The sequence below is a fragment of the Pedobacter sp. SYSU D00535 genome, assembly GCF_017355855.1.
Classification (GTDB): domain Bacteria; phylum Bacteroidota; class Bacteroidia; order Sphingobacteriales; family Sphingobacteriaceae; genus Desertivirga.
On sequence record NZ_JAFEWD010000012.1, the window covers coordinates 1 to 115,343 of the forward strand.

Below are 115,343 nucleotides of genomic sequence, written 5' to 3' on the forward strand. Positions count from 1 at the left end.
ATAAAAGCCAACCCTTTCCCCTAAATAATATAAAGCTCCACAGATCGTCCTAAAAAATGAAACCGCCTCACAATTGACTTGTGAGACGGCCTCTTCCTTTTTTATAATGTAAATCTATTACTGACTAAACTTCTTCGCGTTGATCTTTCTTTCATTCTCAGTCAGATAGATCTTTCTCAAGCGCATGCTTTGAGGAGTAACCTCGATATATTCGTCCGCCTGGATGTACTCCATCGCTTCCTCCAGAGAGAATTTGATAGCAGGAGCAATCCGAACGTTATCATCACTTCCGGAAGCACGCATATTTGTTAATTGCTTTCCTTTAACTACGTTGATCACTAAGTCATTGTCGCGGATATGCTCTCCTAAGATCTGCCCTTCGTAAACTTCTTCTCCCGGATCAACGAAGAAACGACCTCTGTCCTGAAGTTTATCGATAGAATAGGCTGTTGACTGCCCTTTATCCATTGATACCAATACTCCATTCAGTCGGCCGGGGATCGATCCTTTCCATGGTTCATACGCTTTAAAGCGGTGGGCCATAATTGCTTCTCCAGCTGTAGCGGTAAGCACGTTGTTCCGCAATCCGATAATACCACGAGAAGGGATGTCGAATTCAAGATGTTGTAAATCGCCCTTTGGCTCCATCACCAACAATTCACCTTTCCGTTGTGTTACCAGCTCGATTACTTTACCAGCTACCTCCCCCGGAACGTCAACGATCAACGTCTCCACCGGCTCGCATTTAACCCCGTCGATCTCTTTAACAATTACCTGAGGTTGTCCTACCTGCAATTCGTAGCCTTCGCGACGCATTGTCTCGATCAAAACTGACAAGTGAAGAATACCTCTTCCATAAACAAGGTACGCATCAGGAGACTCGGTTTCGATAACCTTTAAAGCAAGGTTCTTTTCCATCTCCTTATATAAACGCTCACGTAAGCGCTGGGAAGTCACAAATTTTCCTTCTTTCCCAAAAAACGGCGAGTTATTGATGGTGAACAACATGTTCATTGTTGGCTCATCAATTTTAATCACCTCTAGTTGCTCCGGATTTTCAAAGTCTGCAATCGTATCGCCAATATCAAAACCTTCAATACCTACTACTGCGCAAATATCTCCTGACCGTACTTCCTGAACCTTGATCTTGCCAAGTCCTTCGAAGGTATAAAGCTCCTTGATCCGGCTCTTCTGAATTTTTCCATCTCTTTTCACAAGAGATACTGGCATATTTTCCTTGATTGTTCCACGGGCAACACGACCGACAGCAATACGACCAACGAAGGAAGAATAATCAAGTGAGGTAATTTGCATTTGAAGAGTACCCTCACTAATTGGAGCTGGAGGTATATTTTCCAAAATTGCGTCCATTAGTGGGAAGATATCTTGAGTTGGCGTTTTCCAATCAGTACTCATCCACCCTTGCTTGGATGAACCATAAATTACCGGAAAATCCAACTGCTCTTCGGTAGCATCCAAGTTAAAGAATAACTCAAAGATCTGCTCATAAACCTCTTCCGGGCGACAGTTCTCTTTGTCTACCTTATTAACAACCACAATAGGTTTAAGTCCTAAAGAAAGCGCCTTTTGTGTTACGAAACGCGTTTGAGGCATCGCTCCCTCAAACGCATCACACAGAAGCAATACACCATCGGCCATTTTCAGAACCCGCTCTACTTCACCTCCAAAGTCGGCGTGACCAGGTGTGTCAATGATGTTGATTTTTACATCTTTATATCGAACTGAAACGTTTTTAGATACGATGGTGATTCCGCGTTCACGCTCCAGGTCATTATTATCAAGGATAAGCTCGCCAGTTTCCTGATTATCGCGGAAGATAGCGCAGCTGTGTAAGATTTTGTCAACCAGCGTAGTTTTGCCGTGGTCAACGTGTGCAATGATTGCAATATTTCTGATATTCTGCATGAAAAATGCGTATAAAAAATTTTGGCAAAGGTAAGGTTTTATATCGGTTTTTCCGTGCTTTTATAAAGCTTGAAATTAAATGACACTCAGGGACTAACAGAGGCTTACTTTTGTAATATGGGAGCACAGGAAATGATAGTAGCGATTTTATTTTTGGTCGCATTATTTTTTGTAGGAAGAATGATCTATAGGAATCTACAAGTAAAGAAAACTTGCGGCCAGAATTGTAAATGTGGCATCGACTTTTCCGCTATAGATGTTCCGGAAAGAAAATAACTATTTTTCGATCAGACAAACTGCATAGGCAACCACCCCCTCCTCGCGCCCGATAAAGCCCATCGTTTCGTTGGTAGTGGCTTTAATCGATATGTCGTCTTCGTCTAATCCAATTGCTGCGGCAATGTTTTTTTTCATGGCTGGAACATGGGGGTTAATTTTAGGTGCTTCAAGGCAGATCATGGCGTCAATATTGCCAAGACGCCATCCTTTTTCAGAAATTAACCTTACACACTCTTTTAACAATACCAAACTGCTAATACCCTTCCATCTGTCATCTTTATTCGAAAAATGATATCCGATATCTCTCAAGTTAGCAGCTCCGAGAATGGCATCACAAATGGCATGCACCAGCACGTCGGCATCAGAATGCCCAAAAGCGCCTTTATCATGTTCCAATGTAACACCTCCCATCACAAACGGATGTCTCTCTTTTAACTGGTGGACATCAAAACCAAAGCCGACCCTGATTTTCATCTATTGGAAACTAAAAAGTAAAGAAAAGCGAAGCGTATTGGCCATCGGGCTTTTTTGCTGGTTGGCAAGAATGTAGGAAAAATCGAGATTGAAGATATTGTATTTCACACCTGCACCTAAAGTCAGATACTGCCGGTTACCTTTTGCAGGATTTTCGTAAAGATATCCGGCTCTAAGAGCAAATTGGCGATTGTACCAGTATTCACTACCTACAGAGTAACTAATCTCCTGCAACTCCTCGGAAAAACCTCCCGGGGCATCAGAAAAAGAACCGAAGATTCCGGCAGGAACCGAACGATCATCATCCTTCCCACTGATTACTTTTCCATTCTCATCACGCACCGGCGGAGTGGGAACCAATAGCTTGTTGATGTCAATGGTGAAGGTAAACTCACTCAAATCATCATAAAGAGTGGCTGCGGAACCAAGTTTCAGGTTCGTAGGTAAAGGAATCCGAGCTCCTTCATTACTCGTATAACGAATCCGGTTCCCAATGTTAGAAATGTTTAGTCCTACGGCAATTCGTGCGTCACTCCCTAAAAGGAAGGTCTCATTTTGAAAATAAGCGGACGCGTCTGCTGCAATGGCCGTGGCTGGACGGATTTCTGCTCCGCTACTTAAAACATAACCGCCCGCAAGGTTTGAACGAATGAATCTAATAGCAGTCCCAAGGGACAAGTTTCCGAATAGACGAGCGTACGTTGCATCAATGGCAAATTCATTTGGATTATAGGGTGTAACTGCATCGTTCTCACCTTGGGTAAATTCAATATCCCCTAGAGAAAAATAGCGAAGGGACCCTCCAATCACATTCCTGTCATCGAGTTTGTAAAAGCCGGAAAGGTAGGCAAGATTAATGTCTGGCACCAGCCGTTGCAGCCAAGGACTATACGACAATGATAAACCGGCTGTATCTTGTATAAAAGCCAACTTAGCAGGATTCCAGTGTGTAGAATTAGCGTCTGGAGTAGTTGCTACGCCTGCATCTCCCATAGCTCCAGCTCGGGAATCCGGTGCGATCAACAGAAAAGGGACTCCTGCATTAATTAGATTAGTCCCCTGTCTCCCGTCTCTGGTCACCTCTTCTCCACTTCCACTTTGCGCAGCTGCAGTGGATACAGATAATAAGGCAAGTAAACAAGCTATAAGTTGAACGCCTGTCCTCCTGTAAACTCTCATGGTTTAAAAGTATTAAAAAAATATCTCAATATAGAAATTGACTTCTATAGCTACTGGTTATATTGGGTTTACTTGTGCTGTAACCCGCTCCGCTAAAATTACGTAGTAAGGCCATCTATTTATAATTATAATGGAAATAAATATTGTTTGCCGTATTTGTTTTTGGCTATATTTAGTTAATTAATGCTCATTAATGAATAAAATGAAAAGATTATTACTTTTTACAACAGGGTTGCTTGCGCTGGGGATTTTGGGGACTGCTTGTAAAAGCAAAAGTGGCGGAACATCATCCAAAACTGGGTGGTCGTATAACGACAAGTACAACGGAGGATTTCAGGTAGCCAAAAAAGTGAAGCCAGGACCTGGCCCTGGATTGATTGCAATTGAAGGTGGAACTTTTGTGATGGGAGGAAGTTTAGACCAGGATTTAGCTTATGAATATGACAACCTAAGAAGAAGGGTTACTGTAGCTTCCTTCTATATGGACGAAACAGAAGTCTCGAACGTGGACTGGTTGGAATATCTTTATTGGATAAACCGTAACTTCCCTGAAGACAGAGAATATTATTACAATGCCATTCCTGACACCCTGGTATGGCGTCGTCCCTTATCTTATAACGACCCATTCGTAAATAATTACCTTCGCCACCCTGCTTATCAGGATTATCCGGTAGTAGGAGTAAGCTGGGAACAGGCGAACGCCTATGCTGAGTGGCGTACCGACCGGGTTAATGAGCAAATCCTTCGTTCAAAAGGGATTTTGATGGACTACAAAACTCTTGCCGGTGGAGGCAAAGGCAGCAGAGGAAAATCTGCTGGTCCGGCTACAGCTTCAACTTCAGGCCCCTTCAACACCGATATTTATCTGAATGGACAGTACCGCGGTGAAGGTGTTGACGGTAAAAGGATGCTGAAAGATCTTAATCCATCTGCACAAGCAGCAACAGGTAAAGATGCTCCAAAAGGAGGGGCCAGAAGACCTGCACGACTTGAAGATGGTATTCTTAAGGATGCCTATCGTTTGCCAACGGAAGCTGAGTGGGAATACGCCGCTCTTGCTTTAGCAGGAAATACAGAGTTTGAAAATATTGAGGATGGTAAGATCTATCCATGGAACGGTTTAGGAGTTCGTTCAGCAAAGAAAAGCACTCGCGGTTTGATTATGGCGAACTTTAAACGTGGAGAAGGTGACAATATGGGTACAGGTGGATACCTGAACGATAAAGCGGATATCACCGCACCTGTAAAAGCTTATCTACCTAACGACTTCGGTCTTTACAATATGGCTGGAAACGTTAATGAGTGGGTTGCCGACACCTATAGAAAGCTATCTTTTGAAGATTTCGAAGACTTTAACCCTTTCCGTGGTAACCAGTTTGTAAACAAAAGACTAGAAGACAAAGCAAAAGGAAAATATGCGAAGGACAAATACGGCCGTCCTATCAAGGATCCTGCTCCTGCACGTAAAAAACAAACATGGGCAGAGTTAAATGGAGGTGCTTCTGCCGATTCTAGCGATGCCTCTTCTATCGCCGGCAAGGCCTACAACCCTGACTTCCGTGGTCATAAAGATACAGTGAACGAGAATCTTTACGGGGTAGCTACTCTAGTAAATGACCGCTCGAAAGTATATAAGGGAGGTTCCTGGAACGACAGAGCTTACTGGCTAAATCCAGCTACAAGAAGACACCTTCAGCAAGACGAAACCAGCGCAGAAATTGGATTCAGATGTGCAATGAACATGGTTGGTACTGCTGAGATCTCTTCTAAAGGAAAACCAAAGTTCACTCAACCAAGATCAAAGGCCCCTACAAGAGCGAGATAATCTTGGAAGTATATAAAGCAAGAAAGCTCCGACAGTCAAACTGCCGGAGCTTTCTTGCTTTATAAGCTATGCTGCTTTATTATTACTGCGTTAAAGCGTACTGGATCAGATTTGCTCCCATTCTTAGTGCCTTCAGCCTTGTTTCTTCAGTGTCCCCAGCATAAGTTCCCGGATCTTCCCAACCGTTTCCCAAATCGGATTCATAAGTATAATAGCAAACAACCCTTCCCTTATAAACGAGTGCAAGGCCCTGGGGTCTCTTTCCATCATGTTCATGGATTTTAGGCAAGCCCTGTGGAAAAGAAAATTTTTGCTTATAGATGGGATGATTGGCGGGAAGCTCTAGAAAGTTTAACTCCGGAAAAACCTTCTTCATTTGCGGTCGGATGAACTTGTCCAGACCGTAGTTGTCATCGATATGCAGAAATCCTCCACCTACGAGGTATGTTCGCAAATTCTGCGCTTCCTCCTTCGAGAACTCAACATTACCGTGACCTGTCATGTAAACGAATGGATAATTAAATATCTCGGGGCTACTCGCTTCAACAATTGCTTCTTCCACATCGAAGTTGGTACCCAGGTTCTTATTACTAAACTTAATAAGATTGGAAAGTGCCGTACGATTTGCATACCAGTCGCCTCCCCCATTGTATTTCAACTTTGCTAATTTGTAACTTGGCGGAATAAAGGAAGCGGAAAGAATAACAAGCAGCGAGACAAAGAAAAACTGTGGCTTCATCTGTTTAAATAGTTTATCTCAAAACAAGCTTCCAGAGCTGCAGTTTCAGTCCTCAACCTGCTCGATCCTAAGGTGATGGGAAGAAAGCCATTTTCTTGCGCTAATTGAAGCTCTTCTCTCGTAAAATCACCCTCCGGCCCGATCAGTATCAGGTACCTCCTACCCAGCTCGGTCTTCTCTTTTAACGGAAACTTTTCACCTTCCATGCAATGTGCAACAAATTTTTGATCCGCAGAGCTTATTGTTTCAGAGATGAAATTCCTAAACCGTCGGGGCTCATTTAAAATAGGGTGATAAGCCTTCAGCGATTGCTTGACGGCTGATGTGATAATTCTATTGAGTCGTTCTGTTTTAACTTCTCTTCTCTCAGATCGATCGCAAATGATCGGACTAACTTCGTCAATTCCTATTTCGGTAGCCTTCTCCAGGAACCACTCCAGCCTTTCTATATTCTTGGTGGGAGCAACGGCTATATGGAGGTAATAATTTCTCTTCCCGTAGTCGGTCTGTTTTTCTAAAACCTGAAGTATGGTTTTCTTGGCATTTGCGGATGTGATTTTAGCTTTATAAAATCCGCCCTTACCATCAACAAGGAAAACCTCATCATCCGTATCCAGCCTTAATACTTTAATACAGTGGCGGCTTTCCTCTTCATTCAGCTGATAATTATCCCCGGCAATATCGGGAGTATAAAATAAAATCATTCACCTTCTGGTTTAATGAAGGTCTACTGCGTCCTCCTGGTTAATTACAAGATCTAGTTTTACCGATTCAATGTTTTGCTCCGTTTTTTTAAGAACAGTGAACGTATAACCATAAAAATCCTTCCTCTCGCCCACTTCGGGAATCTTTCCAAAAAGATCGCTCACTAAACCTCCAACAGTATCGTAGTCGCCATCCTCTGGAAGATCATGAGGTAGATATTCGTTTACATCGTAGATTGTTGCAGCTGCATTCACAATAAATTCGTTGTCCGAAATCTTCTCCACTATTGGCTTTTCTTCATCAAACTCATCCTGAATCTCCCCTACCAGTTCTTCCACAATGTCTTCCAGCGTCACCATCCCAGCTGTCCCCCCGAACTCATCCAACACAATGGCTATCTGAATCCGGCGTTGCTGAAACTCGCCTAACAAGTCGTTGATCTTCTTAGTCTCCGGAATGAAATAAGGCTTTCTGATCAGATCCTTCATGATCAGCTCTCTCTTGGTAGCTATTACCGGTAAAATATCTTTTGCGTGGATAATCCCTACAATTTTATCAATAGTATCATCGTATACCGGAATGCGGGAGTAACCTTCCTTTATGATTGTTTCGAGAATTTCCTCCGAACTCGTGTTCAGTTCAATACCTGAAATCTTGGTACGTGGTACCATGATATGCTTGACTACCCGCTCGTTGAAATCGAACACATTCTTAATTAGCTCATGCTCATTCAGATTCAACGCGCCCGTTTCTTTCCCCTGTTCCAGCAGGTACTGCAATTCCTCGGAGCTGTGGGCCGATTCATGTCCGCTAATTGCTTGAATGCCGAAAAGACGTAGGATAGTGTTTGCTAGCCCGTTCAGCAACCAGATAAAAGGCCTGAAAACCAGGTAAAAAAAGTGAAGAGGCAATGATACACCCATCGTAACCCCAATGGGCTGTTGAATAGCTATACTTTTAGGGGCTAGCTCTCCAAATACAATGTGTAAAATAGTTATGATTGAGAATGCTATAATTGGTGAGGCCGTAGATGAAAAAGATTGGACAAACTCAGGCGACGAGCCGAAAGACGTCAACAGATTGCTCAGGAGATGCTCCATAATATCCTCCCCAACCCAACCTAAACCAAGGGAAGCCAAAGTAATTCCAAGTTGAGTAGCTGCGAGGTACCCATCCAGGTGATGGGTAATGTGCTTGGCTATTTTAGCTATCCTGTTGCCAGTCTTCGCTTTGATCTCAATCTGTGAGGCACGGACTTTTACAATAGCAAACTCTGCTGCTACGAAAAATCCGTTCAGAAAAACCAGAAAAAAAGTAAGGAATATCTGAAACCCCATTTAATTAAACATTAGTAACAAAAGTGTTCTGGTAAAGCTCGAGGCTTTCGCTGATAACCCTGAAAGCATCTTCTTTTCCCAGTAACTGCTCGATGGTAACGTTTTTATGTTCCAGCGCCTTATAGTCCTGGAAAAAACGAACGATCTCTTTGGTTGTGTGTGGCGGGAGGTTTTCCAAATCTTCGATATAATTCACTGACATGTCGTTTTTAGCAACAGCAATGATTTTATCATCCTGCTCACCATTGTCAACCATGTGCATCACCCCAATTACTTTGGCTTCGATAATTGACATAGGATATACGTCCACTGAACATAGAACAAGAATGTCTAGCGGGTCCTTATCGTCACAATAGGTTTGAGGAATGAATCCGTAATTAGCTGGGTACATCACAGACGAGAACAAAATCCTGTCAAGCAATAACAGGCCCGAATCTTTGTCCACCTCGTACTTAGCTTTGGAGCCCTTAGGTATTTCAATTATTGCGTTTACAAACGATGGCAATTGGCTGCCTGGGGATACTTTATGCCACGGGTGTTCTTTACTCATGTTCCAAATATATTTTGTTCAACTTTTCTTTTATCCTTTTGTTTAGGTCAATTTTCTTTTTAGATAGGTCCAGATTAATGGTACTGCAGTTACAACGATGAACCCTATTATGATGAAAGATAAATATTCGTTTACCTCTTTCTCAAACCGCATTCCTAGAAAATATCCCAGCAAAGTAAGAGAGGTGATCCAGAGAAGCGCACCTGCTACGTTATAAAAAGCGAATTTCCGGATGTTTACATTTATCATCCCCGCTACGATAGGAGCAAAGGTTCTGACAATTGGAATAAAACGTCCTGCTATTAAAGCAAATGCTCCCTGCTTTTTATAGTACTCTTCCGCGGCAAGGAGGTATTGTTTCTTAAAGAATACAGAGTCTTTCCTTTCGTAAAGCACCGGCCCTGTCTTCCGGCCGAACCAGTATCCCACAAAATTTCCGAGAATAGCGGCAAGAATAAGGCCTAAAACAAGTACGGTAATAGAGACGTCCAACTTTCCGGTAGCAACGAACATACCCGCCAGAAACAGCAAATAGTCGCCAGGTAGAAAAAAACCGAAAAAAAGACCCGTTTCCGCAAAAACCACAAAAAGGAGAACATAATAGCCTCCTTCCCTAAGTAATCTTTCTGCATCAACGAGTTGGTGAACCGAGTCCCAGAGATCATTCATAATCGAATACCCGTAAAGCTACGAATATTAAAATAATTTTTGATTCAAATAAATCAGATAAGCCTTGCTATAAACTCAGGATAGATCCCGAGAACGACAGTCGCAGCCGCGGAAACAGCCAATACAACTTTGAAATAGGCAGGCACAACGAGCTCGTTCCTTTCAGCATCTTTAAAGTACATTGCGATAACCACGCGGAGGTAGTAGAAAATACCGATAATAGCGTTTATTACCCCAAAGACTACCAGCCATGTATGTAGACCCGACAAGGCCTTTGAAAACATCATGAACTTTCCAATAAAACCAGCGGTAAGTGGAATTCCTGCAAGCGAAAGCATCGCTATTGTTAGCGTAAATGCCAGGAACGGATTCTTTTTGGCAATCCCATTGAAGCTATCAAAACTATCGTTACCTACCTGTCTTTGAAGTAGAATTAAGACCGCGAAGGCTATTATAGAGGCTATTGAATACGCTGCCGCATAGATGAAAATGGCGTTGTGCGATGTTCCCGTCAGGGAGATCAGAGCAAATAACATATAGCCTACGTGAGAAATACTTGAATAGGCTAACATCCGCTTAAAATGCTGCTGATAAACAGCTGTTACATTGCCCACTAGAAGCGATAAAGCAGCTAAGGCCACCAAAATCGGGATCCAGAAGTCCTGAAGCGGAGTAAAACAAAAGGCAAACAACCGTAGGAAAGCAGCAAAACCTGCAGTTTTAACTACTGTGCTCATGAAAGCAGTAATTAAGGCAGGAGCGCCCTCGTAAACATCAGGAGTCCAAAAATGAAACGGTGCAGCACCTACTTTGAATGAAAGTCCGATAGTAAGGAGAAGGATTCCAGCGTAAAAAATAGGAGACACTTCCGAAGGAGCAGAAACAACATAGTCGCGGATGCGAGCTAAATCAAAAGAACCTGATGCGCCGTAAATAAGTGCTATCCCAAACAATAAAAATCCCGTTGAAAAAGCACCCATCAAAAAGTACTTTAAGGCCGCTTCGTTCGATGCGAAATCGCGTTTTTTAATTCCGGCCAGAATGTAGAGGCTCACAGACATAATCTCCACGCCAATAAACAACATGGAAAGGTTATGATATGATAGCATCACGATAATCCCTGCAAGAGAAAACAACATTACTGCGTAATACTCCGCTACGTTCTCGCTGATGCGTTCAAAGTAGTCTTTAGATAGCAGAAGGATGAGTATTGTAGATATAATAGTGATGCCTGAAAAAGCAACAGCAAAGTTGTCAAACAGCATCATTCCATTAAAGATGGGTTGAGCATTAGTGCCCCATTCCATAACTGCAAAGACCAGCGCGGCTACGAGTCCCGCCAAGGAAACAGGCAGTAAGGCATTCTTAGCTTTAAACAGGCCAAGATATAAAACTAGTATCGCGAGAAGAGATATCGTGATTAATGCACTCATGTCAAATCAAAATTCAATCTATTTTATTAAAAGGTACCGGAAGAGCCGCTTTGAATCTTACCCTCTACGAATTCAACAAGAGAGTTAACAGTAGACTCAGAAAGATCTAAAAGACGTTTCGGATAAATCCCGATAAACAACACTAGAGCACAAACAACCACCAGCACTAATTTTTCTGTACCGTCAACATCTTTAAATACAGACGTCTGTTCATTGTTCTTGCCGAGCATCACCCGCTGGTACATCCTTAGCATGTAGACCGCACCAAAAATGATCGTTAGGCCAGCTATTACGGAAGCCCAAATATTGTAATGGTAAACACCCAGCAGCAACAAAAATTCTCCAATAAAACCGTTTGTTAAAGGTAGTGCTACCGTTCCTAGCAAGACAATCAAAAAGCCAATGGCAAATGTAGGGGCAACCTTAGCAATTCCGCCCATTCGCTCTATTTCTCGGGTATTCATCCGTCTGATGATAATATCCAGGATAAAAAACATTCCAAAAACATTGATCCCGTGATTCACCATTTGAATCATAGCTCCCTGAATCCCATGGGTATTCCAGGCGAAAATACCTGCTGCTATAAGACCCACGTGTGCGATAGAGGAATAGGCTACCAATCGTTTAATGTCCTTTTGGGTAAACGCAATCAGTGACGCATAAACAATACCGGTAATCGCAAGGACGATCACCATAGTTTTATATTCCCAGAAGCCAAGAGGAGCTACGGGTATCAGCCAGCGTATTACCCCGTAAATCCCCATTTTAAGCATGATTCCTGATAGAAGCATTGTTCCTGCTGTTGGAGCTTCCGTGTATGTGTCAGGTTGCCATGTATGAAAAGGAAAAACAGGCATTTTAATAGCAAATGCAAGGAAAAATCCCCAAAAGATCCACCGTTGCGTTGCGGAATCCAGAGAGAGACTGTAGAACGCCTGAAGATCGTAACTCTTGTCGGGAGTTTGTTGAGCCAGGTAGATCATCGCCAATAGCATGATTAAACTTCCTGCTATGGTATAAATGAAAAACTTCAAATTTACTCGAACGCGATTTTCTCCTCCCCAGATGGCACAGATGAAATAGATCGGTATTAGCGCTGCTTCCCAGCCAACATAAAAAAGGAAAGCGTCAAGAGCAGTGAAAACCACAAGTAAGCCCGACTGCATAAACAGCACTAGGCCATAAAAAGCTCCAGGGTTCCGGTAGTTATGTTTAAAGCTGGCCAGAATTATAAGTGGGATTAAGCCATTGGTAAGCAAGACCAAGACCATGCTGATCCCATCTATACCAGCATTGAAACGAGATCCAAAGCTGGTTAACCAGGGGTAATCAACAGTAAATTGTGCCCGCGGATCGTTAGCATTAAAAGCTGTAAGCAAATAGGCTGTTAAAGCTAGTGATAGCAATGACCAGATAAAAGCCGCATTTTTTGCCTGTGCAGATTTACCAAACAGCGAAACAAGAATTGCTCCGGCGATTGGTAAAAATATAAGCAGTAAAATTTCCATCTATAGTGTTATCCCTATTGTTAAATATTATAAAATCCGTAAAGCAGTAAAGCAACGATACCGGCTACCATCATGAAGATGTAGAAGCCAATGTTTCCGGTCTGCAGGAGACGAAGCCCCTTACTTGCCTCTGTAGTCACCCGTCCAAATCCATTCACTAACCCGTCGATTAGAGACTTATCAACAACCTTGAAGAAAAACCGTGACAAGGCGTTTAATGGTTTTCCAACTATAGCATCGTAAACTTCGTCAATGTAATACTTATTGTAAGACAAATTCGCTAATGCACCTCTTTCCCCATTGTCTGGTACGGGAACGGGCTTCTTAGATACATATCTCGTATATGCGATCACTGCAGAAACCAGCGCAAGTACGACAGAAACAGCCATTAAGAAATATTCTGTACTATGGTCGAGATGCATCGCCGGCACGCGACTATTAGAATCAAAAAAAACTGGACTTAGGAATTGAGATAACCAGTGTGAGCCACCTAATACCTCAGGTACTCCAATAAAACCGCCAACTACAGACAAAACAGCCAGCACAATCAAGGGAATGGTCATTGATTTGGGAGACTCGTGCAGGTGATGCTCCTGCTCATGTGTTCCCCTAAATGAACCGTAAAATGTAAGGAAGAGCATACGGAACATATAGAACGCAGTAAGCATAGCTCCTATAACCCCTAAAACCCATAGAATTTTGTTATGCTCGTAGGCATGCGCTAAAATTTCGTCCTTCGAGAAAAAACCCGAGAACGGTGGTATTCCAGAAATCGCAATCGTGCCAATAAGCATGGTAGCGAACGTTACCGGAAGCTTTCCTTTCAAGCCTCCCATCATGCGCATATCCTGCTCATTGCTCATCGCGTGAATTACAGAGCCGGCGCCCAGGAACAATAGTGCTTTAAAAAAGGCATGCGTAATTACGTGAAAAAAGGCGCCTGTATATGCTCCAACACCGAGCCCCAAGAACATATAGCCTAGTTGCGACACCGTGGAGTAAGCAAGAACCTTTTTAATATCAGTTTGGGTAAGTGCAATGGTAGCAGCAAGCAGCGCTGTCGCGATTCCAATGATGGCAATAATATTAAGTGTCAAAGGTGACAGGGTAAACATGATATTTGAACGAGCAATCATGTAGATACCAGCAGTTACCATGGTTGCAGCGTGGATCAACGCTGACACGGGCGTTGGACCAGCCATCGCATCTGGAAGCCACGTAAAGAGCGGAATTTGAGCTGACTTCCCTGTTGCGCCGACGAATAACAGGATAGTTATCAGGGCAAGAATGTCATTATTTGGTGCAAGGTTCGCTACCTGCGGGAATACTTTATTAAATTCAAGACTACCAAAGGTGTTAAATATCAAAAATACTGCGATAAGGAACCCGAGGTCTCCAATTCTGTTCATTACGAAAGCCTTCTTAGCAGCACTGGCATAAGAAGAATTGCTAAACCAAAAACCGATCAATAGGTACGAACATAACCCTACGCCTTCCCAGCCGATGAACATCACCACGTAGTTAGATCCCAGTACGAGTAAAAGCATGAAGAAAACAAAGAGGTTCAGGTACGAGAAGAATTTCGCGAACCCTGCATCATCGTGCATATACCCAGTAGAATAAACGTGGATCAGGAAACCAATGCCCGTTACAATAAGCAGCATCAGGGAACTAAGTGGATCTACCTGAAAGGAGAATGGAATTAATAGATTTCCCGCTTGAATCCAATCAAATAAAGGAATTACAAATGATTTGGTTGCGCTGGCATTCAGCTCGAGAAATATTCCAATGCTTGTTCCAAAAGAAAGAAGTATCATCAGGCTTCCTACAAATCCCACAAAACCTTTTGAAAGAACGTTTCGGCCCAGGCCGTTGATGAGAAACCCTAACAGTGGAAATAAAGGAACTAACCAGACTAATTCTATTAACATGAACGCTTATTGTATTACGTTTATACCTCAATTAAAACTGCTTGCTTACCACTTCAAGCGGTTCAGCACGTTGATATCCGTTGTGTTGGTATTTCGATAGATCATCACGATGATTGCAAGTCCAACGGCAACTTCGGCGGCGGCAAGCGCCATGATAAAAAATACAAAAACCTGCCCTGAAGCATCTCCTCGATACGCAGAAAAAGCGGTGAGCAGGAGGTTTACTGCATTTAGCATCAGTTCGATTGACATGAAAATTACGATAGCATTTCGTCTTATAAGGACTCCCATCACTCCAATTGCAAAAATAACCGCTGAAAACAGGATGTAATGATTTAAGGGAACGCCTTGTATAGACTGAGTAATTGTTTCCATTATGCTTTTTTAGGGTCCTTTTTCGCCAGTAAAACTGCGCCTACCATGGCCGACAATAAAAGTAGAGACGATACCTCAAAGGGCAGAAGAAATTCGTTAAATAATACCTTTCCCAGGTTTTTCACTAAACCGATATCAGGATTTTTTAATACTACCGGATCAGAAACATTAAGTGCTTTCACCGACCCTACCAACGTAACAAGCAGACACATTCCGGCAATTACACCTACTACCTTGATCAAGTTTGATTTCATCGGCTCAGAGTCCTGATTCAGATTCAAGAGCATGAGCACAAACAGGAATAAAACCATTATTGCTCCCATGTAAACGATAAAATTTACAATGGCGAGAAATTGAGCATTCAGTAAAATATAGTGAATAGTGAATGTAAAAAAGGTGACGATAAGGTATAAAACACTATAAACTGGATTTTTAGAAAAGATAACCAGTAGTGAGAAAAATATCGATAAAAATGCGATTAAATAGAATAAGTTCATTAAATCTGTGATTTATCTCTGCCCCCTTTCATCCTAAAGAAAGCGGGGCAAAGGTATAATTTTTTAAGATTTTAAAGGTTCCTCAACTAGTTTATCTTTACCGAATATAAAATCCTTCCTCATGTAATCTGCGCTTAGAATCGGCCCGTCTAAATAGATAGCCTCCTTAGGACAAGCCTCCTCGCACAAGCCGCAAAAGATGCATCGAAGCATATTTATCTCATACACCGCTGCATATTTTTCCTCGCGATAGAGGTGCTCTTCTCCTTTTTGCCGCTCTGCTGCAGTCATTGTGATCGCCTCAGCGGGACATGCCAAAGCACAAAGTCCACAGGCAGTACAGCGCTCACGGCCCTGTTCATCTCTTTTCAAAGAATGAAGTCCACGCCAGTTCTCCGAGATCGGTCTTTGTTGTTCGGGATAGTAAACTGTCTCCTTCTTCTTGAACATATGTCTAAAAGTAATTGCAAGACCTTTGAATATCGATGGAAGATACAATCTCTCCATGAAAGTCATCGGCTTTTGCTCAAGTACTTTTTTTCTGTTACTTAATGATTCCATTACTCCTCCTTTCCCGACAAATCGGGAATAGTTTTAAAATAAAATATCCTTTAATGTCATCCAAACCCCTGTCAACACAATGTTGGCAATCCCAATAGGAATAAGAACCTTCCAACCCAAGTGCATCAACTGATCGTAACGAAACCGAGGGATGGTCCATCTGATCCACATAAAGAAGAAAATGAATAAGAAGATTTTTGCGAACAACACGGCCACACCTACCAATGGTGCCCAAGTGCTGCCAAGTGCCTCGTTAACCAAGTCCATTCCTGGATAATTGTAACCTCCCCAGTAAAGAGTGGCCATTACTGCGGACGAAACAAACATGTTTATGTATTCAGCAAAAAGAAATGCCCCGAGTTTAAAACCCGAATATTCAGTGTGGTAGCCCGCAACCAGCTCGTTTTCACTTTCAGGCAAATCGAAAGGTGTACGATTACATTCAGCAAAGGCACATATGATAAACAGCAAAAATCCCAGAGGCTGATTGAAAACGTTCCAGGTAAACCAGCCGTTATGCCAGAACCCGTGTTGCTGTTCTGCTATCTCCTTTAAGGATAATGTGCCTGTAACCATCAACAAAGCGATGATGGACAATCCCATTGCGATCTCATAGCTAATATTTTGAGATGCAGCACGGATAGCTCCCATTAACGAAAACTTGTTATTGGATGCCCAACCACCTATCATAATACCGTATACCCCGAGCGATACAACACCGAAAATATAAAGGATACCTACGTTAATATCTGCTACTTGCAGGTCTACAACCGTATCTCCGATCACCATAGACTGCCCCCATGGAATGACTGCACTGCCTATACAAGCAGTAAGCAATGCCAGAGAGGGACCCATGATAAACAAAATGGGGTTTGACTCTGAAGGGATGATTTCCTCCTTGAAGAACATCTTACCACCGTCAGCTAACGGCTGAAACATCCCATGAGGACCAGCCCTGTGTGGCCCCACCCGTCCTTGTAGAAAGGCTGCTATTTTGCGTTCAGCGAGGGTTGAATAAGCGGCTACTCCTAACGAAATCAGGAATATGACCGTTACCAATGCAAACTTCTCTATGATAAATGCTAATTCCATTAAAGTTTAGTTGTTCTTTCGAATTGCTCTTTATTTGCTTCCCTCAACGCGGGGTTGGTACGTAAAACCGGGGGAGGCATCAGTTGCTCATAATGATTGGCAGAAATTACCGAGTGATTGGCTATTTTTCTTGGTCCTTCAATCACCCAATCATCTGTTTTCTTCTTATCGAAACGACAAGTATTACAAATGAATTCCTCTACTTCTCCATATTCGTCTTTACGTGCTGTTACACGGATAACGTCTTCACCTTTGTACCAAAGAGTAACTTTACCCGAACATGTTGGGCAGTCGCGGTGTGCATCTACCGGCTTAGTAAACCAAACACGGTTTTTGAAACGGAAGGTTTTATCAGTGAGAGCGCCCACAGGACAAACGTCGATAACGTTCCCGGAGAACTCGTTCTCAATTGCCTTCTCGATATATGTAGATATTTCCGCTGCATCCCCTCGTCCAAGAACTCCGTGTACGCGATTCTCAGTAATCTGGTCAGCAGTGTAAACGCACCGGTAGCACAGAATGCAACGGGTCATGTGCAGTTGCACCTTATCCCCGATATCAATTCTGTCGAATGTCCTTCTTTCAAACTCGTAGCGCGTAGCTTCCGAGCCATGCTCGTAAGATAAATCCTGCAAGTGACACTCACCAGCCTGGTCGCACACTGGACAATCAAGTGGATGGTTGATCAACAACATCTCAACTACTCCCTTTCTTGCCTCAATCACTTCCGGAGAAGTAATATTCTGAACTTCCATCCCATCCATTACCGTCGTCCGGCAAGAAGCCACTAATTTTGGCATGGGCCTCGGATCCTTTTCAGATCCCTTGCTTACTTTCACTAAGCAAGTCCGGCATTTACCGCCGCTACCTTGTAACTTGGAATAATAACACATAGCCGGAGGAACTATATCTCCTCCAATTTGACGTGCAGCCGTCAGGATGGTAGTCCCAGCCTCCACATCAATGGTTATTCCATCTATTGTAACTTTAACTTTTTCTGACATGTTAAAGATTCCCTCAATTTAACTTGCTGTAACTGGCTCCACTTTAGGCAGCGGGTCGGCGTAATGAGCTAGGCCATAATTCCTTGTCATTGCCTCTTGTGGGTTAGTTACATGCCATTCAAACTCATCCCTGAAATGACGAATTGCACTAGCTACAGGCCACGCAGCAGCGTCGCCCAGCGGACAGATCGTATTTCCCTCTATTTTCTTTGATACATCAACCAGCAAATCTATGTCGCTCAACTTACCATGGCCATACTCTAACCGATGAAGTACCTTCTCCATCCATCCGGTTCCTTCCCTACAAGGAGAACATTGGCCACAGCTTTCGTGATGGTAGAACCTGGAGAAGTTCCAAGTATTTCTTACGATACACTGATCTTCATCATAGGCGATGAACCCCCCGGAACCTAACATTGTTCCAGATGCAAAACCGCCATCGGCGAGCGACTCATAAGTCATCAGCCGGCTCTCGCCGTTAACTGTTTTTAATATAAGATTTGTTGGAAGAATAGGCACAGAAGACCCTCCGGCAACTACGGCTTTAAGCCGTTTACCGTTGGCAATCCCGCCACAGTACTCCTCCGAATAAATAAATTCCTCAACAGGTACGCCCAGCTCGATTTCATAAACGCCGGGCCTATTTAGATTTCCCGAGGCGGATATCAACTTAGTACCGGTACTTCTACCGATTCCAATCTTAGCGTATTCCTCACCGCCGTCATTAATAATCGGAACGGTTGCAGCAATTGACTCTACGTTATTGACTACAGTTGGGCAATTATACAAACCAGAGATAGCCGGAAACGGAGGCTTAATCCTTGGATTTCCCCTTTTCCCTTCTAGCGACTCAATTAAAGCTGTTTCTTCCCCACAAATATAGGCGCCTCCTCCTGGCTGAACGTAAAGCTCAAGGTCGAAACCAGAGCCTAAAATATTTTTACCCAGAAAACCAGCATTTTTCGCTTCAGCGATCGCTTTTTCCAGAATACGAATCTGAGGCATCATTTCACCCCGCACATAAATGTAGGAAGTATTAGCGCCCAGAGCGTAACTTGATACAATCATACCCTCAATTAAAAGATGAGGAATATGCGTCATCAAATATCTATCTTTAAACGTACCCGGCTCTGATTCATCACCGTTGCACACGAGGTAACGCGGCTTACCTTCTGGTTTTGCAAGGAAGCTCCATTTCATCCCTGTAGGGAATCCTGCTCCTCCGCGACCACGAAGTCCTGATTTTTTCACTTCCTCCACCACGTCTTCCGGGCTTAGTGATTTTAATGCCTTTTCTACGGCACGATAACCACCCTTCTGACGATAAACTTCAAAAGTGTTAATACCAGGAACGTTAATATGTTCTAACAATAACTTACGTCCCATTTATTTTAGTTGATTTGAGGTTTCTCGGCTGTAGTAAGCCTTAAACTGTCAATTAACTCATCTACTTTTGCTTCAGTCAGATTCTCGTAGTAGGTATACTCCGGTCCAATTTGAAGCACTGGCGCCATTCCACATGCTGCCAAACATTCCACTCCTCTCCAGCTAAAAAGACCGTCAGCTGTCACCTCACCTTCTCTTACTCCCAGCTTTTGCTCGATATGCTTCATGATCTTTTCGGCCCCAACTATATGACAAGGACCTGTGCGGCAAACCTCCAAAACATACTTTCCTAGTGGTTTCAGGAAAAACATGGTATAGAAAGTCGCCACTTCATACACTTCGATAGGCTTCAAATGCAAATACTCCGCAACTTTATCCATTGCTGCTGTACTTACCCAACCATACTCCGCCTGAACCAAATGTAAAATGGGTAACAATGCGGATTTTTGTTTGCCTTCCGGGTAGCGGCTAACAATCTCGTTAAACTTTGTGATTAGCTCGGGAGCAAAAACTATTTCGTCAGTCTCAGATATTTTAAGCATCTAACTCTCCTGCAATTACATTTAAACTGCTCATGTTAATGATCGCGTCAGAAAGAAGCATTCCACGGCTCATTGGAGCATACATTTGATAGTTGATAAAACTTGGACGACGGAAATGTAATCTGTAGGGAGTACGACCGCCATCGTTGATGAGGTAGAAACCTAACTCACCATTTGCGCCCTCTACGCAGTGGTAGAGTTCTGTTTTAGGAGTCTCTATCTCGCCCATCACAATTTTAAAATGATAGATAAGAGCTTCCATATTATTATAAACCTCTTCTTTCGGAGGCAAATAGAAGTCGGGAACGTTTGCGTGAAAAACGCCTTTAGGCTCCTTTTCTACCTTTGCCAGCGCCTGCTCAATAATGCGCAAACTCTGCCACATCTCTTCGTTTCTCAGGATATAACGATCGTACACGTCTCCGGTTGTTCCCACAGGAATATCGAAGTCGAATTCCTCATACGAGCTGTAAGGCTCTGCAACACGCACATCATAGTCTACTCCCGTTGCACGCAAAATAGGTCCGGTCCAACTGTAGCTTAACGCCACCTCAGGAGTTACGGGAGCAACGCCCACTGTCCGGTCCATAAAAATCCGATTGCGGTCAAAAAGCGTCTCGAACTCCCTTAGTACAGGAGGAAAGTCTTTGATGAATTTTTTGATTTTCGCAAAGGCGATATCGTTAAAATCGCGTTCAAATCCGCCAATTCGACCAATATTAGTAGTCAAACGAGCTCCACAAATTTCTTCATAAATCTCGTAGATATGCTCACGCTGCTCCATCAAATACAAGAATCCGCTGTACGCGCCTGTATCCACACCCAGAATTCCGTTACATATCAAATGGTCAGAAATCCGGGCCAACTCCATGATAATGACGCGCATATAGTCTACGCGTTTCGGCATTTGAATGCCGAGCATTTTTTCAACCGTCATATGCCAACCGAAATTATTGATTGGCGAAGAACAGTAATTCATGCGGTCGGTAAGCGGCGTTATCTGATAAAATGGCCTGTGTTCAGCAATTTTCTCAAATGCTCTGTGTATATAACCAATAGTAGAAACACCGCTAACTATACGCTCTCCATCCATCTCCAACACGTTCTGAAATACGCCGTGCGTAGCAGGGTGTGTAGGACCAAGGTTTAGCGTGGTCGTTTCCTTGTTTCCACTAACATCTACAATAGCTGGTTGATTCATTTTACCTTCCAAAGTAAAAATCTTTTTTATCTACACGGTTAGGATCCTCAAGCGGAAACTCCTTCCGCATGGGAAAAACCGTCATATCATCTACATTTAAAATCCTTACTAAATTCGGGTGCCCTTCGAATTGCACTCCGAAGAAATCGTAAGTTTCTCTCTCCATCCAGTTAGCACCATCCCAAAGAACGGTGGCGGTCGGAATTGTGGGATTAGCTTCGTCTAGATATACTTTAATTCTTGACCTAACTCCGTTCGTCATGCTATGGACGTGGTATACTACCGCAATCGACAGCGGTTGTCCAGGGTAGTGAACGGCTGTTATATCTGTTAGGAAATTGAACTTAAGTTCAGGATCATTCTTCAAGAAGCTAAGCACGTCGATTATGCTCTCCTTTGTAACCTCGAAAGTAAGCATCCCATAAGGCTCCGATGGAACAGAAATTTTCTCTCCAAAGTGAGCTCCTAACTTTTGTAATACAGTCTGGTTGCTAATTTTAGCCATTTACTGAATCCCGTATTTATTAAGTAATTCTTTGTACTCGGGTGAGTGACGACGACGGAGAGGCTCATTCTTTACCAGATCCTGCAACTTTAGCAGTCCATCAAGATAAGCCTCCGGACGAGGCGGACAGCCAGGAACGTATACGTCAACCGGAATAATTTCATCTATTCCCTGCAGTACTGAGTAAGTATCGAAAATACCTCCACTTGTTGCACAGGCACCAACTGCTATTACCCAGCGGGGCTCCGCCATTTGTATATAAACCTGTCTTAAAACGGGGCCCATCTTCTTTGCAATCGTTCCCATAACCAGCAACATATCCGCCTGACGGGGTGAGAAAGATGGCCTCTCCGATCCGAACCGGGAGATATCGTAATGGTTACCCATAGTAGCCATGAACTCAATACCACAACAAGATGTTGCAAATGGTAGTGGCCACAATGAGTTAGCCCGTGCTAAACCTATAACCTTATCGAATGATGTCGCGAAGAATCCCGACCCCTCAATCCCTGGTGGCGCTTCGACTATTTTAATATCACTCATTTTTTTCTTTTTAACTAAAAAAGCTCATTTCAAATACGATTTGAAATGAGCCGCAAATTTACATTTTTACGATGCGTTTCAGCGGGTACCAAATTATTTAGAAACGTTCTAACTAATCCCAGTCTAAGGCTTTCTTCTTAACTATGTAGATAAAGCCTAATAGCAATGTTCCCATAAAGACGAACATTTCTATCATTCCCTCTGTGCCCATCTCCCTGAAATTCACAGCCCAAGGATACATGAATATAACTTCAACGTCGAACAATACAAATAGTATCGCTACCAGAAAATATTTGATCGAAAATGGCTGGCGAGCGTTTCCAATAACTTCTATCCCCGATTCAAATGGAGTTAACTTATCCTTTGTTTTACGTTTCGGACCAATCAGGTGAGTAAGTGTCATGGTAAAAATGACAAACCCTAATGCTACTAGCATTTGAAAAACGATCGGGAGATAATTAACCGGTGTACTTTGTGCTTCCATTTCTCTTTAAAGACTGCAAATATATAGAAAGAGCCGGAAATTCCGGCTCTTTCTATATTCATTCGATTTCTATTTACCTCCGCCCAGCTGCTTTAGAACATCACTGGCGTAAGAGTTAGAGGGATCCACACTCAACGATTTTCCAAAATATTCTTTCGCTTTCGCAGGATTCGATTTCAGATGGAAAGCGCCAAGGTTGTTGTATGCTTCTGCTAAAGCTTTTTTATACCTGGCATCAGTTAGATTTTCAGGTTTTTCACTTACAACTTTAATAAATTGCTCATAGTGGGGAACCATCAGCCCTTTGGGATTCTTATCATCATCCAATATTTTGTTTATCCTTGCTCTGAAAAGTGGAGCGTCCGATACATTTGGAGCATATCTAGCCACATAAGCAAAAGCAGAATCGGCTTTAACCAAATTACTCTTCTCAGGTTTTTCATTTGCATTCAAACGAGTAGCATAATCCCAGTAATAAGAGAACCCGATATTGAATCTATCTTGAAGAGTCGCTTTAGGACTCTTAATCGCTAGCTCATATAACTGGCCAGCCTCTCCATATTTCTTTTCTTTGAATGCGGCTGCTGCCCATGTTCTCATTTCTTCTGCGAATGTTGAGTCTAACTCCACCGCTTTTGATAAATTCTCGAAAGCAGCAGGATCACCTGCTCTAAACTGAGCTTTTCCAAGATAAAGATGGTCTAAAGGAATTAAACGATCGGCTTCAACCTTCGCCATAAAGTCCTTCATTGCTTTGATACTACCTGCATAATTTCCATTCTCGAAAGCAGAAATAGCCAAATAGCGATAAATTCTAGGATTGGCATCCGCCTGAGTTGACATCGCTTGTGCTTCTTGCTCCAAGGTTTTCCAATCGCTGGCATACACCAAGAAGTCAGCAAAGCGCATCCGTGATTCCAGAGATCTGTCCGTTAGATCCAGATACTTTTTGTAATTATCCAACGCTAACTTAAGCCTATTCTCTTTGTCCGGGGAAGGAGCACCAAAGCTCCACTGAAGGTAAGTCTCAGCTAGCTCGCGATAAGCAGGGGCATAATTAGGACTAGAAGCTACGACGCTATTGAAGTCAGTTGCAGACTGCTCGAATGCCTTTGCGAGTTTATTAATTACCCCCAATTCAACCTTTGCCCGAAGCATATTTTTATCCAAATCGAAGGCAGTTCTATAAGCGCTATAAGCATCGCTATTTCTCTTCAGGCCACGATAAGCGTCACCCAGTGCTAAATAAACTTCGGCGTCTTTCTCGTCCATTGACTTAGCCTTCTCCAGTAGTGGTACAGCCGCTTCGTAATCAGGCTTAGGAGCACTAATGTAAGCTTTAGCAACATATATATATGGATCGTTATCCTTTCTGCTTGCAAGTCCAATTGCTTTATCAAAATTAGATTTAGCAGCTGCTGCGTTCTTCGAAAGCAGATCAACTGACCCCAAGCCAATATAATTTAACGCTTCCTTTTCATTAGCGCTAACTCCTTTAGAAAAAGTAGTTTTGGCTGAATCAACATACTCGTCGTGCAGGTAAACTCTACCCAAGAAATAATAATTTTCAGCGTTTCCCGGCTGAGCGGCTATTAAACGCTTAAGGGTAGTTTTTGCTTGTTGAAATTGCTCTGCATCAATTGCCTTTTTAGCATCAGCTAAACTTTGAGCAAATGCAGAAGAACTCATCAATCCTGCAACAACACCCGCCTTTAGTGCGATTTTGAATACTTTCATAAGTTCAATAATAATAATAAATTTTATTTAATGATTATTTCCCTGGATGGAATACTATCTGGTAAAAGCCCAGATTTAAGTACAATTCGCTGTCCCCTTTCACCTGCCAGGAAGGACGCAAATCCCGTTCCCAACCCCGGTCCACCCTGCGCATTAATTATATATAACTCTCTGCTTAAGGGATAAAGACCTAATGCTAAATTGCTTTGACTGGGTTTGTAGAATTTATCGGAACCTTTCTTACCCGGTATATTCCTAACTCCCAATATCTTAATGTTTTCCACCAAAGGTTCTAATTCTTCTGTTGGTTGTTTAATCCAGTTTACACCTATAACACCGATTGCCCCCGTATTATTGTGTACGTGTCGAATTACTTCGGGATTAGATTTTAATGCATAGACCCCCTCGGAAGGAAGCTGCTGAACGCCGGCAAGCTCTTTAAGGTATCTTACAGTACTTGAATTGGCATTATCAAACACCAAACGCCTTCCCTGGGTATTTCCTTGTAAGATTCGCACAAGCTCTTCAACAGTTATGGTTGTATCGGGGGATGCCGCATTGGCCACGAGAGCTATTGCATCGATAGCGAAGCGGTTAACCCTCAGTTTTATATTTCTTTTTTCAAATCTGCTTGCCTCTTGAGGCCGTAGTTGCCGAGACATTATCGCTATGTCTACGCTATCATTAAGAAACGAATTTAAAAGCTGGACTTCGGGTTTGTATATTGCCTTTATGCTTGCACGGGGATAACTACTCTCAAAAACAATTAATTGGTCTTCTACAATGGGCTCAAGACTCTCATCAACAACAATTTGGGTGGCGCCAACGGTCGCACTCTGATCATTATCACCAGAATTACAGCGAATGAACCCAACTATCATTAACACTAGAGATATAGAGCGCTTAATCATCATATCAATCACTTTGTCGTAGTCTTATAAACCTCAAAAACGCATAAAGGATTAAGAAAACGCCGATAATTATTTTATATGGCCGTTCAAGCTGCAACGGAAGATCTTCCCAGAATATTACCGCCACCCCTACTATGAAGTAGAGAAGAAACATGAATAGCCCTAAAATGAACAGAAATCGCTTTGCGGGCGATTTCTGTCGATTTGGTTGTTGAAACATCTGCTACTGTGCTTCGAGGTTCAACATTATTGGCAATGTATACTGCACACGTACTGGTCTACCGTTCTGAATACCTGGAGACCATTTCGGCGCTCTTTTTAACATTCTAACCGCTTCTTCTCCTGTGCCCATACCCAGATCTCTCAAGGCTTTCACATCGGTTAAACTTCCGTCCTTTTCAACAACGAAACTAACGATGATACGACCAGACACGCCTTGCTCACGAGCAGCTGCAGGATAGTTGTAATTCTTTCCAACCCAGCTATAGAATTTATCCATACCTCCAGGGAAACTAGGCTGCACTTCAATACTTGCAAAGTCGTGAACACTATTATCTTCCACAATCGCTGCTTGAGTTGGAGGAGCCTCTCCTACTGGTTCGTCGATACGAATTTCCGCATTGGGGTCACCTTCGATCGTTTTCTGTCCCGGATCTTTAACTGCAAGTTCCGTTTGGGTTGGAGGCTCTTCTTCCCGAACCTGTTCTGCAGGCACAACTACAGGAGGAGGGAAACGCACCTGATCTACTTTTGGTTTTGGTGGTTCTGCTGGAGGAGGCGGAGGAGGAGCTTGCTCGTCTACCGGAGGCGGAGGTGTTAAAACCACTTCTGTCTCGATGACTCTTTCTTCCTCAACTGGCGCAAACCCCTTAACGTATTTTATAATTAAAGGCGCACTAATTGCTAACACGAAAAGGGCACCTCCAATAATTAAGGCCTTCGATGTTGTTTTAGAGTTCTCCTTCCGAAGAACATAGGCACCGTAAGATTGGTTTCTGCCGGTAAATACCACGTCAAGCCATACAGGGTTAAAAATATCTAATTTAGCCATTTCTGTTTATTTTGGGTCGTTCATTCTTTTCTCGAGACTAGTAGATACCGTCACGTTTTAGCAACTCAATTTCAGGTGCTGAAATATCTACGATTGCGTAACTTTCGGTATTAGTGATCTTCATCTCATCCAAAATGTCAACCAGATTTTTATAGTTTGCCTTATCGCTAGCTTTGATCAAAACAATGATGTTCTTACCAGTAGATGCCTTAATCTCTTTACTTTTTTCAAGGATCGCCTTACGGATGCCATTCTTTCCGTAGCCGTCAACAGTAGGAGCACTAAGCGGCTTATCTACAAGACCGATATACCACTCTAGTTTGTTTTTATCTCCTAAAAGAACGGTCATTGTTCTAGTATCGGCAACGTCGAACTGATCTTCGTTTTTTTCATCTTTATCCGGCATGGCTAAGTCCATAGCCTGTGGCTTCGCAAGGGTGGTAGTAAGCATGAAGAAAGTAATTAGAAGGAACATCAAATCCACCATCGCTGTTAGGTCGACACGTGTAGATGCTTTTTTACTTCTAACTTTCCCGCCTTTCTTACCACCCCCGCCGGAGGTATCTAATTCTGCCATTTTTTAATCTTTTTAATATAAATTAATCCCTACCCTCCATAGAAGTAATCAAACTAAACTTGTTTACTTCCTGAGCTTGTAATATGTCGATTACTTTTTTGATAGTTGGATACTCCTCTTCTGAATCACCCTTGATACTAACACGCATTGCGGTATTATTTATCTCTTTAGTAGCAATCCGAGCGTTACGAATCCACTCGTATAATTCAGAAGCATTAGCCCCCACAGAATCAACTGGGATACCTGGCTGTGCTCCCGGTTTCATCCGATCTGCACCACCCATAGCAATCAGTTGTTTCACGTTACCGATTGGCACTCCAAATGATTCAATCAATGAGAATCTTTCTTTCTCCTCTGGCGTAAATCCAACTTTATAACGTTCGCCCATCAACTCGAGTAAACGAGCTCTGACGGTTTGTCCGGCTACTCCGAAAAATACCTTTCCTTCACCAACAGTAATTGTAGCAATATCAGTAGTGGGTTGCTTGATCTGTACAGTTGAGGAAGGAGTATCAACCGGAAGAGGCTCTGGTTGGCGAGCGGTTGCTGTTAAAATGAAGAAAGTTAACAACAGAGCAGCTACGTCACACATTGCCGTCATATCTATATGGGTACTCTTTCTTGGAACTTTTACTCTAGGCATTGTTTAAAATTAATGGTCCCTTTAATCTTTTAATATAGTGATGAAAAAGGCCCGCATTTTCCATAAATGCGGACCAAAATATTTCACTAAATTTTATTTATGGGTACTCGCGTATGTTTGTACAATTGAGAAACCAGCTTCGTCAATTGAATAGGTCAGCTTATCAATTTTTGAAGTGAAGATATTGTACATGATAATAGCGATAGTAGACGTAAGGATTCCTGTAGCAGTATTGATAAGAGCTTCAGAAATACCGTTAGCTAACTGAGCCTGGTCAGGAGCACCTGCAGTTGCCAAACCGGCGAAGGCCTTGATCATACCTGATACTGTACCTAGTAGTCCTGTCAAAGTACCTACAGAAACCAGAGTTGCGATAACTGTCAAGTTTTGCTCTAGCATTGGCATTTCAAGAGCCGTTGCTTCCTCGATATCTTTCTGGATAGCCAAAGAAGCTTGCTCGGTATCTAATCTAGAATCTTGCTCCACTTCACGGTATTTTTTCAAACCAGATTTGATAACGTTCGCTACGGAACCTTTCTGCTTATCACACTCGGCCATAGCAGCCTCGATATTTCCTGCTGTAAGATATCCCTGAATTTTCTTTACGAATACATCGACGTTGCCACTTCCAGTAGCTTTGTTAATTACGAAGTACCGCTCAATAGAAAACACGATTACCATTAATAACATCCCGATAAGTACAGGCACGATAAAACCACCTTTATAAACCATTCCGAAATAGTTACCTGGAAGTGGGTGACCGTTTTCAGGATCGCCTCCTTCAAAGTTTGTAGGACTTCCCATTACGAATTTCCACAATAAGGCGCCAATAACAAGGCAAATGATGATCGTAAGACTTGCAAAAATGTTTGAACCAGAGCTTTCTTTTTTCGCTGTTGTTGGTTTTGGTGCGGTTGCCATTTTTTAAAATTTAGTTTTTAGTTTAATTAAAGTTATAAAATTGATACTCGTTTTTTGCACTGCCTTCTTGCAGCAGCCTAACAAAAATAGATTTTTACGGTAAATAAAAACATGATTGAAATTATATTTCATCATTCCTGTTTCAGCAGCTCCCATCCATAGGGCAAGTAATTCCAATTGCCCAAAAAAGCCTTATTTGAAGCATTTACTGTACAATGAAAGCCATTTTTTTTTTCAAATGCAAATTGCAATAAAAAAGTTATGGTCTATTTTTTGGTTTTTTGTTATTTCTACTGTGTTTTCCTTTTAGCCACCCGATTTCTTAACCTTGTAGTTACTTGATTTTAACAATTCGATAACCTTGTCTCTGAAGTCGCCCTGGACTAAAATCTCACCGTCCTTTGCAGAACCGCCGGTGCCGCATTTCTGTTTTAACATCTTGCCCAGGGTAATCAGATCTTCTTCTTTTCCTACAAAGCCAGTGATTAAAGTTACTGCTTTTCCTCCTCTCTGTTTTTTATCTAACTGAACCCGCAAGTCCTGCTGCTGAGGTGGTAAAGTTTCCTGCTCCGACGCTTCATTATACTCATACTCAAATTCGGGATTAGTAGAGTAAACGACGCCACTGATATTTTTGTTTTTCTTTGACATAAGCTAATGTAAAACAGTTAGGGATAGGGGCTTTACCTGAATCAGAATTTCCGAATTCACTTCTTTCGGTTCTCCGTCAACATGAACAGTCTGGGGCTCACTCGTTTCTATACGAATATTCTTACCTTTTATTATTTCGATATACCTTGATTTATCACAACTTTTCTTAAACATGTGATACCCCATCACCGGAAATTGATACAAGGGGAACGGTTTGACAATGACTACGTCTAGTAATCCGTCTGTCAGCGACGCAGTTGGGGAAATATGAGCGTTGTTCCCAAATTGAGAGGAGTTTGCTATGCTTATCATAAAAGCTTTCCGCTCTATCGGCACTCCGTCAATCTCCAACTTGTAATATTTCGGCTTGTAGTTAACGATTTCATTGAAGGTAGCGTTAATATAACCTCGAAGCCCTCGCGACTCTAATTTAGAGAAGCAGTAGCTGATGTGAGCGTCGAATCCTATCCCCCCAATGTTGAAAAACTTCCAGTTATTCAGGCTAGCTGTGTCGATCGTCTGATAATTTAGTCGGTTGATTGCTCGGATTGCCTTTGGGTGACTAAGAGGAATGCCTAACGACCGGGCTAAACCATTCCCAGAACCACAGGGGACGATGCCCATCATACTCTGGCTTCCTTCTAAAGCGGAAGCAACTTCGTTAATTGTTCCATCACCTCCAACTGCCACAACTATATCTGCCCTTTGCTTTACAGCGTCCTCCGCTAGCTCAAACGCGTGGTTTGGCCGCTGAGTAATAGAAAATCGGGGGTCAAAAACGCGCAAATCGAGCGATGATTCAACCAATTTTTCAAACCCCTTTTTGCTTCTACCTCCTGATATAGGATTAATTATGAATACTACTTGCCTTTTCAATTGTAAAAGCGAAAATAAGCTTTAATTTTTCGCAATTTAAAAATTATTGTACTTTAGCCTCCGCAAAAAAGTGGACTGATTTGCTGTGTTTTCAAGCTAAAACAAGATTGCAACCACGTAAAAAAAAGTGCTAATTCTGAACTGATTTTTACTTTCCCCGCAACGCATTCCACTGTACATTTAAAAAAGTTTAGAAAAAAGATATGCCTTATTTATTTACATCTGAATCTGTATCGGAAGGACATCCGGATAAAGTTGCAGATCAAATCTCTGATGCGCTAATTGACAATTTTTTAGCGTGGGATGCCGACTCGAAAGTGGCGTGTGAAACATTGGTAACGACTGGTCAGGTTGTACTTGCCGGAGAAGTGAAGTCTAACACCTATCTGGACGTGCAGAAAATCACCCGCGATGTGATCCGTAAGATTGGGTATACCAAGTCTGAGTATATGTTTGAAGCGAACTCTTGCGGTATCTTATCGGCAATTCACGAGCAATCTGCTGATATTAATCAGGGAGTAGATCGTAAGGAAAAGCAAGAACAAGGTGCCGGAGATCAGGGAATGATGTTCGGTTATGCCACTAGCGAAACGGCAAACTATATGCCGCTGGCCCTGGACCTGGCCCATAAAATTTTAGAAGAATTAGCAGGACTGCGTCGGGATGGAGATGCCATTTCTTACCTCCGCCCTGATGCAAAATCTCAGGTAACTATCGAATATAGCGATGATCATAAGCCGGTCCGCATTGATGCAATTGTAGTATCAACGCAACATGACGACTTTGATACGGAGGAGAACATGCAGCAGAAGATCCGCGAGGATATTATTAATATTCTAATCCCTCGTGTTAAAGCTCATCTCACTCCAGAACTTCAGGCACTTTTCAATGATGATATCAAATATCACATCAATCCTACTGGTAAATTCGTAATTGGCGGCCCTCACGGGGACACCGGCTTAACTGGTAGAAAAATCATCGTTGACACTTATGGAGGAAAAGGAGCGCATGGAGGCGGTGCTTTTTCAGGGAAGGATCCATCTAAAGTAGATCGTTCTGCAGCATACGCTACTCGCCATATTGCAAAAAATATGGTCGCAGCAGGCATCTGTGATGAAATTCTGGTTCAGGTCTCTTATGCGATCGGCGTTAAAGATCCAATGGGAATTTACGTAAATACGTATGGGACATCTAAAGTTGATTTAACAGACGGCGAAATTGCTCAAAAAGTATCGCAAATTTTTGACATGACTCCTTACGGGATCGAAACGCGCTTAAAACTTCGCAACCCTATATATGCTGAAACTGCTGCCTATGGTCACATGGGCCGGAAGCCAGAAACTGTAACCAAAGTGTTCGAAGGTGCTAACGGCGAGACAAAACAGGTAGAGGTGGAGCTTTTTACCTGGGAGAAACTTGATTTTGTTGACAAAGTGAAACAAGCTTTCGGCGTTTAAGCGAAAAACAATTACTGAAATAAAAGCCTTCTGTACCACCAGAAGGCTTTTTTATTTTAATTTGCGCTATGATAGATGAAAGCAGAAATCCGTGGAAGATTCTGTCGGAAAAAGAGATCTATGACAACCGATGGATTAATGTTACAGAGTATCAGGTCATTAACCCTTCCGGGGGACAGGGTATTTACGGCAAGGTACATTTCAAAAACCTTGGGATCGGGATTCTACCTTTGGACGATGAAATGCATACCTGGTTGGTAGGACAGTATCGATTCACATTGAACCAATATACCTGGGAAATACCCGAAGGGGGCTGTCCTTTAGGAACTGACCCTCTCGAAACTGCAAAAAGAGAACTGCTGGAAGAGACGGGACTTACTGCGACAGAATGGACCCATCTGATGCCCTTTCACCTCTCGAACTCCGTTTGTGATGAATTTGGGCATATCTTTATGGCGAGAGGGCTGCAACAGGGACAGTCGGAGCCAGAAGAGACGGAGGAACTGCAGGTGAAACGAGTACCGTTTGAAGAAGCTTACCAAATGGTTGTATCAGGAAGAATCACCGATTCATTGAGCGTTGCCGCAATATTGAGAGTGAAGACTTTACTACTGGAAAACAAGTTGTAGTACCAGATCAATACTTTTGCTTTTGACATGAACAAGCTGTTAGGTTACTTTTTTACTCCCCTTCATTACTTTTTTTACGTTCTGTGTTTATTGATTTTCCACCCGCTACAGTGGCTGGCACTTAAACTGGGAGGCTACAGCGCCCACAAAAAGGTGGTCGACATTCTAAATTTCTTTTTAGTAAGCACTTTTTATTTGGCGGGAACCAGGGTCATCTTTAAAAACGAGTACCAGCTCCCTGAGAGCAGATCGATTATTTTTGTGGCCAATCACCAAAGCATGTTCGATATACCTCCCCTTATTTGGTTTTTGAGAAAATATCACGCCAAGTTTATTTCAAAAATTGAACTAACAAAAGGTATCCCCAGCGTATCTTTCAACCTTAAGTATGGCGGAGGAGCAAACATTGATAGGAAAGATCCTAAACAGTCCATCATGGAGTTGATGAAGTTGGGACAGCGTATGAAAGATAACAATTGGTCTGCCGTTATATTCCCGGAAGGCACGCGATCGAAAACAGGAGTCCTGAAGCCTTTTAATACTGCTGGAGTTGCAACCTTGTTAAAAAAGGCACCGGAAGCTCTCATCGTACCCATTGCTATTGAAAACTCCTGGAAAATAGTGCAGTATGGGAAGTTCCCGTTAAGCTTTGGCGAGAAGATGATTCTTACCGTGTTGAGCCCCATCGAAACCGAGGGAAGGAAAGCGGATGAAATACTGAAGGAGGCGGAGCTTTTACTAAGAAGGCACCTAAAACAAGAGTTACCTGAGCAGGCGGCCTCCGCAGTCTAAATATTCTTATCCTCTATCAATTTAAAAAAGCTTTCTCGATAAGTATCGCCGATCGGGATTATTTTGTCCTTAATCTGAATCCTACTACGTTCGATACTCTCTATTTTGTCAACAGAGACAATGTAGGACTTGTGGACCCGTGCAAACCTCCGGGCAGGCAGTGCCTCCTCCATCTTTTTCATATGCTGAAGCGTGATAATTCGTTCGCTACCTGCAAAAATCGAAACGTAATCTTTTAATCCTTCAATATACAAAATATCGTTAATGTAGATTTTCTGAATGCGGTGTTCTGTCTTGACAAAGATGAAATCCGGTGATTGACTTTCAACTATTCCAGCCTTCTCCACCACTGCAGGAGGAGCTTGAGCTAAAACCTGTTGTTGTGCCTGCACCTTTTGTACCGCCTTATAGAAGCGGTCGAAAGCTATTGGCTTCAATAGATAGTCGAGTACGTCCAATTCATAACCATCAAGGGCGTATTGCGAATACGCTGTCGTCAAAATTATATTCGACTTCCCATTAATGATTTTTACGAACTGAATCCCGGTCAGTTCGGGCATCTGAACATCGAGAAAAATGAGGTCAATTTTTTCCTGTTGAACAATTTGCAAAGCTTCAAAGGCACTTGTAGTAGCTTTAACAAGTTCAAGTGCAGGAATTTTCGCGATGTAATCGGTTAGGATATCAAGGGCCAAAGGTTCATCATCTACAACAAGGCAGCGTATCATTTTATAAATCTAGAGATAATTCGCAATAGTATACAGAAGGAGTATCAGTAATATTCAATTTGTATTTGCCGGGGTAAAGGAGCTCTAACCTTCTCTTCACGTTATTTAGCCCTATGCCGCTGGTCAGATCTTTATTCTGCAAACTTTTCTTATTCCAGACATTGAATTGCAGTCCCGAGCCATTAATTATTACCGCAAGCTTAATCGGATTTTCAGGATCGGAGGCGAGTCCATGTTTGAAAGCATTCTCGACAAAGGCTATAAGAATCAGGGGTGCAATGCGATGGTTAATATGACTTCCAGTTATATTAAACTCGACATAGGCCTCGTTCTTGAAGCGCAGCTTTTGCAGCTCGATGTAATTATCCAGATACCGTAACTCTCTTGACAGGTCAACCTGTACCTCATTGCTCTCCTGCAGCATATACCGCATTATTTCCGACAGCTTCAGAATTGCCTCGGGAGTTTTGTCAGACTTCTGATAAGCCAAAGAATAGATGTTGTTTAGCGAATTGAAAAGAAAATGAGGGTTGATCTGGGACTTCAAAAAAGCCAGTTCCGCCGAAAGCTTATCCTTCTCCAGATTTTTCCGGATCTTTTCATTTACAAACCAGTCGGACGTAAACTTGAACGCGGTGCTGATAAAAACAAAAAAAGTGCTGGTAAAAACAGAGCCAAGAAAGTACTCCCAAAAACCAATGCGAGTTTGATTTTGTCCCCGGAGCAGCACCGTTTCCCAAAAGACATTTGCTAAACCGTATTTTATGAGCGCTGAAACAATAATCAGCGAAGTTATGCTGACCGCGCAAGCAAGGTATCTTCTGGTGTTTAAGAAATTGGGCAGAAGATACAGGTAGTTTACATAGAACAAAGCGATGTTGAACAGACCAAAATACAGGAATATGATGACGGAATCCTGCAGGGAACTGTTCCTACTTCCTACAAAAACAAAAAAGAGCAACAGCCCAAGCCATACGATGGAATGAAGAAAAATTTGCCTTGCTTTACTCATCAAGGCAAATGTACTTCTATTCGGTAAAGTTTAAATCAAATTTAGACGAAGCCCTGCTTTTTCTCTCTAAACCGATAAATCTGTTCTTTAAGCTGAGGGCGTTTGAGATGTTAGCTCAATACACTGTTTCGCGATCTCCAATTCCTCGTTCGTTGGAACTACCAGCACCTTTGTTTTCGCATCGGAAGTGTTGATTTCTCTGATTCCCTTTTCCCGCAAAGTATTTTTAGACTCGTCGAGCTTAATACCCAGGAAGTCCATGTCTTTGCAAACCAATTCTCGCACCAAGGCATCGTTCTCCCCAACCCCGGCAGTAAAAACAATAGCATCCAGACCATTGAGAGCTGCAGCATAAGACCCGATGTACTTTTTAATCCTATAAGTATACATCTCATAGGCAAGTTTTGCGTTAGGATCCCCATTCTTCATTTCACGAGTAATGTCTCGCATGTCACTGAAACCGGTTAGTCCCAACATGCCGCTCCTTTTATTCAGCAGCGTGCTCACCTGTTCGATATCGTAGCCCAATTGGGAAACGAGGTGAAAAACTACTGAGGGATCGATGTTGCCACTTCGGGTGCCCATAATGAGACCATCCAGGGGACCTAGCCCCATACTAGTATCAATACAGACTCCCGCATCAACAGCCGCCATACTACACCCGTTTCCCAGATGTATGGTAATTATTTTAGCCTGACGTTTATTTAAATATTCAGCCGCCTGCCCCGCAACATACTTGTGACTGGTACCATGGAAACCATAGGCTCGAACGCCATAGTCAGTATAATAGTTATTAGGGATGGCGTAGCGAAAAGCCTTTTCAGGCATTGTTTGATGAAATGCCGTATCAAAGACTGCAATCTGGACAGCCCGGGTGAAGATTTTTTCAGCCACCTCGATACCAAGATAATGTCCCGGATTGTGTAGCGGAGCCAGCGGAAAGAGCTTTTTAATCTCCTCTTTCACTTCCGTAGTGATAATGGTGGTTTTTGAGAAACTTTCTCCCCCATGAACCACCCGATGACCCACAATTTCAATTTCCTCTGGCTTTTGTATAACCCCTATGCCTGGTTCGGTTAACAAATGTCCCACTTCCAGCATACCCTTCTCATGGTCTGGCAAGTCCAGTGTTCGCTGAATCACCTTTTCCTCACCATCTGTGTATACCTTATGGGTAATCACGGCGTCTTCCAAACCAATCCGCTCAACCAAGCCAGCACAAATGGGTTGCTCAGATGGCAGCTTAAAAAGCTGATATTTTATGGAGCTACTTCCAGAGTTGATAACAAAAATATTCATTAGTATTTCAAAAAGTTTGCCCTGGTCTTATTGTTCCTGAGCCTGAATTGCTGTAATTATTACGGTATTAAAAATATCATCTACAGTACACCCGCGACTTAAATCATTTACGGGTTTATTTAGTCCCTGCAACATAGGACCGATGGCTAAAGCACCGGTTTCCCGCTGAACGGCTTTGTAGGTGTTATTCCCTGTGTTAAGATCAGGAAAAATAAGAACACTGGCCTGGCCAGCTACCTCAGAATTCGGCAGCTTTTGGCGACCAACCTCGGGGTCAACTGCTGCATCGTATTGTATAGGGCCTTCTACTTTGAGATCCGGCCGGGTAAGTTTTACAATTTCGGTAGCTCTCCGGACCTTCTCTACGTCCTCTCCCACCCCTGAAGTTCCGGAAGAATAAGAAAGCATGGCGATCCTCGGTTCAATTCCAAAACGCTGACTCGTCTCAGCAGAAGATATTGCTATTTCTGCCAGCTGCTCTGCAGTAGGATTCGGGTTTACAGCACAATCGCCAAATACGGATACCCGATCGGGAAGACACATAAAGAAAACGGAGGAAACTGTAGATATCCCCGGCTTCGTTTTCACAAATTGCAAAGCCGGCCGTATAGTGTGCTGTGTCGTATGGACAGCTCCAGAAACCATCCCGTCCGCGTGGCCCTTAAATACCATCATAGTACCAAAGTAGGATACGTCGGTCATTAGATCCCGGGCCATCTCCAGGGTCACATTTTTGCTCTTTCTCAACTCGAACAAGGTCTCAACGTAATCGTCGTAATATTCTGAGTTTGCCGGGTCGATAATTCGGATCTTGCTAAGATCAAAATTTAAGCCTAAGCGCTTTGCTGAGGCCGCAATTTCGTTGGGATTGCCCAAGATGGTAATCTTCACTATGTCCTGGGCAACAAGTCTTGCAGCTGCCTTCAATACCCGGTCATCATCTCCCTCGGGCAACACAATATTTTTCGTTTGGCTTTTGGCCCATTTGCTCAGCTGATATTGGAACATATGCGGGGTAATCCCTTCAGATTTGAAGGTAACGATTTTCTCGTCGAGTGCCTGCACATCAACATACCTGTCAAACGTGTCAATAGCGAGCTGAATTTTCTTGTTATTATCGCTCGTGATCCTGGGCCGTATAGCTGCGATTTCAGTGGTTGTTTGAAAGGTGCCGGATGAAACAGAAACAATAGGCACAATGGTTTGCAAACCATTGATCAATCTTGTAATCGGCTCTTCCGGAAGCGTCCCGGCAGTCAATACAATACCAGCCACTTTCGGATAGCTGGTAGAAAGGTTTGCCTGCAAAGATCCGATGATAATATCTCCGCGGTCGCCTGGAGTTACAATCAGAACATTCTCCTTGAGGTGATTGAGAAAATGAGGCAAATTCATGGCTCCGGTGACGAAGTTGTCCACCTGATTAGATAAGAACTCCTCTCCAAACAAGAGCTTTCCATTGAGACCCTGGCAAATTTCTTTCATAGTGGGATTTTGCAACCCTTTATCGGCCGGTATCACGGCGAGGATTGCCTCCGCTGGCAGTTGAGCAGTAAGAAGTTCGCGTACATCGTTTACTTGTTCCGCCTTTACCTTATTAGCAACAATCGCGAGTACCTGCACTTCCCTTGACTCAAAATTCCTTAGTAGAGTAAGTACAGAATTGACTACCTGGGCCGTAGACTTCCCTTCACCAGGAACCACGATAATAGCAGGAGCACTGAGGTTCTTTGCGATGGACACATTCGCTTCAAATTCGAAGGCTGCTCCATCACCGATAAAATCACTGCCTTCAACCACTGTAAAATCGTAGCTTTCTTCCAGCTTTTTAAACTTCGAGATAATGGTATCAATCATCTGACCCTCGGTTTCACTTTCGATGTGACGCAATGCCTCCTCCCGGCTAAATGCATAAGTATCCTCGTAATTGATTCCAAGGTTAAAGTGGTCGATAATGGTCTGGATGTGGACGTCCCGTTTCTGGATTTCTGTATGATTAACAATCGGTTTGAAGTACCCTATTCTTTGGGCCTTCCCCAGCAGCATATTTACCAGCCCTAATGCAACTATTGATTTTCCGCTATAGGGCTCGGCAGTGGCAATAAAGATCGTTTTGGTCATATAAATTTCTTTTAAGCTCCCAGGCGGGAACTTATTAGTAAATCTGTAAGATTTAATGAATTAAGGCAATAATGCGCTAAATGTTTAACTAAATCAACAAAAAGGAGAAATAAAACAAGGGAGATTGCTTGCAGAGGAAGCGGTTCTCGGAGGTAAAGAAAGGGACCGCAAGGGCCCCGCTACGATCTTATCTAAATTACGAGAGATGTAATTGAATTACGAGGATTCTGTTTTCCCGTAGCAGCACTAGCTCCTAAAGTAAGAGCATCTTCTACTATACGTTCCAAAGAATCGACATCGAAGGGCTTTGCGATGTAAAATTCTGCACCAGCACTAGCCGCTAACTCTCTAATATTGCTGTTCGCAGTCAGATAAACAACGGGAATATGCGAATAGTCAGGATGATTCTTTATAGTTTGAGTCGCAATTATCCCCCCAGAATCAGGAATCCAATTATCCATAATGACAACTGAGGGCCTGGCAGCGTCAACCTGTTTAAGGATATCATTCACATTGGGAGAAGTGACAACTTCCCAACCGGCACCAGATAGAATAACTTCAATTATATCTAGTATATCTTGCTCGTCATCACAAACCAAAATACGTTTCATAGAACGCTAAATAACAAAAGTTTAACCACACAAAACAGGAAAGTTATTATTTAACAGGGTTGATAACTTGTTAAAAAAACTTTGAAACAAAACAGGAACTAGAACTTAAAGTTTTAACAAATGTAACGTTTGTTATCAAAACAGCACCTTCCCTGTCTTTTGGAATACAGCGATGTTAATAATAAACATTAAAATCTCTACCGGAATACCAATAGTGTAAAGAAGTCGCCTTATAGTGTCCTTATGGATAACCTCGTACTGTGAGTTTAAAACCCTGTTTACTACATCCACAGAAACCTCAAGAACGGCAAACCCAAAAATCAGGTTGAATAGAATTAATTTCACTTTGTTTAATCGACAAATATTTCAATAGCTTCAATTTTGAGTGACCTGGAGAACTCTCCTGCCCTCGGCTGTTGAATCTGTCTGCTCAACTTCCCTTATGGTAAAAGAAGTTAAAGAAAGGTTCTAACTAAAATACTAATAGTTAAACTCCCCCATTCAGCATCATCACTCGAGGCGAAGTTAAAGAAAATCAGATAGATAAGTGGAAAAATTTACTAGAAATTAAAGTCGGCCGGAAGGAATTGCTCTAAAAACACAAAAGCCCCTCAGATATTCTCTGAGAGGCTTCTCCAGCGGTCTGGACGGGACTCGAACCCGCGACCCCATGCGTGACAGGCATGTATTCTAACCAGCTGAACTACCAGACCGTGTGCCCCTTTTGGGACTGCAAATATGGAGTTTTTGTTTTTACTTCACAAATAAAAAATAGAAAAAATTTAAATAAATCTTCATCTTATCGCTAATAGCCTGTGTTTCTGGAAGTTTCTTCATTTAAATTTTTTTCTATCTCTTTCTGCCTTTTAGGCTATAGACCCTTCTTTCATCTTTTCGGCGTTCTCAGCGAACTGAAGCGCATCAATAATTTCCTGTATATCGCCATCCATGATAGCCGGAAGATTATACAAAGTTAAGCCAATGCGATGTTCAGTTACCCTTCCCTGCGGATAGTTATAGGTTCTGATCTTTGCAGAACGGTCTCCTGTTGATACCATTGACTTACGTTTGGCTGCGATGTCTCCGGTCTGCTTTTGCACTTCCAGGTCGTATAACTTGCTTCGCAGCATCTCCATCGCTCGTTCACGGTTACCCAACTGAGATCGCTCTACCTGACATACTACCACCATGCCCGTCGGTTTGTGCGTCAATTGCACCTTCGTTTCAACTTTATTTACGTTCTGACCACCTGCACCTCCAGAACGAGATGTTTGCATCTCAATATCTGCAGGGTTTAGGTAGAAGTCCACTTCCTCCACTTCCGGCAACACTGCCACTGAAGCCGCAGATGTATGCACTCTTCCCTGTGTTTCGGTATCAGGCACCCGTTGTACCCTGTGAACTCCCGACTCGTACTTCAAGGTCCCGTAAACATCCTCGCCGCGCACATTCAGAATCACCTCTTTGTAGCCACCGGCCGTACCTTCGGTTACGTCCACTACCTCAACCTGCCAGCCTTTTTTCTCGAAATAACGGGTATACATCCGGTACAAATCGCCTGCAAACAGCGCTGCTTCATCACCTCCGGTACCCCCGCGTATTTCAAATACCGCGTTCTTAGCATCCTGAGGATCTTTCGGAATCAGCATCACCCGGATCTTATCTTCCATTTCCTCTTTTTGAGGTAATAGCTCATCCATCTCCATTTTGGCCATCTCCCGCAGTTCCTCATCCTTCTCATTCGCCAGGATCTCTTTGTTCGCCTCAATATTTGAAACTATATTCTTGTAGACTTTATACTCGTCTACGATTTTTCCAAGATCCTTGTATTCTTTATTCAACTGAGTGAAACGTTTCATATCGCTCACAGTTGAAGGGTTACTTAGTTCCCTTTCAACCTCTTCCCAGCGCATTTTTATTGCTTCTAATTTATCTAACATGTTCTAATTTGAAAACCAACATCCTACCTGTGGTCACCCTCAGTCTTTCCGCTGCAATCGGCTTACTGAATAAAGGCGGATGCTTTAAAAGGCACAAAAATAAGGCTTTTTGACGAATTTATGTTTTTATAAAAGTATCTGACTACAAACCGCTTCTATTCCTTAGCGAAGGCTTGATGAAGCTTATTTATCCTGCTACTATCAAGCTTTGAACCAATAACCAATTGATGTTTAAAGCTTAGCCTTTTACCTTTCTCAAGGCTAAAATTAAGGCGCTCCTTTCCACCAGTATAGAACTCCGCTCCAAGCGGATTTATTGCAAAGAGGCCGTAGCCACGTGCCATCCAGAAACCAGGGTAGTTTATGTTCGAAGGATGATCCATCAAGACAACAGCGACTGGCTTTGCATCTACGGTTCCCGTAAGCTTTAGCCATTCCGATCGGGTTCCAAAAACTTCCTCGCCTTTTACCCCCCGGCTGCTCTCGTAGACGCCAGTAGTAATGTCAGGGTCGATTATCTTTTTAATGTTGTTTTTGTCCAGATAGACAGCTACTGGTTTATCTGATTTCGCCTCCAGCTGCCTTGAAACTCTTATGGCAAACAAACCCTCCTTATTATCCTTAAGCGAAACACCTTGCAGGGCTTTCAATAATGTTTCCCGGGAAATTAAACGCAGCCCCTGCTCCTCCCGGAAGATGTAGCGAGTTGTTTCCTCCAGCACCGGAAGGCCACCCGGATTTAGCCAGGATGCCGCAACGGTGAATTCTGCCCTGCCTTTCCCCGCTTTGATATTCTTTACCAACCTGACCTTAATCGTTCCATAGGGCTTTTTATTGGTGTCGATCTTTGTAGAATTATTCCAATAATCCGCCCCGTTCACGTCGCCGTAGTTAAACCAAACTCCTATTTGGTGTGGGTGGTCGATCTGGTCGCCTTTCTGCGGTTCAATTGGCCATCCTCTGGTCACCGTCGCCCCTTCTGTAGTTTTCACCGGATAGAGCACATGTTTTTTTAGACTATCAGCATAGAGAAGTGACGTAAACAGCTTTCCGTCTATTAGCACGTCAACCTTTTTGCTTGCTTGGTCCTGGCTTATGCGGAATAGTCCCTGTGCAGTGGCGCGATTGAAACTCACTAGAAGAGCGAATAGGATTAAAAGGCTAGTTTTTTTCATTTTCAAAGTATTTTAGATACACTTCCTCCCCGTCGAACACGGCGTACGAATTTTGAGTTAGCCATTCCCCCAAATTTATATAACGACTAGCAGCGCCAAGTTGTACGTCCATTGCCAGGTGCCGATGACCGAAGATTAAATAGTCGTAATGCTCTTTCTGCAAAACTTCCTTGCTGTAGGTGATCAACCATTCCTTTTTCTCACCGAGAAAATCCTTCTTTTCCATGCCTATTGCACGACTATGACCAGACCAGGCCAGCGCTATCCCGATGCCTAGGTTAGGATGCACGCGGGCAAACATCCACTGACACAGCTCGCTCCGGAAGATCTTCTTCAAAAACTTGTATTTGGCATCTCCGGGCCCCAGTCCGTCGCCGTGATGCATATAAAACTTCTTTCCGTTTCGTTCGATGCTTAGGTCATTGGAAATGATCTTGACACCGAACTCCTCCGTCAGGTAGCCAAACATCCACATGTCATGGTTTCCTTTAAACATCGTAATCTTAACACCATTGTCCGCTAGTTCGGCCAACTTGCCTAAAAAACGAACGCAGCCTTTTGGCACCGCCCGTTTATACTCAAACCAGAAGTCGAACACATCCCCAACCAGAAACAATTCAGCAGCATCTTCTTTGATAGAATCCAGCCATCGCACCACCTTAGCTTCCCGCTCACGGCTTATTTTATAGTCCTTTACCCCGAGGTGAAAATCGGAAGCAAAATATATCTTATTACGTTGGGCCATTGTTATAAAAGTACGAAGATGCAGTGAAAATTGTAATTTGCAACATCTTGAGGCGTTTCTACTAAAATTCGCACAAACTGTTTCTTTATGAAATCATTTTATATCCTGTTATTAACAAGCGGAGTTGCTGTCTCTGCTATGGCACAAACAAAAAAGAAAATGACGTATCCTACTACTAAAAAAGATAACACTACAGACACCTACTTTGGCACAACCGTTCCCGATCCTTACCGATGGCTGGAAAACGACCAGGCGGAAGATACGAAGGCATGGGTAACAGCTCAAAATAAGGTAACCCAGCATTATTTGGCTCAAATACCCTATCGGGATAAAATCAATAAACGCCTGGAGAAGCTCTGGAACTACGAGAAATATGGGGCTCCGTTCAAAGAAGGAAAATACATCTACTTCTTCAAGAATGACGGACTGCAGAATCAAGCAGTATTATACCGACAACAAGAGGGAGGCCAACCCGACATCTTTTTGGATCCTAACAAATTTTCTACAGACGGGACTACTTCATTAGCCGGAATTGAATTTACCAAAGACGGGAGCCTGGCGGCTTATCAAATTTCTGAAGGAGGCTCGGATTGGAGAAAGGTTATCGTGATTAGGACAGAAGACAAATCTATTATAGGGGAAACGCTTACAGATGTAAAGTTTTCAGGATTGGCCTGGAAAGGAAATGAGGGCTTCTACTACAGCAGTTATGATAAACCAAAAGAAGGAAGTCAGTTATCAGGATTAACACAACATCATAAACTGTACTATCACAAACTGGGCACTCCTCAAAGCCAGGATGTTTTGATTTTTGGGGGAGAAAAGACGCCGAGACGATATGTCCAGGGGTCGGTTACGGAAGATGAAAAATACCTCGTCATTACTGCAGCCAATTCCACCACGGGGAATGAGTTATACATACAAGACCTGGAGAAGCCGGGAAGCGCAATTGTTACCGTTGTTGATGATATGGACAGCGAACATTATGTGTTGGACAATGAAGGAACCAAACTGTACATCTTCACCAACCTGAATGCGCCGAATAACAGAATAGTTACCGTTGAAGCTGCAAGCCCGGCGCCCGCAAACTGGAAAGATCTGATCAAAGAGACTGAAAATGTATTGAATGCGGGAACCGGGGGCGGAAAGATCTTTGCCAACTACCTGAAAGATGCTACGTCGTTAGTGGTGCAATATAATATGCAGGGGCAACTGGAGCGAACTATCGAATTACCAGGGGTAGGTACAGCTTCCGGCTTTGGAGGCAAAAAGGATGAAAACGAGTTGTACTACACCTTCACTTCCTACGTGTATCCGCCGAGCATCTTTAAATATAGTATAGCGAGCGGTCAATCGCAGTTACATAAGAAATCAGGTGTGCAATTCAATCCGGACCTGTATGAGTCGAAACAGGTTTTTTATACCTCTAAGGACGGAACAAAGGTTCCGATGATCATTACTCATAAAAAAGGAATCAAATTGGATGGAAGCAATCCGACGCTCCTTTATGGTTACGGTGGATTCAATGTCAGTTTAACTCCGGCCTTTAGCACGTCCAACATCATTTTGCTGGAGCAAGGTGGAGTTTATGCTGTTCCAAACCTTCGCGGAGGCGGTGAATATGGAGAGAAATGGCACCTGGCTGGCACAAAGATGCAAAAGCAAAACGTGTTTGATGACTTTATTGCAGCGGCAGAGTATCTTATCGAAAACAAATATACTTCAAGTGAAAAACTGGCGCTAGCCGGAGGTTCGAATGGAGGTTTACTGGTGGGCGCAGTGATGACGCAGCGTCCAGACCTTTTTAAGGTTGCCTTTCCGGCTGTTGGAGTTTTGGATATGCTTCGCTATAACAAATTTACAGCAGGCGCAGGCTGGGCCTACGACTATGGAACTGCGGAAGATTCAAAAGAAATGTTTCAGTATCTGTATAAGTATTCGCCCTACCATGCATTGAAACCCAATACAGCATATCCAGCAACCATGGTTACTACTGCCGACCATGACGACCGGGTGGTGCCTGCGCACTCGTTTAAGTTTGCCGCCCGGTTACAGGAATATCATAAAGGCAGCAATCCGGTGCTGATCAGAATTGATACAAAAGCCGGTCATGGTGCAGGAAAGTCTACCGCCCAGGTAATTGCGGAACAAACTGACAAGTGGGCGTTCATGTTCTATAATTTAGGGGTAACCTATAAAGAACCTCAATAAGCAGCACATAATCTCTAGATAGTTTTTTAGATGAATCCATACGAACAGAAAAGGCGCTGGAAATTTCTTCTACTTGCATTTGCAATTGTAATTGGCGGCGTATCGCTATGGTACAGCAACTATCTGGTAAAGGGCATTTCAGCAGCTGAACGGACGCGGGCAGAGGTATGGGCCCTAAGCAATAAGAAGATTGTTGAGATTACGGACATAAATGACGATTACATCACCTTTATTTATTCCATTCGAGACAGCCTTTCAGTTCCGGCAATCGTAACTGACAACCGGGATAGTATTATTTATTGGAAGGGACTGGACAGCACGAAAACCAATTATAGATTGGAGGCCGAAAACGTGGTGGAATCACCTGTATACACGCGAAAAACGTACGACCCGGTCTATTTTAAGACGCAGTTGAATGAGATGAAAGCCCAGCACCCACCTATCATTATTACTAAGGATGACGGGGAAAAGTGGTTTGTGTATTATAAAGACTCGCCCTTGCTCACCCAGTTAAGGGTTTTTCCCTATATCCAACTTACCGTAATCGGCATCTTCCTTCTGATTGCCTACCTGGTCTTTAGCTCCTCCAGACGGTCGGAGCAAAACCTGGTTTGGGTGGGGATGGCTAAAGAAACGGCGCACCAGCTAGGGACACCGATCTCGTCCCTTATGGCCTGGACAGAATTGATGAAATCGAAGTTTAATGCTGAAGACGATCCGCTGATTCTCGAGATGGAAAACGACATTAAGCGATTAGAGATGGTGGCCGACCGATTTTCGAAAATCGGATCAAAAGCCGTCTTGCAAAGTCATAACGTATATGAAGTTGTGAGCGAGTATGTTAAATACTTCAGCGTAAGGGCCAGTGACAAGATTAAGTTCATGGTAACCGGAGACAAGGAAATCGAGGCGCTGATGAACGTTCCTCTTTTCGACTGGGTGATCGAAAACTTGCTGAAAAATGCTGCTAACGCAATCGAGGGCGAAGGCAGGATAGAAGTTCACATTTCGGATCACCTGGCGAAGAATCAGGTGTACATCGATGTTATCGATACGGGAAAAGGAATTCCCCGAATGAAGTTCGAGACAATTTTCCAACCTGGTTATACCACCAGAAAACGTGGATGGGGCTTGGGACTTTCGCTGAGTAAGCGTATAATTGACAACTATCACCGGGGGCAAATCTTTGTTAAAGACTCGGAGGTGGGTAAAGGAACAACTATACGTATTATCTTAAAAAGCGGAATGACTTATGAACCGGCCACAAGCTGACGAGTATGCAGCATTTTATCAAAAATACATCGAGACAGTAGGGGACGATGTATTAGAGGAACTCAAGGTCCAGCCAGACCTGGTGACAACCCGGCTTGGCGGCCTACCAGCTGAAAAAGCCGATTATGCCTATGCAGAGGGAAAATGGACTATTAAAGAACTTGTTGGTCACATGATCGACACGGAGCGGGTGATGGCTTATCGACTACTCCGAGTCTCAAGGAACGACGATACTCCCTTGCCTGGATTCGACGAGAATACTTTTGTCAGTAATTCAACTTTTAAAAGTCGGGACTTAGGTAGCTTGATCGAGGAGTTTGCAACTGTAAGAAAAGCAAATCTTTATTTAATCGGCGCGCTGTCGGAAGAACAGCTCAACCGCCGTGGTACCGCCAGCAACTGCCCCGTGACAACCCGGTCTCTGCTATTTATCATGGCTGGCCATGTGAAGCACCATCTGACCATCTTGCAGGATCGTTATTTATAGCGCCGGGCGTTAGGGATAGCAGTGGAAAACCCCCAGTGAGGGCAGCCTATGAAGAACCCAGGCGAGCATTTGCAACCGATAACCCGGCCCGTTCAGGCGAGGAACGCCCAAATTATATTCGTGTACAAAGAAACTTCTTAGCGTTTTTGATTAAAAAATATAAATTCCTCAAACTAAGTAAACAAAACGTTATGAATTTCTTTTTTTATAGCATTTATATTTAGATTTGCCTTCCCAAAAAACACATAATAACTAATGAGTTCAGTTGAAATTACCAAAGATACCTATCTTAACTGGTACGAACAGATGTTGCTGATGCGTAGGTTCGAAGAGAAATCAGGACAACTATACGGACAGCAAAAAATCAGAGGGTTTTGTCACTTATATATTGGTCAGGAAGCAGTTTTAGCAGGTGCTATGTCTGTTTTGGGTCCGGACGACTCTATGATTACTGCCTATCGTGACCACGCTCATGCTTTAGCAAGAGGAATGAGCGCCAATGAAATTATGGCTGAGTTATATGGAAAAGTTACCGGCTGCTCAAAGGGCAAGGGTGGCTCCATGCACATGTTCAGTAAAGAGAAAAAATTCTTTGGCGGACACGGTATCGTAGGTGGTCAAATACCATTGGGAGCAGGTGTTGCCTTTGCTGAAAAATATTTAGGCACTACCAACGTGAACGTATGTTACATGGGAGACGGTGCTGTTCGTCAGGGTGCCTTGAATGAAACATTCAACATGGCAATGCTTTGGAAACTACCGGTAATCTTTGTATGTGAAAACAACGGTTACGCGATGGGTACTTCAGTACAGCGTACAACCAACATGATTGATATTTATAAGATCGGTTTAGGATTTGATATGCCTTGTGCTCCGGTTGATGGTATGGATCCGGTTGCTGTGCATAACGCAATGGATGAGGCAGTTCAACGTGCTCGTCGTGGCGAAGGCCCTACTTTCCTGGAAATGCGTACTTACCGCTACAAAGGTCACTCTATGTCTGACCCAGCAAAGTATCGTACAAAAGAAGAACTTGAAGCATACAAAGCAAAAGATCCTATTGGCGTTGTAAAGGCTGCAATTGTTGAAAACAATTATGCTGATGAAGCGTGGTTTGATGAGATTGATGCTAAGGTAAAAGCTATTGTGGAAGAATCTGTAAAATTTGCAGAGGAGTCACCTTGGCCAGAGCCGCACGAACTTTACGAAGATGTTTACGTGCAGGAGGATTACCCATTCATCAGAAGCTAATAAATTACTACTCATAAAAAACTGAATTCAAACAATGGCTGAAGTAGTTCGAATGCCCAAAATGAGCGACACCATGACCGAAGGGGTGATCGCTAAATGGCACAAAAAGGTTGGCGATAAGGTGAACACCGGTGATTTAATTGCCGAGGTAGAGACCGACAAAGCCACTATGGACTTTGAATCATTCCAGGAAGGAACGTTATTATATATTGGTGCTGAAGAGGGATCTGCAGTACCTGTTGATTCTGTAATTGCTGTGCTTGGTGCTCCGGGCGAAGATTATAAATCAGCTTTGGAAGGTGCTGGTAATGGCGCTGCTGCTCCTGCTGCTGAATCCAAACCAGAAACTACCGCTCCTGCTGAAGAAGCAGAAGAAGGTGGAATTGATCCTGAATCTGTTGGCGCAACAGTTATTCGTATGCCTTTATTGAGCGATACGATGACGGAAGGCGTAATTGCAGAATGGCATAAAAAAGTGGGTGACACTGTGAAAAGTGACGATACCCTTGCTGATGTGGAAACTGACAAGGCTACCATGGAAGTGACCGCTTATGCAGAAGGTACTCTTTTATACGTTGGTGTTGAAAAAGGTCAAGCTGCCAAAGTAAACGATGTAATCGCGATCGTGGGTAAAGAAGGAACTGATGTTCAGGCTTTATTAAAAGGTGGTAAAAAAGCTGCCAGCAACCCAACTGAAGGAAATAAAGCAGAAGAAAGCTCGGCAACTCCTGCTCCTGCTCAAGCGGAAGCTCAAACTTCTACTTCATCTGACGCAAGAGTGAAAGCTTCTCCTTTAGCTAAGAAATTAGCGGAAGAAAAAGGAATTGACCTTTCACAGGTTAAAGGAAGCGCCGAAGGCGGACGTATCGTAAAGAAAGACGTAGAGAACTTCAAGCCTTCTGCTCAACCAGCAGCGCAGGCTGCTGCGCCACAAACGGACGCTGCACCAGCTGCAAAAGCAGAAAAAACAATCACTATCCCTCAGTTTATTGGGGAGGAAAAATACACCGAGAAGCCGGTTACCCAGATGCGTAAGGCCATTGCCCGCTCGCTTTCTGACAGCTTGTTTACTGCGCCACATATTTTCGTTACCATGAGTATCGACATGGACAGCGCCATTGCTGCCCGTGCAAAAATGAATGAGTATGCTCCGGTAAAAATTTCATTCAACGACTTGGTAGTGAAAGCTACTGCAATTGCGTTGAAACAACACCCTGCTATCAATTCATCCTGGTTAGGTGACAAGATCCGTGTGAACGAACATGTGAACATCGGTGTTGCAGTAGCGGTAGATGAAGGCTTGGTTGTTCCCGTTATCAAATTTGCTGATGGCAAATCTTTAAGTCATATCTCTTTAGAAGTGAAAGATTTCGCCCAGAAAGCGAAAACGAAGAAACTTCTTCCTACAGATATGCAAGGCTCTACCTTCACCATTTCTAACCTGGGAATGTTTGGTGTAGATGAGTTTACTGCTATCATCAACCCTCCAAACGCAGCAATCCTTGCAGTGAGTGGAATTCAACAAGTTCCGGTTGTTAAGAACGGAGCAATCGTACCAGGTAACATCATGAAAGTGACGTTAAGCGGTGATCACCGGGTAGTTGACGGAGCTGTAGTTGCAGCATTCTTACAAACACTGAAAGCGCTGTTAGAAGAACCTGTAAGATTACTGGTTTAATTATCAGTCATCAATTTTGATAATCAAAGCGGCTCTGGTTTCAGGGCCGCTTTTTTTGTTTCTTAGTGTTGATTTTTGGGCTGTGCGAAGACAAGCATCGCAGACAGAATGCATTCGTCAAATAACTTCTGAAAACGTTTGTATAAAAAACGGTAATAGACGAGTTACCTTTCAGAGAAAGTGAGCGAAGCGCGCCGAAATCTATCATCAGAAATGAAAGCACTTTGAGGAGGTAAAAAACTCTTGATGAGGTACCTAGTTGAAACGCATCAGCCAGGCGATCAGCATTTTAACGGTAAGAAATCACATTCATTCACAGTGTTGAACAGGCAAGAATCGAATAACAGGTTCTATAAACATATCGACTATTATTAAGCGCAGTTAGAGATATGAGTATAAGACAACGTCCCCCCTTTCGTTAAAGGGCACCTGAACGACATGGACCATTAGTGAAAAATAAATCCATAAAAAAGCCCGGCGTTTATGAGAAACATCCGGGCAACCTAAACCTTATCACAATTATACTCTCCAAAACGCATAAGGTTTCAAATTGTTGTAGAAAATTTGAAAATTCTTCTGAAGTTGCAACAATACTTCCCCCAACTTATAGTGTCTTATTTTCTTGAAGCATCTCCGCAGTCTCGAACAACAATTCTGCTTGTAGCTATTTTTTATAAAAAAGGTGCGAGATGTACTCCCGTTATACAGGAATGAAAAATAGTTTTATACTGTCAGATGAAACTGCAATAGGTTAAATATATGCTAGTGGATCAGTATAGCTAGCCCGCTTGAGATTTAGGCTTCCATCCAGTCACGATTATTAGAGGCTCAATGGTGTAAGCTAAAACCGATTGCAGCGAAAAGGCTCGCAACGAAGGGCTGCCGTCAGTACTTGTAGCGGCAAGCAGCCCCCCAGCAGTTTGAAGTACGTTAGCTCGTTTCCAAAAACCGGACGGACTTATGAGAAATGCCGTCCGATCCTAACGAATCTATTTAAGAAACTTTTCCCGCAACTGCTCTACCTGTTCGTTGCTGATTGGGACCATGTTGCCTATGGGAGCGCAAAGCACCAGGGATTTTGCACTAAACTCGGCCACTTCTAGGTAGTCGAAGGTTTGCAACAGCTGATCACCGGTGACAAGGACACAAGTATTTTGAATAATTACTGCTGGATTATTCTTAGCTACCAGATCCGGAATAGTACTTTGGTCGGCGAAGTGGCTGCCGAACTCCAACGAACTCACGTCCTGCAAGAAAATCCAGCTTTCCGGAATGGTACGAACGTTAAAAGTTGACCCAGTAACACCAAAAGCCATCAAATATGGTGACTGGGTGAGGATGATCGAGTTAATCTCCGGATGCTTCCTGTAGATTTCCTGATGAAGGTAAGTGGTGCGACTCGGCACTTTGCCTGGCTCACGTTTACCATCTTTGATTTGTACGATATCTTCAATTTTCAAATCCCACCGGGGCACATCGGTTGGAGTGATTAAAAAGTCGTTACCCCTCCAGCGTGTTGATACGGTGCCATAAGAGCTGATCATGAGACCCTGAGTACAGGCCCGTTTTACGATATCTACGATCTCTGTGCGCTTTTCCCTTTCATCAGGAGGGTAAGCTACGACGTCCATTTCGGGCAGTTGAGCTGGAATCTGATTCTCGAATGCTTCGATCTGCTCGTCGCTCAAAAACTTTGGCTCTCCAACTGATTTACCGTAAAGTATTGCCCGAGCACAAAATTCGAGTGTTTCAAAACGTTGGAAAGTATCCAGCAAATCAAACCCTCCAACCACAGTCCCGTGGTTTTCCATAATCACCGAATTATAACCCTTCGTAAACTCACTTGCAATTTTTGCTCCCAGTGCTGCGCTACCTGGTAGTTCGTATGGAGCGTAACCAACAGGGCCGCATACTCTTTTTGCCTGAGATATAATGTTTGTATTTGGGATGGTCCTGACAATACTGAACGACACCAAAGCAGGTGGGTGGGCATGAATAATTGATTTGATATCGGGCCTTATTTCATAAATTGCTCTGTGAAAGGGAAATTCGGAAGATGGCTTATGGCGCCCTTCAATTGTGCCATCCTTTTTTACGCAAACGATGTCTGAGGGCTGTAGTCTACCCTTGTCAACAGCTGAAGGCGAAATCCAGATATCACCGTTTTCGTCCATGATAGAGATATTTCCACCTGAGGTGGTCGTCAGACCGCGCCGGTAGATCCTACCCATGGTTAAAGCAATTTGATCTCTTGGGTGCATCAGGTGGGGGTTCAGAATCTCGTTGACCATACTTTTTTTAATTTTAGTTTTTAGCAAATTTAAGCGATGCCTTTCAGTTCGGCATCCTGCTATTTCCTGCAAAGAGGGTCAGGATTATGCTAGATGAAAATGACGAGAGTCATCTTTAATAGTGTTTCGAAAGCAAGCGCTATACGGACAGCCAGGGTTATTTGAAGTAGACGGCTCAGGTGACACGAAGAAGACCAGGTATTGAAACCGGAAAAGGAACCGAAACAGCAAAAGAGATATCCTCCCCATAAAAAAAGAGCCAGACTCCATAAGGACGCCTGGCTCGGACTTAACTATATATTACTGATGAAGTCTAGAACTTGTAGGTCAGCGTTGTCATAAACTGTCTTGGTGCAATTGGATTAACGCTGTAGTTCTCATGCACATAGTAGTTCAGTTCGTCGGTTAAGTTCGAAACTTTAGCGAGAACAGAAAGTCTTTTAAATGTGTAACCAGCTGAAAGATCAATAGTGGTAAAGCCCGACACGGGAATAAGGCGGTTGTACTTTTGAGTCTGTTCCACGGTATTGTTCCAACCAGCATTACGTTTACCAGTGTAGAAGGCGGATGCGCCTAGTCTAACTCCTCTAAGCTTCGTTGCGGAAAAGGTGTAAAATAAAGAAGCGTTGGCTGTGTGAGCGGTATTACCCACCAAACGCTCTCCTTCATAATAACTCCCTTTTTTTCCTGAAGTCTTAGTGTACCTCATGAAATTATAGCTATATCCTCCAATAAAGTCTAGCCCTGAAATTATACTTCCATTTAAATCCAGTTCAAATCCATCACTGGTCGTTTGTCCGGTGAACTCTTTTAAATCTGTATTAGCTACAGGATTTCCGTCGGGGCCTAATGCTGTTTGAACAAAGTCGTCATTTACAATACGGTAGTAGGAAAGGTTAGCGGACACCTTTCCATTAAGGAAGTCGTTTTTAACCCCTACCTCATACTGATCGAGTATAGATGGTCGAAGAGAACCGCCTGTACTTGCATCAATACCCGTATTTGTGACAAAATTATTAGTGTAGCTTACAAAAATCGACGTTGTTTTGATAGGTTGATAGATTAGTCCGACACGAGGAGAAAAAGCTCTGTCGTACTTGTTATCTTGCTTCAGTGCTGCGTTCTGCTGGTTTCCGTATCCAACTCTTTCGTCGGAGTTAGCATCATATACAATCCCTCTTGCAGCCTTTTGATATGTCCAGCGAAGCCCTGCTAATACTTTAAATTTGTCAGTCAGTTCTATCAAATCCTGAGCATACACACCGAATCGATGTACAGGGTTTATTGTATATAGCGAATCTACGGTTTGCGGAATATCGGTCCTGGCTTTAGAAAAATCACCCGTCAAAATATTTATGCTATCGTAGTTATTATTAAACTTTTTGAAAGTAGTATTAGTTGTGAGAAAAGTTTCAGCATCTGTACCTGCCAAAAAAGTATGAGTAATGCTACCGGTCTTAACCTTACCCGTTAAATTGATTTGACCATTGTAGTAATCTTCACCAAGCTTCGATCTCGTTAAAGTGCGATTCCAAAGACCATCTTCTGTGGCGGGCGCAATTCGCTCGGTAGAAAAATAGTTTCTATTATAACCCTGATAGGAAATTATTGAATTGAGTTTCCAGTTATCCGATATCTCATGGTTTACTTGCGCTGAAGCAGAGCCTTGCTGAACCCTATTGAATCCCCAGGTTGTATTGAAAAAAGATGACCTGGAAACGGTGGTGTTTAATCTGTTGTTTACTGATCCTACTCCGAAGTCGGGAGTCAAATCATAATCCTGATAGTCACCCTCCAATAAAAGCTCCGTCTTGTCACCCAACTTGTAAAGCAAAGAAGGATTGAAATAATATCTGTCAGACTTGACACTATTTCTAAAACTCTCGGCATTCTCATAAGTACCAATTAATCTAAAAGCCACGTTTTTAGTTATTGGGCCGTACACATCACCTGTTGGTTTGTATAGACTGTAGCTTCCTGCTCTAAGAGAAACCTCTCCTCCATACTCAAACTTCGGTTTTTTAGTAACCAGATTCAGAACTGCTCCTCCGGTAACATTTCCATATAACAAGGCTGCACTACCTTTTAAGACTTCTACGCTTTCCAAAGTACTCGCCTCTGGCAGAGCTCCTGAGCTTACTCTGCTACCATTCTTAAACATATTGGTGCTTCCCAGATTATAACCCCTGGCAAAAAAAGTCTCAGATGTTGAGCCTCTGGTGGTTCCAAGAGCTACACCGTTGACGTTTTTAATCACGTCGCTCAAACGATTGGCCTGCTGGTCGCGAATGACTGCGCTGCTTACCACTGCCATCATTTGTGGATTATCAATTGGCTTAATCCCTGCCTTTCCAATTGATAACGGTTTTTGATTCGCACTTTTATATCCGGTAACGACCACCTCATTGAGCTTCTCAGAACTTTCGGGCAACACAAAATCAACGCGGGCTACTTGCCCTGCTTGTACCGTTACCGTTTTCTCCTGGCTCTCCAGCCCGATAGAAGAAGTTTTTACGGTATATACCCCCGGTTTTACCTGTCTGATAGTGAATGTTCCATCGTCGTTCGTAAATACCGATTTTGAAGCTTCCTTTAACCCAACATTTACTCCTGCCGCGGGCGCACCATCTCGGCTGCTAATTTTCCCTTCAATTATTCCCGTTGCGTTTTGAGCCTGTAAGCCACTTACGAAACCAATAAGCATCAGAAGAAGAATTACATGGAGAGTAGAGGTTTTTATTTTCATGTCTTTATTTAGATTAATTCTATGCGGCAAAAATAGAAAGTCAATCCGTTTTCACAAAATTATTTAGAATTAATCTAATTAGAGCTACAGATATAGAGTGGTAATGTCGCGGTTTTTTTTTTAAATTGATTTGTAAACCTTTAGCCCCGTGAACCTAGGAAAGCCAAGCTTGCTGCTCATTATTTCGCTCCTATTCATGCTGAATAGAGAGGAGGTTTACGGCCAATTTCAGTTAAAATCCGACAGAAAAAGTGAGACGATCGCCTTTAAGATGGTTAAGAATCTAATGGTCGTTTCACTCACTATTAACAATGAAGGGCCGTTCAACTTTATATTGGACACAGGTGTAGGTATCTTCCTAATCACCCACCCAGCGTTAACCGAGTCATTAGGCCTTCGCGATTTACGACAAATTAATATAACCGGATTTGGAGAGGGTGAGGAGTTGCGTGCAAAGATTGCTCCGTCAGTACTTGTACAAATTGGTCCACATATCGAGGGGCACATGGCTGCCGCCGTCCTCGAGGAGGATCATTTTGGACTCTCCTCCTATATCGGCTCACCCATTCATGGCCTCCTTGGTTATGAGTTCTTCAATAGCTTCGTAGTCCATGTCAACTATATGAGTAACACACTTCGCGTCTATCCGCCTGAAAAACATAAAATTCTTAGAAAAGGACAAAAAATACCGATAAGCATAGAAGCGAGAAAACCTTATACCCATGCTCGCATAATAATGCCTTCAGGAGAAAAAATTACAGCGAAACTGGTCATCGACTCTGGTGCTGGTCATCCCTTGTCGCTCGAAACTTACCAGGGCCAACCCTTTATCGTTCCTCAGCAGAGAATTGAGGCGAACTTAGGCGTGGGCCTGTTAGGAGCAATCGAAGGATATATTGCGCGAGTTCCCACATTTATATTAGGGAAATTTGAGCTTCACAATGTTATCACAGCATTTCCAAACTATACTCCCTTAACGAAAATGGTATCGCAGGGTAGAAATGGCAATTTGGGAAATATCATTCTAAGGAAGTTTAATATCATCCTGGATTATAACCGAGGCATTATGTACTTGAAACCCAACTCGCGATTTAAGGAGCCTTTCGAGCATGATATGAGTGGACTCGAACTGCTAGCGATTGGCCCCGACCTCGAAAAAATTATTATTGGAAGAGTAGAGAAAGGTTCTGCAGCGTGGGAAATAGGCTTGCAGGAGGAAGATGAGATCGTATCGGTGAATTTTAAACCGGTAAGTCAAATTGGCTTGGAGGAAATTTACAATCTATTCCGAGCAAAGACGAACAAAACAGTTATCCTGTCGATAATTCCAAAAGGAACAACAAAACCCGAAACCGTTCTTTTAACATTAAAGAGAAGGATATAGCAATGCTAAATCCTTCTCAATTTTCTACACCACCAGATTTCCCGTATTGTTTACTGAGCGAGCAAAAGGTTTCATATACGCCTCAAACAGTACTGCTAACTCCCTCCGGGTCACAATCCGGGAAAGATCAAACTTGCCTGACAGCTTGAGCGACTTATTCCAGGCACGCTCTACTTCGCGGTCCAGTTCATCGCCTCTATTGGCTGTAAACTTAATGAGGCTCAACACTTCTTTTAGCGACAACCGCTCGGCCTTGTTGTCAAGAAACCATATCTGACTACGGCTATAATATTCCTTCATGGCATCCCTAATGTCAGATGCTAGCACCGTGCTGTCGGGCATAAACAAGAAATTATTATTGACCAGTCTCCCCTTAAGAATCCCGGTAGCTGCTAATTTCTGAATAGCCGAAAAACTTGAATCAGCAGGACTTATATCCGTAAAATTGAATAATTGTGATCTATAAGCTAACAGCTCCGCCTGAATAATTCTAATATCAAGTTCTTTAGTTTCCTTGTTGAAGAAGGCACAATAAGCCCCGACCGCCCCCGCTGCCTGCCCCGCAGCAAAAGTACTGGTTGCCACGCTTGCACCGGTTACCAGGAAGTTTTCTTTACCCGCAATTAGTGCCGATATCGGCAGGAAATGTAGCTGACCTGATACCGGAGCCACGCTTGTTCTATATTTTTTATCAGAATACACATCCACCACTGTCAATAATGGAGATGGCATAGCCACTTTTGCCAGACTGGCTATAACACTATTCGTAGTTGCATCAATGAAAACAGTCGCTTTTATTTCACTTTTATCCTTGAACTCAGCTTCCCAAAATTTCCCATCTCGCTTTACCTCCTTTAAATCACCTTTACGAACTACAGTTAGGTTTTTTATAGTATCTGTCCAGCCCTTGAAAACAGTCCCAACAAATTCAGGAGTTAACCCTGACGATTGGCTTTGAGATTTGCTCTTCAGCGAGTCAACCAGCTTTAAGAAGTCGCCATACACGCCTGTTTTAAAAGTTCTTTCTGCTTCATTTATTGTGATACTGGTAAATTCTCCCTGATGAACCAGGGTAGTTTTTGCGCCCGAATGAGCAGATTGGATAGCCGCTGCAAGGCCGGAAGGAGTAGCGCCGAACACTACTACGCCGGTTTTGTTACGCTGAGCAAACGCGGAGCCAACCAACAATAAACTTAAAATACCTAGAATATATCTCTTCATTTTTTTCTTTTGTCTCCAAATATATGTTTCAACCTCAACGAAGTAAAAGATTAATGATTTTAGTATTAAGAAAGTTTAACATATTTTAACAATACGTAATAACCCTTATTAGAACTTAAACGCACAACTATGAAAGCCAATCAAAACGCTCTTCGTTACCCTATCGGCGAATTTTCTGCACCTGCAGATATTACTGGGGAACAAATTAAAAATTGGATTGACGAAATTGCAGCACTACCCGAAGAGCTCGAAAAGGCTGCTGATGGCCTATCAGATACACAGCTCAATACGCCCTATAGACCAGGAGGATGGACCCTGCGACAGGTCATTCACCATCTTCCTGATAGCCACATGAATTCGTACATTCGGTTCAAGTTAGCTATTACCGAAGATTCGCCAACCATCAGACCATATCTGGAAGATCGGTGGGCTGAATGTGAAGAAGCCAGAACAGCAGCGCCGGACGTTTCCATCAACTTACTCAAAGACCTCCACAAACGCTGGGTTTTATTCTTGAGATCACTTCAACCGGCAGACTTCGAGAAGGGTTTTATCCATCCGGAACAAGGAAAGCTGCTGAAGCTAAAAGAGGTTCTGGGGTCATATGCGTGGCATGGGAAGCACCACCTTCACCATATCCTGCAAACCAGACAGCTGAATGGCTGGTAATACTCCGAAAGGGACTAACCGTCAAACATAGCCATGTGACCAAGGTTTGACTTAAAAGCTTAAGTGAAGAAGAAGAGCAGCAAGGAAGCCCTGATCATCTGTATTGATACTAGGTGTAGCGATAGAAAAAAGGAGTCGGGTAGATGATAACTGCAGGTTTTTCCTGCAAAACCTGCACTCAAGGTGCATGCAACGTGCACGCATGGTGCACTCATAAGCAATATTAGGAGCATAAGAGCCGGGCTAGTACATTAGATCGGCACTGCTTCTACTTCCGCAGAATGTCAAGGGTTAGAGGGTCCCTCAGGAATTGATAAACAGGGGTCTTTAACTTCTTTCAGGGGAACAGGAAAAGGCCAGGCAATTGCGAACAAGCAACCAAGGTCCTTTAAATGAGGTCAAGCTGAGTGGACCTAAAAAAAGAAAAACCGCCTCACAATTGACTTACGAGACGGCTTCTTTTTAAGTTAAATTTTTTCTGACTATTGAGCGTTAGCTCTTGCTTCTTGTTTCAATTTATCGTTTGCAACAATTACAATCTCTACCCTACGGTTTTGTGAACGTCCAGCGTCGCTTGTGTTATCAGCAATCGGTTCAGTTTCACCTTTACCTACAGTAGTTAACCTACTTGCAGAAATTCCCTGAGCCACTGCGTAGCTTCTAACTGCTCCTGCACGTCTTTCAGACAAATCGTAGTTGTAAGAATCGCTACCCACATTGTCTGTGTGGCCGATAACCATAATATTGGTTTCAGGATTGTTCTTCATAGTTGCTGCAAGATTCTGAATATTTGTTCTTGCATTGGCTTTTAAATCAGACGAGTTGAAGTCGAAAAGAATACCGGAATCGAACTTCACAATTAAACCCTCACCTGCATCAATTACTTCTGCTCCAGGTACCGTCTTTCTGATTTCCTCAGCCTGACGATCCATTTTACGGCCAATGTACGCTCCTGCTACACCTCCGATCGCGCCACCAACAACTGCACCTACTGCGGTATTACCGGCTTTTTTACCAATGATTGCACCGATGGTACCACCAGCAGCGGAACCGATGACGGCACCTTTCTGAGTCCGTGTCATTTGGCTGCAACTAACCGTTAACATAGATGTTGCTGCGATAGCTATACAAAAAGTAGCAATTTTCATTTTCATTGTTTTCATAATTGTGTCTTTAATACTAAGTGTGTTGTTTGTCTTTTTTCAAACCTGATGCCAAATTACGCAAATTCTGCTAAGTGATCTGATTCCATGTTGATTTGACCACCTACCGAAATAATGGTTTAATTCAATTCTGCTGTAATTTTAGCACATTTTGTTTCAATCATCAACACCTTATATACATTAATGATCGACGATGGTTTTCAGAATTCCCAATGAATTTAAAGGGATGGGGTTTTTCCACCATCCACCGGAATATTAACTCCGCTGATATAGCCCGCTGCAGGAGAAGCTAGAAATACTACAGCAGCTGCGACGTCTTCAGCCGTGCCAATCCTGCCTAAGGGGATTTCTTTAATCATTTCTTGCTGTACCTCTTCGGGAGTCTTACCCTCTCGCTCCGCACGACCATTAATAATCGCCTCTAACCTGGCAGTCATGGAGGTACTTGGAAGCACATTATTCACGGTAATACCAAAAGGTCCGAGTTCGACAGAAAGAGTTTTTGCCCAACTTGCTACGGCTCCCCGAATAGTGTTGGAAACTCCAAGACCTTTCAAAGGCGTTTTTACTGAAGTTGATATCACATTGATAATCCTACCCCAGCCAGTTTGTTTCATAAAGGGAATTGTAAGCTGTGCCAGTATTTGATTACAGAGTAGATGCTGACTAAAGGCTTGTTCAAATTCTTCGACACCCGCTTCTATTGCCGGACCAGCCTTGGGGCCGCCCGTGTTGTTAATGAGAATATCTATGGGTTGCTTTTCCAAGTAGGCAGAAACCGCCTGTTTGAGCTCTTCTGGCTTTGTAAAATCAGCCACAATATAATGGTGTGTTTCCGTATCATCGGCCGGGAGCTGAGCTATCACCTCTTTTAACTTCTCTTCGTTCCGGGCAACCAGGGTAATGCTTGCACCAAGTAAAGCCAATTCCATCGCGGAAGCTTTACCAATCCCCTGCGTACTTCCGCAGACTAATGCGCGTTTCCCTGTAAGATCTAAATTCATATTAATATCCGTACTTGTTTTTCCACAAACGTTTCAAATGCTCACGGAGTTTTAATTCAGAGGCATTATTTCCGGGATCAAAAAGCTTCGTCCCACTTAGTTTGTCAGGAAAGTACTCCTGTTCTTCGAAGTTACCCTCGTAAGAGTGCGCATATTTGTACTCCTTCCCATAGCCTATATTTTTCATCAACTTGGTGGGAGCGTTACGAAGGTGCAATGGCACGGGCAAATCGCCGGTTCTGGCTACTAGTTCCTGCGCCTTATTTATAGCTGCATAGCTCGCGTTACTTTTAGCCGAAGAGGCCAGGTAAGTTACTGTTTGAGACAAGATGATGCGCGATTCCGGCCAACCAATGACGTTCACCGACTGGAAGCAAGTATGCGCCAGCAGAAGCGCATTGGGATTTGCGTTCCCTATATCTTCAGACGCGAGGATTAACAAACGGCGGGCAATAAACAGGGGATCTTCTCCCCCTTCTATCATCCGGGCCAGCCAATAAACCGCAGCGTTAGGGTCACTTCCCCGAATGGATTTTATAAAAGCGGAAATGATGTCGTAATGTTGCTCACCGGCCTTGTCATATAAAGCCATGTTCTGCTGCACATTCTCCAGCACCAAATCATTTGTAATTTCTATTTGATCCTTCCCAACCGCATTTATCACCAGCTCCAGCACGTTGAGTAAGCGTCGGGCATCGCCGCCACTAAGGCGCAGCAAAGCTTCATGTTCTTTAATGGTGATCTGCTTACGCGATAAAAACTCATCTTCCTTAAGTGCTCTGCCTATAAGTTGAAGCAAGTCTTCTTCCGTAAGGTGCTGCAGAATATACACTTGGGATCTGGAAAGTAAGGCGGAGATGACTTCAAAAGAAGGATTTTCAGTGGTAGCACCAATCAAGGTTACCAACCCTCGCTCCACTGCTCCTAAAAGGGAATCTTGTTGTGACTTGGAAAAACGGTGAATCTCATCAATAAACAAGACCGGCAGGTTTTCTTCTGTTTCTTTCAGTCTTGCCGCCTTTTCAATTACTTCCCTGACATCTTTCACGCCAGAGTTGATAGCGCTTAAACTGAAAAAAGGCCTATTTAATTGTTGAGAAATGATATAAGCTAAAGTGGTCTTTCCTACACCGGGCGGGCCCCATAGAATTAGCGATGGAAGGTTGCCACTTTCTATAGCCCTCCTTAAAATAGCATTATTGCCGACCAAGTGTCGCTGACCAACATATTCGTCCAGGTTTTTCGGACGCATTCTTTCTGCTAGTGGAGGTATGGTAGCCATATTTTAAAAATTGGGCCTGGATGCGAAGCAATCAAATCAATACCTCCAGACCCAACTAATTATCCTTTTTTAACTTCCTTTGCCCAGGTATCCTTCAGGGTAACGGTTCTGTTGAAGACAAGGTTTTCAGTAGTAGAATCTTTATCAAGAGTAAAGTAGCCTTTGCGGATAAACTGGTAGCCACGACCGGGCTGAGCTGTCGCTAAATCCGGTTCCATGAAAACTTTGGGAATAATCTGCAAGCTCTCGGGATTAATAAGCTCCTTGAAGTCGCGGTCTTCTCCAGCCGGATCTTCCGATCGGAACAATCTATCATAGACCCGTACTTCTGCCGTAGCTGCATGCGGTACGCTCACCCAGTGGATAGTACCCTTCACATTGATGCCAGAAGTATCCTGCCCAGATTTGGATTCAGGAATATATGTACAACGCACTTCAATAATATTTCCCTGCTCATCCTTCACAAAATCTTCGCACTTTACAATATAAGCATGCTTCAGGCGCACCATTAGTCCTGGTCCTAGTCGGAAAAACTTCTTCGGAGGATTTTCCATGAAATCTTCACGCTCTATCCACAGCTCTTTGCTAAATGGAATGTCTCTTGAACCTTCCCCACCTTCTACTTCGGGGTTATTTTCACCGTGCAGCAGCTCACCTTCTCCCTCGTAATTGGTGATCACCAGTTTAATGGGATCAAGCACTGCCATTCTGCGCCAGGCTGTTTTGTTCAAATCTTCGCGAACACAGAACTCTAGCAGACTTACATCGATAATATTTTCGCGCTTCGCTACACCGATCCGGTCGCAAAAATCACGGATGGAGGCTGGGGTAAAGCCCCTCCTTCTTAAGCCGCTGATCGTAGGCATCCGCGGATCATCCCATCCAGTTACAAAGCCCTCATTCACCAACTGAAGCAACTTCCGCTTACTCATCACGGTGTAAGTCATGTTAAGACGGGCAAACTCATACTGACGGGAAGGGAAAATTTCCAGCTGGTCTATGAACCAGTCATAAAGAGCCCTGTGCGGAATGAATTCGAGGGTACAGATCGAGTGAGTTATCCCTTCAATGGAATCTGACTGGCCATGGGCGAAATCGTACATCGGGTAGATGCACCACTTGTTCCCTGTACGATGGTGCTTAGCGTGGCGGATACGATACATAATCGGATCGCGCATGTGCATGTTAGGTGAAGCAAGATCAATTTTAGCACGAAGTACTTTCGCTCCATCGGGATACTTTCCTTCACGCATTTCAGCAAACAAGCTCAAATTCTCCTCAATACTTCTTTCGCGATAAGGAGATGGCGTTCCCGGTTCGGTGGGAGTACCTTTTTGAGCTGCTATTTCATCGGGAGAACTGTCATCCACATAAGCCAAACCCTTTTTAATCAAGTTAGTGGCAAACTCATAAAGCTGATCAAAGTAATTAGAAGCGTATAGCTCGTTATCCCAATTGAAACCAAGCCATTTTACATCCTCTTTGATACTTTCCACGTACTCCGTCTCCTCCGTCTCGGGATTCGTATCGTCAAACCTTAGATTAGTTTTACCATTATATTTTAATGCCAGACCGAAGTTCAGGCAGATGGATTTAGCATGACCAATATGAAGATAGCCATTAGGTTCGGGCGGAAAACGAGTATGGACGCGTCCACCATTTTTCCCGTTTCGGATATCCTCCTCAACAATTTCTTCTATAAAATTTAATGATCTTTCTTCGCTCATAACAGTTTAAAAGGCTACAAAAGTAGTAAAATTAGCTTTGTGAAGATTAGATAGTTTTAATAACGAGCCTGATCCTTTTTAAGTTTATAAGGCAGTAGAAAACTGTGTTTTGGCCTCCTTCTCACTTACCGCTTCCTATGAAAAATTTCAAACCACGACTTTCACCGAAACTAAAAATGGGTTGAATGGCTCTAAATTGTAGAAAAAATTTCCCATCGAAGGCAAAAAAATTATCTTTATAGATCGATAAACTTAGCTTATGAAGAGAATCTTAATTGTTGATGATGAAGTTAATATCGGATTACTGCTCTCCAGGTTTCTTACCCGAAACGGCTTTGAAGTAGCTACCGCCACGAACGGCGGCGCAGCGATGGAAATGCTTGGTAAAGAAAAATACAATTTAGTACTCTGCGACTTCCGTCTGGAGGATACGGATGGAAGGGAGATGCTTAAAAAAATAAAAGTCTCTTATCCTGCTACCGGTGTAATTATCATAACGGGTTATTCCGACATCAAGTTAGCCGTCGAGCTTATTAAAATGGGGGCTTATGATTATATCACGAAGCCCTTGTATCCGGATGAAATTTTAAACACCATCAACAAAGCTCTTGAAACACAGGAAGCTTTATCGAAGGATTTTGCGGAGGAGAGTACTTCTCAAAGCTCGAAAAAGGAAAAGTCGTCGGACAGCAATCTCGCTTTCCCGGATCAATTTATAACGGGCCAAAGTAACGCCTCACGCGAGCTTCTGAAACAGATCGAGTTAATTGCTCCCACCAACTATAGTGTTATCCTAACCGGCGAGAGTGGAACAGGGAAAGAGTCTGTTGCGAAGTCGATCCATTTGAAAAGCAATCGAAGTGATAAGCCCTTTATCGCTATGGACTGTGGCTCATTAACGAAGGAACTGGCCGGAAGCGAGTTCTTTGGCCATGAAAAAGGCTCTTTCACCGGAGCTTTGTATACTAAGATAGGCCATTTTGAAATGGCTAATGGAGGTACGCTGTTTTTGGATGAAGTAGGAAATCTTTCCTATGATATCCAGGCGGCGCTTTTAAGAACGGTTCAGGAAAGAAAAGTTAAGCGAATTGGAAGCACGAAAGAGATCGACTTGGATGTCAGGATCATTGTAGCTACTAACGAAAACTTATCAGACGCGATTCAAAAGGGGAAATTCCGGGAAGATCTCTATCACCGCTTCAACGAGTTCAGCATTCATTTACCGCCGCTTCGGAATCGGGAGCAAGATATTATCCTGTTTGCAGAGAGCTTTTTACAGGAAGCTAACGGCGAGTTAAATCGTAACATTGAAGGCTTTTCGGACGAGGTAATCGAATGTCTGCTAACCTATAACTGGCCAGGCAATGTACGGGAATTAAAGAACGTAATAAGAAGAGCTTGTCTGCTGACAGAGGGTTCAAAAGTCCCTATAAAAGCGTTGCCCCTCGAAATCTCAACCTTCGCCCGGGTGACCGCTATCGAAAGTGCGGTAGTAACTATTCAGGCAAAAGAGGCTAAAAAAGGTTTAAAAGATGCCGCGCTGGAAGCAGAATATGAAACAATTTTAAGGGTATTGAAGGAAGTAAACTTTAATAAGACTAAGGCAGCTAAAATTTTAAATATCGACAGAAAAACGCTTTACAATAAAATGAAAGCAATCAATCTGGAATAAAACCGATAAAAAGATCGATGCACAATAGATTCAACATTCCTACTCCTATCTTATGGATTGTACTTATTATCTGCATTGTTCCCTCCATTTTTGTATTCCCCTACCTTAGTGACACCGCATCGACAGTCCCCTCTACCATCAGTTACAGAGGCTTCATATTCTTCAACATCTGGTTAATTGCGGGGATTGCTGTAGCGCTAATCACAGGGGTGCTTTCTTTTGTTGATTACCAAGTAAAGAAAGATCTGGCAACTCCGGTAATCGGCACTGCGCTGATCACCGTCGCTTTGTTTCAGGCCATCGTTCTATTGCTTAATGCTGATAGTTCAACGCACCTTTTATCTCACAAGCAGAACTATCAAAACTGGTTTACTACCAGAGCGCTTTATCTAACCCTACTCATTCTTAGCTCGGCTTATTTGATTGGTAAAAGTAGAGCCCGGACAAAAAAGCCGGCGAACAAGAAGCTCATTTTAGCGCTCGTACCCATTCTTTCGGCAGTCTGCCTGGGAGTGGCTATGTTTGTAAATTCCCAGGACGGTAACTTATTTCCGAAATACGAAGCCAACACTTTTATTACCCACCCCTACGAGGCTATAACTCTTGTAGCCTATATTCTAACAGGCTTTCTGTTGCTGCCGCCCTTTCAACGGCATTTCCCTTCACTGTTTTCGCGACTTCTTATATTAACGATTATTCCAGGCGCCTTCGCCGGATTATTTATGTCTGTCCACAGATCGCCGTTCGATATATTTTTTAATACCGCCTACTTCCTCAACTTCATTCATTATACGATTCCATTACTTGGTATCGCATTAAATTATATTGAGACTACTAAAAAAGAGCGCCGGGTGATTAGCCAGTTACATCAGGAAATCAGAGACCGAATTGCCACGCAGCAGAAACTAAAGAAACGGGAAGCGTTGTTGGCAAAGGCTGAAAAAATAGCTCATTTGGGAAGCTGGGAGTATGACATTGATACGAAAGCGGTAGAGTGGTCGGATGAAATGTACAACATCTTCGGGGTGTCGTCAGACTATATCCCGAGCACCTATATTCACGATGAAGCAATTGTTGAAGCCTACAGAGAACGGGTAAAAAGGGAAATAGGATCAGCAGTCAGGAACAAGAGCACCTATCACTTAGAGTTCCAGATCAAGAGGCCCGACGGAACCATCAGGCATTTGCTGTCGCAGGGAGAATACGCTGCTTCCGACAATAAATTAGTAAACATCCTTCTTGACATCACCGAGCTGAAAGAGGCAACTCAGAAACTTTCGCAAAGCGAATCCCTGCTAAGAGAGGCGGAGGCCATTTCGCACAATGGAAGCTGGGAGTGGTCCACAGAAAAAAACAGCTTCTTTTGGTCGGACGAGTTATACCGAATTCACGGACTTTTGCCGAACGACTCGTTCATTGACCTTCGACATTATCTCAGTTTCATCCACCCCGAGGACGTTCAACGGTTCGTAAGCTCTCTGGCTGAAACTCAAAAAGGTTTAAAGCCATTCTCCCTCGAGTACAGAATCATAAGACCCAATGGCGATATCCGACACCTGCTTCTGAGTGGTAAGTTTAAAACCGACTTTTCCGGAAACGTGGAAAGAATTTTGGGAAATACACAGGACATAACAGAACTAAAGAAAACGACCCTCCTACTCGATCGTAGTGAGAGTCTTTACAGGACGATCGCTAAAAATGCTCCCGACAGCGCTGTTTTCGTGTTTGATACAACCAAAGAATTATTACTGAAAGAAGGGCCGGCGATTGAAAAGATAGATCCGGAAGGTCTTTTTGCCACCGGTGCCACTTTCGAACTTGTAGTCTTTAATCAGGATTTTCAAACACATCGTGAGCTTTTAGAGCAGGCACTTGCTGGGAATGCCGGCTTAATCGAGCACAAGATTTCTGGAAAAACTTTCAAAACTTTCTACACACCAGCCTTCTCATCAGACGGAGAAATATTTGGCGTAATTACGCTGATGCATGACGTCACCGATTTAAAAAAAGCGCAGCAGGAGCTCGAACAAAAAATTTCCGAATTGAAGCGATCCAACCAGGATTTGGAGCAATTCGCATATGTAGCATCCCATGATCTTCAGGAGCCGCTCCGGAAAATTAAATCATTTGGAGATCGATTGAAGCGTAACTATGCGGCTACCTTACCAGATGAGGCGCAAGATTTTATCAACCGAATGAGTAATGCGTCTGACCGAATGCAAACTTTGATAGACGACTTGTTAACCTTATCCCGCGTCAGAAAAACTGAAGACCTTGCGCCAACTAATCTCGCTGAGACGATCAAAGAAGTGCTATACGACCTGGAACACCTGATTGAACAAAAGCGGGCTCGCATTGAGGTGCAGGCAAATGTGACCATTCCGGCGATACCTTCGCAAATTCGGCAGCTTTTTCAAAACCTACTAACTAACTCCCTGAAGTTTAGTAAAGAAGGACAACCTGTACAGATTAAAATCTCAAGCAAGCTGATCTCCGGAAATAGCGTCAGTAACAGCTCTCAATGTTTGAATAAAGAATGGACCTACGTACAAGTCGAATTGAGGGATAACGGCATTGGCTTCGATCAACAATATTCTTCCGCCATATTTTCACTATTCCATCGACTACACTCCCGGAGCGAGTTTGCAGGAACTGGTATAGGACTTGCAGTATGTAAGAAAATCGTGGAAAACCACGATGGTTTTATTGAAGCTGAAGGTGAACAAAATGAAGGCGCTTTATTCCGGATTTTCGTTCCTGCGAATAGGGAGTCTTAGCCTACTGTCCGTGCTACCAATACAGCCAACCAACCAATTATTACTGTAGAGAAGCGCCAAAGGCTGCTTTTCATGATGAGTTAAATAAATTAATGTTTAAAGCTCGCCTAAACAGGAGCGAGGGCTATTTAATTGTCACTGCTTTTCCATCTGGGATATTGCTGCGAAGCAAGCAAAAGCTGGGCAGGGTTGTAGATTACAGAGAAGATTCAAGTCTACAAGATGTGCAGAAAAATCCCCAACCGTGAAGCTGGCGGTAAGTAGTACCTCTTTAACTGGCAACCAAATAACCTTAAATAATTAGCGCTATTCTTATGCGAAAAATTAAGATTCTACTAGTTGATGATGATGAAGATGACTTCATCCTAACCCGCGAACTCCTCTCGGATTCACCGAGGAAAGCCACCTATGAATTATCCTGGTGCAATAATTATCGCGAAGCTATCACCTTACTGCTGAAGGGTCTTTACGATATCTACCTGGTGGACTACCGTCTTGGAAGCCATTCTGGTATTGATCTTTTAAATGAAGCAGTAAAGTCAAGTTGTACAAAGCCAATTATTATTTTAACCGGTAAAGGTGATTCCCGAATTGATGAGGAAGCACTACAACTGGGGGCAGCGGATTATCTGGTAAAAGATCAAATTGATTGCGCAACGCTGGAAAGAAGTATAAGATACTGTTACGGGCACTCCAAGGCGCTGGAGCAACTGAAAGAAAGTGAGAATAAATTCCGGATCATCTTTGAACGATCGAAGGACCCTATGTTGATTACGGATCAAAAAGGAAATATTTATGAGGCAAATACGGCTGCCTTACGGTTTTTCGAATATTCGAAAGAAGCCTTTCTGAGAAAAAACGCTGCCGAACTCTATCGCAACAAGAACAACAGAAAGGTATTCACAAACAGTCTTCAGGGAAATGGCTCCGTAGCCAATCTGGAATTCGAATATGTGACAGCAAGCGGAAAAACCCGGGTTTGCAGTATCTCTTCCTTTGTTCAAATATCGAAGCAAAGCGATGTGGAGCTGTATTACTCTATCTTACACGATATTACCTACCGCAGACAGCAGGAGCAGCAAATTGCTCTTGAAGAAAAGCTCTCTTCCATTGAACGCATCACCCGCAACCTTGCGGACGAAGTGCTTAATCCCTTATCAAACGTAAACCTTGCCCTCGATGAACTGAGGGGAAGCCTCACCAGGCAAGAAGACCTTCTTCTATATGAAATTATCAGAAAGAACTGTGATAGAATCAGCGAGTTAAGCACCCAACTAGTTGAAAGCACCCAGTCAGCACCACTAAGCATTAAGAGAATCGATTTCGTCGAGGTTTTGAACCGAACGGCGAAGGAGGCGGAGGGTCTATATGACCTTGAAATTAACATCAACGCGCCTAAAACTACTATTTTCTTTTATGGGGATGAGGCTAAGCTAGCTTTGGCAATTATGAACATTTTTGAAAACGTTTCAGAATCTCTGGAATTCAAAAAACGAGGCATCCTTGTCAACGTGAGTGAAACTTCGAGGGACGTTTCCTTAGAAATCTCTGATAAAGGAATCGTCATCCCGAAACAAGACCTTGACAAAGTGTTTGAACCATACTTTACTAGTAAGGGTAAGAGTTCTGGCTTAGGTCTGGCTCATTCTCAACGTATAATTCAGGCTCACGATGGGCAGATCGAAATTAAGAGCGGCCAGCACGAAGGCACTACAGTAAAAATCACCTTGCCAAGAATACGGCAACTGTAAAGTGCTTTCCGAGATCGAACAAATTGGGGAACACCGTTGTTTATAACGCATGCTACTTATATCTACCTGTCCTTGCAAGCAGATGCTTTTTGCAACCCGCTAACGCCTATGCCCGTTTTTAACTACAAGCAACGCAACAACATTGTACTAATAATTCTGATCATACTGGGGTGCTTTATCCTGTATTCCCTACGATTCATTGCAGGATCTTTATTGAGCACCGTGGTTACTTACACCATCCTACGCCCGCTTTACATTCATCTTACGGAAGAGTGGAGATGGAGTAAAACGGTCGCCTGCATTTCATTAATGCTTAGCTCATTCCTGGTCATTGTACTGCCCTTTTTTATCCTGAGCTTGATGGTAATTAATAAAATCGCGGAGTTTGAGCGTGACCAGATTAAATTGAAAGTAATGGTAGCCAGGATAGATGACTTTCTGGGAGCTAAACTTCACCAACCAGATCTGCTGGAAAACGGCATTGAACGAGCTACAACCTACATCAGCGATCTTTTTCCTTCTATTATAGGTGGCGCCTTTAGTCTCGTACTTGGAATTGCCATCATGTATTTCCTGCTTTACTTCATGTTTATTCACCACGAGAAGTTTGAAGCTGAAGCGATCAAATACTCGCCCTTCCGTGAGCAAAATGCATTGAGATTTGGAGAGGAGTTGAAGAACACCACGTATTCAAACGTACTCGGACAAGGATTGATTGCTGTAGTTCAAGGTGCATTAGTCAGCATCGGCTTTTTTATGTTTGGTATCCGCGATGCTATTTTTTGGGGCGTAATATCAACCTTCCTCTCCTTTATGCCCGTTTTAGGAGCACCGATAGTCTTTGTTCCGGCGGCGCTGATTGAGCTGGCTAATGGAGATACAACCGCAGGTTACGGCATCCTTATTTGGGGATTTGTTTTAGTGATCAATATAGACAACGTCATCCGCTTTCTGATTGCTAAAAGAGTGGGAAACATTCACCCTATAATAACGGTGGTAGGAGTGATAATTGGCATACCCGTATTTGGAATTATGGGCCTTGTTTTCGGCCCGCTACTCCTTTCCTATTTCATTCTGACAGTGCGGATTTACGAAACGAGCCGCCTTGCTACAGAGCAGCTTGAGAAAATCCGGGCGGGCGACGAAGAATAGATCAGGAAGCCGAATTTGGCCGCAAATTCAACTTCCCCTTTTCCTCTGAATAACATTATTCAAGTGAAAATTATTCAAACCGTCCGAGCTGTTTTATTGTATTATACGGTAGTTAATATTTTATCACCCGGAAGGGTTAAACTTATACGCCATGAACGACAATACCAAAGTTTTACTAGCTCTTTTGGCCGGCGCAGCTGCAGGTGCTGCCCTGGGCATACTTTTCGCCCCTGAGAAGGGATCTGAAACACGCGACAGATTGAACGATGCGTTGAAAAACCTAAGCGACACTATTAAAGATCGCGCAGCGGAAGAAATTGAAAATCTTACCGCTTTTAAAGATAAAGTTGTTGATGAGGTTAAAACACGATTTGCCTCTTCAGAGACAGAAGGCTTTGATCAAACGCAACAACAACAGGCACCGGTTGCCGAGCAAATTTAAATTACAGGTCCTGGCCTCCCGCCAGGACTTACATTAACATCAATTTTATGGCCGAGACACAAGACAAACAACAGTCGCCGGATTTAGCTGCACTGCTTAAAGAATATATCGCTACCCGGGTTGAATTAACCAGGTTAACTATTATCGAGCGGTTGACAGTAGTAACAGCAAATTTAATAACGGACACTTTTGTACTGGTAGCTGGATTACTTACATTCCTGTTTGCATCATTTACACTTGCCTTATGGATCGGGGAGGAAACAGGATCCTACGCGGCAGGTTTTGGAATAGTAGCCTTAATCTATCTGGCGCTAGCTCTGATTGTATTTTTTACCAAAGAGCGACTTGTTGACAACTACCTGCAGGATTTCATGGTGAAAAGAATTTTTAAAAAGAAAAAGTAGATGGAAAAAAGTTTTAGCAGTTTCGCAGAATTACAGGCTGAAATCCAATTTCTTAAAGTTCAGCAATTCCATCAGGAAGAAAATTTGAAGGAAAAATTCAGCAATCCAACAACAATATTCCAAGCGATAACCGGTCTGTTTAAATCCAGTTCTTCGAATAAATCTTTGGTCCACGATTTCATGAACCAGGATATGATTACGAATATCTCTCGCGTTATTCTTCCTTTATTTTTGAATGGCGTGATATTCAAAAAATCTGGATTTATAGTTAAAACGCTTGTGACCTTCTTATCGCAGAAGGCGGCCAAAAAAGTGAACTCTAACGCTATCTCGGGCATCATTGATAAAGTAAGCGGACTATTTAAAAGCAGAACCGCATCTACTGGATCAGGTCATCCCAAGATAAAAGACTACGGCATTCCACCAGATAGCGAAACTTACTAGAAAATAAGCTTTACACTTGCCCCCGAAATAAGCCCTGCCCGCCTGGTGCAGGGCTCTTCTTTTTCCTCGCTTAATTATCTTAAATAACTCTTCTTCCTTTTACAGCCTCCTTTTTGCTAGTGCAGGTTTTGCAGGATAAACCCTATTTTTGCCTGAGATTTAAAAATGGGGAAAGATAAATTAAGGCGATTTGCAGAAGTAGCAACATTCGCTAACGTTCATCAGCTGGATGAAGGAAAAGAACTAAAGGGACAATGGAGCTTAAAACACTTCAACAACAATCAGCCGGTAATTCTGGAGTTAGCCTGCGGGAAAGGTGAGTACACTGTGAACCTGGCGAGGTTATTTCCTGAAAAGAATTTTATTGGCGTGGATTACAAGGGGAATAGGATCTGGCGCGGCGCTAAAACAGCACTTGACGAAAACATTAGGAACGTTGCATTCTTACGGATCCAGATCGAGAATATCTTAGACTATTTCGACGAGGGTGAGGTATCTGAAATATGGATTACTTTTCCCGACCCGCAACCGCAGATCAGCCGGGAAAAGAAGCGACTGACACATCCGAGGTTCCTGGAGAAATACAAGTTTATCTTAGTTGAGGAAGGAGTAGTGCATCTAAAAACTGATAATGATGGGCTTCACGCTTTTACCGCCGAAAAAATTGAAGAGCTTGGACTGAATTTACATGCTCGTACCGAAGATCTATATAAATCAGAATTGGTAGATGATGTGTTATCCATCAAAACCTATTACGAAAAGAAATACCTTGCATCCGATAAAAACATCAACTATCTGAAATTCAGCTTTAAATAGTGGATAAAGAAAACTTCTTCGATCGTGTGTTTGAAACAGCCAGGAGGATTCCTGTAGGAAGGGTAACATCTTACGGAGCAATCGCAGCTTACCTGGGAATGAAAGGTTCATCGAGGATGGTCGGTTATGCCATGAATGCCAGCGGTGACGTTTTTCCTCCTGTTCCTGCCCATCGCGTAGTCAATCGTAATGGGATGCTGACAGGTAAACATCATTTTCCCTCACCCGAGCTTATGCAGCAAATGCTCGAAAACGAAGGTGTGCAGGTTGAAAATGACAAGGTCGTAGAATTTAAAAAGTTGTTTTGGGATCCCGCCACAGCCGAACTATAGAGATCAAATCCGGGAACCAGAACATCCACCTCTAATCATAGTAACAATATGGGCAAATTAGTAGAAGAGTTTAACAGCTATCGCACCCGAATGAATGACCGGGTGATGGAAACTGCGAACACCAATATAAAGCGCTTTTTCGCTTTGGATACGACCTCCTATGCAGAGGGAGCATTGGACGTAAAAACGAAAGAAATGCTCGGTTTGGTGGCCTCCATGGTCCTTCGTTGCGATGATTGCATCAAATATCACCTGGGAAAATGCCATGAGGCCGGTGTAAATTCCGAAGAATTGAACGAGGTATTCATGATTGCTAATTTGGTGGGAGGCTCAATCGTTATCCCCCACTACCGTCGGGCTGTCGAATATTGGGACGAACTAAATCAAGCTGAATAACAGAGATTTGCGGAAGTTGTCGAATACCTGTAAACTCGCTTTTACAAATCGATAAGCTATGAACGTTTCTCGCCCGCAAGTTGATTCCCTGACCAGATGCTCCTGGTGTGGTACCGATCCCCTCTATGTGAAGTACCACGATGAAGAGTGGGGTAAAGAGGTACATGACGACCGCGTGTTGTTTGAGTTTCTGGTCCTCGAGTCGGCACAAGCCGGTTTAAGCTGGCTTACCATCCTAAAGCGGCGGGAGAACTACCGCAGAGCTTTTGCAGATTTTGATCCCGTGAAGGTAGCGCAGTTTACAGATGAGAATATCTCCGGCCTAATGCAAGACGCGGGCATCATCCGAAACAAACTGAAAATTGAAGCCGCTATCAACAACGCTAAACTCTTTTTGAAGGTTCAGGAAGAGTTCGGAAGCTTCGACAAATATCTCTACTCATTCATGCCCGAAGGCAAACCCCTACAAAATACCTTTGCTAATGCAAAAGAAATTCCGGCTCGAACCGAACTTTCAGACGCCATTTCAAGGGATATGAAAAAAAGAGGATTTAAGTTCTTCGGGACCACCATCTGTTACGCTCATATGCAAGCCACAGGCATGGTGAATGATCATATTTTGAGCTGCAGCTTCCGCTAAATTACAGCTACCCAATCTACATTTTTCTAAATCCATTTTAAGCTCGGGCAAGATGTGACTAAATTGCATCTTTGCATAATTTGCAGCCGGAGAGAAATCAACTCCACTGCAGTAAAAAACACCAGTAAAAACATTTTCTGTGGAATCAACAACAAAGAAACTTTTCCTGCTTGATGGGATGGCGCTAATGTACCGGGCTCATTTCGCACTAAGCAAAAATCCCCGGTTCACTTCAACAGGTATTAATACCTCCGCTGTGATGGGCTTCACCAACACGCTATTGGAAGTACTAAAAAAGGAGAAACCGTCGCATATGGCTGTTGTCTTTGACACCGATGCCCCCACAGAACGACATACTGATTTTACCGCTTATAAAGCTCATCGAGAGGCGATGCCCGAAGATCTTTCAGCCGCAATGCCTTACGTCATAAAGCTAATTGAAGGTTTTAATATCCCTGTAATAACTTCGGATGGCTATGAAGCCGACGATATCATCGGCACGTTGGCTAAAAAAGCAGAACAGGTAGGATATACCGTCTACTGTATGACCCCGGATAAAGACTTTGCTCAGCTCGTTTCCGACAATATCTTCATCTACAAGCCTGCAAGAATGGGTAACGATATGGAAATCCTCGGAGTGAAAGAGGTGTTGTCAAAATGGGAAGTTGAGCGGGTAGAGCAGGTTATTGATATTCTGGGATTATGGGGGGATGCTGTAGATAATATCCCGGGGATACCTGGTATTGGAGAGAAAACCGCTAAAACGCTGATCAAGCAATACGGATCTGTAGAGAACATCATCGCAAACAGTCATGAGCTGAAAGGTAAGATGAAGGAAAACGTGGAGAAATTCGCAGAACAGGGTCTTATTTCAAAGAAGCTCGCCACTATTTTACTCGATGCTCCGGTTGAGTTGGACGAAGAGGCACTACAGATAAATCCTCCGAGCAGAGAAAAACTGGAACCGTTATTTGTGGAGCTTGAATTCAGAACGATCGGCCGGCGTGTATTTGGCGAGGAACTGAATGTTACCGAAGTCAGACAAGCAAGCTACGGTCAGCAAACCGACCTTTTCGGTCAGCCCGTTGAGCGGATTGAAGTAAAAACAGAGACAATTATTGAACCTGTTGCGCCTTCAAAGAACATTAGCAATACGCCCCATGAGTATCATCTGGTGGATACAAAAGAGAAAAGAGCAGAACTAATTGGGATGTTGGAAGCTCAACCGGCATTCTGCTTTGACACAGAAACTACCTGCATGGATGCAAACAACTGCGAGCTGGTAGGTATGTCTTTTTCTGTGAAACCAGGGGAAGGCTGGTATGTGCCGATGCCGGTTCCGCAGGACGAATGTTGCCAGATAGTGTGTGAGTTTAAAACGTTGATGGAAAATCCATCTATCAAAAAGATCGGCCAGAATTTGAAATACGACATCCTGGTTTTAAACTGGTACGGGATCAATGTACAGGGCGAACTCTTTGACACGATGCTGGCCCACTATCTGATAGATCCGGACACACGTCATAACATGGACATTCTTGCAGAGAACTTTCTCGGTTATACCCCGGTTTCTATTACCTCTTTAATAGGTACCAAGGGAAAAGCACAAGGGAACATGCGGGATGTGGAGCTGGAAAAGATAAAAGACTATGCGGCGGAAGATGCTGACATCACCCTGCAGTTAAAAGAAGTTTTTGAACCCTTGCTTGTCAAAGCGAGTGTAGATAAACTGGCGTCGGAAATTGAGAACCCCTTGATCTATGTTCTGGCCGATATGGAACGGGAAGGAGTATTGATTGATCGGGATTCGCTGGGTGAATATTCGTTACAACTGGAGAAAGAAATAAAAACGCTGGAAAACACCATCTTCGACAAGGCGGGAGTCCGGTTTAACATCGCTTCTCCGAAGCAACTTGGGGAAGTGCTGTTCGAGAAACTGCAGCTGGATCCAAAAGCTAAGAAAACAAAGACGGGCCAATATCAGACCGGAGAAGACATACTAACAGCTCTTGCGAACAAGAGCGACATTGCTAAAGATATTTTAGACTTCAGACAGCTACAGAAGCTGAAATCGACCTATGTCGACGCCCTTCCCCTACTGATCAATTCAAAGACTGGGCGTGTGCACACGTCTTACAATCAAGCTGTCGCGGCAACAGGCCGTCTCAGTTCGAATAATCCCAATCTCCAGAATATTCCCATTCGGACAGACCGGGGGCGGGAGGTGAGAAAGGCTTTTATTCCTAGAGATGCCGACCATATTATTCTGTCTGCCGATTACTCTCAAATTGAGCTTCGACTGATTGCGGAAATAAGCAAAGATGAAAATATGCTGGACGCTTTCGCTAAAGGACTTGACATCCACACGGCAACAGCCTCAAAAGTATACGGAGTAGCTTTAGAGGAAGTAGATTCTACTCAAAGACGGAATGCTAAAGCGGTCAACTTTGGAATCATTTATGGCCAGTCTGCTTTTGGTCTTTCTCAAAATTTGGGTATCTCCCGAAAGGAAGCTGCCGACATTATTGAAGAATACTTCAGGCAATATGCGGGTATTAAAAGATACATGAGCGATACTATGAATTTTGCCCGTGAAAATGGCTATGTTCAAACGCTGATGGGTAGAAGACGATACCTTCGCGACATTAACTCTGCGAATGCTACCGTCCGCGGCTTTGCTGAACGAAATGCAATTAACGCACCTATTCAGGGATCGGCAGCTGATATGATTAAAATTGCCATGATTAATATCCATCGGGATATGAAGGAGCAGAAACTAGCCTCAAAAATGACTATGCAGGTTCATGATGAGTTGGTTTTTGACGTATTAGTGCCAGAAGTGGATCAAATGAAAGCGATCATCGAACACCGGATGAAAACAGCTATCAAAACAGATGTTCCCATCATTGTTGAAATTGGGCAAGGGCTTAACTGGCTGGAGGCACATTAACAGCAGCACGGGTAATTTATTGCGCTCATAGTCAACCAGAAAATATTTTTTTTGAAAAAATACAAAACCTATCTCAAAAAGATGGGTTTCCTTGTTTTCCCGAAATATATTTTCTTAAATTTCAAACATTCAAACACACAATATGAATGTCATTCATTTAAGCGCAGAGTGTTACCCTGTTGCTAAGGTCGGTGGGCTTGGCGACGTTGTAAGTGCGTTGCCTAAATATCAGCAATCCGCAGGAGTTAATGCGATTGTTGTACTACCCTACTATGATCGGAAGTTTGTACAGGAGAACGAATTTGAAGTGATATTCCGTTCAGAAGTGAGCATGGGTGATTGGTCTAGCCGCTTCGAGGTATTGAAGGAAAAAACAGACAAACTGGGATTTCCGCTTCACCTCATTCGCATTCCCGGCCTGTTAGATCGTCCCGAAATCTATTCCTATCCCGATGAAACCGAACAATTCGTGGCTTTTCAGCTGGCTTTTCTCGAATGGCTAACTAAGTTCGAGGTTCGGCCTGATATTATTCACTGCCACGACCATCATACCGGGCTGGTCCCGTTCCTGCTGAACTATTCTTATCGCTATAATCACCTTTCAGATATTCCGACTGTTCTCACCATCCATAACGCACAGTATCAAGGCTGGATCAGCTGGGACAAGTTCAATTACCTACCTGATGTAGACCCTTCGAAAACCGGGCTACTTGAATGGAATAATTGTATTAACCCACTCGCAACTGCTGTTAAGTGCTGCTGGCGATATACTACTGTTTCTCCAAGTTATCTAAAGGAGCTATCCTACAATTCCAATGGATTGGAAGCTTTATTTGAGATGGAAAAAGCTAAGGGAGTCGGCATCATTAACGGTATCGACACTGATGTTTGGAACCCCGCGACAGATGCAATGATTCCGGCCACCTATGATACGGATAGCGCAGGTAAAGGAAAAACAGCTAATAAAAAAGCAATTTGCAAGGAGTTTGGACTGACCGCTACTAAACCTTTAATAGCCTTCATTGGAAGGCTCGTGGGAGAAAAAGGGGCGGATCTGCTTCCCCAAGCCCTCACGACTGCCTTGTCGGCGTTAAAGTTAAAAGGGAAAGCAAACATTTTGATTTTAGGCTCTGGAGAGCCCGCTATTGAAGATGCCCTATCGGGACTAAGAACCTCCTTTCCTAAAAGCTACAATGTTTTTATTGGCTATAATGAGGCTTTATCACACCAAATATATGCAGGGGCCGACTTCCTGCTGATGCCATCAAGAGTAGAACCGTGCGGCCTAAACCAACTATACTCTTTGAGATACGGGACAATTCCAATTGTAAGAAGTACAGGTGGACTGATAGATACTGTTATAGACATTTCTGAACCTGACGGATACGGCATCTGCTTTCAGGAAGCAACCGCCGATGAAATATCGCACGCAATTTTAAGGGCTGTTGAACTATATCAAAACTCGGAACAGGTGAGTTTGTTACGTAGTAGGATGATGTCATTGAACTACTCCTGGCATCAATCAGCCAACCAATATATCGAACTATACAATAGTCTAAAATAAATAAAGTAAAATGTCTCAAGTACTAGCAGTAATACTAGGAGGAGGCCAGGGAACCAGGCTTCACCCCCTCACTGCCACAAGGTCTAAACCAGCAGTTCCAATTGCGGGTAAATATCGATTGGTAGATATACCTATTTCAAATTGTCTGAATTCGGGAATTGACAGAATCTTTGTCCTTACTCAGTTCAACTCGGCTTCGCTGAACAAGCATATCAAAAACACCTATCACTTTAATGTCTTCAGCACAGGTTTTGTCGACATCCTTGCTGCTGAGCAAACACCTAATAATACAGGTTGGTTCCAGGGAACAGCAGATGCTGTGAGACAAAGTTTACACCATATCTCGCCTTTCGATTTCGATTATGTGCTCATTTTATCGGGCGACCAGTTGTATCAGATGGATTTCAACGATATGATTCAAAAGCACATCGAGAAGGCAGCAGAGATTTCCGTGGCAACAATTCCGGTTATGGCTAAAGAAGTGCCCGGTTTTGGGATCATGAAAACCGATGAACAAAACAACATCACTGCTTTTATTGAGAAGCCGAAGAAAGATTTTGAGGACTGGGCTTCAGAAGTGAGTCCGGAGATGAAGGCCCAAGGCAGAGTTTACCAGGCCTCGATGGGCATCTACCTCTTTAACAGAAAAGCACTGTATGATACACTAACTAATGATCCTCATACGGATTTCGGAAAAGAGATCATCCCGGAAGCTATCTCAAAAAGGAAAGTGGTAAGCTATCAGTACGAAGGCTACTGGACAGACATCGGAACCATTCCTTCATTCTTTGAAGCGAATATTGGTTTGACAGACGATATTCCACAGTTCAACATGTTTGATAAGAAAAGTATCTTTTCGCGTCCGCGGATGTTACCTCCTTCCAAAATTCAGGGCACTACTCTGGAGAAGACTGTGATTGCTGATGGCTGTATTATTCAGGCAAGCAGAATCGAAAGGTCTGTAATTGGTATCCGGACAAGAATTGGCAAGGGCACTACCATTGAGTGTAGCTATATCATGGGTAGTGACTATTATCAAAGTTTGGAACAGCTGGAAGAAGCAAAGAATACCAACTCTCCAATTATAGGGGTAGGTGAAAGATGTTATATTAAGAATGCGATATTGGACAAAAATTGCCGGATTGGTAATGATGTACGCATTAATGGTGGACCCCACCTGGCAGACGGAGACTACGAAAAGTACACCGTAAGCAACGGCATCGTGGTTATTAAGAAATCAGCTATTTTACCGAACGGAACGGTAATTTAAAGCTCGATACTACTACCGATATCAATCAACTTAAGAGACAGCCCTGCATCATCAAATTTGGTCAGGGCTTCTTTTTTATCAATTGCTATATACCCAAAAGTGTCATAGTGCATTCCGATGATTTCATTGCATTTGATAAACTTAGAAGCAACAATAGCATCTTCTATTCCCATGGTAAAATTATCGCCAATAGGAAGAAACGCATAGTCCAATTTGTACATATCTCCCGTCAGCTTCATCTCCTGCATCAAAGCTGTGTCTCCTGCGTAGTAAAGTGTCTTTCCAGAGGTATGCAAAATAAATCCGGCAGCAGTGCCGCCGTAAGTTCCATCAGGCAAGGAATTAGAATGGGCTGCAAAAACCATTTTAACTTTACCAAAATCGAAGTTACGCTGTCCGCCCAAGTTCATCGGATGGCAGTTGGTAACTCCCTTTCCATTTAGCCAAACCATGATTTCGTATGAACACACCACTAAAGCACCGGTGCGGGAAGCAATGTTTACTAAATCAGCTGTATGATCCTCATGTCCATGAGACACCAGAATAAAATCAGCCTCAATAGCATCCACATCTATGTGCTTCGCTAAATCGTTTGGGGTGATGAAAGGGTCAAAAAGTATCTTTTTACCTTCAGTTTCGAGTAGAAAGCAAGATTGGCCGTAGTAAGTAAGTTTCATAGGAAAAATAGCTGATTAACTACCGAAAAGGTTTCCAAGGCCCCCGAGCATTGACTGGCTCATGGCCTGCATCTCCGTTTGGTGAACGTTCTCTGCTTGCTCCAGCGCCTTATTTACTGCAACTGCCATCAGCTCCTCCAATTCTTCCTTATCCGCCGACTGCAAGAAGTCGTCATCTATAATGATCGATTTAATTTGCTTATTCCCTGTCGAAGTAACTTTAATTTTCCCGCCTTCTGCCTCACCTGTCACAGTGATGTTGTCCAGGCGTTTTTTGATCTCTTCGGCCTGCTGCTGAACTTGAAGTAATTTATCAAACATGGCAATTGTATTGGTACTGCTATAACAAAAGCTTACTTTAAAAGTTTATCGGGTATTTCTGATAATGTCTGGAGAAAGGGGCTTAGATATAAAGCCGTGAACGTAAGAGTAGGTTTGGGAGCGAAGGATGTCCTTCTCGTCTACAGAAGAACTTACGATATATATTCGAATATTTTTAACAAGCTTATCGCGAATCATGTCAAATTTGTCGAGAAAATCCCAGCCATCAATAACGGGCATATTCAGGTCGAGCAAGATTACATCAGGCAGATTGTTTTCATTATCGAGATTCTCCTCCAGATACTCTAAGGCTTTTCCAGCCTCCGTATAGCTACCGTATTCTTCATAGATCTGATGCTTCTGAATCATTATCTGCGCTATTCGCTGGTGAATCGGATCATCGTCAATAATAATAACCTTGCTCATTGGCTTTAAACCTTACTCTTGTTGGAGAAATTTTTTAAATATAATCTAAACTATTTTAAACGCAAGCAAACTCGATACGCTGTGTAAATATAACACTTTGCAAATATGCAGCAATCGTTACTAATTTTCATCATTTTGTAGAATAAAAGGGGAACAAATTCCCCGTCCTAATCTTCTGATGTTTCCCCACTGCCTGTGTATGCTGATTTTCGAACTACGGGCATGCCTACAATATGAAAGAGTTCGTCTAGTTTCAGGAGACTGCCATTGGTTAGGTTACTAAGGAGGACGATTGTTACATCTGCCGTCAAATCCCGCAAATAGATGTGTCTAAAACCATGCCACCAGCCAGTATGATATACGACGTGGTGACCATCTCCCTGAAAGGTCCGCCAACCGTATCCGTAATTAAAGTGCCCTCTGGACATTTCATTGTGACCTGTATAAGCGGAGTCTTGCCATGCCTTACTTAATAGCTTTTGCTCTTTCAATGCATGATCAAACAGATAGAGATCATGAATGGTACTGTAAATTCCCTTGTCGCCGACCGGGCCATCCAGGAAGTTTTGTACAACGGAGTATCTCCAGGTTCGATCATGTCCAACCACGTCTACCGGGATCTTTTCATACAAGGCTTTTGAATAAACAGCAGTATTTTTCATACCGGCCGGCTCAAATACGTTTTCCTTCATGAATTCGGTAAAACTCTTTCCAGACACTTTTTCTACTATGGCGGCTAACACCATGTAGTTGGAGTTATTATAATGGAATTTGCGATTGGGTTGCGTATACGGAGCAGGCTTATGCTGTGCGATTAATTCCATCACGTCCTGATTCGAGATCCCTTTCCGCTCGTCCTTCTTTGCCTTCTTCCAAAGGTTGTCGACAAAATATACATAGTTCATCATGCCTGATCTGTGGCTGAGCAACATGCGGATGGTGATTCCCTCGTAAGGGAAGTTTGGATAAAACTCTTTCACTGTCTGATCGAGTTTAAGTTTACCCTGTTCAACCAACATCAATACTGCGGTGGCCGTCATGGGCTTAGTTACAGAGGCCAACTCAAACTTCGAATGAATGTCTAAACTATCCTTGTGAAGATAATCTGCCCAACCAATAGCGTTTTGATAGATTATCTTACCTTTTTTTGCAACCAGCACATTTCCATTAAATCCTCGGGTACGATGGAGGTTTTTCATAAATGCATCTATCCTGGGTTCTTCATTTTTAGGGTCATACACCAGGAGGAGACTGTCCGCCCGGTCATCCTCAACCGTTCTGACCACCTTTTTATTTTTAGAAGAGCATGAAATAAACATTAAAAGAATGAAGGGAACAGGAATAAAGCTTCTGAAAAATCTAACCATACACAAAAAACTATACCTCATAAAAAGGCGAAAATTAGAAATTATTACACGAAGTGTCTGAAAAGAGTTTTAAACAAATACGCTTTAAAGCAGATTATTTTAGGAAGTCAGTGAACGGAGGGAAAACGGCTCAAGTTGCAGAATGATAGATTTTTTACATTATGGGGCCTCAAAAATTTAAGGCGCACGGAAAATTTTATCTAAGTTTGCGCCGACAAAATTCCTAAAACAATGACTTTCAGAATAGAACGCGATACGATGGGCGACGTGCAGGTTCCTGCAGACAAATATTGGGGCGCCCAGACTGAACGATCAAGAAACAATTTCAAAATTGGACCTGAAGCTTCTATGCCTCAGGAAATAATTGAGGCCTTTGCCTACCTTAAAAAGGCGGCTGCTTATACTAACACTGACTGCGGCGTGTTACCAGCAGAAAAAAGAGATCTGATTGCACAGGTTTGTGACGAAATTTTAGCGGGTAAGCTAAGAGACGAATTTCCTCTGGTGATATGGCAAACGGGATCAGGCACCCAGTCGAACATGAACGTGAACGAGGTAGTTGCTAACCGCGCGCATGTGCTGCAGGGAAACAAGTTGGGAGAAGGCAAGACCTTTGTCCACCCGAATGACGACGTGAACAAATCACAGTCATCTAACGACACTTACCCTACTGCAATGCACATTGCGGCATACAAAATGGTGATGGAAGTGACTATCCCAGGCATTGAAAAGCTAAGAGATACACTGCAGGCTAAAGCAGAGCAATTCAAAGATATTGTTAAGATAGGCCGGACTCACCTGATGGACGCCACTCCCCTAACCTTAGGACAGGAGTTTTCGGGATATGTTTCTCAGCTAAATCACGGTTTGAAAGCTCTAAGAAACACCTTAGATCACCTGGCTGAATTAGCCCTGGGAGGAACTGCAGTTGGTACTGGAATTAACACACCAAAAGGTTACGATGTCAAGGTGGCCGAGTATATCGCTCAATTCACTGGTCTTCCCTTCCGTACGGCGGAAAATAAATTCGAGGCGCTGGCTGCTCACGATGCAATGGTAGAGACCCATGGCGCTTTGAAGCAAATAGCTGTATCATTGATGAAAATAGCGAACGATATTCGTATGCTGGCTTCTGGTCCCCGCTCTGGTATTGGTGAATTATTTATTCCGGAAAATGAGCCGGGTTCTTCAATCATGCCTGGAAAGGTAAATCCTACCCAAAACGAGGCAATGACGATGGTAGCAACCCAGGTAATGGGGAACGATGTTGCGATCTCGATTGGCGGCTCTAATGGTCATTACGAGCTAAATGTCTTTAAGCCGGTTATTGCAGCGAACTTCCTACAGTCAGCGCGGTTAATTGGAGACGTTTGTGTTTCCTTCAATGATCACTGCGCAGTTGGCATCGAGCCAAATTATGAGGGAATCAAAAAACACGTGGAGAACTCGCTTATGCTAGTTACAGCCCTGAACCCCCATATTGGTTACGAGAACGCAGCCAAAATTGCCAAAAAGGCACATAAAGAAAACAAATCACTTCGTGAAGCTGCCCTTGAACTTGGATTGCTCACTAACGAGCAGTTTGACGAGTGGGTACGCCCAGAAGATATGATTGGTGGTTTAAAATAACCGCAAAGCTAACACCCCCCTTCGACTCGGAGGGGGGTACTTTTTATATGAGAAGTTGTTGTTTCCTGATACTTTTTAATTGTCTCTTTTTGTTGTCCTGCAAATTCAAGCCGAACTACCAGGAGCGGGGGACGGATTTTTTACAAGGCCTTTGGGAAGAAGAACCGGTCGACTTCGCAGACAGTCTTTTGGTTTATACCAAACATCATATAAAATTCACCTGCGACTCTTTCTACGTGACGCTGAATACCCGAGCTAAGGTAAATTATTACGCTGATAGCTGCTTTAACGAAGGCGAGTGGAGCGAGTATGCCAAGGGAAATTACCTGGTTAGTAACGATACTCTTTACTTGCTGGGGACGTTTACTAAGTCAAATTACAAGCAAAAGCTGTCTGGTTGCTACCGGATTGGCCAGTATTTACCGGTTTTTTTAATAAAAAATACTTCTTCAGGTAAAATTGAGTTACAACATTTGCAGCAAAACATGCCTGTTACGCTAAAATTGAAAAAAAGGATTAACTGCGTACCACAACCTCTTTAGAAGACATGAAAAATATTCTTAAAAAATCCCTGGCGCTCGCATTACTTATATATGTCCCATTCAACAGCATGGCTTGGGGAATGTTAGGGCACCGAATTGTAGGACAAGTTGCAGAAACGCATTTGAACGCAAAAACGAGAAAGGAAATCGCGAAAATACTTGGTTCCTCTTCGTTGGCGATGGAAGCTAACTGGATGGATTTCATTAAATCTGATCCTAGTTTCAGGTACTTAAACAACTGGCACTATATCAATTTTGCTCAAAATTTAAGTTACCCTCAAGTGCAGGAATATTTGAAGAAGGACACGACAACGAATGTGTATACAAAGATTAACTTTGTTAGCAGCGAGCTTAAGAAAAAGGCAACTCCGCCAGAACTAAAGCTGATGTACCTTCGCATCCTGGTCCATTTGGTTGGAGACCTCCATCAACCTATGCATGTGGGAAGAGCTGAAGATCAGGGTGGTAATGAGATCAGGGTGACCTGGTTCAACAAACAGATGAATCTCCACAGCCTTTGGGATTCAGACCTGATCGAATTTCAGCAGTTGAGTTATACCGAATACGCTAATGCGATTAATCATCCCAGCAAACAGCAGGTAAAAACCTGGCAGAGCGACGATATGAGTAAATGGGTGTTCGAATCGTATGTGCTGGCGGATGAACTTTACAAGGAAGCAGAAAAGAATCAAAAATACAGTTTCCGTTATAACTTCGATCATATCAAAACTGTTGATCAGCAGCTTTTGAAAGGTGGGGTAAGGTTAGCCGGATTACTGAACAACATTTTTGGCAGCTAGTATGAAGATCTTAATGGTTTGCTTAGGCAACATTTGCCGGTCTCCCCTTGCTCATGGAATTATGGAGCATGTGGTAAAGGAAAAAGGGCTGAACTGGGATGTGGATTCTGCAGGTACTGGAGATTGGCATATCGGATCACCTCCTGATCGTCGTTCCATCGCGATAGCAAAAAAATATGGAATAGACATCTCCTCCCAATGCTGCCGACAGTTTTCCGCAAGCGACTTTGACGAGTTCGACCGGATCTATGTGATGGACAAGATGAACTTGCGAGATGTGCTGGCTCAGGCACGGTCAGAAGAAGACAAACAAAAAGTAAGGCTTCTACTGAACAAAGAAGTGGTTCCTGATCCCTACTACGAGGATGATCAATTCGACGCAGTTTTTCAGATGATCGAGAAAGGATGCAGAGAAATCATTAATGAAGAACTGTCTAAATAAACCACAAATAAAAACAAACCGTTTCTAAACTTAAAGCAAGAGAAATTTGAAACTTTCTCGAATACAACCTCTTTCGGGGGAGAAAAGCGGGGCTTGGTTAAGGCCTGGGAACAAAAAAGCCCCTGGATACCCAGAGGCCGCGTTTATTTAGATGAAAGATTATTGCAGGGCTTTTACCAACTGGGCAACCGGTACGCCAGCCGCAAACTTCTTTATCTCCTCTTCAGTAACGCCATCGGCCTTAAGCGTTAACAAAGAAGAGTTGAGAGGCAATTTAATTTCATAGGATTCTTTGTTCGTTTCAGAATCAACGCTCTTTTCCAGCAATGCTTTATAGCCTTCCAGCTTGATAACTTTCTGATTGCCTCCGGCACCAACAAAAGGCAAGGCAAGGATAGCGTTTACTGAGGCCATAAGGGGCGAGTTGCCGATGATGTCGATAGACGCTTTTTTCTCTCCTGCTCCGTACTCCCGGTGGATAACGATTCCGGCGAAGCCGGATGCTCCACTAACGTTATCGTTGCTTGTAACAGAATTAAGTGCTTCTAATTTAGCGGGAAGTAGTTTTAGGATTTCTTTTCCAGCCATAATATCTAACTCTTGCAGCATTTGCTGCATGGCGAACCTTGCTTCACTCAACTTGTTCGAACTGTATGACGTCCGTGCTGTTGAGAGGTGTTTATTGAAATCCTGAGCCTTAGCAGTAGTCAGGGCTAAAAAGCAACCGATCAGTAGAAATGTCTTTTTCATATGCAGTGATTATTGTTCTCCCAAAGTTTTTTTAATTCTGTCAATATCGAATTGTGAAGCGGCCGTCATCACTTCCTGCTCGGTTGAAAAGTTGATTCCCTCGAACACGATTAATGAGGATTGACCCATTGGTACTGTCAATTTATAGCCCGAGCTTTCATCAAATTCAATCACTGCCCGGTGCCCTTTCAACTTAGTTTGCTTCCACTTCTGATCGCCTCCTGTCGTTTGAGCATAAGCTCCATTAGTTAGAAATAAATTAATAGCCGACATCATTACTGAATTATTGGCTATCGTAAGACTCAATTGCTTGTCGTCCTTCATATATTCACGATGGATAGTAAGACCAGCCCAGCCCCAACCATTACTTGTTACCTGGTCCTTTTCTGTTTGCTTAGGTAATCCTGATACTGCTTCAGGTAATGATTTCAAAAGATCTTGTCCGATTTCCATTTCTACGCCAAGCATAGCCTGTTGCAGTGCGTAGCGGGCTTCCCCAAAGCTGGAGGACTTGAACGCCGACTCTGCTGCGTTCAAATTTTCTTTTACATCCGGAGGGGTTGTTACCAGTCCCGCACCTCCTCTATTACGCGGCGACCCACTACCACTAGAATTCCCAGTGCTTCCGAACGCTCCAGAACCTGATCCAGACGTCCCGTTTCCGTTCCCCTGATTAGAACCAGAACTCTCGCTTTCTTTTTCCTTCTTCTTCCCATTTAGAAGGTCGTCCACCTTTTTTTCGGCAGCGTCAGAGGCTTTTTGCTTGATACGCTGCATAAGTCCCTGACCATTCGCCTGAAGGCTGATCGCTCCGATCAGTAACAGACAAGGGAAAATGGTTTTCAATTTCAACATAAGTTTTAAGTTTAACGTTAGTGATTCAAAGGCATTGATGCTTGTGTAAGACGAGGGGCATACCCTATGTGCTACAAGAAAAAGAAGAAAAAAATTTTAGCGGCTTGAAATACGGTGCTATGTAGATAATTTTCGGCAACAGCCCAGCTTTTGTACTTTTGCGGCATGGCAAACATCAGACCCTCTGTTCCAAAAGGAACCAGAGATTTTTCACCAGTAGAAATGGTGAAACGTAACTACATCTTCGACACAATTAAAGCAGTTTTTAGAAAATACGGATATCAGGAAATTCAAACTCCTTCCATGGAGAATCTGGAGACGCTGATGGGGAAGTACGGAGATGAGGGCGACAAGCTGATTTTCAAGATACTTAACTCAGGTGATTTTTTGAAAGACGTAAACCTGGGCGCTACGGGCCTAGATGCGAAATCAGTCACACCCAAAATTTCAGAAAAAGCGCTCCGTTACGATCTTACTGTACCTTTTGCCCGCTATGTGGTGATGCACCACAACGAAATTTCCTTTCCGTTCAAACGTTTTCAGGTACAACCAGTGTGGCGGGCAGACCGGCCGCAGAAAGGCCGTTACCGGGAGTTTTATCAGTGCGATGCGGACGTGGTGGGCTCCGAAAGCCTACTTAATGAAGCGGAGTTTATCCTAATCTACAATGAGGCTTTAACTAAGCTCGGCCTGAAAGACTTCACTATTAAGATCAACAACCGGAAAATCTTATCAGGAATTGCCGAAATAATTGGAAAGCCAGAGCTGATTGTGGAAATGACCGTTGCGATCGACAAACTGGATAAGATTGGATTGGAAGGTGTAACCAAAGAACTACTTGAACGAGGATTTACACCGGCAGATATAGACAAACTTAAACCGGTTATTCTTCTACAGGGAAGCAATGAAGAAAAACTTGAAAGCCTCAAAGAAGTATTATCAAGCTCGGCGACCGGTTTGAAAGGAATCGAAGAGATCGAGTCGATTTTTTATTATTTGAAAAAGCTAGTTAGTGCTGACCAGTTGCTTACGGCGGTTGAATTGGACATTACGCTAGCCCGGGGACTCAACTATTACACAGGTGCTATTTTCGAAGTGAAAACCAACGAGGTCGCTATGGGAAGTATCGGGGGCGGCGGACGATACGACGACTTGACAGGTGTTTTTGGCTCAAGGGAGAAATTAACGGGTGTGGGGATTTCTTTTGGTGCCGACCGTATTTACGATGTGTTAGAAGAACTGCAACTCTTTCCGGAGAATACCGCAGAAACCACCAAAGTCCTTATAACTAATTTCGATCCGGAAGCAGAGGTTTATGCCCTGCCGCTTCTTCAGCAGCTGAGGACCAAAGGCATTGCTGCAGAGCTCTACCCAACAGCTGCAAAAATCAAAAAACAGATGAGCTATGCAGATAATAAACAGATTCCGTTCGTAATTCTAATCGGCAGCGATGAGATGCAATCGGGACAGCTCACGCTGAAAAACATGCGAAGTGGCGAACAGGAAAAATTGCCGATTGACCAGATAATCAGAAAACTAGTTGACTAACTATCAATAAGGGGAGCTTTAAAACTGATAAGGCTCCTCTTTCTTATCCTGCCTTTTAGTTCCTTCATACAGTTCATATTCGAGCAAGCGGCAGTCCAGCTTTCCATTGTAAAACTCAATTCTTCTGGCAGCCTTCAAACCTATTTTCTTCGCGAGGTCCGGATTGCCTGTGAAAATATAACCACTGTATCCTTTACACTCCTGCTTCATGTAGTCACCCATTCTCTTATAGGTAGCCTCCAGCTTAGAATGCACCCCAAGTCTTTCGCCATATTCCGGATTAAACATGATAACGCCTTGTTCTCCCTGAGGAACCGGGGTTTCGGCAAAATCACACACATGGAATTCGATCAGCTGATCCACCCCTGCGGTTTTAGCGTTGCGTTGAGCAACATCGACAGCGTCTGCAGAAATATCTGAGGCGATTATCTTAAAATCGACCTGCTTTTTAGCCTTGTCTTTAAGTTTCCTTCTTTCCGCAAAAAACACCTGCTCGTCATACCCAATGATGTGCATAAAAGCGTAATTCATACGGAACAGGCCTGGACTTTTATCAGTAGCAAGTAATGCTGCTTCAATAGCAAGGGTACCAGAACCGCACATAGGATTAATAAAAGGGCTCTTTTGATCCCACTTAGTGGCCATAATGGTCGATGCAGCAAGAGCTTCAAGCATTGGCGCCTTACCAGGGATTTTTCGGTACCCGTGCTTTGAAAGCGTCTCTCCCGAAGTATCCAAAAAGATCTCTGCCTTATCGCCCTGCCAATACAGGTTAACCACCGTTTTATTAAGCTCCGGTCCCGAATTCGGTCTTACCCCCTTTTTCTCTTTGATTCGATCTACAATAGCATCTTTTACCTTTACGTTAGCAAAAAGGGGAGTAGAAATATGTTCGTTATTTACAACTGAGGTAACAGAAAAGTATCCCATTACGTCGATTAGCTCTTCCCATTCAATTTGTACAAGTTCGTTGTACAGATGAGTAGGAGTTGGTGCAGTAAAAGTCCCTAATGAATAAAGCACCTGGCTGGCACAGCGCAGATTCAGATTAAGTGGTATACAGTCGTTTACGCTACCTTCCAGCTCCACGCCTGTTGCAAAAACCCTTACCGGTTTATACCCTAATTCTTCAATTTCTTTAACAAGATAAGGCGATAAGCGCTTATTGCACGTTACTATAATCCTACTGTTGGTGTTGAAAACTTGCATAATATTGTGCGAAGTTAATCAATTAAAATTGCCAGCTTTGGTTTTGATTTTTTAGAATTATTGAAATGGATATTAAAGGAAAAGTTCACGAGGTATCTCCGGTTATGAACGTAACCGATACTTTTAAGAAAAGAGAAGTGGTTATAGAGTATGCGGAAAACCCTCAATACCCTGAATACATAAAGTTCGAGGCTTTACAAGATAAAGTGAACCTGTTTGACAATTTAAAAGTTGGTGATCAGGTAGAGGTATTTTTCAACCTGCGCGGCCGCCCATGGACAGACCGTAACGGAAAAACTGCCTATTTCAACACACTTGTAGTTTGGAGAATTAACGTGCTAAGTGGTCAACAACCTGCGGGAGCTCCTGAGTATGTTCCTCCAATGGACATCAGCTCTGCGCCAGGCGACGATGATCTTCCTTTCTAAGATAAATTTGACCTAATAAAAAAGCTCCATCCCTCGCGGTTGGAGCTTTTTCTATTTATCCCTCAGGCGAAACAATTATTCTTTAACCACCCTTTTGACAAACCACTTCCCACTTTGGTTTATAGATATATAATAAATCCCGTTTTTACTCATGTTCACCTTCCCACTAAAAGTAGCAACTGAGCCAGCTATTTTCTCCGACAGGAGCTGTTTCTTTTCTGAGTCAGTGATTTTTACTACCGCAGCTTTTTTTTCGGGAAGAGCAAAGGAAACGCTCATACTTCCAGAAGAAAAATTAGGATAGATCACGAAATCCTCAACTGCCAATGAATTAACATTCTGCTCTGAGCCTGTAATCTCTTTCATTTCACTCGCAGACACATCACTTAATGTAATATGCATGCGAGTGGTGTAGCCGTTCTTATCCGTATTGCTGTAATCAAAGGATTGCGAGTTCTCCCTTTCCCGGAATGGACGAATGATGGGACGATCGGAAAAACCGGTATGTTCTCTGAATGCATTTGGAATTCTTACGCTAATATCGCCACGGGGAAGCAAGGCAATCCTCTTGGAGAGGCTGTCGAGGTCTTTGAACCGCTTCACAAATTTTTCTCCATCCATTAGCAAAACCGTGTCAGCGTGCAAAGTCAAAACGTCTTGAGGAGCTTTGAATTTGAAAAATCTGGTCCTAGCGGTGTCTCCGTCCAGATTTAATCTTATCTCAGGGATGTCTTTAAAGCGCTGTATTAAGACGTCTTCTTTGTCCTGCTTTGGTTTCACCACCATCTCTTGTCTTAACTTTTTATCGAAATCTTTAAACTCCTTTTGCACTCTACTCCTTTCTGCTTTGTCTAGCTGAGTCAGGGACTTCCCATTCACAATAGTGTCGCCATCCTTAATGATGATCGTCCTGTCCAGGCGTTTTTTATCTTGTCCCTTCACCTCTGGAAGGCCTAGGGCCGATATCAGACTAAAAATCAAAAGATTAAATAAAAGCTGTTTCATGACGTTTAAGTATTTAATACGAATTTACCTGTGGCGAAAACCTTATTTTGTTAAGGCCTTGTTAAAAATTGTTAAAAGCAGGTTCTGCAACAGGAGCTTACGTACTTTTGTAGGAAGGACCATTCCTTAATCAATTATCCTCGATGAAGAAGAGAAGTATTAGTCTGATTATTGGCTTGATGAGTGTGGCATTGCTGGGGGTAATGGCTATGCAGCTCTACTATCTAAAGCAATCATATACACTTAAGTCGCAACTGTTTGATCAGTCGGTGAATCAGGCCCTATCTAAAGTTGCCGCCAAAATTGAGAAATATGAGGCTTACGATTTTTTGAAAAAACGGGTTCAGGAAGACGATGAGGAAGTTCTCCGGGAAAAGCAACTATTCTTAGCGAAGGCGAAAGAAGCTAATAAACCGAGAAAAGAGCGTAAGAACCAGGGAATGTCTCACAAAGACAGATATGCCTATTTACTAAGAAAAGAACAGCGAATAGCCGACAGCATTTTTGCCGTGAGGGACAGTATCCTTCGCTCTAAGTATCCTTATGTAGTGGCAGTAAATGAGCCGGAGGATGAGGATCAGATTCAGATTGATGTAAAAATTGATGTCGCCGAATTTGAAGACCAGTTTGGAGGAGTACATCAGCGGGCCATTACACGAGTAGTTCCCCGAGTTAACGCCGAAGCAAAAGCTGTTAGTGAAAGGATTGATTCGATTAAAAGATACTTGGTGCTTGATCCGGTAAAAGGACCGCAAATAGTAACAAGCGTTAAACCGAAAATCAAAACACTCAGCGAGAGTGCCATCAGGGAACTGGAACGTAGCAAGAAAGAGCATGCCAGCAAAGTAAAAAAGTATCTTGACTCGGTGCGTTTAGTGAAGAAAAAAGGAATGCTTGAAGACCTGGCAACTGAAATGCAGGAAGTGAACATCCCGATTCAGAAAAGGATCAACCTCATATTTCTGGACTCCATGCTAAGAGCTGAATTTCAAAATCAGGGTGTGAATATTGACTATGCTTATCAGGTGACCTCGGCGCGAAAGGATAGCCTCATCTTCATCAAAGCATCCAACAATGCTTACACCTTTGAACCCTACAACACCTATAAAACGGTGCTCTTCCCTAATGATATGATCAGGGACGCGGGTATGCTTATGGTGACTTTCCCTCAAAAAAACTCGGTGATCATGTCGAATCTTGGAGCCATGATGATCTCCTCCGCCTCTTTGCTGCTGGTGCTGTTATTCTGTTTCGGATTTACAATTCACCTCATTCTGCGGCAGAAGAAGATCTCCGAAATGAAGACCGACTTCATCAACAACATGACGCACGAGTTTAAAACGCCTGTCGCTACCATTATGATTGCCAGCGAGGCATTGAAAGACCCTGAGTTAACAGAAGACAGATCGAGGATAAACCGTTTGGCTGGCATAATCTATGATGAAAATGTCCGCCTGGGCAACCACATCGAGCGGGTTTTGAATATCGCAAAAATCGACAAAGGCGATTTGAAGCTGGACTTCAAACCCGTGGAGATGAATGAGTTGATCGCAGCCATTACCGATAGTATGGAACTGCAGTTTCAGAAAAAAGAAGCAGTAGTGGATCTGCAACTTGACGCTGCACATGCCTGTGTAAAAGGTGATGAATTACATCTTAGCAATGTAATATTCAACCTTATCGATAATGCCTTAAAGTACAGTAACGATCATCCGAAGATCACTATCACCACGCAGAACAGTGGAAAGAATCTGGTGATCAGGGTAAGAGATAAGGGGATAGGAATGAGCAAAGACCAGCTCTCAAAAATATTTGAGCAGTTTTACCGCATCCCTACAGGAAATTTACATGATGTTAAAGGATTTGGGCTCGGCCTGAGTTACGTCAGCAACATTGTAAAAAGACACCATGGCAATATTCGGGTTAAAAGTGAAAAGGATAAAGGTTCAGAATTTGAAATAATTTTCCCGACACAATAGATACTAGCATTGAATTATATGTCAGCAACAGCGCATCCTGCGGAGGCAGGAAAAGGTCAGAAGATTTTATTGGTAGAAGACGACCCAAACCTCGGCTTGCTCCTGCAGGACTACCTGCAACTGAAAGGTAAGTATCAGGTTACCTTGGCGAAAGACGGGGACGAGGGAGCTCGTATGTTCAGCAAGGAAAGCTTTGACCTTTGCATTCTTGATGTGATGATGCCGAAGAAAGACGGCTTTACACTGGGAAAAGAGATCCGAAAAGTAAACCCCTTCATTCCCATCATTTTCGCCACAGCGAAAACAATGATCGAAGATAAGTCGGAGGCTTTTACTTTAGGAGGTGATGACTACATTACAAAACCCTTCCGCATCGAGGAACTTCTTCTTCGCATAAACGCGCTGCTAAAACGGGTAGCCAACCAGGAGAAGAACGTCGAACAGGAGCAACAAGATAAATTCGAGATTGGTGACTATCAGTTTGATTACACTGCCCAGGTGATCAAAAAAGACGAACAACAACAAAAGGTGTCCACGAAAGAGGCTGAGCTCCTACGGTTGTTGTGTTTAAAGAAAAACCACGTGCTTACCCGTGAAGAGGCGCTGCTTAGCATCTGGCACGACGATAATTACTTTAATGGCCGTAGTATGGATGTTTTCCTCAGCAAATTGCGGAAATACCTTAAAGATGATCCCAAAGTGGAGATTATAAACGTACACGGAAAAGGTTATAAGTTGATTGTAAACTGACATTACGCAACTTTTTTTCTTTAATTTTGTTCCTCCCGAGACATGATTAAGAAAAAGTCAATACGGATACTGCTATCGAGCCTGCTGTTGCTTTGCTTCTCGGCTGTAGCTATCCCTTTTGATCTTTTTCACCATCACACCGAAGAAGCGGTAAGTTGTTCTGATTCCTCCCAGGGTGTCTGTTCACATAAAGCCCACTTGTCGAAAAAAGCTAGCTCCTGCTGGCTTTGTGCATTTCACATAGACAAAAACTTCACCACCGTTACCAAGTCAGACCACGCAGAAGAGCCAATCCTGGTAAGGATACTTACAGAAAACAGAGTTGCCGGATTTTTCTTCGACCGGCTTATCTCCTACCTCCGAGGCCCTCCAGCTCACTAATATTCTGCTTATTTAACTACTTTATAATCTGTATTTTAACAGATCCCTTTTTTAGTCATAGGGCTCATAGCCCATATTTTAACACACACAAAATCATGGGCGCACAACTTAGTCGCCCGAAGTCTCCTATTCAATGAAAATAATTTCATCATTATTCTTTTTGATCATTCTTACGATCAACAGCGTCGCAGCCTCGGTGCTGGCTATTAGTGGAAAAGTTACCGATGCAAACACCGGAGCTCCTTTGGCCGGCGCAAGTGTCTCTATCTCCGAACTCCGAATTTCTACCTCTACTGATGAAAATGGCGAATATACTTTTGCGAGGATCCCTGCCCGCGGTCGTTTTCTGATTGAAGTCCGGTACGTCGGATACAAGACAGAAACACAGATGGTAGATCTTAGTACTTCAGCGAACATCAATTTCAGCCTTCAACCAAGCATCATAGAAGTGCACGAAGTGGTGGTTACAGGGACATTATCCAGTGTCGACAACAGGACCAATAGCACCTCGGTCACGTCCCTAAACAAGGAAGAGATGCTGAGCCGTCCGTCCACAAATATTATCGATGCAATTTCCAGGGTTCCGGGAGTTTCTCAAATTACTACGGGTGCCGCTTCTAAACCTGTAATTAGAGGGTTAAGCTATAACCGTGTCATTACCCTTGCCGACGGGGTAAAGCAGGAAGGACAACAATGGGGTGATGAGCACGGCATAGAGATAGACCAGTATCAGGCGCAGCGTGTAGAAATTTTAAGGGGAGCTGCAAGTTTGGTTTATGGGTCTGATGCTATGGGGGGTGTCATCAACATCTTAGATCCTCTTCCAGCGCCTTCGGGGCAAATCCGTGGAGAGGTGATAAGCAATTACGCCAGTAATAACGGCCTTAGTGGCAATTCTGCCATGATTCAGGGTAATAACAACGGCTTTGTCTGGCTGGCCCGGGGAAGCTACAAAAACGCGTACGATTATAACACACCTGGCGGCCGCATAGCAAACAGTGCCTTTAATGAAACTAACTTCTCAGGACAATTAGGGTTGAATAAGAGTTGGGGTTATACTCACCTTAACCTGTCTAGTTATCAAAGTAAGATAGGAATCCCCGGACACGGGCACCATCATGACGAAGAAGAGCATGAGGAGGAAGAAGAGGAACATCACGAGCCCGAATTTTTCAACGGCACTACCTCACGGTCGCTCCGCTTGCCCTACCAGGATGTACGACACTACAAGCTGGCCCTGAATAACCACTTCCTGTTCTCCAAAGGCAGACTTCGTTCCACCCTCGGCTATCAAAACAACGAGCGCCGGGAATTAGAAGAAAGTACAACTGATCCCTCCCTGTTCTTTGACCTCAATACCTACAATTACGATTTCAAGTATTACTTTGAGGAAAATACGGGATGGGAACCGGTAATAGGTATTTCGGGCTCCTTCCAAAATAGTAGAAACAGAGCGGAAGAATACCTGATTCCGGACTATAAGAGCGAAGATTACGGCGCTTTTGCCTACATTAGAAAGTCCTGGACAAATACCAGCGCAAATGCGGGCCTGCGGTTCGACTACCGGAATTTTGAAGGCACAGAGCTTCTCGAAGACGGCGAGCAGCGCTTCGCTAGCTTCACCAACAACTTCTCCAATATCAGCGGTGCAGTGGGGCTGACACATAACTTCGGGGAAACTTTAAATATTAAGGCTAATATCGGGTCGGCTTTCAGAGCACCCAATATTGCTGAATTAAGCTCAAACGGTGTACACGAAGGCACCTTCCGGTACGAGATTGGAAATCCTGCACTGAATTCGGAGCGGAGCTTTTATGCGGATGCAGCCCTGGAATATCACACCAGCCGCGTGGATGCCCACTTCAATCTGTACAATAACTATATCGATAACTACATTTATCAGCGACAATTAGCGGGGGAAACCATTGATGGAGTAGAAGGGGGCCTTCCCGTCTATCGATACGTGCAGGACAATGCAAATCTTTACGGTCTGGAAGCAGGTTTAACCTTACATCCAAATACGCTGATTCACCTGGAAAACAGCTTTTCAATAACCAGAGGGAAAAACAGGGCTACTGGAAACCACCTACCCTTCATGCCGGCACCGGTACTGAGAAACGAACTTCGCATCGAGCCCGAAATCAGGTCTAAAACCTTAAGCAATAGCTGGATGTCAGTCGGCATTGACAACTTTTTCAGGCAGAATCAATTCGATCCCGAATTTGAAACAGCAACCTCGGGGTATACACTTCTTAATGCCTCTGTTGGAACTAGCGTGAAATTGGGAGCACAGGCGCTTCGGCTTTATATCACTGCCACTAATATTCTTGACAGACAGTACGTGGATCACCTTAACCGACTGAAACCGCAGGGTATATTTAATCAAGGCAGAAACGTAATGGTGGGCCTGCACCTGCCGTTTACATTAACTAAATAATTTGTAAAAACAGGGCTGTGCATCTCTATGAAGGCTTGGCCCTGCTTCCGTTACAAGTCCTTAATCCCTCCTTCCCTTCAGCTACCGCATTTTCTACAACAAAAAAACGCGACCATATCTTTCCACCTTTATATATTTTTATCAACTATGACGTTTGAGTCGCGTATAACAATCCTTGGAAAAAGAAACCAAAAACAATGAATAGAACAGCTACCAAATTTTTACTCGGCGCTCTGGCCGTTTCCAGTTTTTTAAATACCTCCTGCTCTGAAAATACAGGTAAAGCTATTGCTTCAAATGATAGCACCGCAGCTGCAATTGCCAGTCTAGTGGACAGTGCTACCTCTGTAAGCTCCGTAGCTCCACCAGCTAACGCTCAATTTGAAGCGAACGAGCTGGGCAAGGTGATGGTGTTGGAGTACCACCTGATTGGCTATCCGGAAGACAGATGGAGACGAACACCTGAGAACTTTCGTAAAGATTTGCAGATGTTATATGACAACGATTTCTACCCGGTATCTGTCTTGGATATTGCAAAAGGTAATTTGAATGTTCCTGCTGGAAAAACCCCTTTCGCGTTGACGTTTGATGATTCCAGTGCCGGTCAGTTCCGTTATCTGGAGAAGAACGGCCTACTGGTAATTGACCCCGAATGTGCAGTAGGAATTATGGAAGATTTTAAAAAGAAGCATAAGGACTTTCCTCTTACCGCCAGTTTTTACGTACTGCCCGCTATCAAACCCACCCTTCGCTTATTTGCCCAGCCAGAATATAAAAAGCAAAAGTTGGAGTGGCTTGTAAAAAATGGCTACGAAATCGGAAGTCATAACTGGTACCACTCTATGCTCTCAAAGCTGAGTGATGCAGAGGTACAAAAGCACCTTTCCATGTTCGTAAAAGAGATCCGGGAATTTTTACCGAACTATGAGGTGCGCACAATGGCGCTTCCTTTGGGTGCTCATGCAAAGAACCGGGCCCTTGAATCAAAAGGAGAATTTGAAGGCACAAAGTACAACCACGAGGCCGTTCTTTTGGTAGGCTCTGTCAGCTCAGTTTCTCCTTACTCGAAGGACTTTAATCCCCTGGCCATTCAAAGGGTTCAGGCAGGCGAGCATACAGAAAATCCGGAAACGTTCATGAAAAGTCAAATCAAGCATAAAACTCGTTATGTGTCTGATGGAGATCCAAAAACAATCACTGCGCCCGAAAAGCTGAAAGATCAGTTGAAGCCAGGGCTGGAGAAAAAATATAACGTGCGCTGGGTGAAAGAAGAGCTGCAGACCGCTGAAAACAATTAGTACCTTGACTTTGATAGTAAATATGAAAGCACTACAATTCATTGTGATACTTGCGCTTTTCAGCGTTGCCAGCTGTACTAATTCCAAAGTAGAAAATAAGAATACAGCGAAAGTGGACAGCCTGAAGCAACAGAAGTATAGGATAGACAGCTTAATGAGCGATGAATCGCTGCTCGTCTTTGCTAAGTTGAAAGGGAAGAAAGAGGTGGTGGAAATTAAAGGGAAACGCTACCCTGCAGGGATAGAAACAACTTATAATGTATTGAAAGACGGCAGTGGCAAAGTTTTGTACGTCGCAGTTCTTCCTTTTAGTGAAAGCAACAACTGGTTTATTGCTTACAAGAACTACTATGACCAACAAGGCAACCTGATCGTCTTCCAGCGGCAGAATAATTTTTTAAAAAGCAAGTGTACCAGCGGAGCCGCTCTTGAATCTTTAACTAAGTATTACGACCAGAATTTTGCGGTACTAGATTCTACTTACACATTAACTGATTCAAAAAAGCAAGCGCTGGAAGCAGCGAAGTGCGAGTTCCCTTATAACTTTCCCTACAAAATCTATAGCAGTATACAGGAGCTTAAAAGTGCAGAAGGGATAACCAAGTTCTAGGTTTGAAAAAACACAGGATAAAACAGGTTAATCAGTATGGGACGAGACTCCATCCTGATTAACCTTCCGATATCCTATTCCTCTTCTTTTACGGATTTTTTAACGTGTTTCAACACCTTAGCTTCAAGATGGAAAATAATTTCTTCAGCGATATTGGTGATGTGATCTCCTACGCGTTCCAATTTCCGAATCACCGTTAGAAGATACAAAGCCTGGTATATGTTCTCAGGCCTTTTGTTGATGTAAAGGGCGATGTTATCAGTAGCTGCCTTATTTACTTCATCAAGAATCATATCTTGTTTAAAGACAGTGCGGGCAAGTTTCGCGTCATTATCGGCGTAAGCTTTTGAAATAGACTGCAACATTTCGTTTACTGTGTCCGCCATTTCAAAGAACCGGCAGTCTTCCAGGAGCTCCTTGTCAAAACATTTACCGGCCATAAGCAAGTATTGCGCAATCCCTTCGGCGCTGTCCCCTATACGCTCAAAATTCGTATTGATCTTTAAAGTAGCAAACACGAAGCGCATATCAGCGGCAAAAGGATTTAGCAAGGCAAGTATATTTTCACAGTCCTTATCAACAGAGAGCTCGAATGCGTTTACGCGCTTTTCGTTAAAAATCACCTCCCGGGCCAAGTCAATATCCTCCTCAACCAGGGCTTGCAGGCTTTTCTGAATCTGAGAAGTCACCAGATCTGCCATTTCTATCATCTCATCCCGAAGACGATTTAGCTCTTCTTCTAAGTGGGTCATAATTAGTTCGTTTAAAATTGTTAACCGAAACGTCCGGTAATATAGTTTTGGGTTTGTTCTTTGCTTGGATTCGTAAACATGGTTGCAGTTTGGTTGTACTCAATCAGCTCACCAAGGTAGAAGAAAGCTGTTTTATCGCTAATCCGCGCTGCCTGCTGCATATTATGTGTTACAATAACGATAGTGTATTTACTCTTCAACTCGTAAATTAAATCTTCAATTTTAGAGGTGGATATCGGATCCAGCGCAGAAGCCGGCTCATCCATTAAAATCACTGAAGGCTCTACGGCCATCGCCCGAGCAATACAAAGTCGTTGTTGCTGTCCTCCCGACAGAGACAAGGCCGATTTTTTCAAATCATCTTTGACTTCCTCCCATAATGCGGCCTGTTTCAGAGAACGTTCTACTGCCTCATCCAAAACTGCCTTATTATTTACACCTTTTATCCGCAGGCCATAAGCTACGTTTTCGTAAATGTTTTTTGGAAAAGGATTGGGTTTTTGGAACACCATACCAATTTTCTTCCGGTGCTCATCTACGTCGATCTTACTTTTATAAACGTTTCTGCCATCAATCAAGATATCGCCCGTGATCTTAACATTGTCGATCAGGTCATTCATCCTGTTAAAGCATCTTAAAAAAGTAGATTTTCCGCAACCTGAAGGACCAATAAAGGCCGTCACTGTATTGGCCTCGATGGCCATACTAATGTTTTTCAGTGCATGTTTTTCTCCGTAGTATAAATTAACGCTTCTAGCCTCGAGCTTATACATTCTAATTTCTTAAAACTTGGTTTTTTTGTTATATCTGCTTCTGATCAGCACCGCAATACCATTCATCATAAAGGTAAACATTAGAAGAATAATAATAGCTGCTGCTGCATTGGTTACGAACCCTGCTTGCGGACGTGTAACCCAGTTGAATATTTGAATTGTTAAGACAGTAAATTCGTCCATTGGGCCCTCTGGAACGAAAGGAACATATACCAAGGCGCCAATAACAATTAGTGGAGCAGTCTCTCCAATCGCTCTTGAGATTGCCAAAATCAGTCCGGTCATGATGCCCCCGAAAGCCGAAGGAAGAACAACATTACTGATGGTTTGCCACTTAGTTGCTCCTAAACCATAAGAGGCTTCCCGCAGCGACTTTGGTACAGCTTTTATCGCCTCCCGTGTAGAAACGATGATGATGGGCAGGATCAGGAGCGAGAGCGTAAGAGCTCCCGTCAAAATACTGTTGCCCAGTCCCAGCACCCGGCCGAACAACTCCAAGCCCAGAATACCGTAAATGATAGAAGGGACTCCAGCGAGGTTGGCGATATTTACTTCAATGAAGTTGGTGAACCAGTTTTTTTTACCGTATTCCTGCAGGTAGATGCCCGCTGCCATCCCGATAGGAAAGGCAATAATTACAGTAAGCACCAAAATCCAAACCATTCCAAAAAGGGCAGTATAAATTCCTGCACTAGATGCCCGGCGTGAAGGGAGACTGGTGATGAAGTCCCAGTCTATTCTTGAAAGCCCCTGTGAAAACACCACATAGAGAAGCACCGCAAGCACAACCAGACCGAGAAATGTGCAGACAATTGCAAAAGACTTAAACCCAAGGTTCTTGATCTTATTGATTTGCGAACTATTCATACTTCTGCTGGAACTTTTTCTTGATGAAAAAACTGACGTTATTTAGGATAAAGGTGAAGATAAACAATGTGATACCTGCCGAGAAAATCGTGCTGTACTCTAAAGAATTCCGGGGTACATCTCCCATACTTACCTGAACAATATAAGTGGTAATAGTTTCAATGGAGTGGATGGGATTTAGTGTAAGTCGCGGCTCCTGCCCTGCTGCTACGGCTACAATCATTGTTTCTCCAATAGCCCGGGAGATAGCAAGAATCACCGACACAATGATCCCAGAGGAAGCTGCGGGCACCATTACCCGAAAAGCCGTCTGCAACCGTGTTGATCCCATTCCGTAGGCCGCTTCTCTCAATGATTTCGGAACCGCCCGCAATGCATCTTCACTTAGGGAAGAGATATAGGGAATAATCATCACCCCCATTACCAAACCTGCAGATAGTGCGTTGAAACCTGAAAGGTTAGGGATGAACGACTGCAGGAGGGGCGTAACAAATGTTAAAGCAAAGAAACCATAAACTACTGTTGGAACGGCTGCAAGCACCTCTAACGTGGGCTTAACAAACGCCGTGAACTTCGGATGTGCATACTCATTAAGGTAAATTGCTATAGTTAAGCCTAAGGGAAGAGCCACTGCAATAGCAATAACTGTTGTTAAAAGCGTACCACAAACAAGGGGCAGTATACCGAACCGTTTTTCAGCAAAAAGAGGAGTCCACTCGGTTCCTGTGAAAAATTCTACGATAGATACTTCCTGAAAAAAACGAACCGATTCGGTAGCAAGCACTAAAACAATTCCAAGCGTGGTAAAAACTGTAACCAGACTGCAAAGAATCAAAAAGCTTTCAATCGCTTTTTCTTTAAATTTTAACATCGTTCCTGTTTATACAAAAAACTTCCCGATACAAGAACGGGAAGCTTGTCGATATGTTAAAGCGTATTTTATTTTTCTGCTTTTAAAAGGTCGGCCATGTTTACGCCTACCGTATTTTGTCCGCTGCCGAAAACAGTACCTGTTTTTTTGTTTTGAAACTTTTTCAATGCAAGTTCATAAACTTCTGCAGGCAACGCTACCGAACCTACTTCTTTCGCCAATTCACCTGCATTTTTCAAGTAAAATTCTACGAAAGATTTCACTGCGGGACGATCAGCTGACTTGGCATTTACGTAGATAAACTCAGGGCGGGCAAGCGGCTGATAAGTACCGTTGCTTACTGTTTCAATAGTAGGCAGGATTGGGCCTTTACCGTTCGAGTCGTCTTTATCATCGATCGGGATCAACTTCAATTTGTCCGCATTATTTTGATAGTAAGCTAAGCCAAAATATCCCAAAGCATTTTTGTCGGAAGATACACCTTTTACAAGTACATTGTCGTCTTCACTAGCGTTATAATCTCCTCTGGATGATTTAGCTTTTCCAACAATTGCCTCGGTGAAATAATCATAAGTACCTGAAGCAGTTCCAGCTCCATAAAGATTGATAGGTTGATTAGGGAAAGAGGCGCGCACCTGATTCCAGGTTTTGATTTTACCCTGTGCTGCTGGTTCCCATAATTTCTTAAGCTCTTCTACTGTCAGGTAATCTACGAAATCATTCTCTTTATTTACTACTACTGCCAAACCATCATATGCTACAGGCAGCTCGATAAAATCGATTCCTGACTGTTTCATTGCTTCTACTTCCTCTGATGAGATCGGACGGGAAGCATCGTTAATATCAATTTCTCCCCGGGAGAACTTTTTGAAACCTCCACCGGTACCCGACTCTCCTACAGTAACCCTTACATCGGGTGCTTCGTTTCTGAACTCTTCGGCCACAGCTTCCGACAGCGGATATACCGTACTTGATCCATCTATTTTAACTTCTCCGGATTCACCTCCGGAAGTAGTCTTATTATTTTTGCCACCGCAAGCAGCAAGGACAATAAGAATGTTCAACATTAAAATTAGTTTCTTCATCTCTGTTTTTTGATTTTGCAAATTACTTTGATTGTTATTACAAGTATATTACCTCAATATTAAATTAAAGTTAAGTTAACATACTAAAAACCGATTTCTACCTGGAATCTATACATCCACTCCGAGGACCGATCATCTTCCTCCAAAAGACTAACATCGCTCTGTACTTTTAGCGTGTGTCCGGCAAGATATTTTGAGACACCAAGTGTATATTGTTTTTCGGTACTGTTTTCTGTTATATCAATAGGATCTATAGAAGAATATCGTGCGGCTAGCTCGAAGTTATTTTTAAATAAATATCCCGCCTGCAAGTTAAATCCCGTTCCCGTAAAAAAACTGTTCTCCACATCTCCGTCATTAGTCAGGGAGACTATCGGAGATCCGTTTGTCCTTTTATCTGCGTATTCGGCCATGGCGGAAAGACCCCTATACTTGAACATAGCGTCTACAAACAACGTTTTCAGATCCCTTTGTGCGCTAAGGAACTCGCCCAGTTGTCCCCTTTCTCTGCTTGCCCGGCTGTTAAAATCATACGTTGCCCCGATACTTAGTTTCGGTGTTTTTTCCCTGGCGAGGTCGGCACCAAAGTAATCACCCTCATCTTCAAAGTCGCCGAAAGGCAATACTTCTACCCGTCCGGTAAAATCATAACCTCCTCTGTTATCTTCCGTTATGTTTCTTCCTTCACCCATAGAAATCGCTGCCACCTCACGAAATATAGCTTCTCCTGTCTTGAATTGATGATGAAGTTGAAAACCTAAATCCCGGTCAATGTTATAGCGGGAGTTCAATAGACTCCGATCGACAAACTGCAATCGCTGGCTAGAAATAACGCGTTCCCTGTTTCCCGGCAATTTAGTCTGACCAAACCACAAACTGAAACCAGGCGAAAAATTCCATTTTGCTACGGCATCTAATACAATATTAGAGGTATTTGAATTCTGGGGCGCCGCACCTGCAATGTCGGCATTACTTAGAGCAAGTTCAATTTTATATTCAAAATCAGGATTAAAGGCAAACCCCTCAAATTTCAACCGAGCTCTTCTAACCTGTATGTTATCCGAGTACTGATCATTAGCAAGACTATGAGTCCCAGAATAAAGCGTCTGGACCCGTCCATTTATCCTGGTGTAGAAGGACGAGTCTGCTGCCATTATCCGAATACCCTTGCCTACTTTTTCTTTAACAACTATTTGGGCGTTGGCGGCCAAAGCGAATAAAAACACAGAACACCCCAAAAAACCTTTTTTCATTCTGACACTTATCATTGTGTAGCTGTTAGTATGTTCAAATCAGCAATTAACTGGCCGAAATTGTTTGTTAAATCGCTGTTCCAAAATTATTAACAGCAGATTAAGCAAAGGCAAATCCAATGTTAAATTATTATTAACTGTTAATATTAAAGTAATACAAATGAAACCTCTACTGTTTCTGCATTTCCTATTTATCTGTGTCGTTGCTAGTGCTCAGCCAGACACCTTGTCCATTTCCTTAGAATCAGTTAAATACGCCTATCCGGTAAAGTACCTGAACGTAGCCTCTGAAGGGCAAGATTTACGGATGGCTTATATGGATGTCCGCGCTTCCCGCCCTAATGGAAAGACAGTTATGTTATTTCATGGAAAAAACTTTGCCGGCTATTACTGGACAGAAGTAATTAAAGCCTTAAACCGGGAGGGTTACCGAGTTGTGGTCCCCGATCAAATCGGTTTTGGCAAGTCATCAAAACCCTATATCCACTATAGCTTTCACTTGCTTTCACGATTCAACAAACAGTTGCTTGATACACTGCGAATTCAGAAAGTTGCTATTTTAGGACATTCTATGGGTGGAATGCTTGCTACCCGCTTCGCTTTAATGTATCCGGACCGTACAGAAAAACTGCTACTTGAAAATCCAATTGGATTAGAAGACTACCGAGCCTTCGTGCCTTATATAAGTACAGAAGAGCAATATAAAGCCGAACTGAAATCTTCAGCAGAAAGCATCAAAAACTACTACCAAAGCTCCTACTTTCCCCAATGGAAAAGTGAATACAACTATTTGGTAGATGTTGCAGCCGGAACGACAAAAAGCGCAGAATTTCCACGGTCTGCAAAGGTCTCGGCGATGACCTTTACTATGATATATGAACAACCAGTGGTGCATGAATTTCCCAACCTTAAAGTTCCTACTGTACTTTTCATAGGCCTTGAAGATAAGACCATCGTAGGAAAAGGGCTTCTCTCCAAAGAGGAGCAGGCTTCGCACGGCAGGTACAAAATACTGGGAAAGCAGATCGCAGGAAAAATCCCCAATGCCAAATTGATAGAATTTGAGGGAGTAGGGCATATTCCGCATATCCAAATATCAGAACAGTTTATCAATTCATTACTTAAAAACCTTAACTAAACTATATGCTTTTTCCTATCGGGGATGACAATGTAAGAGGGAAACACAAGCCGGTATTCACCTATCTTCTAATTATTCTGAATTGCTATTTTTTCTGGCAGGAACTGCAATTGAACGAACAGCAACTGGGGCAGCTATTTTACACCTACGGCGCTGTTCCGTCTGAAGTAACAAGCGGCAGAAGCTTGCATACCCTCTTTACCAGCATGTTTCTGCACGGTGGATGGATGCATCTAATAGGCAATATGCTCTTTCTGTGGATCTTTGCCGATAATATCGAAATATCAATCGGGAACATCCGATTCATTCTCTTCTACCTGGCCGGGGGCGTTTTTGCAGCTCTCGTTCACTGCCTGGTGCTACCTGGCAGCACCATTCCTTGCATTGGAGCTTCGGGAGCCATTGCCGCTACGCTCGGGGCTTACCTGGTTATGTTCCCTTCTTCCCGTATTAAAATCCTGTTTTTCTTTTTTGTGTTCCGGGTCTCGGCCTTCGCATTTCTTTTATTCTGGATAGCTCAACAACTGTTTGAAGGTTATGCTACCCTGGGACTCCAAACTGCTGATACCGCTGGCATTGGTTATTGGGCGCACATTGGGGGCTTTGGCTATGGCTTTGTTAGAGGCTTTTTCTTCAGATCTCGCAAGAAAAAAGGAAAAGAAAGCTACGATTATTACTAACAGTGCTTTATTTGCAGGATGGACTTTATTGCACAAACAGAAGAATTTGTAAAAGAAACATTAGCAGGAGCAGAAGCGGGACATGATTGGTGGCATATATACAGGGTATGGCAAACAGCAAAGAACATTGCTTCGAAAGAAGAAGTAGACCTGCTAACAGTAGAACTCGCTGCCCTACTGCATGACATTGCCGATTCTAAATTTAATGCAGGCGATGAAGAAGTAGGTCCGGCAAAAGCAGCGGCCTTTTTAGAAAGCCTGGGCGTGGATAAGGAAAGAATAGCGCATGTTGGACAGATCATACTCAATATGTCCTTTAAAGCCAGCCTAGGAGAAGTGACCTATCATTCAAAAGAGTTGGAAGTGGTGCAGGATGCAGATCGGCTGGATGCTATTGGCGCTATCGGCATTGCCCGCGCTTTCAGCTTTGGCGGCTATAAACAACGTGAATTCTACAACCCAGCAATTGCACCAAACTTAAACATGAGCAAGGATGAGTACAAAAAAAGCGCGGCGCCAACTATCAACCATTTTTATGAAAAGCTTCTGCTGCTGAAGGACAAGATGAACACAGCCACTGGCAAAAAACTCGCCGAGAAACGACATCAGTTTATGGAGTTGTATCTGGAAGAATTCTATCGGGAGTGGAACGGCGGGTAGACCATTCCGCCTGCAGCGGTGGGGCGGCTACAATAGTCGCAGGATCAAAATGGTAAGAAAGTAGCCGAGCATTGCCAGTCCGCTTACCATAGTCATTTTACTCATAAATTTAAAGTTCGCATTGTGCCTATCCTTCCAGCTTCTGATTAGCCATTTCAAAAAGACAAACATGACCGGAAGAACAAAAACCAGGAACAACCAAAAGTAGACGGTTGTATGCTGAAGCTCCCAGTAATGAAACATCAGGCCGCAACCTAGGGCAAACAAACATCCAGCGAACACAAAAGTCCCCTTAACTCCAAGAACTAAGCTGAGCGTGCGGTCTCCCCTTTTTAAGTCTTCTTCATGTTGGTAGACCTGGGTAAGTGGATAAGATGCCCCTATCAAGCAAGAGCAAGTTAACCCGGCAACAATATTTGGATACGACCAACTTTGAGCCAGGCTTAATTCTGAGATAGCTGCATAACTTGCCCAATAGATAAAGGCGCCTTGAAAAATAAAAACAACCAGAAAGCTAAGATAGGGATGAGCCTTCAGGCGTACTGACGGATGACTGTACATTTTAGACAGGACGCCGTAAAGTACTGCCGCCATTGCAAATTCCAGACTTACCAGCAAAGCGAGTAAAACGCCGATCCCTTCCAATAGAAGCGAGAAATTGTACAAGGACTTATCTACAGCCGGTGGCTTTTCTATCAAAGCGATGCTGCCTTCATCTTTGTCAAAATAACTATTGTAGCCGTTGCTGGCTGGATAGACGAAAAAGTGCCAGACAACGAACACTAGAAAGGCGCTCCATGAACTAACTTCTGGCGCTTGGCTCAGGGCGAATACAAAAACTGGCAGCAGGAACAATGAGAACATGAACCTCAGGTGCAGCAAGGCCGATTTGGTAGGTAGAAGCTTCATTTGCAAACCTTAGCTGTTGATTTATGTTCTTAAAAATATAAAAAATTAAGATGGAAAGCATTATATCAGCAATAGGAACAGCAAACCCTGAATATCGTTTTCCTCAGCAGCAAATCCTGAACTTCATGATTGATGCGCACCAGCTTAGCGAAACTGACGGCGGCCGCCTCAGAAAGTTATATGACGCTTCAGGTATCGCGTTCAGACACTCTGTAATACAGGACTTTGGAGTGCCACGTGGAACTTTTTCCTTTTTTGGAAATGACAATCATTTAAGCCCTTTTCCCGATACCAAAAAACGAAGTGAACTTTATGAGAAAACAGCAAAAAAAATAGCACTGGAAGCCTTGCAGCGACTATTTCAGCAACGCCATATCCTACCTACCGAAATAACTCACCTTATTACCGTGAGCTGCACCGGCATGTATGCTCCCGGCCTCGATATTGACCTTATTCAGGACGCGGGACTGAACCCTTCAATTGAGCGTACCTGTATCAACTTCATGGGTTGTTACGGCGCCTTTAATGGCTTAAAAACGGCTGATTACATCTGCAGAGCCGATCACACAGCTAAGGTACTGATGGTCGACGTGGAACTGTGCACGCTCCACTTCCAGCGGGAAAGCACCCTGGATAACTGGATTGCAAACTCGCTTTTTGCCGACGGGGCAGCCGCTGTATTAGTTGAATCAACTAAACAAGCATCTATTACCGGTCTGATACTTAAAACCTTTTACAATACTATCGTTCCTGAGGCCAAAGACGAGATGGCCTGGAGAATTGGGAACTCCGGATTTGAAATGAGACTATCCTCTCAGATAGCAAAAAACATAGGCAGAAAAATTAATCATGTAGCTGATCAACTGATTCAAAAGGCAGGATTAGCTGCAGCATCAATAACACAGGTAGCCATACATCCCGGGGGGCGGAGAATCTTGGAAGTTTGCGAAGAAAATCTTAATCTCCCTGAGGAAGCACTTCAAAGCTCTTATGATGTACTCCGGCAATTTGGAAATATGTCCTCGGTGACTATCCTCTTTGTACTACAACGTCTCCTGCAAAAAATACAGCCTGGCGAAAAAGCTATGAGCTTCGCCTTTGGTCCCGGCCTAACCGTGGAGAGCATGATCTTAGAAGCGGCGTAAAAATGGCGGATTTCAGCAAGCGAAGCACAGAAGCGGAAATGATGGACGATTTCAACCTCGGTCCTGAAACCATAAATCCAATTATGGACGAGCTCGAAGTGATCAACCGACTGCTGGGCGGCTATGCTGTTTTCTTCAACGCTTTCAACACGTTGAATCTGAAGAACGACATGATTATAAGCGATTGGGGTTGCGGGGGTGGCGACTCGCTTAGGGTTCTGGTACGATGGGCTAGAAAAAAGAGATTGAACCTACGGTTTGTAGGGGTAGATGCTACCGCCACTGCTATAGACTATGCCCGGAATAAATCCGTAGACTTCCCCGAGATTAGCTATCTCCACGGGGATGTATTCTCCCCAGAGCTCTCGGAAGATCAATTTGACATCGTTTTATCAAGTCTATTTACCCATCATTTCAAGGATTCGGAATGGATCGCACTTATGCAAAAAATGCTAAAGTGTAGTCGTTACGCGGTAGTTGTCAATGATCTGCACCGGCATTGGTTTGCTTATCATTCAATTGGAGCACTCACTAAAGCGTTCTCAAAATCAAAAATGGTAAAACACGACTCTCAGCTTTCGGTACTGCGCGGTTTTAAACGAGCAGAAATTGAGCGAATGCTGGCCGAGGCCGGAATTACAAATTACCGTCTCAAGTGGAAATGGGCCTTCCGCTGGGAGTTGATACTTTTCAAGCAAGAACATGCAAGCATTTAAACAGCCCCAGAAGAAAAGGGACAAAACCGTCACCATTGTTGGCGGGGGACTGGCGGGCTTAACCCTTGCGATATTACTAAACAGAGGAGGATTTGATGTAACGGTGGTTGAAAAAAAAGTGTATCCATTCCATCGTGTCTGCGGTGAATACATTTCGAACGAGGTCCTGCCGTTGCTTATCAAAATTGGTATCCACCCCAGCGACTATGGCGCTTCTAGTATTCAGAAACTTGCCGTTAGCTCCCCTTCTGGAAGAATATTCAGGACTACTTTAGATTTGGGTGGTTTCGGACTCAGCCGTTTTCATCTGGATCAATTGATGTTTGAGCAGGCGAAGCGGGAGGGTGTACAGTTCCTGCTCGGACTGAAGGCCAACAACATTGTATTCTCTGACAACAACTTCACCACCTCCCTATCGAACCACAGCGATCTTATAAGCTCCTATGTCATCTCTGCTCACGGAAAGCGGTCGAACCTGGATAAGCACCGAGCCTTTTTCTCCAAACGTAGTCCGTATTTGGGTGTAAAGTACCATATAAAGGCAGATTTACCGAGGGATCTCATTCAGCTGGACAACTTCGAGGGCGGCTACTGCGGAACTGTAAAAATTGAACAAGATAAATATTGCTTATGCTATCTTACCAAGACGGACAACCTGAAAAGGGCCGGCTCTCTGGAGGAGATGGAAAAAAACATATTGTCTCGAAACCCTTTTTTAAAGCATTGCTTCACAGAGGCGGAATTTATTTACGATAAACCCGAAGTCATCAATGAAATATCTTTTGCAGTAAAGTCGCTGATTGAAGACCATGTGCTATTTTGCGGCGATTCGGCTGGGATGATTAGCCCCCTTTGTGGAAACGGCATGGCGATAGCAATTCATTCAGCCAAAATCCTTGCTGATCTGCTTTGCAAATATCATTTATCTCCCAGATCCCGCCTGGAACAGGCCTATAAACAGGCCTGGAACAATGAATTTCGAAGGCGGCTTCAGTTCGGTCGGCAGGTTCAAAAACTATTCGGTAAAAATATTCTGTCAGAATTTGCAGTTAGTACACTTAATATATCCCCTTCCCTGGCCGAAATCATCATAAAAAAAACACATGGCCGGCCTTTTTAGTATCATTGTAATATGAAACTTAGAGTATTAGTTTTTATTAATGCTTTTGTGGTTGCCATGGCGCTTGCGCTGGTAAACTTTTATTTTCAACAAAGCATTTCTCATTCTGTTCTGGCCTTTGCCATTACGCTTGTTGTCTGTTTTATCGTCTTTTACTACCTCATTGAGCGCTACGTTTACAGCAAAATCAAGCTCATATACAAACTCATTCACAATCTGAAGCTTGGAAAAGACCTGAAAGATGCTTTGGGAGAATACGTAAGTAATGACCCGATCAACGACGTGGAGAACGAGGTAAAGGAGTGGGCCAGCGTAAAAAAGATAGAAATAGAGGCACTGAAACAACAGGAGCAATACCGCCGAGAGTTCCTGGGTAATATCTCACACGAACTAAAGACTCCGCTTTTTGCAATACAGGGTTATCTCGAAAACTTGCAGGAAGACGGCTTTGAGGATCATGACATGGCCATGCAGTTTGTGAACAAGGCGGCGAAAAATGCCGAGCGGCTCAATCTTCTAATCAAAGACATCGATATTATTTCCAAGCTCGAAAGCGGCGACCTTCCTATCAACTTTGAAAAGTTCGACATTACTGTATTGATCAAAGAGGTGCTGGAGCAAATGGAAGGAAAAGCGAGGAAGCATAAAATAGAATTCATCTTTAAAGACAAGTACGATATTGCGACTTGGGTAAACGCTGACAGGGACAAAATTTGTCAGGTGCTTGTAAACCTTGTAGAGAACTCCATTAAGTATGGGAAGGAGAACGGAAGTACGTCTATCAAATTATTTGAGCTTCACGATCAGATTTTGGTGGAAGTAACAGACGATGGCATTGGCATCGAGGAAAAGTGCCTGCCAAGGCTATTTGAGCGGTTCTTCAGGACTGACAAAAGTAGATCAAGACAAATCGGAGGCTCCGGCCTGGGTTTGGCTATCGTAAAACATATCCTGGAAGCACATCAACAGACCATTACTGTCAGGAGTACCGAAGGCGTGGGCACAACCTTTGCTTTTACGCTCGAACGTGTAAAACAACCATTTATAAGTGTTTAAGCAAAGTGTTAACATTAACTTAACATACGGTTAATACCTTTGTAACACTTATAGATAACTAAATGTCATTAAACAGTATTCTCCAGTATTTCGTTCCGAAGGACCGAAAATTCTTTCCGTTGTTTGAGCAGGGAAGCGCAAATCTAATCTCTTTAGGTGAGGCACTACAAGAACTGGTCAACACCAACGATCTTCAAAAAAAACAGGAATTAACGAAGCGAATCGAAGATTTAGAACACCGGGGAGACGAAATCACCCATCAAATTTTCCTGGAGCTTGGTAAAAACTTCATCACCCCCTTCGATAGGGAAGACATTCACTTATTGGCTTCTGCTATTGATGATATTGCCGATTTCATCCATGGATCCTCTACCCGCATGCAACTGTACAAAGTAACAGAAGCTACTCCGGCAATTAAGAAATTGGCTGATTTGATTCTGCAAGGATGCCAGGATGTTGATAAAGCGGTGAGAGTGCTTAAAGACCTTAAAAACATCCGCACTATCACCGACTCTTGCGTGCGCATTAACAGCATGGAAAACCAGGCTGACTACGTTTTTGATACCGCGGTAGCAGAGCTTTTCGAACATGAGAAGGACGCAATTGCACTTATCAAGTACAAGGAAGTACTCTCAGCGTTAGAAACAGCAACAGACAAGTGTGAAGATGCTGCCAACGTACTTGAGTCTATTTTGGTTAAACACGCCTAATCGGAAAAGGAATAAATGGTCACAACACTTCTTATTGCGGTCATTGCACTCGCAATAATTTTCGATTTTATAAATGGTTTCCACGATGCCGCAAACTCCATTGCAACCATTGTGTCTACCAAAGTGCTTTCACCACTATCGGCGGTTATCTGGGCAGCATTCTTTAACTTCATTGCGCTCTTTATTTTTCCACTACATGTAGCAGATACAATAGCAAAAACAGTGGATGCAACCGCTATCAGTCTTACGGTGGTTGCTGCAGGACTTTTAGCTGCTATCACCTGGAACCTGTTTACTTGGTTCTTTGGAATCCCTTCCAGCTCCTCGCATACCCTTATTGGTGGTTTTGCGGGTGCTGCGATCGCGCATGCTGGTTTTGACGTAGTTCGTTACTCTAAAGTGATGCCAACAGTGTATTTTATTGTACTAGCACCACTTATCGGAATGATTGTGTCTTATGCGATATCAATTATCACTATGCACTTATGTAAGCGATCCAATCCATCTAAAGTAGATAAGATCTTCCGGAGGCTGCAGCTCGTTTCGGCGGCGGCCTACAGTCTTGGCCACGGCGGTAACGATGCTCAAAAAGTAATGGGTATTATCGGGGCTGCCCTGATTGCCCAGCAAGTAATCCCAAGCATGGAAGAACTGCCTTTATGGGTTCCTGTAGCCTGTCACGCAGCGATTGCTATTGGAACTATGTTCGGCGGTTGGAAGATTGTAAAGACAATGGGCCAGAAAGTAACGAAACTTTCTCCCTTTGAAGGATTTGCTGCAGAAAGTGCGGGAGCGTTGACCTTATTCGCTACTGCCAACCTGGGAATTCCAGTATCAACAACCCATACAATTACCGGATCCATCATGGGAGCTGGAATCACCAAGCGGATCTCTGCAGTACGTTGGGGAGTGACAATCAATATTATCTGGGCGTGGGTGTTAACTATCCCCGTTTCGGCCTTACTTGCTGCCCTCTTCTACTGGGTAATGTCGCTATTCGCATAACGTCACATTCATAAAACTTAGGAGCCGCCACTCTATTGGGCGGCTTTTTTTATATCAGCCCGGCAAAGAAATCTTTCCCATCATCAGCTGAGGGCCAGCGCCAGTAGCGATAGCCGATCCGCAAAGGGTCTCGTTTGCTAAAATAGCAAAGAGGACGGCCTCCTTCGCATCTCCTCCCAGGCCAAGAACTTCCGTTTTTCTAACTTCCAGTCCCAAGCTTTCGCTCAACCTTTTTAATAGGAACCGGTTATGCGCTCCTCCTCCGCTCGCATACAGTCCATATTGCTGCCCCGGTATGCCTTGTCTTAAAGTCCTCACAATTCCCTGAACAGTAAATTCCGTGACTGTGGCAATGAGATCAGTTGGAGACGCATTAGAGCCCCTCGCCTTTAACTGCGCTGCTTCGAGATACTGCAAATTAAAAAGCTCTGGCCCGGTAGTTTTTGGCAAGGGCTCAGAGAAAAAGCGATGGTCCATCAGGGCCTGCAAAAGTTCGACGATGACCGTTCCTGACGATGCGATCGTTCCATCCGCATCATAAGGTTTATCAAACAATTTCTTAGTCAGGGCGTCAATGAGCGTATTACCGGGACCAGCATCAGTGCAAATAATAGGGCCCTTCTGTTGGGTTCGGGGTAAATAAGTAAAGTTGGAAATGCCACCTATATTCAACAACACCCTATCTTCCTCATCAGATGAAAACAAGATCGTATCGCCATATAAAGCTAGCGGAGCTCCTTCCCCACCTGCTGCTACATGCTTTTGCCGGAAATCGCTAAGCACAGGTATCCCTGTCGATACCGAAAGATGGTCGCCGTCTCCAATTTGCAAAGTGGCATCGGGATAACCAGCTTGTCGGTGGATTCGTTGTGGAGCGTGGTATACTGTCTGTCCATGACTGGCAATACAGGTGACGCTGCTTGGGACAACTCTCCAGCGACTAAGGCACGTCAGCACAAGTTCTCCGTGCATTCTTCCAACGTAGGCATTCAGCAGAGTGAGCTTCTCGAGATCGATTTCCCGCTTAGAAAATACCTGACGAACGTCGTCTTTGAACTTTTCCTCGTAGGGCAAGGTTTCGAAGCCTAAAAGTTCCAGATGGGTAGCAAGCCCGGATCCCTTTATCCGACAGAGGGCCACGTCGAGTCCATCAAGTGAGGTGCCGGACATCAACCCAACTATCAGACGGCTGTCCAGTTCCGCCGCTTTACTTAAACGCGTCAACCATGAATTCATAAATAAAAGTAGCAATTGCTACGAAAGAATTGCTTTTAGAAATGATAAGCATTAGCTTTAATAGCTATAGAGTTTAAATTGTGAATACCACGAAAAGGCTTGTGTCACTCGACACCTTCAGAGGGCTGACCGTTGCAGCTATGATTCTAGTAAATAATCCAGGAAATTGGGGCGCCCTTTATCCACCTTTAAGACATGCAAATTGGCATGGATGTACCCCTACCGACCTTATTTTTCCCTTTTTCCTGTTTATCGTTGGCGTGGCCATTACCTTTTCTCTAGGATCAAGGAAAAGA

General features: G+C 43.3%; 110 protein-coding genes and 1 tRNA gene (1 of these 111 running past the window's edge). 48 read left to right on the forward strand and 63 right to left on the reverse strand.

What is annotated here, in order from left to right:
• Positions 1-117 precede the first annotated feature (117 nt).
• The 3 genes from typA to porV form a co-directional block, all read right to left on the reverse strand.
• Entirely contained in the window at positions 118-1,926 is a 1,809-nt protein-coding gene (gene typA, locus J4N23_RS17750; RefSeq protein WP_207429179.1) for a translational GTPase TypA, read from the reverse strand.
• 276 nt (positions 1,927-2,202) lie between these two features.
• Complete coding sequence (gene ispF / locus J4N23_RS17755) at positions 2,203-2,679, reverse strand: 2-C-methyl-D-erythritol 2,4-cyclodiphosphate synthase (RefSeq protein WP_207429180.1); 477 nt, start codon at positions 2,677-2,679, stop codon at positions 2,203-2,205.
• Positions 2,680-3,858, reverse strand: coding sequence for a type IX secretion system outer membrane channel protein PorV (gene porV, locus J4N23_RS17760; protein ID WP_207429181.1), 1,179 nt, complete (start codon positions 3,856-3,858; stop codon positions 2,680-2,682). It lies immediately after the preceding gene.
• Between the two features lie 202 nt (positions 3,859-4,060).
• Between porV and J4N23_RS17765 the strand changes: the two genes are divergently transcribed.
• Positions 4,061-5,683: an SUMF1/EgtB/PvdO family nonheme iron enzyme gene (locus J4N23_RS17765; RefSeq protein WP_207429182.1), complete on the forward strand. Its 1,623-nt coding sequence runs from the start codon at positions 4,061-4,063 to the stop codon at positions 5,681-5,683.
• 82 nt (positions 5,684-5,765) lie between these two features.
• Here the strand turns inward: J4N23_RS17765 and J4N23_RS17770 are convergent, their stop codons facing one another.
• From J4N23_RS17770 to J4N23_RS17900, 27 genes are all read right to left on the reverse strand, one after another.
• Positions 5,766-6,422: a DUF4159 domain-containing protein gene (locus tag J4N23_RS17770; RefSeq protein WP_207429183.1), complete on the reverse strand. Its 657-nt coding sequence runs from the start codon at positions 6,420-6,422 to the stop codon at positions 5,766-5,768.
• Entirely contained in the window at positions 6,419-7,126 is a 708-nt protein-coding gene (locus J4N23_RS17775) for a 16S rRNA (uracil(1498)-N(3))-methyltransferase (RefSeq protein ID WP_207429184.1), read from the reverse strand. Before J4N23_RS17775 ends, J4N23_RS17770 begins: the two co-directional genes overlap by 4 nt.
• Before the next feature lie 12 nt (positions 7,127-7,138).
• Entirely contained in the window at positions 7,139-8,464 is a 1,326-nt protein-coding gene (locus tag J4N23_RS17780) for a hemolysin family protein (protein ID WP_207429185.1), read from the reverse strand.
• Positions 8,465-8,468: 4 nt separating this feature from the next.
• Positions 8,469-9,014, reverse strand: coding sequence for an inorganic diphosphatase (locus tag J4N23_RS17785; RefSeq protein WP_207429186.1), 546 nt, complete (start codon positions 9,012-9,014; stop codon positions 8,469-8,471).
• Between the two features lie 42 nt (positions 9,015-9,056).
• The gene (locus J4N23_RS17790) at positions 9,057-9,683 is read right to left on the reverse strand and encodes a DedA family protein (RefSeq protein ID WP_207429187.1); all 627 of its coding nucleotides are present in this window, start codon (positions 9,681-9,683) and stop codon (positions 9,057-9,059) included.
• A gap of 53 nt (positions 9,684-9,736) precedes the next feature.
• Positions 9,737-11,116 (reverse strand): NADH-quinone oxidoreductase subunit N, encoded by a 1,380-nt coding sequence (locus tag J4N23_RS17795; protein ID WP_207429188.1) that lies wholly within the window; start codon positions 11,114-11,116, stop codon positions 9,737-9,739.
• Positions 11,117-11,142: 26 nt separating this feature from the next.
• On the reverse strand, positions 11,143-12,624 hold the full coding sequence (locus tag J4N23_RS17800) for a NuoM family protein (RefSeq protein WP_207429189.1): 1,482 nt from the start codon (positions 12,622-12,624) through the stop codon (positions 11,143-11,145).
• Between the two features lie 20 nt (positions 12,625-12,644).
• Positions 12,645-14,555, reverse strand: coding sequence for an NADH-quinone oxidoreductase subunit L (gene nuoL, locus J4N23_RS17805; protein ID WP_207429190.1), 1,911 nt, complete (start codon positions 14,553-14,555; stop codon positions 12,645-12,647).
• A 45-nt stretch (positions 14,556-14,600) separates the two neighbouring features.
• Positions 14,601-14,930, reverse strand: a complete 330-nt coding sequence (gene nuoK, locus J4N23_RS17810; RefSeq protein ID WP_207429191.1) for an NADH-quinone oxidoreductase subunit NuoK — start codon at positions 14,928-14,930, stop codon at positions 14,601-14,603.
• Entirely contained in the window at positions 14,930-15,427 is a 498-nt protein-coding gene (locus J4N23_RS17815) for an NADH-quinone oxidoreductase subunit J (RefSeq protein WP_207429192.1), read from the reverse strand. Before J4N23_RS17815 ends, nuoK begins: the two co-directional genes overlap by 1 nt.
• A 63-nt stretch (positions 15,428-15,490) precedes the next feature.
• Entirely contained in the window at positions 15,491-15,988 is a 498-nt protein-coding gene (gene nuoI / locus J4N23_RS17820; protein ID WP_207429193.1) for an NADH-quinone oxidoreductase subunit NuoI, read from the reverse strand.
• 33 nt (positions 15,989-16,021) lie between these two features.
• On the reverse strand, positions 16,022-17,080 hold the full coding sequence (nuoH, locus tag J4N23_RS17825; protein WP_207429194.1) for an NADH-quinone oxidoreductase subunit NuoH: 1,059 nt from the start codon (positions 17,078-17,080) through the stop codon (positions 16,022-16,024).
• The gene (locus J4N23_RS17830; protein WP_207429195.1) at positions 17,080-18,084 is read right to left on the reverse strand and encodes a 2Fe-2S iron-sulfur cluster-binding protein; all 1,005 of its coding nucleotides are present in this window, start codon (positions 18,082-18,084) and stop codon (positions 17,080-17,082) included. The genes nuoH and J4N23_RS17830 overlap by 1 nt, the downstream gene beginning before the upstream one ends.
• Before the next feature lie 18 nt (positions 18,085-18,102).
• Positions 18,103-19,470, reverse strand: a complete 1,368-nt coding sequence (nuoF, locus tag J4N23_RS17835) for an NADH-quinone oxidoreductase subunit NuoF (protein WP_207429196.1) — start codon at positions 19,468-19,470, stop codon at positions 18,103-18,105.
• A 5-nt stretch (positions 19,471-19,475) separates the two neighbouring features.
• Positions 19,476-20,012 (reverse strand): NAD(P)H-dependent oxidoreductase subunit E, encoded by a 537-nt coding sequence (gene nuoE, locus J4N23_RS17840; RefSeq protein WP_207429197.1) that lies wholly within the window; start codon positions 20,010-20,012, stop codon positions 19,476-19,478.
• On the reverse strand, positions 20,005-21,213 hold the full coding sequence (locus tag J4N23_RS17845) for an NADH-quinone oxidoreductase subunit D (protein ID WP_207429198.1): 1,209 nt from the start codon (positions 21,211-21,213) through the stop codon (positions 20,005-20,007). The genes nuoE and J4N23_RS17845 overlap by 8 nt, the downstream gene beginning before the upstream one ends.
• A 1-nt stretch (position 21,214) precedes the next feature.
• On the reverse strand, positions 21,215-21,718 hold the full coding sequence (locus tag J4N23_RS17850) for an NADH-quinone oxidoreductase subunit C (RefSeq protein ID WP_207429199.1): 504 nt from the start codon (positions 21,716-21,718) through the stop codon (positions 21,215-21,217).
• On the reverse strand, positions 21,719-22,261 hold the full coding sequence (locus tag J4N23_RS17855; protein WP_207429200.1) for an NADH-quinone oxidoreductase subunit B: 543 nt from the start codon (positions 22,259-22,261) through the stop codon (positions 21,719-21,721).
• Positions 22,262-22,373: 112 nt separating this feature from the next.
• A complete protein-coding gene (locus J4N23_RS17860; RefSeq protein ID WP_207429201.1) occupies positions 22,374-22,745 on the reverse strand; it encodes an NADH-quinone oxidoreductase subunit A in 372 nt (123 codons plus the stop codon).
• A gap of 69 nt (positions 22,746-22,814) precedes the next feature.
• Positions 22,815-24,482 (reverse strand): hypothetical protein, encoded by a 1,668-nt coding sequence (locus J4N23_RS17865; protein ID WP_207429202.1) that lies wholly within the window; start codon positions 24,480-24,482, stop codon positions 22,815-22,817.
• A gap of 23 nt (positions 24,483-24,505) precedes the next feature.
• Positions 24,506-25,363, reverse strand: a complete 858-nt coding sequence (locus J4N23_RS17870; protein ID WP_242689283.1) for a PstS family phosphate ABC transporter substrate-binding protein — start codon at positions 25,361-25,363, stop codon at positions 24,506-24,508.
• Positions 25,364-25,616: 253 nt separating this feature from the next.
• Positions 25,617-26,444, reverse strand: a complete 828-nt coding sequence (locus tag J4N23_RS17875; RefSeq protein ID WP_207429203.1) for an energy transducer TonB — start codon at positions 26,442-26,444, stop codon at positions 25,617-25,619.
• A gap of 37 nt (positions 26,445-26,481) precedes the next feature.
• Entirely contained in the window at positions 26,482-27,021 is a 540-nt protein-coding gene (locus J4N23_RS17880; protein ID WP_207429204.1) for a biopolymer transporter ExbD, read from the reverse strand.
• A 22-nt stretch (positions 27,022-27,043) separates the two neighbouring features.
• Positions 27,044-27,664, reverse strand: a complete 621-nt coding sequence (locus J4N23_RS17885; protein ID WP_207429205.1) for a biopolymer transporter ExbD — start codon at positions 27,662-27,664, stop codon at positions 27,044-27,046.
• 93 nt (positions 27,665-27,757) lie between these two features.
• Positions 27,758-28,585, reverse strand: a complete 828-nt coding sequence (locus tag J4N23_RS17890; RefSeq protein ID WP_207429206.1) for a MotA/TolQ/ExbB proton channel family protein — start codon at positions 28,583-28,585, stop codon at positions 27,758-27,760.
• Positions 28,586-28,891: 306 nt separating this feature from the next.
• The gene (locus J4N23_RS17895; protein ID WP_207429207.1) at positions 28,892-29,236 is read right to left on the reverse strand and encodes a translation initiation factor; all 345 of its coding nucleotides are present in this window, start codon (positions 29,234-29,236) and stop codon (positions 28,892-28,894) included.
• A gap of 3 nt (positions 29,237-29,239) precedes the next feature.
• Positions 29,240-30,112, reverse strand: a complete 873-nt coding sequence (locus tag J4N23_RS17900) for a diacylglycerol kinase family protein (RefSeq protein ID WP_207429208.1) — start codon at positions 30,110-30,112, stop codon at positions 29,240-29,242.
• Between the two features lie 203 nt (positions 30,113-30,315).
• On the opposite strand from J4N23_RS17900, the gene metK reads away from it, so the two are divergent.
• From metK to J4N23_RS17915, 3 genes are all read left to right on the forward strand, one after another.
• Entirely contained in the window at positions 30,316-31,569 is a 1,254-nt protein-coding gene (gene metK, locus J4N23_RS17905) for a methionine adenosyltransferase (RefSeq protein WP_207429209.1), read from the forward strand.
• Positions 31,570-31,637: 68 nt separating this feature from the next.
• A complete protein-coding gene (locus J4N23_RS17910; RefSeq protein ID WP_207429210.1) occupies positions 31,638-32,198 on the forward strand; it encodes an NUDIX hydrolase in 561 nt (186 codons plus the stop codon).
• Between the two features lie 27 nt (positions 32,199-32,225).
• Positions 32,226-32,990, forward strand: a complete 765-nt coding sequence (locus J4N23_RS17915) for a 1-acyl-sn-glycerol-3-phosphate acyltransferase (RefSeq protein ID WP_207429211.1) — start codon at positions 32,226-32,228, stop codon at positions 32,988-32,990.
• Here the strand turns inward: J4N23_RS17915 and J4N23_RS17920 are convergent.
• From J4N23_RS17920 to J4N23_RS17965, 10 genes are all read right to left on the reverse strand, one after another.
• Positions 32,987-33,718 carry a LytTR family DNA-binding domain-containing protein gene (locus J4N23_RS17920; RefSeq protein WP_207429212.1) on the reverse strand — a complete coding sequence of 244 codons (732 nt, stop codon included), beginning with the start codon at positions 33,716-33,718 and terminating at the stop codon, positions 32,987-32,989. The genes J4N23_RS17915 and J4N23_RS17920 overlap by 4 nt on opposite strands.
• 1 nt (position 33,719) lies before the next feature.
• Positions 33,720-34,730 (reverse strand): sensor histidine kinase, encoded by a 1,011-nt coding sequence (locus tag J4N23_RS17925; protein WP_207429213.1) that lies wholly within the window; start codon positions 34,728-34,730, stop codon positions 33,720-33,722.
• A gap of 87 nt (positions 34,731-34,817) precedes the next feature.
• The gene (locus J4N23_RS17930; RefSeq protein WP_207429214.1) at positions 34,818-36,029 is read right to left on the reverse strand and encodes an acetate/propionate family kinase; all 1,212 of its coding nucleotides are present in this window, start codon (positions 36,027-36,029) and stop codon (positions 34,818-34,820) included.
• A gap of 27 nt (positions 36,030-36,056) precedes the next feature.
• Positions 36,057-38,150 carry a phosphate acetyltransferase gene (gene pta, locus J4N23_RS17935; protein WP_207429215.1) on the reverse strand — a complete coding sequence of 698 codons (2,094 nt, stop codon included), beginning with the start codon at positions 38,148-38,150 and terminating at the stop codon, positions 36,057-36,059.
• A 191-nt stretch (positions 38,151-38,341) separates the two neighbouring features.
• Positions 38,342-38,761: a response regulator gene (locus J4N23_RS17940; protein ID WP_207429216.1), complete on the reverse strand. Its 420-nt coding sequence runs from the start codon at positions 38,759-38,761 to the stop codon at positions 38,342-38,344.
• A 135-nt stretch (positions 38,762-38,896) separates the two neighbouring features.
• The gene (locus J4N23_RS17945) at positions 38,897-39,106 is read right to left on the reverse strand and encodes a hypothetical protein (RefSeq protein WP_207429217.1); all 210 of its coding nucleotides are present in this window, start codon (positions 39,104-39,106) and stop codon (positions 38,897-38,899) included.
• 294 nt (positions 39,107-39,400) lie between these two features.
• Positions 39,401-39,474 (reverse strand) — tRNA-Asp (locus J4N23_RS17950).
• Positions 39,475-39,627: 153 nt separating this feature from the next.
• Positions 39,628-40,701 (reverse strand): peptide chain release factor 1, encoded by a 1,074-nt coding sequence (gene prfA, locus J4N23_RS17955; protein ID WP_207429218.1) that lies wholly within the window; start codon positions 40,699-40,701, stop codon positions 39,628-39,630.
• Positions 40,702-40,856: 155 nt separating this feature from the next.
• A complete protein-coding gene (locus J4N23_RS17960; RefSeq protein ID WP_207429219.1) occupies positions 40,857-41,876 on the reverse strand; it encodes a PmoA family protein in 1,020 nt (339 codons plus the stop codon).
• Entirely contained in the window at positions 41,863-42,621 is a 759-nt protein-coding gene (locus tag J4N23_RS17965; protein ID WP_207429220.1) for a UDP-2,3-diacylglucosamine diphosphatase, read from the reverse strand. Before J4N23_RS17965 ends, J4N23_RS17960 begins: the two co-directional genes overlap by 14 nt.
• Positions 42,622-42,780: 159 nt before the next feature.
• Between J4N23_RS17965 and J4N23_RS17970 the strand changes: the two genes are divergently transcribed.
• The 6 genes from J4N23_RS17970 to J4N23_RS21130 all read left to right on the forward strand — a co-directional run bounded on the left by J4N23_RS17970 (position 42,781) and on the right by J4N23_RS21130 (position 49,895).
• A complete protein-coding gene (locus J4N23_RS17970) occupies positions 42,781-44,832 on the forward strand; it encodes a prolyl oligopeptidase family protein (RefSeq protein WP_207429349.1) in 2,052 nt (683 codons plus the stop codon).
• Positions 44,833-44,862: 30 nt separating this feature from the next.
• Positions 44,863-46,104, forward strand: coding sequence for a HAMP domain-containing sensor histidine kinase (locus tag J4N23_RS17975; RefSeq protein WP_207429221.1), 1,242 nt, complete (start codon positions 44,863-44,865; stop codon positions 46,102-46,104).
• Complete coding sequence (locus J4N23_RS17980; RefSeq protein WP_207429222.1) at positions 46,085-46,591, forward strand: DinB family protein; 507 nt, start codon at positions 46,085-46,087, stop codon at positions 46,589-46,591. Before J4N23_RS17975 ends, J4N23_RS17980 begins: the two co-directional genes overlap by 20 nt.
• Before the next feature lie 255 nt (positions 46,592-46,846).
• Positions 46,847-47,842 carry a pyruvate dehydrogenase (acetyl-transferring) E1 component subunit alpha gene (gene pdhA / locus J4N23_RS17985; RefSeq protein WP_207429223.1) on the forward strand — a complete coding sequence of 332 codons (996 nt, stop codon included), beginning with the start codon at positions 46,847-46,849 and terminating at the stop codon, positions 47,840-47,842.
• A gap of 34 nt (positions 47,843-47,876) precedes the next feature.
• A complete protein-coding gene (locus tag J4N23_RS17990; protein ID WP_207429224.1) occupies positions 47,877-49,520 on the forward strand; it encodes a 2-oxo acid dehydrogenase subunit E2 in 1,644 nt (547 codons plus the stop codon).
• A gap of 246 nt (positions 49,521-49,766) precedes the next feature.
• Complete coding sequence (locus J4N23_RS21130) at positions 49,767-49,895, forward strand: hypothetical protein (RefSeq protein WP_255534848.1); 129 nt, start codon at positions 49,767-49,769, stop codon at positions 49,893-49,895.
• A gap of 614 nt (positions 49,896-50,509) precedes the next feature.
• On the opposite strand, the gene J4N23_RS17995 is transcribed toward J4N23_RS21130, so the two are convergent.
• On the reverse strand, positions 50,510-51,811 hold the full coding sequence (locus J4N23_RS17995; RefSeq protein WP_207429225.1) for a class II aldolase/adducin family protein: 1,302 nt from the start codon (positions 51,809-51,811) through the stop codon (positions 50,510-50,512).
• A 313-nt stretch (positions 51,812-52,124) separates the two neighbouring features.
• Positions 52,125-54,557 (reverse strand): TonB-dependent receptor, encoded by a 2,433-nt coding sequence (locus tag J4N23_RS18000; RefSeq protein ID WP_207429226.1) that lies wholly within the window; start codon positions 54,555-54,557, stop codon positions 52,125-52,127.
• A 196-nt stretch (positions 54,558-54,753) separates the two neighbouring features.
• On the opposite strand from J4N23_RS18000, the gene J4N23_RS18005 reads away from it, so the two are divergent.
• Positions 54,754-55,941 (forward strand): retropepsin-like aspartic protease, encoded by a 1,188-nt coding sequence (locus J4N23_RS18005; protein ID WP_207429227.1) that lies wholly within the window; start codon positions 54,754-54,756, stop codon positions 55,939-55,941.
• A gap of 24 nt (positions 55,942-55,965) precedes the next feature.
• Here the strand turns inward: J4N23_RS18005 and J4N23_RS18010 are convergent, their stop codons facing one another.
• Complete coding sequence (locus J4N23_RS18010) at positions 55,966-57,162, reverse strand: FAD-dependent oxidoreductase (RefSeq protein WP_207429228.1); 1,197 nt, start codon at positions 57,160-57,162, stop codon at positions 55,966-55,968.
• A 129-nt stretch (positions 57,163-57,291) separates the two neighbouring features.
• Between J4N23_RS18010 and J4N23_RS18015 the strand changes: the two genes are divergently transcribed.
• Positions 57,292-57,831: a YfiT family bacillithiol transferase gene (locus J4N23_RS18015; RefSeq protein ID WP_207429229.1), complete on the forward strand. Its 540-nt coding sequence runs from the start codon at positions 57,292-57,294 to the stop codon at positions 57,829-57,831.
• Positions 57,832-58,313: 482 nt separating this feature from the next.
• Here J4N23_RS18015 and J4N23_RS18020 read toward each other — a convergent pair whose 3' ends face one another.
• From J4N23_RS18020 to J4N23_RS18035, 4 genes are all read right to left on the reverse strand, one after another.
• On the reverse strand, positions 58,314-58,994 hold the full coding sequence (locus J4N23_RS18020; protein ID WP_207429230.1) for an OmpA family protein: 681 nt from the start codon (positions 58,992-58,994) through the stop codon (positions 58,314-58,316).
• 218 nt (positions 58,995-59,212) lie between these two features.
• The gene (locus J4N23_RS18025) at positions 59,213-59,998 is read right to left on the reverse strand and encodes an SDR family oxidoreductase (protein WP_207429231.1); all 786 of its coding nucleotides are present in this window, start codon (positions 59,996-59,998) and stop codon (positions 59,213-59,215) included.
• Between the two features lies 1 nt (position 59,999).
• Positions 60,000-61,280: a replication-associated recombination protein A gene (locus J4N23_RS18030; RefSeq protein WP_207429232.1), complete on the reverse strand. Its 1,281-nt coding sequence runs from the start codon at positions 61,278-61,280 to the stop codon at positions 60,000-60,002.
• 59 nt (positions 61,281-61,339) lie between these two features.
• Positions 61,340-63,007, reverse strand: coding sequence for a glutamine--tRNA ligase/YqeY domain fusion protein (locus J4N23_RS18035; protein ID WP_207429233.1), 1,668 nt, complete (start codon positions 63,005-63,007; stop codon positions 61,340-61,342).
• Positions 63,008-63,266: 259 nt separating this feature from the next.
• On the opposite strand from J4N23_RS18035, the gene J4N23_RS18040 reads away from it, so the two are divergent.
• From J4N23_RS18040 to J4N23_RS18105, 14 genes are all read left to right on the forward strand, one after another.
• Positions 63,267-64,679, forward strand: coding sequence for a sigma-54 dependent transcriptional regulator (locus J4N23_RS18040; RefSeq protein WP_207429234.1), 1,413 nt, complete (start codon positions 63,267-63,269; stop codon positions 64,677-64,679).
• Between the two features lie 17 nt (positions 64,680-64,696).
• A complete protein-coding gene (locus J4N23_RS18045; protein ID WP_207429235.1) occupies positions 64,697-67,456 on the forward strand; it encodes a PAS domain-containing protein in 2,760 nt (919 codons plus the stop codon).
• 314 nt (positions 67,457-67,770) lie between these two features.
• Positions 67,771-69,207, forward strand: a complete 1,437-nt coding sequence (locus J4N23_RS18050) for a hybrid sensor histidine kinase/response regulator (protein ID WP_207429236.1) — start codon at positions 67,771-67,773, stop codon at positions 69,205-69,207.
• A gap of 108 nt (positions 69,208-69,315) precedes the next feature.
• Positions 69,316-70,359, forward strand: coding sequence for an AI-2E family transporter (locus J4N23_RS18055; protein ID WP_207429237.1), 1,044 nt, complete (start codon positions 69,316-69,318; stop codon positions 70,357-70,359).
• A gap of 151 nt (positions 70,360-70,510) precedes the next feature.
• The gene (locus J4N23_RS18060; protein ID WP_207429238.1) at positions 70,511-70,801 is read left to right on the forward strand and encodes a YtxH domain-containing protein; all 291 of its coding nucleotides are present in this window, start codon (positions 70,511-70,513) and stop codon (positions 70,799-70,801) included.
• Between the two features lie 47 nt (positions 70,802-70,848).
• Positions 70,849-71,205, forward strand: coding sequence for a phage holin family protein (locus J4N23_RS18065; protein ID WP_207429239.1), 357 nt, complete (start codon positions 70,849-70,851; stop codon positions 71,203-71,205).
• Positions 71,206-71,649 (forward strand): hypothetical protein, encoded by a 444-nt coding sequence (locus J4N23_RS18070; RefSeq protein ID WP_207429240.1) that lies wholly within the window; start codon positions 71,206-71,208, stop codon positions 71,647-71,649.
• A 165-nt stretch (positions 71,650-71,814) separates the two neighbouring features.
• Positions 71,815-72,465 (forward strand): tRNA (guanosine(46)-N7)-methyltransferase TrmB, encoded by a 651-nt coding sequence (gene trmB, locus J4N23_RS18075; protein ID WP_207429241.1) that lies wholly within the window; start codon positions 71,815-71,817, stop codon positions 72,463-72,465.
• Positions 72,465-72,797, forward strand: a complete 333-nt coding sequence (locus tag J4N23_RS18080) for an MGMT family protein (protein WP_207429242.1) — start codon at positions 72,465-72,467, stop codon at positions 72,795-72,797. Before trmB ends, J4N23_RS18080 begins: the two co-directional genes overlap by 1 nt.
• A 48-nt stretch (positions 72,798-72,845) precedes the next feature.
• On the forward strand, positions 72,846-73,193 hold the full coding sequence (locus J4N23_RS18085; RefSeq protein WP_207429243.1) for a carboxymuconolactone decarboxylase family protein: 348 nt from the start codon (positions 72,846-72,848) through the stop codon (positions 73,191-73,193).
• A 58-nt stretch (positions 73,194-73,251) separates the two neighbouring features.
• Positions 73,252-73,833: a DNA-3-methyladenine glycosylase I gene (locus J4N23_RS18090; RefSeq protein ID WP_207429244.1), complete on the forward strand. Its 582-nt coding sequence runs from the start codon at positions 73,252-73,254 to the stop codon at positions 73,831-73,833.
• A gap of 178 nt (positions 73,834-74,011) precedes the next feature.
• The gene (polA, locus tag J4N23_RS18095; RefSeq protein WP_207429350.1) at positions 74,012-76,783 is read left to right on the forward strand and encodes a DNA polymerase I; all 2,772 of its coding nucleotides are present in this window, start codon (positions 74,012-74,014) and stop codon (positions 76,781-76,783) included.
• A 142-nt stretch (positions 76,784-76,925) separates the two neighbouring features.
• Positions 76,926-78,347: a glycogen synthase gene (locus J4N23_RS18100; RefSeq protein ID WP_207429245.1), complete on the forward strand. Its 1,422-nt coding sequence runs from the start codon at positions 76,926-76,928 to the stop codon at positions 78,345-78,347.
• A gap of 10 nt (positions 78,348-78,357) precedes the next feature.
• Complete coding sequence (locus tag J4N23_RS18105) at positions 78,358-79,617, forward strand: glucose-1-phosphate adenylyltransferase (protein WP_207429246.1); 1,260 nt, start codon at positions 78,358-78,360, stop codon at positions 79,615-79,617.
• Here the strand turns inward: J4N23_RS18105 and J4N23_RS18110 are convergent.
• The 4 genes from J4N23_RS18110 to J4N23_RS18125 form a co-directional block, all read right to left on the reverse strand.
• Entirely contained in the window at positions 79,614-80,294 is a 681-nt protein-coding gene (locus J4N23_RS18110; RefSeq protein ID WP_207429247.1) for a metal-dependent hydrolase, read from the reverse strand. The two genes, J4N23_RS18105 and J4N23_RS18110, sit on opposite strands and share 4 nt — an antisense overlap.
• A gap of 15 nt (positions 80,295-80,309) precedes the next feature.
• Positions 80,310-80,615: a YbaB/EbfC family nucleoid-associated protein gene (locus J4N23_RS18115; protein ID WP_207429248.1), complete on the reverse strand. Its 306-nt coding sequence runs from the start codon at positions 80,613-80,615 to the stop codon at positions 80,310-80,312.
• A gap of 45 nt (positions 80,616-80,660) precedes the next feature.
• Complete coding sequence (locus tag J4N23_RS18120; RefSeq protein WP_207429249.1) at positions 80,661-81,041, reverse strand: response regulator; 381 nt, start codon at positions 81,039-81,041, stop codon at positions 80,661-80,663.
• Positions 81,042-81,208: 167 nt separating this feature from the next.
• Positions 81,209-82,408, reverse strand: a complete 1,200-nt coding sequence (locus tag J4N23_RS18125) for a serine hydrolase domain-containing protein (protein ID WP_207429250.1) — start codon at positions 82,406-82,408, stop codon at positions 81,209-81,211.
• Positions 82,409-82,639: 231 nt separating this feature from the next.
• Here J4N23_RS18125 and fumC point away from each other — a divergent pair, with 231 nt between their 5' ends.
• From fumC to J4N23_RS18145, 4 genes are all read left to right on the forward strand, one after another.
• Positions 82,640-84,037, forward strand: a complete 1,398-nt coding sequence (gene fumC / locus J4N23_RS18130) for a class II fumarate hydratase (protein WP_207429251.1) — start codon at positions 82,640-82,642, stop codon at positions 84,035-84,037.
• Positions 84,038-84,126: 89 nt separating this feature from the next.
• The gene (locus J4N23_RS18135; RefSeq protein ID WP_242689284.1) at positions 84,127-84,579 is read left to right on the forward strand and encodes a fumarate hydratase; all 453 of its coding nucleotides are present in this window, start codon (positions 84,127-84,129) and stop codon (positions 84,577-84,579) included.
• Positions 84,580-84,584: 5 nt separating this feature from the next.
• Positions 84,585-85,379 (forward strand): S1/P1 nuclease, encoded by a 795-nt coding sequence (locus J4N23_RS18140; RefSeq protein WP_207429253.1) that lies wholly within the window; start codon positions 84,585-84,587, stop codon positions 85,377-85,379.
• A 1-nt stretch (position 85,380) separates the two neighbouring features.
• Positions 85,381-85,821: a low molecular weight protein-tyrosine-phosphatase gene (locus tag J4N23_RS18145; RefSeq protein ID WP_207429254.1), complete on the forward strand. Its 441-nt coding sequence runs from the start codon at positions 85,381-85,383 to the stop codon at positions 85,819-85,821.
• A 159-nt stretch (positions 85,822-85,980) separates the two neighbouring features.
• Here J4N23_RS18145 and J4N23_RS18150 read toward each other — a convergent pair whose 3' ends face one another.
• Positions 85,981-86,571 carry a hypothetical protein gene (locus J4N23_RS18150; RefSeq protein WP_207429255.1) on the reverse strand — a complete coding sequence of 197 codons (591 nt, stop codon included), beginning with the start codon at positions 86,569-86,571 and terminating at the stop codon, positions 85,981-85,983.
• Between the two features lie 9 nt (positions 86,572-86,580).
• Positions 86,581-87,426, reverse strand: a complete 846-nt coding sequence (locus J4N23_RS18155) for a hypothetical protein (protein WP_207429256.1) — start codon at positions 87,424-87,426, stop codon at positions 86,581-86,583.
• Between the two features lie 165 nt (positions 87,427-87,591).
• Between J4N23_RS18155 and hisS the strand changes: the two genes are divergently transcribed.
• Positions 87,592-88,974: a histidine--tRNA ligase gene (gene hisS, locus J4N23_RS18160; RefSeq protein ID WP_207429257.1), complete on the forward strand. Its 1,383-nt coding sequence runs from the start codon at positions 87,592-87,594 to the stop codon at positions 88,972-88,974.
• Between the two features lie 18 nt (positions 88,975-88,992).
• On the opposite strand, the gene J4N23_RS18165 is transcribed toward hisS, so the two are convergent.
• On the reverse strand, positions 88,993-90,183 hold the full coding sequence (locus tag J4N23_RS18165) for a class I SAM-dependent RNA methyltransferase (protein WP_207429258.1): 1,191 nt from the start codon (positions 90,181-90,183) through the stop codon (positions 88,993-88,995).
• A gap of 65 nt (positions 90,184-90,248) precedes the next feature.
• Here J4N23_RS18165 and J4N23_RS18170 point away from each other — a divergent pair, with 65 nt between their 5' ends.
• Positions 90,249-90,611, forward strand: coding sequence for a DUF3127 domain-containing protein (locus tag J4N23_RS18170; RefSeq protein ID WP_207429259.1), 363 nt, complete (start codon positions 90,249-90,251; stop codon positions 90,609-90,611).
• A 75-nt stretch (positions 90,612-90,686) separates the two neighbouring features.
• On the opposite strand, the gene J4N23_RS18175 is transcribed toward J4N23_RS18170, so the two are convergent.
• The gene (locus tag J4N23_RS18175) at positions 90,687-91,616 is read right to left on the reverse strand and encodes a T9SS type A sorting domain-containing protein (RefSeq protein WP_207429260.1); all 930 of its coding nucleotides are present in this window, start codon (positions 91,614-91,616) and stop codon (positions 90,687-90,689) included.
• Between the two features lie 143 nt (positions 91,617-91,759).
• Between J4N23_RS18175 and J4N23_RS18180 the strand changes: the two genes are divergently transcribed.
• The 6 genes from J4N23_RS18180 to J4N23_RS18205 all read left to right on the forward strand — a co-directional run bounded on the left by J4N23_RS18180 (position 91,760) and on the right by J4N23_RS18205 (position 99,071).
• Complete coding sequence (locus J4N23_RS18180) at positions 91,760-93,595, forward strand: sensor histidine kinase KdpD (RefSeq protein WP_207429261.1); 1,836 nt, start codon at positions 91,760-91,762, stop codon at positions 93,593-93,595.
• An 18-nt stretch (positions 93,596-93,613) separates the two neighbouring features.
• Complete coding sequence (locus tag J4N23_RS18185; protein ID WP_207429262.1) at positions 93,614-94,345, forward strand: response regulator transcription factor; 732 nt, start codon at positions 93,614-93,616, stop codon at positions 94,343-94,345.
• Positions 94,346-94,387: 42 nt separating this feature from the next.
• Positions 94,388-94,726 carry a hypothetical protein gene (locus J4N23_RS18190; protein WP_207429263.1) on the forward strand — a complete coding sequence of 113 codons (339 nt, stop codon included), beginning with the start codon at positions 94,388-94,390 and terminating at the stop codon, positions 94,724-94,726.
• Between the two features lie 133 nt (positions 94,727-94,859).
• Positions 94,860-97,163: a TonB-dependent receptor gene (locus J4N23_RS18195; RefSeq protein ID WP_207429264.1), complete on the forward strand. Its 2,304-nt coding sequence runs from the start codon at positions 94,860-94,862 to the stop codon at positions 97,161-97,163.
• Between the two features lie 197 nt (positions 97,164-97,360).
• Positions 97,361-98,461, forward strand: a complete 1,101-nt coding sequence (locus J4N23_RS18200; protein WP_207429265.1) for a polysaccharide deacetylase family protein — start codon at positions 97,361-97,363, stop codon at positions 98,459-98,461.
• A 22-nt stretch (positions 98,462-98,483) separates the two neighbouring features.
• On the forward strand, positions 98,484-99,071 hold the full coding sequence (locus tag J4N23_RS18205) for a hypothetical protein (protein ID WP_207429266.1): 588 nt from the start codon (positions 98,484-98,486) through the stop codon (positions 99,069-99,071).
• Between the two features lie 74 nt (positions 99,072-99,145).
• On the opposite strand, the gene phoU is transcribed toward J4N23_RS18205, so the two are convergent.
• The 6 genes from phoU to J4N23_RS18235 all read right to left on the reverse strand — a co-directional run bounded on the left by phoU (position 99,146) and on the right by J4N23_RS18235 (position 104,672).
• Entirely contained in the window at positions 99,146-99,823 is a 678-nt protein-coding gene (phoU, locus tag J4N23_RS18210; RefSeq protein WP_207429267.1) for a phosphate signaling complex protein PhoU, read from the reverse strand.
• A 20-nt stretch (positions 99,824-99,843) separates the two neighbouring features.
• Positions 99,844-100,596: a phosphate ABC transporter ATP-binding protein PstB gene (gene pstB, locus J4N23_RS18215; RefSeq protein WP_207429268.1), complete on the reverse strand. Its 753-nt coding sequence runs from the start codon at positions 100,594-100,596 to the stop codon at positions 99,844-99,846.
• A gap of 9 nt (positions 100,597-100,605) precedes the next feature.
• Positions 100,606-101,463 carry a phosphate ABC transporter permease PstA gene (pstA, locus tag J4N23_RS18220; RefSeq protein ID WP_207429269.1) on the reverse strand — a complete coding sequence of 286 codons (858 nt, stop codon included), beginning with the start codon at positions 101,461-101,463 and terminating at the stop codon, positions 100,606-100,608.
• On the reverse strand, positions 101,456-102,334 hold the full coding sequence (gene pstC, locus J4N23_RS18225; protein WP_207429270.1) for a phosphate ABC transporter permease subunit PstC: 879 nt from the start codon (positions 102,332-102,334) through the stop codon (positions 101,456-101,458). The genes pstA and pstC overlap by 8 nt, the downstream gene beginning before the upstream one ends.
• A 68-nt stretch (positions 102,335-102,402) precedes the next feature.
• The gene (locus tag J4N23_RS18230; protein ID WP_207429271.1) at positions 102,403-103,419 is read right to left on the reverse strand and encodes a PstS family phosphate ABC transporter substrate-binding protein; all 1,017 of its coding nucleotides are present in this window, start codon (positions 103,417-103,419) and stop codon (positions 102,403-102,405) included.
• 83 nt (positions 103,420-103,502) lie between these two features.
• The gene (locus tag J4N23_RS18235) at positions 103,503-104,672 is read right to left on the reverse strand and encodes a porin (RefSeq protein WP_207429272.1); all 1,170 of its coding nucleotides are present in this window, start codon (positions 104,670-104,672) and stop codon (positions 103,503-103,505) included.
• A gap of 160 nt (positions 104,673-104,832) precedes the next feature.
• Here J4N23_RS18235 and J4N23_RS18240 point away from each other — a divergent pair, with 160 nt between their 5' ends.
• Genes J4N23_RS18240 through J4N23_RS18250 form a run of 3 tightly spaced genes read left to right on the forward strand, consistent with a single transcriptional unit; the run spans position 104,833 to position 107,150 of the window.
• Positions 104,833-105,810, forward strand: a complete 978-nt coding sequence (locus tag J4N23_RS18240; protein WP_207429273.1) for an alpha/beta fold hydrolase — start codon at positions 104,833-104,835, stop codon at positions 105,808-105,810.
• Positions 105,811-105,815: 5 nt separating this feature from the next.
• Positions 105,816-106,490 carry a rhomboid family intramembrane serine protease gene (locus J4N23_RS18245; RefSeq protein WP_207429274.1) on the forward strand — a complete coding sequence of 225 codons (675 nt, stop codon included), beginning with the start codon at positions 105,816-105,818 and terminating at the stop codon, positions 106,488-106,490.
• 18 nt (positions 106,491-106,508) lie between these two features.
• A complete protein-coding gene (locus J4N23_RS18250; protein ID WP_207429275.1) occupies positions 106,509-107,150 on the forward strand; it encodes an HD domain-containing protein in 642 nt (213 codons plus the stop codon).
• 27 nt (positions 107,151-107,177) lie between these two features.
• On the opposite strand, the gene J4N23_RS18255 is transcribed toward J4N23_RS18250, so the two are convergent.
• On the reverse strand, positions 107,178-108,059 hold the full coding sequence (locus J4N23_RS18255) for a UbiA family prenyltransferase (RefSeq protein WP_207429276.1): 882 nt from the start codon (positions 108,057-108,059) through the stop codon (positions 107,178-107,180).
• Between the two features lie 50 nt (positions 108,060-108,109).
• Here J4N23_RS18255 and J4N23_RS18260 point away from each other — a divergent pair, with 50 nt between their 5' ends.
• The 6 genes from J4N23_RS18260 (at position 108,110) to J4N23_RS18285 (ending at position 113,811) form a co-directional block, all read left to right on the forward strand.
• A complete protein-coding gene (locus tag J4N23_RS18260; protein WP_207429277.1) occupies positions 108,110-109,204 on the forward strand; it encodes a type III polyketide synthase in 1,095 nt (364 codons plus the stop codon).
• Between the two features lie 2 nt (positions 109,205-109,206).
• A complete protein-coding gene (locus J4N23_RS18265) occupies positions 109,207-109,920 on the forward strand; it encodes a methyltransferase domain-containing protein (RefSeq protein WP_207429278.1) in 714 nt (237 codons plus the stop codon).
• Positions 109,907-111,040 (forward strand): NAD(P)/FAD-dependent oxidoreductase, encoded by a 1,134-nt coding sequence (locus J4N23_RS18270; protein WP_207429279.1) that lies wholly within the window; start codon positions 109,907-109,909, stop codon positions 111,038-111,040. Before J4N23_RS18265 ends, J4N23_RS18270 begins: the two co-directional genes overlap by 14 nt.
• A gap of 12 nt (positions 111,041-111,052) precedes the next feature.
• A complete protein-coding gene (locus tag J4N23_RS18275; protein ID WP_207429280.1) occupies positions 111,053-112,096 on the forward strand; it encodes a cell wall metabolism sensor histidine kinase WalK in 1,044 nt (347 codons plus the stop codon).
• A gap of 62 nt (positions 112,097-112,158) precedes the next feature.
• Entirely contained in the window at positions 112,159-112,806 is a 648-nt protein-coding gene (locus J4N23_RS18280; protein WP_207429281.1) for a DUF47 domain-containing protein, read from the forward strand.
• Between the two features lie 15 nt (positions 112,807-112,821).
• Positions 112,822-113,811 (forward strand): inorganic phosphate transporter, encoded by a 990-nt coding sequence (locus tag J4N23_RS18285; RefSeq protein ID WP_207429282.1) that lies wholly within the window; start codon positions 112,822-112,824, stop codon positions 113,809-113,811.
• A 54-nt stretch (positions 113,812-113,865) separates the two neighbouring features.
• Here J4N23_RS18285 and J4N23_RS18290 read toward each other — a convergent pair whose 3' ends face one another.
• A complete protein-coding gene (locus J4N23_RS18290; RefSeq protein ID WP_207429283.1) occupies positions 113,866-115,047 on the reverse strand; it encodes an anhydro-N-acetylmuramic acid kinase in 1,182 nt (393 codons plus the stop codon).
• A gap of 80 nt (positions 115,048-115,127) precedes the next feature.
• On the opposite strand from J4N23_RS18290, the gene J4N23_RS18295 reads away from it, so the two are divergent.
• Positions 115,128-115,343 carry the 5' end (the start) of an acyltransferase family protein gene (locus tag J4N23_RS18295; protein WP_370527297.1) on the forward strand. 921 nt of this gene lie beyond the right edge of the window, so only the first 216 of its 1,137 coding nucleotides appear in the window; it begins with the start codon at positions 115,128-115,130; the stop codon falls past the right edge of the window.

What these genes read in the sequence shown, in the direction of transcription:
- typA (WP_207429179.1), bottom strand. Translation starts at nt 1,926, where the DNA reads ATGCAGAATATCAGAAATATTGCAATCATTGCACACGTTGACCACGGC.
- ispF (WP_207429180.1), bottom strand. Translation starts at nt 2,679, where the DNA reads ATGAAAATCAGGGTCGGCTTTGGTTTTGATGTCCACCAGTTAAAAGAG.
- porV (WP_207429181.1), bottom strand. Translation starts at nt 3,858, where the DNA reads ATGAGAGTTTACAGGAGGACAGGCGTTCAACTTATAGCTTGTTTACTT.
- J4N23_RS17765 (WP_207429182.1), top strand. Translation starts at nt 4,061, where the DNA reads ATGAAAAGATTATTACTTTTTACAACAGGGTTGCTTGCGCTGGGGATT.
- J4N23_RS17770 (WP_207429183.1), bottom strand. Translation starts at nt 6,422, where the DNA reads ATGAAGCCACAGTTTTTCTTTGTCTCGCTGCTTGTTATTCTTTCCGCT.
- J4N23_RS17775 (WP_207429184.1), bottom strand. Translation starts at nt 7,126, where the DNA reads ATGATTTTATTTTATACTCCCGATATTGCCGGGGATAATTATCAGCTG.
- J4N23_RS17780 (WP_207429185.1), bottom strand. Translation starts at nt 8,464, where the DNA reads ATGGGGTTTCAGATATTCCTTACTTTTTTTCTGGTTTTTCTGAACGGA.
- J4N23_RS17785 (WP_207429186.1), bottom strand. Translation starts at nt 9,014, where the DNA reads ATGAGTAAAGAACACCCGTGGCATAAAGTATCCCCAGGCAGCCAATTG.
- J4N23_RS17790 (WP_207429187.1), bottom strand. Translation starts at nt 9,683, where the DNA reads ATGAATGATCTCTGGGACTCGGTTCACCAACTCGTTGATGCAGAAAGA.
- J4N23_RS17795 (WP_207429188.1), bottom strand. Translation starts at nt 11,116, where the DNA reads ATGAGTGCATTAATCACGATATCTCTTCTCGCGATACTAGTTTTATAT.
- J4N23_RS17800 (WP_207429189.1), bottom strand. Translation starts at nt 12,624, where the DNA reads ATGGAAATTTTACTGCTTATATTTTTACCAATCGCCGGAGCAATTCTT.
- nuoL (WP_207429190.1), bottom strand. Translation starts at nt 14,555, where the DNA reads ATGTTAATAGAATTAGTCTGGTTAGTTCCTTTATTTCCACTGTTAGGG.
- nuoK (WP_207429191.1), bottom strand. Translation starts at nt 14,930, where the DNA reads ATGGAAACAATTACTCAGTCTATACAAGGCGTTCCCTTAAATCATTAC.
- J4N23_RS17815 (WP_207429192.1), bottom strand. Translation starts at nt 15,427, where the DNA reads ATGAACTTATTCTATTTAATCGCATTTTTATCGATATTTTTCTCACTA.
- nuoI (WP_207429193.1), bottom strand. Translation starts at nt 15,988, where the DNA reads ATGGAATCATTAAGTAACAGAAAAAAAGTACTTGAGCAAAAGCCGATG.
- nuoH (WP_207429194.1), bottom strand. Translation starts at nt 17,080, where the DNA reads ATGGAATTAGCATTTATCATAGAGAAGTTTGCATTGGTAACGGTCATA.
- J4N23_RS17830 (WP_207429195.1), bottom strand. Translation starts at nt 18,084, where the DNA reads ATGTCAGAAAAAGTTAAAGTTACAATAGATGGAATAACCATTGATGTG.
- nuoF (WP_207429196.1), bottom strand. Translation starts at nt 19,470, where the DNA reads ATGGGACGTAAGTTATTGTTAGAACATATTAACGTTCCTGGTATTAAC.
- nuoE (WP_207429197.1), bottom strand. Translation starts at nt 20,012, where the DNA reads ATGCTTAAAATATCTGAGACTGACGAAATAGTTTTTGCTCCCGAGCTA.
- J4N23_RS17845 (WP_207429198.1), bottom strand. Translation starts at nt 21,213, where the DNA reads ATGAATCAACCAGCTATTGTAGATGTTAGTGGAAACAAGGAAACGACC.
- J4N23_RS17850 (WP_207429199.1), bottom strand. Translation starts at nt 21,718, where the DNA reads ATGGCTAAAATTAGCAACCAGACTGTATTACAAAAGTTAGGAGCTCAC.
- J4N23_RS17855 (WP_207429200.1), bottom strand. Translation starts at nt 22,261, where the DNA reads ATGAGTGATATTAAAATAGTCGAAGCGCCACCAGGGATTGAGGGGTCG.
- J4N23_RS17860 (WP_207429201.1), bottom strand. Translation starts at nt 22,745, where the DNA reads ATGGAAGCACAAAGTACACCGGTTAATTATCTCCCGATCGTTTTTCAA.
- J4N23_RS17865 (WP_207429202.1), bottom strand. Translation starts at nt 24,482, where the DNA reads ATGAAAGTATTCAAAATCGCACTAAAGGCGGGTGTTGTTGCAGGATTG.
- J4N23_RS17870 (WP_242689283.1), bottom strand. Translation starts at nt 25,363, where the DNA reads ATGATAGTTGGGTTCATTCGCTGTAATTCTGGTGATAATGATCAGAGT.
- J4N23_RS17875 (WP_207429203.1), bottom strand. Translation starts at nt 26,444, where the DNA reads ATGGCTAAATTAGATATTTTTAACCCTGTATGGCTTGACGTGGTATTT.
- J4N23_RS17880 (WP_207429204.1), bottom strand. Translation starts at nt 27,021, where the DNA reads ATGGCAGAATTAGATACCTCCGGCGGGGGTGGTAAGAAAGGCGGGAAA.
- J4N23_RS17885 (WP_207429205.1), bottom strand. Translation starts at nt 27,664, where the DNA reads ATGCCTAGAGTAAAAGTTCCAAGAAAGAGTACCCATATAGATATGACG.
- J4N23_RS17890 (WP_207429206.1), bottom strand. Translation starts at nt 28,585, where the DNA reads ATGGCAACCGCACCAAAACCAACAACAGCGAAAAAAGAAAGCTCTGGT.
- J4N23_RS17895 (WP_207429207.1), bottom strand. Translation starts at nt 29,236, where the DNA reads ATGTCAAAGAAAAACAAAAATATCAGTGGCGTCGTTTACTCTACTAAT.
- metK (WP_207429209.1), top strand. Translation starts at nt 30,316, where the DNA reads ATGCCTTATTTATTTACATCTGAATCTGTATCGGAAGGACATCCGGAT.
- J4N23_RS17910 (WP_207429210.1), top strand. Translation starts at nt 31,638, where the DNA reads ATGATAGATGAAAGCAGAAATCCGTGGAAGATTCTGTCGGAAAAAGAG.
- J4N23_RS17915 (WP_207429211.1), top strand. Translation starts at nt 32,226, where the DNA reads ATGAACAAGCTGTTAGGTTACTTTTTTACTCCCCTTCATTACTTTTTT.
- J4N23_RS17920 (WP_207429212.1), bottom strand. Translation starts at nt 33,718, where the DNA reads ATGATACGCTGCCTTGTTGTAGATGATGAACCTTTGGCCCTTGATATC.
- J4N23_RS17925 (WP_207429213.1), bottom strand. Translation starts at nt 34,730, where the DNA reads ATGAGTAAAGCAAGGCAAATTTTTCTTCATTCCATCGTATGGCTTGGG.
- J4N23_RS17930 (WP_207429214.1), bottom strand. Translation starts at nt 36,029, where the DNA reads ATGAATATTTTTGTTATCAACTCTGGAAGTAGCTCCATAAAATATCAG.
- pta (WP_207429215.1), bottom strand. Translation starts at nt 38,150, where the DNA reads ATGACCAAAACGATCTTTATTGCCACTGCCGAGCCCTATAGCGGAAAA.
- J4N23_RS17940 (WP_207429216.1), bottom strand. Translation starts at nt 38,761, where the DNA reads ATGAAACGTATTTTGGTTTGTGATGACGAGCAAGATATACTAGATATA.
- prfA (WP_207429218.1), bottom strand. Translation starts at nt 40,701, where the DNA reads ATGTTAGATAAATTAGAAGCAATAAAAATGCGCTGGGAAGAGGTTGAA.
- J4N23_RS17960 (WP_207429219.1), bottom strand. Translation starts at nt 41,876, where the DNA reads ATGAAAAAAACTAGCCTTTTAATCCTATTCGCTCTTCTAGTGAGTTTC.
- J4N23_RS17965 (WP_207429220.1), bottom strand. Translation starts at nt 42,621, where the DNA reads ATGGCCCAACGTAATAAGATATATTTTGCTTCCGATTTTCACCTCGGG.
- J4N23_RS17970 (WP_207429349.1), top strand. Translation starts at nt 42,781, where the DNA reads ATGACGTATCCTACTACTAAAAAAGATAACACTACAGACACCTACTTT.
- J4N23_RS17975 (WP_207429221.1), top strand. Translation starts at nt 44,863, where the DNA reads ATGAATCCATACGAACAGAAAAGGCGCTGGAAATTTCTTCTACTTGCA.
- J4N23_RS17980 (WP_207429222.1), top strand. Translation starts at nt 46,085, where the DNA reads ATGAACCGGCCACAAGCTGACGAGTATGCAGCATTTTATCAAAAATAC.
- pdhA (WP_207429223.1), top strand. Translation starts at nt 46,847, where the DNA reads ATGAGTTCAGTTGAAATTACCAAAGATACCTATCTTAACTGGTACGAA.
- J4N23_RS17990 (WP_207429224.1), top strand. Translation starts at nt 47,877, where the DNA reads ATGGCTGAAGTAGTTCGAATGCCCAAAATGAGCGACACCATGACCGAA.
- J4N23_RS21130 (WP_255534848.1), top strand. Translation starts at nt 49,767, where the DNA reads ATGAGGTACCTAGTTGAAACGCATCAGCCAGGCGATCAGCATTTTAAC.
- J4N23_RS17995 (WP_207429225.1), bottom strand. Translation starts at nt 51,811, where the DNA reads ATGGTCAACGAGATTCTGAACCCCCACCTGATGCACCCAAGAGATCAA.
- J4N23_RS18000 (WP_207429226.1), bottom strand. Translation starts at nt 54,557, where the DNA reads ATGAAAATAAAAACCTCTACTCTCCATGTAATTCTTCTTCTGATGCTT.
- J4N23_RS18005 (WP_207429227.1), top strand. Translation starts at nt 54,754, where the DNA reads ATGCTGAATAGAGAGGAGGTTTACGGCCAATTTCAGTTAAAATCCGAC.
- J4N23_RS18010 (WP_207429228.1), bottom strand. Translation starts at nt 57,162, where the DNA reads ATGAAGAGATATATTCTAGGTATTTTAAGTTTATTGTTGGTTGGCTCC.
- J4N23_RS18015 (WP_207429229.1), top strand. Translation starts at nt 57,292, where the DNA reads ATGAAAGCCAATCAAAACGCTCTTCGTTACCCTATCGGCGAATTTTCT.
- J4N23_RS18020 (WP_207429230.1), bottom strand. Translation starts at nt 58,994, where the DNA reads ATGAAAACAATGAAAATGAAAATTGCTACTTTTTGTATAGCTATCGCA.
- J4N23_RS18025 (WP_207429231.1), bottom strand. Translation starts at nt 59,998, where the DNA reads ATGAATTTAGATCTTACAGGGAAACGCGCATTAGTCTGCGGAAGTACG.
- J4N23_RS18030 (WP_207429232.1), bottom strand. Translation starts at nt 61,280, where the DNA reads ATGGCTACCATACCTCCACTAGCAGAAAGAATGCGTCCGAAAAACCTG.
- J4N23_RS18035 (WP_207429233.1), bottom strand. Translation starts at nt 63,007, where the DNA reads ATGAGCGAAGAAAGATCATTAAATTTTATAGAAGAAATTGTTGAGGAG.
- J4N23_RS18040 (WP_207429234.1), top strand. Translation starts at nt 63,267, where the DNA reads ATGAAGAGAATCTTAATTGTTGATGATGAAGTTAATATCGGATTACTG.
- J4N23_RS18045 (WP_207429235.1), top strand. Translation starts at nt 64,697, where the DNA reads ATGCACAATAGATTCAACATTCCTACTCCTATCTTATGGATTGTACTT.
- J4N23_RS18050 (WP_207429236.1), top strand. Translation starts at nt 67,771, where the DNA reads ATGCGAAAAATTAAGATTCTACTAGTTGATGATGATGAAGATGACTTC.
- J4N23_RS18055 (WP_207429237.1), top strand. Translation starts at nt 69,316, where the DNA reads ATGCCCGTTTTTAACTACAAGCAACGCAACAACATTGTACTAATAATT.
- J4N23_RS18060 (WP_207429238.1), top strand. Translation starts at nt 70,511, where the DNA reads ATGAACGACAATACCAAAGTTTTACTAGCTCTTTTGGCCGGCGCAGCT.
- J4N23_RS18065 (WP_207429239.1), top strand. Translation starts at nt 70,849, where the DNA reads ATGGCCGAGACACAAGACAAACAACAGTCGCCGGATTTAGCTGCACTG.
- J4N23_RS18070 (WP_207429240.1), top strand. Translation starts at nt 71,206, where the DNA reads ATGGAAAAAAGTTTTAGCAGTTTCGCAGAATTACAGGCTGAAATCCAA.
- trmB (WP_207429241.1), top strand. Translation starts at nt 71,815, where the DNA reads ATGGGGAAAGATAAATTAAGGCGATTTGCAGAAGTAGCAACATTCGCT.
- J4N23_RS18085 (WP_207429243.1), top strand. Translation starts at nt 72,846, where the DNA reads ATGGGCAAATTAGTAGAAGAGTTTAACAGCTATCGCACCCGAATGAAT.
- J4N23_RS18090 (WP_207429244.1), top strand. Translation starts at nt 73,252, where the DNA reads ATGAACGTTTCTCGCCCGCAAGTTGATTCCCTGACCAGATGCTCCTGG.
- polA (WP_207429350.1), top strand. Translation starts at nt 74,012, where the DNA reads ATGGCGCTAATGTACCGGGCTCATTTCGCACTAAGCAAAAATCCCCGG.
- J4N23_RS18100 (WP_207429245.1), top strand. Translation starts at nt 76,926, where the DNA reads ATGAATGTCATTCATTTAAGCGCAGAGTGTTACCCTGTTGCTAAGGTC.
- J4N23_RS18105 (WP_207429246.1), top strand. Translation starts at nt 78,358, where the DNA reads ATGTCTCAAGTACTAGCAGTAATACTAGGAGGAGGCCAGGGAACCAGG.
- J4N23_RS18110 (WP_207429247.1), bottom strand. Translation starts at nt 80,294, where the DNA reads ATGAAACTTACTTACTACGGCCAATCTTGCTTTCTACTCGAAACTGAA.
- J4N23_RS18115 (WP_207429248.1), bottom strand. Translation starts at nt 80,615, where the DNA reads ATGTTTGATAAATTACTTCAAGTTCAGCAGCAGGCCGAAGAGATCAAA.
- J4N23_RS18120 (WP_207429249.1), bottom strand. Translation starts at nt 81,041, where the DNA reads ATGAGCAAGGTTATTATTATTGACGATGATCCGATTCACCAGCGAATA.
- J4N23_RS18125 (WP_207429250.1), bottom strand. Translation starts at nt 82,408, where the DNA reads ATGGTTAGATTTTTCAGAAGCTTTATTCCTGTTCCCTTCATTCTTTTA.
- fumC (WP_207429251.1), top strand. Translation starts at nt 82,640, where the DNA reads ATGACTTTCAGAATAGAACGCGATACGATGGGCGACGTGCAGGTTCCT.
- J4N23_RS18140 (WP_207429253.1), top strand. Translation starts at nt 84,585, where the DNA reads ATGAAAAATATTCTTAAAAAATCCCTGGCGCTCGCATTACTTATATAT.
- J4N23_RS18145 (WP_207429254.1), top strand. Translation starts at nt 85,381, where the DNA reads ATGAAGATCTTAATGGTTTGCTTAGGCAACATTTGCCGGTCTCCCCTT.
- J4N23_RS18150 (WP_207429255.1), bottom strand. Translation starts at nt 86,571, where the DNA reads ATGAAAAAGACATTTCTACTGATCGGTTGCTTTTTAGCCCTGACTACT.
- J4N23_RS18155 (WP_207429256.1), bottom strand. Translation starts at nt 87,426, where the DNA reads ATGTTGAAATTGAAAACCATTTTCCCTTGTCTGTTACTGATCGGAGCG.
- hisS (WP_207429257.1), top strand. Translation starts at nt 87,592, where the DNA reads ATGGCAAACATCAGACCCTCTGTTCCAAAAGGAACCAGAGATTTTTCA.
- J4N23_RS18165 (WP_207429258.1), bottom strand. Translation starts at nt 90,183, where the DNA reads ATGCAAGTTTTCAACACCAACAGTAGGATTATAGTAACGTGCAATAAG.
- J4N23_RS18170 (WP_207429259.1), top strand. Translation starts at nt 90,249, where the DNA reads ATGGATATTAAAGGAAAAGTTCACGAGGTATCTCCGGTTATGAACGTA.
- J4N23_RS18175 (WP_207429260.1), bottom strand. Translation starts at nt 91,616, where the DNA reads ATGAAACAGCTTTTATTTAATCTTTTGATTTTTAGTCTGATATCGGCC.
- J4N23_RS18180 (WP_207429261.1), top strand. Translation starts at nt 91,760, where the DNA reads ATGAAGAAGAGAAGTATTAGTCTGATTATTGGCTTGATGAGTGTGGCA.
- J4N23_RS18185 (WP_207429262.1), top strand. Translation starts at nt 93,614, where the DNA reads ATGTCAGCAACAGCGCATCCTGCGGAGGCAGGAAAAGGTCAGAAGATT.
- J4N23_RS18190 (WP_207429263.1), top strand. Translation starts at nt 94,388, where the DNA reads ATGATTAAGAAAAAGTCAATACGGATACTGCTATCGAGCCTGCTGTTG.
- J4N23_RS18195 (WP_207429264.1), top strand. Translation starts at nt 94,860, where the DNA reads ATGAAAATAATTTCATCATTATTCTTTTTGATCATTCTTACGATCAAC.
- J4N23_RS18200 (WP_207429265.1), top strand. Translation starts at nt 97,361, where the DNA reads ATGAATAGAACAGCTACCAAATTTTTACTCGGCGCTCTGGCCGTTTCC.
- J4N23_RS18205 (WP_207429266.1), top strand. Translation starts at nt 98,484, where the DNA reads ATGAAAGCACTACAATTCATTGTGATACTTGCGCTTTTCAGCGTTGCC.
- phoU (WP_207429267.1), bottom strand. Translation starts at nt 99,823, where the DNA reads ATGACCCACTTAGAAGAAGAGCTAAATCGTCTTCGGGATGAGATGATA.
- pstB (WP_207429268.1), bottom strand. Translation starts at nt 100,596, where the DNA reads ATGTATAAGCTCGAGGCTAGAAGCGTTAATTTATACTACGGAGAAAAA.
- pstA (WP_207429269.1), bottom strand. Translation starts at nt 101,463, where the DNA reads ATGAATAGTTCGCAAATCAATAAGATCAAGAACCTTGGGTTTAAGTCT.
- pstC (WP_207429270.1), bottom strand. Translation starts at nt 102,334, where the DNA reads ATGTTAAAATTTAAAGAAAAAGCGATTGAAAGCTTTTTGATTCTTTGC.
- J4N23_RS18230 (WP_207429271.1), bottom strand. Translation starts at nt 103,419, where the DNA reads ATGAAGAAACTAATTTTAATGTTGAACATTCTTATTGTCCTTGCTGCT.
- J4N23_RS18235 (WP_207429272.1), bottom strand. Translation starts at nt 104,672, where the DNA reads ATGAAAAAAGGTTTTTTGGGGTGTTCTGTGTTTTTATTCGCTTTGGCC.
- J4N23_RS18240 (WP_207429273.1), top strand. Translation starts at nt 104,833, where the DNA reads ATGAAACCTCTACTGTTTCTGCATTTCCTATTTATCTGTGTCGTTGCT.
- J4N23_RS18245 (WP_207429274.1), top strand. Translation starts at nt 105,816, where the DNA reads ATGCTTTTTCCTATCGGGGATGACAATGTAAGAGGGAAACACAAGCCG.
- J4N23_RS18250 (WP_207429275.1), top strand. Translation starts at nt 106,509, where the DNA reads ATGGACTTTATTGCACAAACAGAAGAATTTGTAAAAGAAACATTAGCA.
- J4N23_RS18255 (WP_207429276.1), bottom strand. Translation starts at nt 108,059, where the DNA reads ATGAAGCTTCTACCTACCAAATCGGCCTTGCTGCACCTGAGGTTCATG.
- J4N23_RS18260 (WP_207429277.1), top strand. Translation starts at nt 108,110, where the DNA reads ATGGAAAGCATTATATCAGCAATAGGAACAGCAAACCCTGAATATCGT.
- J4N23_RS18265 (WP_207429278.1), top strand. Translation starts at nt 109,207, where the DNA reads ATGGCGGATTTCAGCAAGCGAAGCACAGAAGCGGAAATGATGGACGAT.
- J4N23_RS18270 (WP_207429279.1), top strand. Translation starts at nt 109,907, where the DNA reads ATGCAAGCATTTAAACAGCCCCAGAAGAAAAGGGACAAAACCGTCACC.
- J4N23_RS18275 (WP_207429280.1), top strand. Translation starts at nt 111,053, where the DNA reads ATGAAACTTAGAGTATTAGTTTTTATTAATGCTTTTGTGGTTGCCATG.
- J4N23_RS18280 (WP_207429281.1), top strand. Translation starts at nt 112,159, where the DNA reads ATGTCATTAAACAGTATTCTCCAGTATTTCGTTCCGAAGGACCGAAAA.
- J4N23_RS18285 (WP_207429282.1), top strand. Translation starts at nt 112,822, where the DNA reads ATGGTCACAACACTTCTTATTGCGGTCATTGCACTCGCAATAATTTTC.
- J4N23_RS18290 (WP_207429283.1), bottom strand. Translation starts at nt 115,047, where the DNA reads ATGAATTCATGGTTGACGCGTTTAAGTAAAGCGGCGGAACTGGACAGC.